Annotated in this window: 85 protein-coding genes and 1 pseudogene (1 of these 86 running past the window's edge); 37 read left to right on the top strand and 49 right to left on the bottom strand. The window is 71.8% G+C overall.

Annotated elements, in window-relative coordinates; genetic code table 11:
• The 15 genes from OHA30_RS32680 to OHA30_RS32610 all read right to left on the bottom strand — a co-directional run.
• Positions 1–884 carry the 5' portion of a cytochrome P450 gene (locus tag OHA30_RS32680; protein ID WP_328917478.1) on the bottom strand. Its footprint begins 472 nt before the window's first position, so 884 of the gene's 1,356 nt are visible here — the first part of the coding sequence; its start codon is at positions 882–884; the stop codon falls past the left edge of the window.
• A gap of 423 nt (positions 885–1,307) precedes the next feature.
• Complete coding sequence (gene allB, locus OHA30_RS32675; protein WP_328917477.1) at positions 1,308–2,642, bottom strand: allantoinase AllB; 1,335 nt, start codon at positions 2,640–2,642, stop codon at positions 1,308–1,310.
• Between the two features lie 49 nt (positions 2,643–2,691).
• On the bottom strand, positions 2,692–3,882 hold the full coding sequence (locus tag OHA30_RS32670; protein ID WP_328917476.1) for a DUF6986 family protein: 1,191 nt from the start codon (positions 3,880–3,882) through the stop codon (positions 2,692–2,694).
• Positions 3,879–5,474, bottom strand: coding sequence for a malate synthase A (gene aceB / locus OHA30_RS32665; RefSeq protein WP_328917475.1), 1,596 nt, complete (start codon positions 5,472–5,474; stop codon positions 3,879–3,881). Before aceB ends, OHA30_RS32670 begins: the two co-directional genes overlap by 4 nt.
• 105 nt (positions 5,475–5,579) lie before the next feature.
• The gene (locus OHA30_RS32660) at positions 5,580–6,818 is read right to left on the bottom strand and encodes a glycine C-acetyltransferase (RefSeq protein ID WP_328917474.1); all 1,239 of its coding nucleotides are present in this window, start codon (positions 6,816–6,818) and stop codon (positions 5,580–5,582) included.
• A gap of 5 nt (positions 6,819–6,823) precedes the next feature.
• Positions 6,824–7,864 (bottom strand): L-threonine 3-dehydrogenase, encoded by a 1,041-nt coding sequence (gene tdh / locus OHA30_RS32655; RefSeq protein WP_328917473.1) that lies wholly within the window; start codon positions 7,862–7,864, stop codon positions 6,824–6,826.
• On the bottom strand, positions 7,852–9,369 hold the full coding sequence (locus OHA30_RS32650) for a chlorohydrolase family protein (RefSeq protein ID WP_328917472.1): 1,518 nt from the start codon (positions 9,367–9,369) through the stop codon (positions 7,852–7,854). The genes tdh and OHA30_RS32650 overlap by 13 nt, the downstream gene beginning before the upstream one ends.
• A gap of 117 nt (positions 9,370–9,486) precedes the next feature.
• Positions 9,487–10,290, bottom strand: a complete 804-nt coding sequence (locus tag OHA30_RS32645) for an aspartate/glutamate racemase family protein (protein WP_328917471.1) — start codon at positions 10,288–10,290, stop codon at positions 9,487–9,489.
• 51 nt (positions 10,291–10,341) lie between these two features.
• Entirely contained in the window at positions 10,342–11,403 is a 1,062-nt protein-coding gene (locus OHA30_RS32640; RefSeq protein WP_328917470.1) for a sugar phosphate isomerase/epimerase family protein, read from the bottom strand.
• A 127-nt stretch (positions 11,404–11,530) separates the two neighbouring features.
• Positions 11,531–13,165, bottom strand: a complete 1,635-nt coding sequence (locus tag OHA30_RS32635; protein ID WP_328917469.1) for an ABC transporter substrate-binding protein — start codon at positions 13,163–13,165, stop codon at positions 11,531–11,533.
• Positions 13,166–13,176: 11 nt separating this feature from the next.
• Complete coding sequence (locus tag OHA30_RS32630) at positions 13,177–14,250, bottom strand: ABC transporter ATP-binding protein (protein WP_328917468.1); 1,074 nt, start codon at positions 14,248–14,250, stop codon at positions 13,177–13,179.
• Positions 14,247–15,287, bottom strand: coding sequence for an ABC transporter ATP-binding protein (locus OHA30_RS32625; protein ID WP_328917467.1), 1,041 nt, complete (start codon positions 15,285–15,287; stop codon positions 14,247–14,249). The genes OHA30_RS32630 and OHA30_RS32625 overlap by 4 nt, the downstream gene beginning before the upstream one ends.
• Positions 15,288–15,315: 28 nt before the next feature.
• The gene (locus OHA30_RS32620; protein WP_328917466.1) at positions 15,316–16,332 is read right to left on the bottom strand and encodes an ABC transporter permease; all 1,017 of its coding nucleotides are present in this window, start codon (positions 16,330–16,332) and stop codon (positions 15,316–15,318) included.
• Between the two features lie 14 nt (positions 16,333–16,346).
• On the bottom strand, positions 16,347–17,219 hold the full coding sequence (locus OHA30_RS32615; protein WP_328917465.1) for an ABC transporter permease: 873 nt from the start codon (positions 17,217–17,219) through the stop codon (positions 16,347–16,349).
• Positions 17,216–18,214 (bottom strand): sugar phosphate isomerase/epimerase family protein, encoded by a 999-nt coding sequence (locus OHA30_RS32610; RefSeq protein WP_328917464.1) that lies wholly within the window; start codon positions 18,212–18,214, stop codon positions 17,216–17,218. The genes OHA30_RS32615 and OHA30_RS32610 overlap by 4 nt, the downstream gene beginning before the upstream one ends.
• 243 nt (positions 18,215–18,457) lie before the next feature.
• Between OHA30_RS32610 and OHA30_RS32605 the strand changes: the two genes are divergently transcribed.
• From OHA30_RS32605 to OHA30_RS32595, 3 genes are all read left to right on the top strand, one after another.
• Complete coding sequence (locus tag OHA30_RS32605; protein ID WP_328917463.1) at positions 18,458–19,135, top strand: FadR/GntR family transcriptional regulator; 678 nt, start codon at positions 18,458–18,460, stop codon at positions 19,133–19,135.
• A 59-nt stretch (positions 19,136–19,194) separates the two neighbouring features.
• A complete protein-coding gene (locus OHA30_RS32600) occupies positions 19,195–20,424 on the top strand; it encodes an amidohydrolase (RefSeq protein WP_328917462.1) in 1,230 nt (409 codons plus the stop codon).
• A 231-nt stretch (positions 20,425–20,655) separates the two neighbouring features.
• Complete coding sequence (locus OHA30_RS32595) at positions 20,656–21,495, top strand: SAM-dependent methyltransferase (protein WP_328917461.1); 840 nt, start codon at positions 20,656–20,658, stop codon at positions 21,493–21,495.
• 58 nt (positions 21,496–21,553) lie between these two features.
• Here the strand turns inward: OHA30_RS32595 and OHA30_RS32590 are convergent, their stop codons facing one another.
• Positions 21,554–22,471 (bottom strand): helix-turn-helix domain-containing protein, encoded by a 918-nt coding sequence (locus OHA30_RS32590; protein ID WP_328917460.1) that lies wholly within the window; start codon positions 22,469–22,471, stop codon positions 21,554–21,556.
• A 100-nt stretch (positions 22,472–22,571) separates the two neighbouring features.
• On the bottom strand, positions 22,572–22,829 hold the full coding sequence (locus tag OHA30_RS32585) for a DUF397 domain-containing protein (protein WP_328917459.1): 258 nt from the start codon (positions 22,827–22,829) through the stop codon (positions 22,572–22,574).
• A gap of 32 nt (positions 22,830–22,861) precedes the next feature.
• Here OHA30_RS32585 and OHA30_RS32575 point away from each other — a divergent pair.
• The 5 genes and pseudogenes from OHA30_RS32575 (at position 22,862) to OHA30_RS32555 (ending at position 28,889) form a co-directional block, all read left to right on the top strand.
• Positions 22,862–24,330, top strand: a pseudogene (locus OHA30_RS32575) (IS3 family transposase).
• A gap of 752 nt (positions 24,331–25,082) precedes the next feature.
• Entirely contained in the window at positions 25,083–25,256 is a 174-nt protein-coding gene (locus OHA30_RS32570) for a hypothetical protein (protein WP_328917458.1), read from the top strand.
• A gap of 327 nt (positions 25,257–25,583) precedes the next feature.
• A complete protein-coding gene (locus OHA30_RS32565) occupies positions 25,584–26,222 on the top strand; it encodes a helix-turn-helix transcriptional regulator (RefSeq protein WP_328917457.1) in 639 nt (212 codons plus the stop codon).
• A 168-nt stretch (positions 26,223–26,390) separates the two neighbouring features.
• On the top strand, positions 26,391–26,576 hold the full coding sequence (locus OHA30_RS32560) for a DUF6126 family protein (protein WP_405784896.1): 186 nt from the start codon (positions 26,391–26,393) through the stop codon (positions 26,574–26,576).
• Positions 26,577–26,783: 207 nt separating this feature from the next.
• Complete coding sequence (locus OHA30_RS32555; RefSeq protein WP_328917456.1) at positions 26,784–28,889, top strand: alpha-glucuronidase; 2,106 nt, start codon at positions 26,784–26,786, stop codon at positions 28,887–28,889.
• Positions 28,890–28,960: 71 nt separating this feature from the next.
• On the opposite strand, the gene OHA30_RS32550 is transcribed toward OHA30_RS32555, so the two are convergent.
• The 6 genes from OHA30_RS32550 to OHA30_RS32525 all read right to left on the bottom strand — a co-directional run bounded on the left by OHA30_RS32550 (position 28,961) and on the right by OHA30_RS32525 (position 36,918).
• Complete coding sequence (locus tag OHA30_RS32550; protein WP_328917455.1) at positions 28,961–30,994, bottom strand: beta-galactosidase; 2,034 nt, start codon at positions 30,992–30,994, stop codon at positions 28,961–28,963.
• A complete protein-coding gene (locus OHA30_RS32545) occupies positions 30,991–31,680 on the bottom strand; it encodes a hypothetical protein (RefSeq protein ID WP_328917454.1) in 690 nt (229 codons plus the stop codon). Before OHA30_RS32545 ends, OHA30_RS32550 begins: the two co-directional genes overlap by 4 nt.
• Complete coding sequence (locus tag OHA30_RS32540; protein ID WP_328917453.1) at positions 31,677–33,224, bottom strand: GH39 family glycosyl hydrolase; 1,548 nt, start codon at positions 33,222–33,224, stop codon at positions 31,677–31,679. The genes OHA30_RS32545 and OHA30_RS32540 overlap by 4 nt, the downstream gene beginning before the upstream one ends.
• Positions 33,225–33,273: 49 nt before the next feature.
• Entirely contained in the window at positions 33,274–34,923 is a 1,650-nt protein-coding gene (locus tag OHA30_RS32535) for an ABC transporter substrate-binding protein (RefSeq protein ID WP_328917452.1), read from the bottom strand.
• Positions 34,924–35,026: 103 nt separating this feature from the next.
• Positions 35,027–35,947, bottom strand: coding sequence for a carbohydrate ABC transporter permease (locus tag OHA30_RS32530; RefSeq protein ID WP_328917451.1), 921 nt, complete (start codon positions 35,945–35,947; stop codon positions 35,027–35,029).
• A complete protein-coding gene (locus OHA30_RS32525; RefSeq protein ID WP_328917450.1) occupies positions 35,944–36,918 on the bottom strand; it encodes an ABC transporter permease in 975 nt (324 codons plus the stop codon). The genes OHA30_RS32530 and OHA30_RS32525 overlap by 4 nt, the downstream gene beginning before the upstream one ends.
• Positions 36,919–37,363: 445 nt before the next feature.
• Here OHA30_RS32525 and OHA30_RS32520 point away from each other — a divergent pair, with 445 nt between their 5' ends.
• On the top strand, positions 37,364–38,383 hold the full coding sequence (locus tag OHA30_RS32520) for an acetylxylan esterase (protein WP_328917449.1): 1,020 nt from the start codon (positions 37,364–37,366) through the stop codon (positions 38,381–38,383).
• A gap of 7 nt (positions 38,384–38,390) precedes the next feature.
• Here the strand turns inward: OHA30_RS32520 and OHA30_RS32515 are convergent, their stop codons facing one another.
• From OHA30_RS32515 to OHA30_RS32480, 8 genes are all read right to left on the bottom strand, one after another.
• Positions 38,391–39,899, bottom strand: a complete 1,509-nt coding sequence (locus tag OHA30_RS32515; RefSeq protein WP_328917448.1) for a hydrogenase large subunit — start codon at positions 39,897–39,899, stop codon at positions 38,391–38,393.
• 3 nt (positions 39,900–39,902) lie between these two features.
• Complete coding sequence (locus OHA30_RS32510) at positions 39,903–41,381, bottom strand: proton-conducting transporter transmembrane domain-containing protein (RefSeq protein WP_328917447.1); 1,479 nt, start codon at positions 41,379–41,381, stop codon at positions 39,903–39,905.
• Positions 41,381–42,040, bottom strand: coding sequence for a hypothetical protein (locus OHA30_RS32505; RefSeq protein ID WP_328917446.1), 660 nt, complete (start codon positions 42,038–42,040; stop codon positions 41,381–41,383). Before OHA30_RS32505 ends, OHA30_RS32510 begins: the two co-directional genes overlap by 1 nt.
• Positions 42,041–42,048: 8 nt before the next feature.
• Positions 42,049–42,978 (bottom strand): respiratory chain complex I subunit 1 family protein, encoded by a 930-nt coding sequence (locus OHA30_RS32500; RefSeq protein ID WP_328917445.1) that lies wholly within the window; start codon positions 42,976–42,978, stop codon positions 42,049–42,051.
• Between the two features lie 20 nt (positions 42,979–42,998).
• Complete coding sequence (locus tag OHA30_RS32495; RefSeq protein ID WP_328917444.1) at positions 42,999–45,026, bottom strand: proton-conducting transporter transmembrane domain-containing protein; 2,028 nt, start codon at positions 45,024–45,026, stop codon at positions 42,999–43,001.
• Positions 45,023–45,505, bottom strand: coding sequence for an NADH-quinone oxidoreductase subunit B family protein (locus tag OHA30_RS32490; RefSeq protein ID WP_328917443.1), 483 nt, complete (start codon positions 45,503–45,505; stop codon positions 45,023–45,025). The genes OHA30_RS32495 and OHA30_RS32490 overlap by 4 nt, the downstream gene beginning before the upstream one ends.
• A gap of 662 nt (positions 45,506–46,167) precedes the next feature.
• Complete coding sequence (locus tag OHA30_RS32485) at positions 46,168–46,536, bottom strand: ArsR/SmtB family transcription factor (protein WP_328917442.1); 369 nt, start codon at positions 46,534–46,536, stop codon at positions 46,168–46,170.
• 425 nt (positions 46,537–46,961) lie between these two features.
• Entirely contained in the window at positions 46,962–47,306 is a 345-nt protein-coding gene (locus OHA30_RS32480; protein WP_328917441.1) for an ArsR/SmtB family transcription factor, read from the bottom strand.
• A 322-nt stretch (positions 47,307–47,628) separates the two neighbouring features.
• Between OHA30_RS32480 and OHA30_RS32475 the strand changes: the two genes are divergently transcribed.
• Together OHA30_RS32475 and OHA30_RS32470 are read left to right on the top strand one after the other, a co-directional pair.
• A complete protein-coding gene (locus OHA30_RS32475; RefSeq protein ID WP_328917440.1) occupies positions 47,629–48,279 on the top strand; it encodes an HD domain-containing protein in 651 nt (216 codons plus the stop codon).
• An 86-nt stretch (positions 48,280–48,365) separates the two neighbouring features.
• Positions 48,366–49,073, top strand: coding sequence for an SMI1/KNR4 family protein (locus tag OHA30_RS32470; protein ID WP_328917439.1), 708 nt, complete (start codon positions 48,366–48,368; stop codon positions 49,071–49,073).
• 125 nt (positions 49,074–49,198) lie between these two features.
• Here OHA30_RS32470 and OHA30_RS32465 read toward each other — a convergent pair whose 3' ends face one another.
• The 6 genes from OHA30_RS32465 to OHA30_RS34140 all read right to left on the bottom strand — a co-directional run bounded on the left by OHA30_RS32465 (position 49,199) and on the right by OHA30_RS34140 (position 55,266).
• On the bottom strand, positions 49,199–50,341 hold the full coding sequence (locus OHA30_RS32465) for an LLM class flavin-dependent oxidoreductase (RefSeq protein ID WP_328917438.1): 1,143 nt from the start codon (positions 50,339–50,341) through the stop codon (positions 49,199–49,201).
• A gap of 125 nt (positions 50,342–50,466) precedes the next feature.
• On the bottom strand, positions 50,467–51,687 hold the full coding sequence (locus tag OHA30_RS32460; RefSeq protein ID WP_328917437.1) for an SfnB family sulfur acquisition oxidoreductase: 1,221 nt from the start codon (positions 51,685–51,687) through the stop codon (positions 50,467–50,469).
• The gene (gene ssuE / locus OHA30_RS32455) at positions 51,659–52,228 is read right to left on the bottom strand and encodes an NADPH-dependent FMN reductase (protein ID WP_328917436.1); all 570 of its coding nucleotides are present in this window, start codon (positions 52,226–52,228) and stop codon (positions 51,659–51,661) included. The genes OHA30_RS32460 and ssuE overlap by 29 nt, the downstream gene beginning before the upstream one ends.
• 177 nt (positions 52,229–52,405) lie before the next feature.
• On the bottom strand, positions 52,406–53,623 hold the full coding sequence (locus tag OHA30_RS32450) for an acyl-CoA dehydrogenase family protein (RefSeq protein ID WP_328917435.1): 1,218 nt from the start codon (positions 53,621–53,623) through the stop codon (positions 52,406–52,408).
• Between the two features lie 92 nt (positions 53,624–53,715).
• Positions 53,716–54,822, bottom strand: coding sequence for a dimethylsulfone monooxygenase SfnG (gene sfnG, locus OHA30_RS32445; protein WP_328917434.1), 1,107 nt, complete (start codon positions 54,820–54,822; stop codon positions 53,716–53,718).
• Positions 54,823–55,197: 375 nt separating this feature from the next.
• Positions 55,198–55,266 carry a putative leader peptide gene (locus OHA30_RS34140; protein WP_443045136.1) on the bottom strand — a complete coding sequence of 23 codons (69 nt, stop codon included), beginning with the start codon at positions 55,264–55,266 and terminating at the stop codon, positions 55,198–55,200.
• Between the two features lie 192 nt (positions 55,267–55,458).
• Here OHA30_RS34140 and OHA30_RS32440 point away from each other — a divergent pair, with 192 nt between their 5' ends.
• The 4 genes from OHA30_RS32440 (at position 55,459) to OHA30_RS32425 (ending at position 63,022) form a co-directional block, all read left to right on the top strand.
• On the top strand, positions 55,459–56,379 hold the full coding sequence (locus OHA30_RS32440) for a LysR family transcriptional regulator (protein WP_328917433.1): 921 nt from the start codon (positions 55,459–55,461) through the stop codon (positions 56,377–56,379).
• A gap of 429 nt (positions 56,380–56,808) precedes the next feature.
• Complete coding sequence (locus OHA30_RS32435) at positions 56,809–57,276, top strand: hypothetical protein (RefSeq protein WP_328917432.1); 468 nt, start codon at positions 56,809–56,811, stop codon at positions 57,274–57,276.
• Positions 57,273–59,465 (top strand): esterase/lipase family protein, encoded by a 2,193-nt coding sequence (locus OHA30_RS32430; protein WP_328917431.1) that lies wholly within the window; start codon positions 57,273–57,275, stop codon positions 59,463–59,465. Before OHA30_RS32435 ends, OHA30_RS32430 begins: the two co-directional genes overlap by 4 nt.
• Before the next feature lie 518 nt (positions 59,466–59,983).
• Entirely contained in the window at positions 59,984–63,022 is a 3,039-nt protein-coding gene (locus OHA30_RS32425) for a carbohydrate binding domain-containing protein (protein WP_328917430.1), read from the top strand.
• Between the two features lie 57 nt (positions 63,023–63,079).
• Here the strand turns inward: OHA30_RS32425 and OHA30_RS32420 are convergent, their stop codons facing one another.
• Complete coding sequence (locus OHA30_RS32420) at positions 63,080–63,859, bottom strand: PIG-L deacetylase family protein (RefSeq protein ID WP_328917429.1); 780 nt, start codon at positions 63,857–63,859, stop codon at positions 63,080–63,082.
• Positions 63,860–64,200: 341 nt separating this feature from the next.
• Here OHA30_RS32420 and OHA30_RS32415 point away from each other — a divergent pair, with 341 nt between their 5' ends.
• From OHA30_RS32415 to OHA30_RS32375, 9 genes are all read left to right on the top strand, one after another.
• Complete coding sequence (locus tag OHA30_RS32415) at positions 64,201–65,352, top strand: glutathione-independent formaldehyde dehydrogenase (protein WP_328917428.1); 1,152 nt, start codon at positions 64,201–64,203, stop codon at positions 65,350–65,352.
• Between the two features lie 211 nt (positions 65,353–65,563).
• Entirely contained in the window at positions 65,564–67,192 is a 1,629-nt protein-coding gene (gene qcrB, locus OHA30_RS32410) for a cytochrome bc1 complex cytochrome b subunit (protein ID WP_328917427.1), read from the top strand.
• A complete protein-coding gene (ctaD, locus tag OHA30_RS32405; RefSeq protein WP_328917426.1) occupies positions 67,189–68,925 on the top strand; it encodes an aa3-type cytochrome oxidase subunit I in 1,737 nt (578 codons plus the stop codon). The genes qcrB and ctaD overlap by 4 nt, the downstream gene beginning before the upstream one ends.
• Positions 68,922–69,311 (top strand): aa3-type cytochrome oxidase subunit IV, encoded by a 390-nt coding sequence (ctaF, locus tag OHA30_RS32400; protein WP_328917425.1) that lies wholly within the window; start codon positions 68,922–68,924, stop codon positions 69,309–69,311. The genes ctaD and ctaF overlap by 4 nt, the downstream gene beginning before the upstream one ends.
• A 280-nt stretch (positions 69,312–69,591) precedes the next feature.
• The gene (gene kdpF / locus OHA30_RS32395; protein ID WP_328917424.1) at positions 69,592–69,684 is read left to right on the top strand and encodes a K(+)-transporting ATPase subunit F; all 93 of its coding nucleotides are present in this window, start codon (positions 69,592–69,594) and stop codon (positions 69,682–69,684) included.
• A complete protein-coding gene (gene kdpA, locus OHA30_RS32390; RefSeq protein ID WP_328917423.1) occupies positions 69,681–71,345 on the top strand; it encodes a potassium-transporting ATPase subunit KdpA in 1,665 nt (554 codons plus the stop codon). The genes kdpF and kdpA overlap by 4 nt, the downstream gene beginning before the upstream one ends.
• Positions 71,345–73,489: a potassium-transporting ATPase subunit KdpB gene (kdpB, locus tag OHA30_RS32385; RefSeq protein WP_328917422.1), complete on the top strand. Its 2,145-nt coding sequence runs from the start codon at positions 71,345–71,347 to the stop codon at positions 73,487–73,489. The genes kdpA and kdpB overlap by 1 nt, the downstream gene beginning before the upstream one ends.
• Positions 73,490–73,517: 28 nt before the next feature.
• On the top strand, positions 73,518–74,147 hold the full coding sequence (kdpC, locus tag OHA30_RS32380; RefSeq protein WP_328917421.1) for a potassium-transporting ATPase subunit KdpC: 630 nt from the start codon (positions 73,518–73,520) through the stop codon (positions 74,145–74,147).
• Positions 74,144–76,696 carry a sensor histidine kinase gene (locus OHA30_RS32375; RefSeq protein WP_328917420.1) on the top strand — a complete coding sequence of 851 codons (2,553 nt, stop codon included), beginning with the start codon at positions 74,144–74,146 and terminating at the stop codon, positions 76,694–76,696. The genes kdpC and OHA30_RS32375 overlap by 4 nt, the downstream gene beginning before the upstream one ends.
• Before the next feature lie 399 nt (positions 76,697–77,095).
• On the opposite strand, the gene OHA30_RS32370 is transcribed toward OHA30_RS32375, so the two are convergent.
• Positions 77,096–78,442 (bottom strand): PP2C family protein-serine/threonine phosphatase, encoded by a 1,347-nt coding sequence (locus OHA30_RS32370; protein WP_328917419.1) that lies wholly within the window; start codon positions 78,440–78,442, stop codon positions 77,096–77,098.
• A gap of 181 nt (positions 78,443–78,623) precedes the next feature.
• On the opposite strand from OHA30_RS32370, the gene OHA30_RS32365 reads away from it, so the two are divergent.
• The 3 genes from OHA30_RS32365 to OHA30_RS34135 all read left to right on the top strand — a co-directional run bounded on the left by OHA30_RS32365 (position 78,624) and on the right by OHA30_RS34135 (position 84,580).
• Positions 78,624–79,412 (top strand): class I SAM-dependent methyltransferase, encoded by a 789-nt coding sequence (locus OHA30_RS32365; RefSeq protein ID WP_328917418.1) that lies wholly within the window; start codon positions 78,624–78,626, stop codon positions 79,410–79,412.
• 96 nt (positions 79,413–79,508) lie between these two features.
• Entirely contained in the window at positions 79,509–80,666 is a 1,158-nt protein-coding gene (locus OHA30_RS32360; protein ID WP_328917417.1) for a DUF5954 family protein, read from the top strand.
• A 317-nt stretch (positions 80,667–80,983) separates the two neighbouring features.
• Positions 80,984–84,580 (top strand): discoidin domain-containing protein, encoded by a 3,597-nt coding sequence (locus tag OHA30_RS34135; protein ID WP_443045120.1) that lies wholly within the window; start codon positions 80,984–80,986, stop codon positions 84,578–84,580.
• A gap of 267 nt (positions 84,581–84,847) precedes the next feature.
• Here the strand turns inward: OHA30_RS34135 and OHA30_RS32345 are convergent, their stop codons facing one another.
• Positions 84,848–86,068: an IS110 family transposase gene (locus OHA30_RS32345; protein WP_328911799.1), complete on the bottom strand. Its 1,221-nt coding sequence runs from the start codon at positions 86,066–86,068 to the stop codon at positions 84,848–84,850.
• Positions 86,069–86,307: 239 nt separating this feature from the next.
• On the opposite strand from OHA30_RS32345, the gene OHA30_RS32340 reads away from it, so the two are divergent.
• Complete coding sequence (locus OHA30_RS32340) at positions 86,308–88,002, top strand: N-6 DNA methylase (RefSeq protein WP_328917416.1); 1,695 nt, start codon at positions 86,308–86,310, stop codon at positions 88,000–88,002.
• On the opposite strand, the gene OHA30_RS32335 is transcribed toward OHA30_RS32340, so the two are convergent.
• The gene (locus OHA30_RS32335; RefSeq protein ID WP_328917415.1) at positions 87,923–88,675 is read right to left on the bottom strand and encodes a helix-turn-helix domain-containing protein; all 753 of its coding nucleotides are present in this window, start codon (positions 88,673–88,675) and stop codon (positions 87,923–87,925) included. The two genes, OHA30_RS32340 and OHA30_RS32335, sit on opposite strands and share 80 nt — an antisense overlap.
• 95 nt (positions 88,676–88,770) lie before the next feature.
• Here OHA30_RS32335 and OHA30_RS32330 point away from each other — a divergent pair, with 95 nt between their 5' ends.
• Together OHA30_RS32330 and OHA30_RS32325 are read left to right on the top strand one after the other, a co-directional pair.
• A complete protein-coding gene (locus OHA30_RS32330; protein WP_328917414.1) occupies positions 88,771–90,543 on the top strand; it encodes a bifunctional NAD(P)/FAD-dependent oxidoreductase/class I SAM-dependent methyltransferase in 1,773 nt (590 codons plus the stop codon).
• A gap of 96 nt (positions 90,544–90,639) precedes the next feature.
• A complete protein-coding gene (locus OHA30_RS32325; protein WP_328917413.1) occupies positions 90,640–91,179 on the top strand; it encodes a hypothetical protein in 540 nt (179 codons plus the stop codon).
• 731 nt (positions 91,180–91,910) lie between these two features.
• Here the strand turns inward: OHA30_RS32325 and OHA30_RS32320 are convergent.
• Positions 91,911–92,444, bottom strand: coding sequence for a GNAT family N-acetyltransferase (locus OHA30_RS32320; RefSeq protein ID WP_328917412.1), 534 nt, complete (start codon positions 92,442–92,444; stop codon positions 91,911–91,913).
• Between the two features lie 174 nt (positions 92,445–92,618).
• On the opposite strand from OHA30_RS32320, the gene OHA30_RS32315 reads away from it, so the two are divergent.
• Positions 92,619–92,942 carry an L-rhamnose mutarotase gene (locus OHA30_RS32315; protein WP_328917411.1) on the top strand — a complete coding sequence of 108 codons (324 nt, stop codon included), beginning with the start codon at positions 92,619–92,621 and terminating at the stop codon, positions 92,940–92,942.
• A 439-nt stretch (positions 92,943–93,381) separates the two neighbouring features.
• Here the strand turns inward: OHA30_RS32315 and OHA30_RS32305 are convergent, their stop codons facing one another.
• Positions 93,382–94,986, bottom strand: a complete 1,605-nt coding sequence (locus OHA30_RS32305; protein WP_328917410.1) for an MFS transporter — start codon at positions 94,984–94,986, stop codon at positions 93,382–93,384.
• A gap of 468 nt (positions 94,987–95,454) precedes the next feature.
• On the opposite strand from OHA30_RS32305, the gene OHA30_RS32300 reads away from it, so the two are divergent.
• On the top strand, positions 95,455–96,798 hold the full coding sequence (locus tag OHA30_RS32300) for a glycoside hydrolase 5 family protein (RefSeq protein ID WP_328917409.1): 1,344 nt from the start codon (positions 95,455–95,457) through the stop codon (positions 96,796–96,798).
• 116 nt (positions 96,799–96,914) lie between these two features.
• On the opposite strand, the gene OHA30_RS32295 is transcribed toward OHA30_RS32300, so the two are convergent.
• From OHA30_RS32295 to OHA30_RS32280, 4 genes are all read right to left on the bottom strand, one after another.
• Positions 96,915–98,555: a cellulose binding domain-containing protein gene (locus tag OHA30_RS32295; protein ID WP_328917408.1), complete on the bottom strand. Its 1,641-nt coding sequence runs from the start codon at positions 98,553–98,555 to the stop codon at positions 96,915–96,917.
• A gap of 299 nt (positions 98,556–98,854) precedes the next feature.
• Entirely contained in the window at positions 98,855–99,247 is a 393-nt protein-coding gene (locus tag OHA30_RS32290) for a winged helix-turn-helix transcriptional regulator (protein ID WP_328917407.1), read from the bottom strand.
• Between the two features lie 16 nt (positions 99,248–99,263).
• A complete protein-coding gene (locus OHA30_RS32285) occupies positions 99,264–99,857 on the bottom strand; it encodes an NADPH-dependent FMN reductase (RefSeq protein ID WP_328917406.1) in 594 nt (197 codons plus the stop codon).
• A gap of 176 nt (positions 99,858–100,033) precedes the next feature.
• A complete protein-coding gene (locus tag OHA30_RS32280; protein WP_328917405.1) occupies positions 100,034–100,438 on the bottom strand; it encodes a nuclear transport factor 2 family protein in 405 nt (134 codons plus the stop codon).
• A gap of 326 nt (positions 100,439–100,764) precedes the next feature.
• Here OHA30_RS32280 and OHA30_RS32275 point away from each other — a divergent pair, with 326 nt between their 5' ends.
• Positions 100,765–103,824 (top strand): AfsR/SARP family transcriptional regulator, encoded by a 3,060-nt coding sequence (locus OHA30_RS32275; RefSeq protein WP_328917404.1) that lies wholly within the window; start codon positions 100,765–100,767, stop codon positions 103,822–103,824.
• A 141-nt stretch (positions 103,825–103,965) separates the two neighbouring features.
• Here the strand turns inward: OHA30_RS32275 and OHA30_RS32270 are convergent, their stop codons facing one another.
• On the bottom strand, positions 103,966–104,175 hold the full coding sequence (locus OHA30_RS32270) for a hypothetical protein (protein WP_328917403.1): 210 nt from the start codon (positions 104,173–104,175) through the stop codon (positions 103,966–103,968).
• 234 nt (positions 104,176–104,409) lie between these two features.
• Positions 104,410–104,901: an FBP domain-containing protein gene (locus tag OHA30_RS32265; RefSeq protein WP_328917402.1), complete on the bottom strand. Its 492-nt coding sequence runs from the start codon at positions 104,899–104,901 to the stop codon at positions 104,410–104,412.
• A 71-nt stretch (positions 104,902–104,972) separates the two neighbouring features.
• On the opposite strand from OHA30_RS32265, the gene OHA30_RS32260 reads away from it, so the two are divergent.
• The 4 genes from OHA30_RS32260 to OHA30_RS32245 all read left to right on the top strand — a co-directional run bounded on the left by OHA30_RS32260 (position 104,973) and on the right by OHA30_RS32245 (position 115,316).
• Complete coding sequence (locus OHA30_RS32260; RefSeq protein ID WP_328917401.1) at positions 104,973–105,542, top strand: TetR/AcrR family transcriptional regulator; 570 nt, start codon at positions 104,973–104,975, stop codon at positions 105,540–105,542.
• 89 nt (positions 105,543–105,631) lie between these two features.
• Positions 105,632–106,816, top strand: coding sequence for a GDSL-type esterase/lipase family protein (locus tag OHA30_RS32255; protein WP_328917400.1), 1,185 nt, complete (start codon positions 105,632–105,634; stop codon positions 106,814–106,816).
• A 266-nt stretch (positions 106,817–107,082) separates the two neighbouring features.
• Complete coding sequence (locus tag OHA30_RS32250) at positions 107,083–108,510, top strand: helix-turn-helix domain-containing protein (protein ID WP_328917399.1); 1,428 nt, start codon at positions 107,083–107,085, stop codon at positions 108,508–108,510.
• 419 nt (positions 108,511–108,929) lie between these two features.
• Complete coding sequence (locus OHA30_RS32245; protein ID WP_328917398.1) at positions 108,930–115,316, top strand: non-ribosomal peptide synthetase; 6,387 nt, start codon at positions 108,930–108,932, stop codon at positions 115,314–115,316.
• Positions 115,317–115,343: the final 27 nt, after the last annotated feature.

Raw genomic sequence — 115,343 nt, 5'->3', positions numbered from 1 at the left:
TCGAGGGCGGCGTCGGCCTCGGCGAGGAGTTCGGCCTCCGCCTCCGGGTCCGAGCCCAGCAGGTGCCAGGCCCAGGACAGCAGGGCGGAAAGGCTCTCCGCCCCGCCGAGGACGATCACCATGATCTGGTCGACCAGCTCCTGTTCGGTCAGTCCGGCCCGGTCGTCGTCACGGGCCTCGATCAGCCAGGCCAGCAGGTCCTGTGAGCCGCTCTCCCGCTGCCTGCCCTCGCCGATGACCTCGCGCACGTAGTGGCGCCACTGCGTGAGGGCGCGGCTGTGCCGGCGGTTGGCCGGCGTGGGGATACGGGCGGCCGCCGCGGGGAGCAGCGCGCGGGTGGCGAGGCCGCGCAGATAGGTGTCCATCCACTGCCGGAGCATGGCGGTGGTCCGCGCGTCGACGCGTGAGGAGAAGAGGGTGCGGACGGCCACCGAGGTGGTGAGGGCGAACATCTCGTGGACCACGTCGATGACCTGGCCGGGCCGCCACGACTGCCCGAGGGAGCCGATCTCCTCGCTCATCAACTCGGCGTACCGGCCCATCCGGTCGCGGCGGAAGGCCGGTTGGACCATCAGCCGCTGCCGCCGGTGCTCGTCGAAGAGGCAGGTGGCCACGCCGTTGCCGATGTCGCCGCGGAAGCGGTCCCAGATGGGCCCGGTCCGGTCGAACGCGTGCCGGTCGGAGAGCACCTTGTGGGCCAGCTCGGGCTGGCAGGGGATGTACATACGGCTCCCGACGGACCTGACCTCCACCAGGTCGCCGTGGCCGGGCAGCGCGCCGAGGAAACCGAGCGGGTCCCGGCCGAAGGCGGGCAGATGGCCGGCCACCGGCCAGGCGCCGGGCACCGGCTCCGGCCGTCGCGCGGCGGTTTGAGCAAGCGTCACGGTTCCCCGTCCCTTCGGAGGAAAAGCCCACCCTGTCGCCGCCGACGCTAACGAAGATCACCGGGCCGACATGTCCGGACTCGCCGGTGAAAGCGGGTGAAACCGGTACGGGTACGCGCCCGCCGGCCGTTGGCGGCGCCAGGCCGTTGCCGGCCGAACCACGCCGGACCGAGGGGCCGTTGCGGTTCCTGCGACACCCGTGGGGGAACCTCGCCCGGAGGCCGTGACGGCGGCTCCGGTCACGCGCCGGCCTTACGGCGGCGGGTCAGTCCGATGCGGGCGGCGGCGGGGGGACGGCGTCGGTGGCGCAACCCCCGCACCCCGGGGCCGGCGGCCGGGTTCGTGACCGACAGCCGGGTTCGCGGCCAGGGAACCCCGGGGCGGGCGACGCCGACCTCGGGGTTCCCTGGCCGCGGCACCGCGTCACCCCGCCCGCGTCACCGTGTTCCCCCTCGTCAGGAACCGTCCCCTCGGCGCGCCTTCGAGATCGACGCGTTCGCCGTGGGACCAGGTCTCGCGGACCGCGCCGAACAGTTCACGCCCGTCGTAGGGAGTGACCGCGTTCTTGTGGTGGAGCCGTGCCACCTCCACCACGAAGGACTGCTCGGGGGCGACGACGCAGAAGTCGGCGTCGTTGCCCACCGCGATGCCGCCCTTGTGCCGCAGCCCGGCCAGACGGGCGGGCGCGTGCGACATCCAGCGCACGACGTCCGCGAGCGCGAAGCCGCGGGCGCGGGCCCCCGTCCACACGGCGGAGAAGCCGAGTTGCAGGGAGGAGATGCCGCCCCAGGCAGCGCCGAAGTCGCCGGACTCCAGGCGCTTGAGATCGGGCGTCGACGGCGAGTGGTCCGAGACGACCAGGTCGATCACCCCCTCGCGCAGCGCCTCCCACAGCGCCTCCTGGTTCGCGCTCTCCCGGATGGGCGGGCAGCACTTGAACTGGGTGGCGCCGTCCGCGATGTGCTCGGCGTCGAAGGACAGATAGTGCGGGCAGGTCTCGGCCGTGACCCGGACGCCGTCCGCGCGGGCCCGCCTGAGCAGGGGGACGGCCTCCGCGCTGGACAGATGCAGGATGTGTATCCGGCAGCCGGTCACCCGGGCCAGGTCCAGCACCTGGGCGATGGCGTCGTTCTCGGCGGACCGGGGGCGCGAGGCCAGGAAGTCCGCGTACGTCCTGCTCGCGGGGGCCGCCACGACCTGGTCGGCGTGCTCGGCGTGCACGATGAGCAGGCCGTCGAAGGAGGCGATCTCCCGCATGGCCCGCTCGACCTCGGCGGGCCGGAGGTGCGGAAACTCCTCGACGCCGGATTCGGCCAGGAAGCACTTGAACCCGAACACGCCCGCGTCGTGCAGGGGCCGCAGATCGCGGAGGTTCGCGGGGACGGCGCCGCCCCAGAAGCCGACGTCGACATGGCACTGCCCGTGCGCGGCCCGGCGTTTGACGTCGAGCGCGGCGGTGTCGACGGTCGGCGGGATGCTGTTGAGCGGCATGTCGACGACCGTCGTCACCCCGCCGGCGGCCGCCGCGCGGGTGGCGCTGGCGAACCCCTCCCATTCCGTCCGGCCCGGTTCGTTGACGTGCACGTGCGTGTCCACCAGGCCGGGCAGCAGCACTTCGCCGTCGCCCAGCCGTACGGTGCGGCGCCCGCGCAGCCCGGACCCGACCGCGACGATCACCCCGTCCTCGACCCCGACGTCCACCGCGCGCTCGCCCTCGGGCGTGACCGCGCGCTCGGCCCTGAACACCGTGTCCAGCATCAGCCGCACCTCACGATCGCGTCCCGCGTCCGCACCCTTGCGGTGCCCCTCATGGCTGTCCTCCTTCGCGTCGCGCGAGCCGGTGCAGCAGGCCGCCGTCGATCCCGAGTTCCCGTTCGTCCAGTGCCCCGCACTCCACCCCGCGCAGCAGGAAGCCGGCCAGCGCCGCCGCCGTCGCCGGCTCGTCGAGGTGGGTCGAACTCCCGCCGTACGCGTACGCCCTGACCCGCTCCACGGCCGAGGCCGCGTCCCGGCGGAAGAAGGCGTACGTGGCGAGGTAGCGGCTCGGCAACTGGGCGGGGTGCAGATCCCACCCCTGGTAGAAGCCGCGTTCGAGCGACCGCCGTACGAGGCGGGCGTGCAGCCGCCACGCGGACACGGCGTGGTCGCCGACCGGCAGCACATTGGTGGAGCCGTCGGAGACGAAGACGCCCGTCCCCGCGGCGGCGGCCTGCATCACCGCCTTGGCGTGGTCGGCCACCGGGTGTTCCATGCTCTGGTACGCGGCGGCGATCCCGCAGGCGGCCGAGTAGTCGTAGGTGCCGTAGTGCAGGCCGGTGCAGCGGCCCTCCGACGCGTGCAGCATCCGCGCCACCTGGGCGCTGCCGTCCGGGCCGACGACGGCCTGCGGGGTCTCGACCTGGATCTCGAAGCGGAGCGGCGCGATGCCGTACTCCGCCTCCAGGCAGGCGCAGGCGAAGACCATCGCCTCGACCTGGTCGACGGAGGTGACCTTGGCGAGCGTCACCCTGAACCCGTCGCCGAGGCCGCCCGTCCGGGACGCCTCGGCGACGAACAGGTCGAGGGTGCGCAGGCCGCGGGCCCGGGTCGCCGCCTCGAAGGACTTGATCCGGATGCCGTAGTAGGGCGGCCGGTCCGCCGGGCCCAGCGCCGCCACGGCGTCGCGGACGGCCCGGTCCTCCTCGCCGTCGGGCCGGGTGCCGTAGCCGTCCTCGAAGTCGACGCGGATGTCCTCGACGGGTTCGGCGGCGAGCTTGGCGCGCACCCGTTCGCGTACGTCCGCCTCGGCCGAGAGGGCGGCGGCGCACCGGTCGAGCGCCGCGAGCGCCGCCCGGCCGGCCGACGCGAGGGTGTCGGCGCGGTACCGGTCGGCGGGCACGTACAGCGTGTGGACCGGCTGCCGCGCTCCCCGCTCGCCGGGGTAGCGCGCGGCCAGTTCCGCGTCCGCCCCGGCCAGCCGGGTGTCGAGGTCGCGGATCAGCCGGTCGAGGAGGGTCACTGGTCGACGACCGCGTCGTAGGCCGGAAGCGTCAGGAAGTCGACGTACTCGTCACTGAGGGCGACGCTCTCGAAGATCTCCCGCGCCCGGTCGAACGGGCGCGTGGCGAAGGTGTCGCCGGCCTGCTCGCGGAGCTTGTCCATCTCGGTGTCGATCGCGGCGCGGACGAGTTCGGCGGTGACGACCGTGCCGTCCTCCAGCTTCGAGGAGTTGCGCACCCACTGCCAGATCTGCGAGCGGGAGATCTCGGCGGTCGCGGCATCCTCCATGAGGTTGTGGATGCCGACGGCTCCGGTGCCCCGCAGCCAGGACTCCAGGTAGAGGACGGCGACTTCGACGTTGGCGTGCAGGCCCTGGCGGGTGATCGCGCCGGGTGTCGCCGCGACGTCGAGGAGGTCGTCGGCGGTCACCTCGACGTCGTCGCGCTGCCGGTCCAGCTGGTTGGGGCTGCCCGCGAAGGCGGCGTCGAAGACCTCGGCGCACAGCGGGACCAGATCGGGGTGCGCGACCCAGGAGCCGTCGAAGCCCTGGCCGGCCTCCCGGGTCTTGTCGGCCCTGACCTGCGCCAGCGCCCGCTCGTTGACCTGCTCGTCCCGGCGGCTGGGGATGAAGGCGGACATGCCGCCCATCGCGAAGGCGCCGCGCTTGTGGCAGGTCTTGACGAGCAGTTCCGCGTAGGCCCGCATGAAGGGCGCGGTCATCGCGACCGCCGCGCGGTCGGGAAGCACGAAGTCGGGGCCGGCGTCGCGGAAGTACTTGATCAGGCTGAACAGGTAGTCCCAGCGGCCGGCGTTGAGCCCGGAGGCGTGGTCGCGCAGTTCGTAGAGGATCTCCTCCATCTCGAACGCCGCCGGGATGGTCTCGATGAGCACCGTGGCGCGGATGGTGCCGTGGGCGATGCCGAGCCGTTCCTGGGCGAAGGTGAACACGTCGTTCCACAGCCGCGCCTCACGATGGCTCTCCATCTTCGGCAGGTAGAAGTACGGGCCGCTCCCCCGGTCCAGCAGCTCCTGCGCGTTGTGGAAGAAGTACAGCCCGAAGTCGACGAGGGAGCCCGAAACCGGCTCGCCGTCGACCAGCAGGTGCCGCTCGTCGAGGTGCCATCCGCGCGGCCGCATGACGATGGTGGCCAGGGCCCGGTCCTCGCTGAGCCGGTAGACCTTCCCCTGGGGCGAGGTGAAGCTGATGTCGCGGCGGATCGCGTCGAACAGGCTGGCCTGTCCGCCGACGACATTGCTCCAGTGCGGGGTGCTCGCGTCCTCCTGGTCCGCGAGCCACACCCGGGCCCCGGAGTTGAGGGCGTTGATGGTCATCTTGCGGTCGGTGGGACCGGTGATCTCGACCCGCCGGTCGCGCAGGTCCTCCGGGGCCGGGGCGACCTGCCAGTCCGCCGAGCGGATGCCTGCGGTCTCGGCGAGGAAGTCCAGCCGGCCGGTGCGGGCGGCCTCCGCCCGCCGGGTGCGCCGGGCGTCGAGCAGTTCGGCGCGGCGCGCGCCGAACTCACGGTGCAGTTCCTCGACGAACCGGAGCGCTCCGGGCACGAGGATCGTTTCTGCGCCCTCGACGGGCCTTCCTGTCAGTTCGATCGACATGACGTCATACCTTCTTCGACGTGAGGGGGTGCGGACCCGTCCGTGCCGGGGCCCGGTGGGCCTCCGGCCGGACCGTCCGCCGGGTCGGGCGTACGGCCGGGTGGGTCAGATGTGCGGGCCGGGGTGTACGGGTGCTGCCCCGGCCACCTGCGCGCGGGCGGAGACGAACGCCTCCACGCAGGTCCTGATGTCCTCCTCGGTGTGGACGGCGGACAGCTGTACGCGGATGCGCGCCCGGCCCTTCGGCACGACCGGGTAGGAGAACGCGGTGACGTACACGCCCTTCTCCAGCATGACGGCGGCGGTCTCCGCGGCCTGCCGGGCGCCGTCGGGGCCGGGGAACATGACCGGGGTGATCGGATGCTCGCCGGGCAGCAGCTCGAAGCCCGCCTCGGCCATGAGCCGCCGGAACAGCGCGCTGTTCGCGGTCAGCCGGCGGCGCGCGTCGGCCGCGCCCGCCGCGATCTCCAGGGCGGTCAGCGACCCCGCGGCGATCGACGGGGGGAGCGAGTTGGAGAAGAGATACGGGCGGGCCCGCTGCCGCAGGAGGTCGACGATCTCCTGGTGGGCGGCCACATAGCCGCCCGACGCGCCGCCGAGGGCCTTGCCCAGGGTGCCGGTGAGGATGTCCACGCGGTCCGCGACGCCGAAGCGTTCGGGCGTCCCGCGCCCGTGCTCGCCGACGAAGCCGACGGCGTGCGAGTCGTCCACCATGACGAGCGCGGAGTACCGGTCGGCCAGGTCGCAGATGCCGTCGAGCGGGGCGAGATGGCCGTCCATGGAGAAGACGCCGTCGGTGACGATCACGGTACGGCGGGCGCCGGCCGCGCGGGCGGCGTCCAGCTGGGCCCGCAGGTCGTCCAGGTCGGCGTTGCGGTAGCGGAACCTCTTGGCCTTGGAGAGTCTGATCCCGTCGATGATCGAGGCGTGGTTCAGCTCGTCGGAGACGATCGCGTCCCGCTCGTCGAACAGGACCTCGAAGATGCCGCCGTTGGCGTCGAAGCACGACGAGAAGAGAATCGAGTCGTCGGTCCCGAGGAAGTCCGCCAGGGCCTGTTCGAGGTTGCGGTGCAGCACCTGGGTGCCGCAGATGAACCGGACGCTCGCCATGCCGAAGCCCCAGTCCCGCAGCGCGGCGGCCGCGGCCGACTCGACGCGCGGGTCGTCGGCCAGGCCCAGGTAGTTGTTGGCGCAGAAGTTCAGCGCCTCCCGGACCTCGCCGCCGTGGCGGGCCCGTATCCGGACCGCCTGCGGCGTGACGAGGGGGCGCTCGTGCTTGGTCAGGCCCGCCGCGTCGATCTCGGCCAGCCCCTCGGTGAGTTGTGCCTTGATGTCGCCGTACATCCCGCTCAGTCCTCCCAGTTCATGACGACCTTGCCGCACAGCCCGGAGCGGGCTGCCGCGAAGGCGTCCTCCCAGCGCTCCGCGGCGAAGCGGTGGGTGATCACCGACTGCACCCGCTCGCTGAGCTGGGCGGAGCTGCCGAGCATCGAACTCATCGTGTACCAGGTGTCGTACATCTCGCGGCCGTAGATGCCCTTGATGGTGATCATGTGGGTGATCACCTTTCCCCAGTCGATGGGGAAGGGGGCCTTCGGCAGGCCGAGCATCGCGACCCTTCCGCCGTGGTTCATGTTCGCGAGCATGTCCTCCACGGCCGAGGGCACACCGGACATCTCCAGACCGACGTCGAAGCCCTCGCGCATCCCCAACTCGGCCATCGCGTCGGCGAGGCTTCGCTGCTTGGCGTCGACGACGACATCGGCGCCCGCGGCCCGCGCGAGGTCGAGGCGGTAGTCGCTGATGTCGGAGACCACGACGTGCCGCGCTCCCAGGTGCCGGGCGAGCGCGACCGTCATGACGCCGATCGGACCGGCGCCGGTGATGACGACGTCCTCGCCCGCCATCGGGAAGGACAGCGCCGTGTGCATCGCGTTGCCCAGCGGGTCGAACACGGCGGCGAGGTCGGGGTCGAAGGCGTCCGGGTGGACCCACACATTGGACGCCGGGAGCACCACGTAGTCGGCGAAGGCGCCGTCGCGGTTCACCCCGAGCCCTTCGGTGTTGATGCACATGTGCCGGCGCCCGGCCCGGCAGTTGCGGCAGTTCCCGCAGACGATGTGCCCCTCCCCCGAGATCCGCTGCCCGACCTCGATACCGCTGACATCGTCGGCGACCTCGGACACCTCGCCGTAGAACTCGTGCCCGAGGACCAGCGGCGGTCGCACCACGGAGGCCGCCCAGTCGTCCCACGACTCGAGGTGCAGATCGGTGCCGCACAGTCCGGCGCGGAGCACCCGGACCTTCACATGCCCCGGCCGCACCTCGGGTTCGGCGATCTCGACCAGTTCGAGGCCGGGACCGGCCTGCTTCTTGACTAGGGCGCGCATGTGCTGTCCTCGGGGTAGTTCGGACCGGTGTCCGCGCCGTCCGCGCGGAGCCTCCGGAAGACGGGAGGGAAGAGGTCACCGGCGTCGCGGCGGCGCGCGTCGCGCTCGCCGTAGGCCGCGCGCATCCGGGCGAAGAGCCGCTGGGCCCTGCTGCGCATCGCGGCGAGGTCGCACCCCGGCAGCGTGCCGTCCCTGACCACCGTGCGTCCGGCCACCACCGTCAGGGCGATGTCGCGCGGGGAGCCGGACATCAGGAACGTGCGCAGCGGGTCGTCGAGGACGCCGAGCCGGAAGTCGGTGAGCCGCAGCGCGACCAGGTCGGCCTGCGCGCCGGGCGCGAGCCGCCCGAGGTCGTCGCGGCCCAGGGCCCGCGCCGCGTTGAGCGTCGCCGCGCGGAAGTACGCCGCCGCGTCGCCCGCGTCGAGCCGGCCTTCGAGCACCTTGGCGATGTTGGAGCCGGTGTCCATGGCCCGGAACAGGTCGGGCGGGAAGCTGTCGCTGCCGAGGGTGATGTTCACCCCGGCCCGGCCGAAGCGGTCGAAGCTGTCCAGCACCATTCCGTAGCGCAGGGAGGTCGACGGGCAGTGCACGACCGACACCCCGGCGCGGGCGAGCGCCCGCAGTTCGTCGTCCGACGGCGCTCCGCGCGCCCCGCCGCCCGAGCCGTAAATGGCGTGCGGCACGAGCAGACGGCAGTCGAGGAGCCCGGCGCGCTCCAGGACTTCCAGCGGTGTCGCGTCGTACCCGCGGCGGAGCAGGTCCAGCTCGACGGCGCCCTGCATGCAGTGCAGCCGTACGGGTACGTCGTGGCGGCGGGCGAGTTCGGCGGTGGCGGCGAGCAGTTCCGGGGTCATGGTCTCGACCCGGCACGGCAGCAGGGCCCCGCTGACCAGGCCGTCGCCGGCCGACCTGGCGTACTCCAGGAAGCGTTCGGCGTCCCGCAGTCCGTCGAGCCCCCGCTGCTCCTCCCACAGCACGTCGCGCTCGCCGTCGTCGCGTACGGCGTTGACGCCCGACCGGTAACTGGGGCCCACATAGGCGCGGATGCCCAGGGTCCTGGCCGCCTCGGCGATGCCGACCGCGTCCTGGTAGGTCTCCGCCCAGGAGCTGTGGACCTCCGAGGCGATCGGCATGCAGGTCGTGACGCCGTGCAGCAGGAGCTGGGCCAGGCCGTAGCGCCGGATGAAGTCCCGCTCCTCCTGGTCGAAGACATCGCGCCGGCGGTGGGCGAAGTAGTCCGCCGACCACTGGAGTCCCGTGGCGTTCCGCGGCCCCGCCCAGGAGTCGAGCAGCGCGTGGTCGATGTCCGACACCGCGTCGAGGTCGATCAGGCCCGGGGTCACCAGGGCCTCCCCCAGGTCGATCGTGTGGTCGGCGGCGCCCTCCCGGCGCGGACCGACGTACACGATGTGCGCGCCGTCGTAGACGACGGAGGCGTTCTCGATCAGCACATGGTCGCCCTCGTGGTAACCGAGCACGTAGCGCGCGTGCACCGCGGTGGTCATCTCTCTCCTTCCCGGACCCTCGCGGGTCCGTCAGTCGTTTGCCCTCACGGGTCCGCCGGTCGTCGCCCGCCGTACGGGTCGTCGCGCGCCGTACGGCAGGCGGAGGCCGGCGGTCCGTCAGGCGAGGTGCGCGTCCCGGGCCCCGGCCGCGAGTCGCAGGCCGTGGTCCCAGCCCGGGCGGGCCTTGGGGAGCGGCCGGGCGAAGGTCGACACCTTGCTCGTCCGCAGTCCGAGCCGGACCAGGCCCTCGGCGAAGAGCAGCCCCGCCGCGACCGGGTCGATCACCGGGATCCCCAACTCCTCCTCGAAGGAGGAGGCGCGGCCGGCGAAGCCCGCGCAGCCGAGCACCAGCGCCTCGGCGCCCGCGTCGATCAGCTGCCGGCCGCGCTCCAGGATCGCGTCGTGGGTCCGGGCGACATCGGTGTGCGCGGCCAGGACCGGGACCCCGGCGGCGACCACGCCCACGCAGTGCTCGGCCACGCCGGCCGTCCGCAGGCTGTCCTGGATCTGCACGATGGAGCGGGCCAGGGTGGTCACCACCCCGTAGCGCGGCGCCAGCATCAGCGCCACATGGGCGGCCGCGTCGGTGATGTCCACCACCGGTATGTCCAGCAGTTCGCGGGCGGCCTCCCGTCCGTGCTCGCCGAAGCCGGCCAGGACGACGGCGTCCATGCCCTCGCCCCAGGTGGCGAGCCGGTCGAGCATGGCCGTCGCGGCGATGAAGCTGTCGAGATAGCCCTCGGCGGAGGCCACCCCCCACTCGGGCGAGACGGCGGTGACGATCGTCCCCGGGGCCGCGGCGGCCCGGGCCGACTCCCCGATGACATCGGTCATCGACTCGGTCACATTGCAGTTGAGGACCAGGACCCGGATCGGGTCCGGTACCGCTTCGACGCCGGCCAGGGCGTGCTGCCCGATCACGCGGCACCTCGCCGGGGGCGTCGTCGTTTCTCACTGGGGGTCAGGATCACGTCAGTTGCTCTCTTCGGCCGGGGCGCTCGGCTCCCGCAGGGCCGCGAGGGTCGTGCGCAGGTGCTCGGCGCTGCGCAGGACGAAGTTCTCGCCGTCGAACGGTGTCGCGCGGAAGTCCTCCAGCGTGGGTACCTCTCCCGCGGCCGCCCGGCGGTCGTAGTCGTCGGCGAGGCGTTCCAGTTCGACGACCTCGGCCTCGACGAGGTCGGGGTGCAGCGCGCGCCAGGACTCGTCGCGCGTCCCGATCGGGATGGCCAGCGTCGGTCCCGCGGGCTCGATGGAGGCGTCGAGGTCGGGCACCTGCTCCAGCAGCGCGCCGAGCAGGCCCGCCCAGTCGATGACTCCCAGGCCGCAGGGCGAGAAGGTCCGGGTGAGCCCGGTGTCGGTGCGCCGCAGGATCGAGTCGCGCAGATGTGTCGCCCGCACGTACGGGGCGACCCGGCGGGCGGCGGCCACCGGGTCCTCGCCGCGGACCAGGACGTTCGCGGTGTCGAAGGTGATGCCCATGACGTCCGGCCCGACGGACTCGACCAGCCGGACCACCTCGGTACTGGTGATCTCCTCGTGGGTCTCCATGTTGAGGTGACAGCCCAGGTCGCGCGCGGCCGGCGCGAGCAGCCGCAGGAACTTCTCGATCGCGACGAGCTGGTCGGCCCAGGGCGCGTCGGTGCGGAACCGGTCGATGGCGTAGTAGCCGGGCAGGTCGGGCTGGTAGTTGCAGCAGGCGACCCAGAGTTCACCGCAGTCGGCGCCCTCGCGGCACGCCTCCAGCATGCGCAGCATGCCGCGGGTGTAGTCGCCGTCGCCCAGCCTGCGGATCTCGGGGGCCTCGGCCGCGGCGTAGGGGTTGACCTTGCCGAGCCCCATCTGGAGGTAGAGGCCCAGCCGGTCGGCCTCCTGCCGGACCTCCCGGAGCAGTCCCCGGTCGAGGGTGGGCGAGATGTCGAGCACGGTGCGGAAGTACACGCCCTCCATGCCCAGGTCGTGGGCGTATCCGAGGATCTCCACCGGGGTACGGTCCGCAGCGCCGGGGATCTTCCGGCCGTCGACACCGATCTTCATGGTTCGGTTCTCCTTGTGACTTCTGGCTCGGCCGCTGTGCCGAGTCGCGTGCGGGCGCGGGACGCGGGGGGGTGCGGGCCGTCGGCCGGCCGGGGGTGGGCCGGCCGACGGCGGTGGCACCGGGCGGTTATCTGCCCCAGTCCGCGATGCGCAGGTTGCCGGCGTACGCGAAGTGCTTGACGTCCTTGGCGAGCACGGCGGTGAACCGGGCGCGGTAGAGGATGATCGTCGGCGAGTTGTCGACCCAGAGCTGGGTGAGCTGGTCGATGACCTGCTGCTGCTGTGCCGGGTCGGTGGTGTCGTTGAGCTTTTCGAGCAGCGGTGTGCTGCCGGGCAGGCAGATGTGCTGGTTGTTGAAGCTGCTGCCGCAGGTCATCTTCTTGCGCAGCTCGTAGCTGCCGAGCGGGGTGCTGTTCTCGAAGAGCAGCGCCGACTGGTAGGTGCCGTCGTTGAACAGGGTGCTGAAGTCCGTGGGCGGCTTGGCGACGATGTTCACCTTGACGCCGACGGCCTGCCAGGAGGACTGGAGCAGCGTCGCGATGTCGGACACGCCGGGCGACTGCGGGTTGATCATCAGGTCGATGCTGGGCGACTTCAGGCCCGAGGCGGCGAGCAGCTGCCTGGCCTTGTCGGGGTCGTAGGCCCGCGCGGGTTCGAGGGAGGCGTTGTAGCCGGCCATGCCCGGCACCACGGGTCCGTAGTAGGAGTCACCGTAGCCGTAGGCGATCTTGGAGATGATGTCCTTGTAGGGCACGGCGTAGGTCAGCGCCTCGCGGAACTTCACATTGTCCGTGACGGGGCCCTTGTGGTTGAGCGAGACGGTGACCGGGGTGGCGCTGCCCGCGGAGAAGACCGTGCAGCAGGCCTTGCCCTGAACGTTGCTCACGCTCTGCGGGGGCAGTCCGAGGGTCACGTCGGCCTGGCTGTTCTGGGCCTGGAGGAGCAGTGTCGGGACCGAGGTGATGAAGTTGACCTGGACGACCGGCTCGATGGCGGGGGTGCCGTAGTAGTTGGGGTTGCGTTCGAGGACGGCGCGGCTGTTGGGGACGTAGGTCTTGAGGACGTACGGTCCGCTGCTGCTCGCGGTGTGGCTCTGCAACCACTCGTTCGGGCTGCCCGCCTTGACGCCGCCGTTGGCCTCGATGAGCTTGGGGTCGTAGATCGAACCGCGGCTCTGGGCCAGGCTGTAGAGGATCTCGGGGTACGCGCGCCGCATGTGCAGGACCACGGTGGTGGCGTCGGGCGCGTCCACGCCGGTGATCAGCGGCGGGTCGGTGATTCCGAGCTGGAGCGAGAGCGCGCCGCAGGCGCCCATCTTCACGGTGCGTTCCAGGGAGTACTTCACCGCGGCGGCGTCGAGCGGGTCGCCGTTGGCGAACTTCTTGCCCGCCGGCAGGGTGAAGGTGTAGGTCTTGCCGTCGTCCGAGACCTTCCAGCTCGTGGCGAGGTCCGGCTTCACCTTGGCCGGGTCGGGGTCCACCGTGGTGAACCCGTCCTTGTCGGGGGTGGCCGACAGCTGGACGAGCCGGCCGTAGAAGTTGCTGGCGAAGGAGTTGTCGTCGCCGGGGCAGACGAAGGCCGGGTCGAGGCTGGAGATGCTCGCCGCCCAGTTCACCGTGAACGGCCGGTGGGAGTCGGTCTTCGAGCCGTTCGTGCCCGTCGACCCGCCGCAGGCCGCGGTCATGGCCACGGCGCCGGCGAGTCCGGCCGCGACGAGGGCACGGCGGTAGGGACGGGATGACACCCGATCGGTTCTTGTCACTGGTCTTCCTCTCAGGGAGCTTGAGTGTCGAGGCTCTGGGCGCCGGCTCGCGCGGCGAGGTGCTTCTGCATCTCGCCGGGGAAGTGGCAGGCGGCCTGATGGCCAGGGGCGACCTCGCGCAGTACGGGTCGCAGTTCCGCGCATTCGGGCCGGTCCGCGCCGACCGGGCAGCGGGGCCGCAGGGGGCACCCCCCGGTCGGCGCCGCGCCGGCGGCCGGCTTCGCCGTGTGCAGGACGCTCCGGCTGCGCCGCATGACGTCCGGGTCGGGGACGGGGGCGGCGAGCAGCAGCGTCACCGTGTAGGGGTGCAGCGGGTTGGAGAACAGTTCGTCCGAGTCGGCGATCTCCACGATCTCGCCGAGGTACATCACCGCGATGCGGTGGCAGACGTACCGGGCCACGGCGAGGTCGTGGACGATGAACAGGTAGGTCAGGCCCAGGCCGGTCTGGAGGTCCGCCAGCAGGTTGAGCACCTGGGCCTGCACCGACACGTCGAGGGCCGTCACCGGCTCGTCGAGGATGAGGAGTTCGGGGTTGAGGACGAGCGCGCGGGCGATGGCGATGCGCTGGCGCTGTCCGCCGGAGAAGGCGTGGGCGTTGCGTTCGGCCAGTTCCGCCGACAGGCCCACGCGTTCGAGCATTTCCAGGGCCCGCTCGCGCCGGACCTCGGGGTCGTGCTCGCCGTGCACGAGCAGCGGTTCCTCGACGAGCCTGCGTACCGAGAAGCGGGGGTCGAGCGAGCCGTAGGGGTCCTGGAAGACCATCTGGACCCGCGCGCGCATCCGCCGCAGTTCCGAGCGCGACATCTTCCCGACGTCGGTCCCGTCGAAGACGACGGAGCCGGAGTCGGCGTCGGTCATCCGCAGCGCGCACGAGGCGGCGGTGGACTTGCCGGAGCCGGACTCGCCGACGAGTCCGAGGGTCTCGCCCCGGCGGACCTCGAAGGAGACCTGCCGCAGGGCGTGCACCTGCCCGGTCCTGCGGGTGCGCACTCCGACCCGCCGGCCGCCGTACGACTTGGTCAGGTCCGTGACGCGCAGCAGCACATCGGGGTCGGCCTCCGGTCGGGGCTCGGTGGTGGTCATTTGGTGTCCTCCGGCTCTGCGGTGCCCGGAAAGTGGCACTTGGTGGCGTGCTCGGCGCCCGGGGCGCCGAGGCGGACGAGTACCGGTTCCCGGGTCCGGCAGACGGGGTTGTCCCGGCCGGTCGGGCAACGCGGCTCGAAGGAGCAGCCCGTGATGGGTTTCACGGGGTCGGGCAGCGCCCCGGGGATCGTGGAGAGCCGCCCTTCCTGCGGCTGGTCGGTCCGCAGCACGCACTTGATCAGCTCGCGCGAGTACGGGTGGGCGGCCCCGGAGAACAGCTCCCGGCTGCCGCTCTCCTCGACGAGCTGGCCGGCGTACATGACCTTCACCGAGTCGCAGTAGCCGGCGACGATGCCGAGGTTGTGCGTGATCAGCATCAGGGCGGCGCCGCGGTCGGTCACCAGGCGGTCGAGCAGGTCGAGCACCTGGGCCTGGGTGGTCACGTCGAGCGCGGTCGTCGGCTCGTCGGCGATCACCAGCTCGGGCGAGTTGGCGAGCGCCATGGCGATCAGCACCCGCTGCCGCATACCGCCCGAGTACTGGTGGGGGTAGTCCGACATCCGGCTGGCGGCGTTGACGACGCCGACCTCGCCGAGCAGGTCCGCCGCCATCTTCCGGGCGGCCTTGCGGCTCACGTCCTGGTGGGCGCGGATGCCCTCCACCATCTGGGAGCCGATGCTGCGGATCGGGTCGAGCGCGCTCATCGGGTCCTGGAAGACCAGGGAGATCCGGCGGCCGCGGATGCGGGACATCTCGGTGTCCGACAGTCCGCGCAGATCCTTCCCGTCCAGCAGCACTTCCCCGTCGATCACCCGGCCGGGCGGCTGGAGGAGGCCGACGATGGACATGGCCATGGCCGACTTGCCCGACCCGGACTCTCCCACGATCGCCATGCGTTCACGGCGGTGGACGGTGAAGCTGACATCCCGTACGGCGGCCACGGTCCCCCGGGGTGTGGCGAACTGCGTGCGCAGGCCCTTGACCTGGAGCAGCGCGTCGGTGGGGGGCGTGGTGGCGGTTGCTGGTTTCTGAGCCATCAGCTCGGCTCCTGTCCGGTTTCTCATCTCACCTGGCGCCAACTCGGATACGGGGATCAATGGTTGAGTAGGTGACGTCGGCGAGGACGCTGACCGCCACATAGAGGAACGCGCTCAGGACGATGACTCCCTGGACGACCGAGAAGTCCTTCTGGAGGATCGCGTCGACGGTGAGCGATCCGACGCCGGGCCAGCCGAACACCTTCTCGACCAGGACGCTGCCCGTCATCAGCTCCGCGAGGAGCATCGCGGTCGCGGCCACCAGCGGAAGCAGCGAGTTGGGCACGACATGGCGGATGAACGCGGCCCGCCGGGTGATGCCCCGGCTCCGGGCGACCAGGACGAACGGCTCGCGGACGGTGTTGCGCAGCTGCGACCTGAACAGCCGGCTGAGGAAGGCAAAGGGTCCGACCGCGATCGTGAAGCCGGGCAGGATCAGGTGCCAGACGGCGTTGAAGAACGTCCCGAACTCACCCGCCCACAGGGCGTCGAGGGTGTAGAGGCCGGTGAAGGAAGGGGGAGCCGCCGTGCCCGGCGACAGCCGTCCCTCCGGTCCGGGGAAGATGCCGAGCTTGACCGACAGCAGCAGGATGGCCACGAGCGCGAGCCAGAAGGGCGGGGAGCCCATGGCCAGGGACGAGGTGGTCCGCAGCGAGATGTCCGCGCCGCGCTTGCGGCGGAAGACCGCGACGGCGCCGAAGACGATCGCCGACACCACGGCGATGCACACCCCGGTGAGACCGAGTTCGATCGTGGCGGGCAGCCGGGTCTTGAGCAGGTCGGTGACGGGCTGACCGGCGCTGAAGGAGAACCCGAGGTTTCCGTGCGCGAGCGAGGTCAGATAGTCCCAGAACTGCAGCGGCAGCGACTTGTTGAGCCCCATGCCGGCGCGGATGTTGGCGATCGTCGTGGCGTCGGCGAGGTCACCTCCGACCAGCCTGGCCGGGTCACCGGGCAGCTTGCGCAGCAGGAGGAAGGAGAACACCAGCGCGCCCAGGATCGTTGCCATCCCGACGGCGAGGCGCTTGGAGATTATGGCGAGCATCAGGGTCCCTCTCGTCAGTCGGCCACGATGTACTCGCCGCGGGGGTCGAGAATCTCGCGAGTCCGGTCCGCGACGACGGTGGTCAGGGTTACGGCGATCAGCAGGACGAGGCCGGGACATGCGGCGACCCACCACTGGCCGGTCAGGAAGAACTGCTGGCCGTCGGTGATCATCGAGCCCAGTTCGGCGGTCGGCGGCTGGGCGCCCATGCCCAGGAAGCCCAGCGCCGCGAGCGCGAGGACCGAGGCGCCGAAGACGGCCGCCATCTGGAGCACGATGGTGGAGACCAGGTGCGGGAAGATGTGCACGAACAGCGTCCGGCGCTGGGTGGCGCCGATCGCCCTGGTCGACTTGACGAAGTCCATGGCGGAGATCCGCATGACCTCGCTGCGCAGGGTGCGCATGTACCAGGGGAACGAGTGGATCGACAGACCGATCACGACCGCGGGTATGCCGGGCTTGAGGGCCATCACGACCGCCATCGCGAGCATGATCGAGGGAAAGCAGAGGATCGAGTTGGTGAGCCAGGTCAGGACCGTGTCGACATAGCCGCCCAGTGCTCCGGCGAGCAGACCCGTGACGCAGCCGAGGACCGCTCCGGCCACGGCCACCACGAGGCCGGCGCCGAGCGAGGCCCGCGCTCCGACCATGACCCGGGCGAGCATGTCCCGGCCCAGGTTGTCGGTCCCGAGCGGGTGGTGGGCGGACGGCGGCGAGAGCTGCTGGGCCAGGTCGACCGCGTTGGAGTTGTGCGGCCAGAGGAACGGGCCGAAGATCACGACCAGGGCGAGGAGTCCGAGCCCGCTGAGGGCGAACACCAGGACCTTGTCGTTTCCCGAGACCCTGCGGCGCAGTGCGCGCGGTCTGGCTGAGGCGATGCTTGTCACGGCTGCTCTCCAGAAATCGTGGCCAGTACGGAACGCACATGGGCGATGCTGCGCCGCAGTTCGGCGCGGCGTCCGGCGGCATCGGTGCGGGAGAAGGGGGCGGCGCGGGGGGTGGAGCCTTCCTCGGACGGGGAGTCGGCGGGCCCGGCGTCCCGCGCCTCGGCCGCCGCCTGTTCGCACCGCACGGCGGACCGGACCAGGTCGGCCAGCTCCCGCGGGCGCACCTGGGGCTCCGCGTCGAACCAGCCGTCCTGGAAGATCCCGGCGTCGAACTGGCCGCGGTGCTGCTCGAAGACGAGGTGCCGGGCGGGCGCGTCGTGGACGAGGGTGCGCAGGATCGCGGTCCAGTCGAGCACTCCGTCGCCGCAGGCCCGCAGCTCGCGGCGCAGACCCGCGGCGGCGAAGTACAGGGCGACGTCCTCCAGATGGGTCTGGTGGACATACGGCGCCAGCCGCCGGGTCACCTCGACCGGGTCCTCGGCGCGTACGACGAGGTTCGCCACGTCGAGGCCGATCCCGAAGACATCGGTACCGGCGGTCTCGACCAGCCGGACCACCTCGGCCGAGGAAAGGTCCTCGTGCGTCTTCACATTGAGCCGGCATCCGCGCTCCAGCAGCACCGGGCGCAGCGCGGCCAGCGTCCGCTGGATCTCCCGCAGTTGCTCGCCGTGCGAAGGTGACGCGCCCTGCCGCCGCGTCCGGGTGTAGCCGAAGAACCGGTCGCAGCCCAGGGCGACGGCGGCGTCGATCTGCGCGGTGAGTTCGGCGACGCGCTCGGCGGTGTCACCGTCCGGGCCCAGGCAGCCCACTCCGATCTCGATGAACAGGCCGCGTTCTTCCGCGGCCCGCCGGGCCGCGCCCAGTTCGGCCCGGTCGAGCGACGGGCTGACCGAGCGCGCGGTCGTGAAGAGCACACCGCTCAGGCCCAGTTCGCCGGCCAGGTCGAAAGCAGCGGGCCAGTCGCCCTCGTCGATCCCCTGCGCCGGGCCGCACATGGCCCCGAGACGCGTGGTGCGACTGGGGCGTGAGGTGCGGTCAGAAGTTGCGATCGGATCGGTTCGAGCAGAGGTGATACGCGAGGACGTCGTCGTCATGTAATCTGATTATCAGACGTCTGATGTTTCTGGATAGGGGTCTTGGTGGACTTTCCACACGCCTTACGAACCGAGCACCATGGCGCCACCGTCGTCGCCGGACCGGCGAAGACGCTGCTGACCACCAGGAAGGTGGGTAATCACGTGCCCCGAGTCAACCGCGTCTCCGCAGTGCAGGTGGCCATCGAGGAGATCCGCACCCAGATCCGCGAAGGGCACTGGGTGCCGGGTGACCGGCTGCCGTCCGAGGCGGAACTCACGCAGAGCATGGGGATCAGCCGCGCCCCTCTGCGCGAGGCCACCCGCGCGCTCGTCTACGCCGGTCTGCTCTCGGTACGGCAGGGGGACGGCACCTACGTGGTCGCGGTCGACGAGTCGGCCGTGGCGCTCAACCGCAAGCTCATGGACAGCAAGACACGTGACGTACTCGAAGTGCGGCGGGGCCTGGACACGGCCGCGGTCCAACTCGCCGCCGTACGGCGCACCAACGACGACCTCGCGGAGATGGAGGACATACTGCGGCGGCGGCGCGACGCCGCCTCCAAGGGCGACCAGGTGACGTTCGTCGACGCGGACGTCTCCTTCCATCTGGCCGTGGCCAAGGCCGCTCGCAACGCGCTGCTGCTCGACCTCTACGAAGGGCTCTCGCTGGCCATCCGGGAGTCCCTGAACACGATCCAGTCCCTCGAACACGCCGTCGGCGAGGGGGGCGACGACCACGAAGCCCTCTTCGACGCGATCAGGTCGGGGGACCAGGCGCACGCCACCGAGATCGCCCTGTCGATCATCGCCGGGCAGGAGCAGCAGTGCGCGCTCAAATGACCCGGCCCGCCGGACCGCACGACAGTCCGGCCCCGTTACCGCCGCATCCCGGGAGAATCATGAACAGCCCGATATTGATCACCGCCGTACGTCCCTGGGCGGGTGAACCGGTCGACATCCTCGTCGAGGACGGCCTCATCGCGAAGGTCCTGCCGGCCGGCGGCACTCCGCCGGAGGCCGGGACGGACGTCGTCGACGGCCGCGGACGTATCGCCCTGCCCTCCTTCACCGACGCGCACGCCCACCTCGACTCCACCCGGCTCGGCCTGCCGTTCCGCCCGCACTCCGCCGGCCCCGGCATCGAGGGCCTGATCGAGAACGACCGGTCCAGCTGGCGCTCCGCCGAGGCGAGCGTCAGCGAGCGGGCCACCCACACCCTCGGCCTGACCATCGCCTCGGGCGCCACGGCGGTCCGCAGCCACGCCCAGGTGGACACCCTGGCCGGCCTCGACCGCCTCAACGGCGTGCTCGCCGCGCGCGAAGCGCACCGGGAGCGGGCGACGGTCCAGGTCGTCGCCTTCCCGCAGGCCGGCATCATCCGCGACCGGGGCACCGCCGATCTGCTGGCGGCCGCGCTCTCCAGCGGCGCGGACCTGGTGGGCGGCATCGACCCCTGCGGCCTCGAACGCGACCCCGTCGAGCACCTGGACATCATCTTCGGGCTGGCCGAACGCCACCAGGTCGGCCTCGACCTCCACCTCCACGAGCCGGGCGAGCTCGGGGCCTTCACGCTCGGCCTCATCTTCGAGCGGGTGCGCGCCCTGGCCATGAGCGGCCGGGTGACGATCTCGCACGCCTTCGCGCTCGCCACGTCGGCGCCCGCCCGCGTCGAGGAACTGGTCGCCGAACTGGCGGAGCTCGACATCGCCCTCACCACGATCGCCCCGAGCGGCCAGCGCACCCTGCCGCTCGACCTGCTGGCCCGCCACCAGGTACGGGTCGGTCTGGGCCAGGACGGCATGCGGGACTACTGGTCCCCGTTCGGCGACGGTGACATGCTCGGCCGCACCTGGCAGCTCGCGTTCACCAACCAGCTGCGGCGCGACGACCTCATCGAGCGCTGTGTCGCGCTGGCCACCGTGGGCGGCCGTGGCGTCATGGCGGGCGCCGGGGCCGGCGCCGACTGGACGGCCGCGTCCCACGGGCCGCGCGGCCTGGCACCGGGTGACCCCGCCGACCTCGTCCTGCTCTCCGGGGAGACCGTGACCAGCGCCGTGATGGACCGGCCGCGGGACCGCGTCGTCGTCCACCGGGGCAGGGTCGTCGCCGAGGACGGCGTGCTGGTCTGAGCCTGCCGCGCCGCCGCGTGGCCGCGCCGGGACCGTCCCCGCGGGGACGCCGGCCGCGGCCACGCGGCGGCGGGTGGCGCCTGGCCGAGTACCTGCGGACAGGACAAGTTCCGTCGGGCAGGCAGTATGCCGCCTGCAAGTGCATAAGGTGCTGTGAGCGAGATGCACCGCTACAGGCTCAGCTCCGGTCTCCCCCCAGGAGGCCGGACGCACGATCGATGGGGGCAATGCGTGAGCGAGGACTTACCACAAGCTGAAAACGGCTCCAAGGCCGCCGAGCGCCTGCGACAGGATCTGCCGCACAGCGCGCGAATGTACGACTACTACCTCGGCGGGAACACCAACTACGAAGTCGACCGCGAGGCGGCCGAAGCGGTCATCCGCCGTTTCCCGGCCATCCGGACGGTCGCCCGCGTCAACCGCGCCTTTGTGCACCGGTCGGCGCGTCACCTGGCACGGCACAAGGGCGTCCGCCAGTTCCTCGACATCGGGACCGGCATTCCCACCGCGCCCAATCTGCACGAGGTGGTCCAGGCAGAGATACCGGACGCCCGGATCACCTACGTGGACAACGATCCCATCGTGCTGGTCTACGCCGACAGTCTGCTGCGCGGTTCCCCCGAGGGAGCCACCGGCTATGTCGAGGCCGATGTACGGGACCCCGCGCGCCTGATGGAGGCGGTACGGCGGGAGGGCTGCCTGGACCTGACACAACCGGTCGGGCTGAGCCTGAACGCGGTCCTGCACTTCGTACCGGACGACCGGCACCCCTACGACACGGTCCGCACACTCGTCGAGGAGCTCGCTCCGGGGTCGTATCTGACGATCTCGCACTGCACCCCGGACTTCGACCCGGGCGCCTGGGCGGGGATCGTCGACATCTACGCCAAGGGCGGCACACCGGTCCAGGTGCGCAGCCGGGACGAGGTGCGGGACTTCTTCGTGGGTCTGGAACTGCTGGAACCCGGTGTGGTGGTCGCCCACCAGTGGCATCCGGAGCCCGCCGGCGGACCGAGCCTGATCTCGGACGCCGAGGCCTCGCTGTACGCAGGGGTGGCGCGCAAGATCTGACCGCCGACGCCTGACCGTTCTGTCGGCGGCGCCGGTGGCGCCGCCGACAGAACAACGCTCAGCCGCTGTACTTCATGGCGTAGTCCTTGAGCCTCGTCAGGCATGCCGAGGGCTTCATGGAGGCCACCAGCAGGCGGTCGAAGCCCATGGCGTAGCCGTCGACCTCGTCGCGGTCGTGCTGGTACATCCCGCCGCTGCGGTGTTCGACGTAGACGATCGCGGGAAGCTGGTCCGCCTCGAAGTCGAAGATGGTCGTGGTCCCGATCTGCACGGGGATGTTCATCCCGCTGTAGGGGGCCAGCCGGAAGGTGATCCGCTCGTGTTCGGCGAGGTCTATCAGGTGCTGGATCTGATCGCGCATCACCTGCCGGGTGCCGTAGCCGCGCGACAGGGTGACCTCGTCCAGCACGCACATCAGCTCCGTGTCGGACTCCTCCATGAAGCGCCGCGCCCGCTCGGCCCGCAGTTCGGTGATGCGGTCGATCTGCCGGCCGTTGTCCGTCTGCGACGAGTTCGCCCGGACCAGGGCCCGGGTGTAGTCGGTGGTCTGCAACAGGCCGAGCAACTGGGCGCTCTCATAGGACCTGATCCGCTGGGCCACGTCCTCCAGGCTCACATACGTCTGGAGTTCCTTGGGGGTGACATCCCGCCATGCCTCCCACCAGCCCTTCTCATTGGCCTGGCGGGACAGGAGCAGCAGCCGCTCGCGCTCGGCGGGAACCACGACCTTGTAGACGTCGAGCAGGCTCAGGACGTCGCGCTCCTTGAAGTCGTGCTCCCCGCTTTCGAGTCGGCTGATCTTGGACGCCGAGCAGCCGCCGATCTGCTGCGCCACCTCTCTTTCCGTCAGGCCGAGCGCCTCGCGATGTTTTCGCAGGGTGGCACCGAACATCATCCGCTGAGCGGTCGGCGCCCGGCCGGACAGGGAGTGGACGTTGCGGGCTCCACGCGGGACACGAACGGGCTGTGCGGGCATGGGCGGGATGCTCCTTCGCTCCTGGCGGACTCGTTGTTGAGTCCTCCGCACATCCTGCCCCAGTCATATGAAAGTGGAAGTTGCCTACGCGCCTGGCCGGTTAGGGACGGCCAGTCAACCGCCCGTCGGCCACGGCCGCAACGAAAGCCCGGACCTCGTTACGGTTGAAGGTCAGAACCGCCCCCTCCGGGTCCTTCGAGTCGCGGAAACCGATCACTTCCTGACCGAAATTGCCCACTTCCACGCAGGCACTCTGGTGGTTGCTGTAGCTGCTTTTCCGCCAGACGACGGTTAAGCCGCTGTTGCCGGGTGCCCTCTCTGTCAAAGTAGATCGAGTCGGGCATACTGGATGATTCATTGAGTCGAGGGCGGAGAAGGAGTAGTGCCCGGGTGGCCAGCACGAATGACCACGGGACCCCTGATCCGCAGGTGGAAGCCCGCTCGACCGGCCCGCGCCGGTATACCGCGGAGTACAAGGCGAGGATCCTCGCCTTGTACGAGACGTTGGACAAGAAGGGCAAAGGTGCCCTGCTGCGGCGGGAGGGCCTGTACTCGTCGTTGATCACAACGTGGCGGCAGCAGCGGGACAAGGGCGCCCTGGACGCGCTCGCCGCGCCGGCCGGACGGCCGAAGGCGGACCCGCGGGACAGGGAGATCGCGAAGCTGAAGGCGGAGAGGGACCGGCTGGAGGCCGATCTCGCCAAGGCCCGCACCGTGATCGAGGTTCAGGGAAAACTCTCCGCGCTGCTCGACCAGTTCGCCACGGACAGCGCCCCGAACCAGAACGGCGAGAAGGACCAGTGACCGGGGCCGACCCCGCGGCCGGGTTCGACGCTGCCCGCTACCAGGCCCTCGAAGAGCTCACCGGGCTGGTCGGACGCGTCCAGGCATGCGCCGCGCTCGGCGTGAGCCGGGCCACCTACTACCGCCACCACCGCCAGAGCCCCGCCCCGGCCAGGCCGCGGCAAAAACGACGCCGGCACCCCCGCGCGCTCACCCCGGAGGAGGAGATACGGGTCCTCGACGTGCTCCACTGCCCGGAGTTCGCCGACATGGCGCCCGCCGAGATCTACGCCATCCTTCTGGACCGGGGTGTCTACCTGTGCTCGGAGTCGACGATGTATCGGCTCCTGCGACGCCGTGGCGAGGTCCGTGAACGCCGCCGCCAGGCCGTCCACCCGCCCCGGGCGGTGCCCGAGCTGATCGCCGAGGGCCCGAACCGGGTCTGGAGCTGGGACATCACGAAGCTGAAGGGGCCGGTCAAGGGCGTCTACTACTGCCTCTACACGATCATCGACATCTTCAGCCGCTACACGGTCGGCTGGATGATCGCCGACCGGGAGAACAAGGACCTCGCCGGGCGGTTCCTGTCCGAGACGATCGCCAAGTACGGCATCGGGCCAGGCCGGTTGACGATCCACTCGGACCGCGGGTCCCCGATGGTCGCGCAGAACGTCGCCCAGATGATGGCCGCTCTCGGCGTCACCAAGTCGCATTCGCGGCCGAAGACGTCGAACGACAACCCGTACAGCGAGAGCCAGTACAAGACCCTGAAATACCGGCACGACTTCCCGGACCGTTTCGGCTCCCTCGAGGACGCCCGGGCATGGTGCACCCATTTCTTCACCTGGTACAACGAGGAGCACCGGCACTCCGGGATCGGCCTGCACACCCCCTACGACATGCACTTCGGCCTCGCCGAGCAGCTCCGCGAGATGCGTGCCGACGTCCTCCAGGCGGTCTACGCGAAGCACCCCGAGCGCTTCGTCCGCAAGCCGCCGGAGCCGCCGAAACTCCCCGCAGCAGCCTGGATCAACAAGCCGGCACAAGACGGCCCACTGATCCCGGCACAGCGTTAGAACGATCTACCTGCCTTGATCGCTTTGACAGGTTCCGGTGCTCGCATCCCACGTTCCTCCTGGTCCTCACTGTGCCTCTGACCGGTCATGAGGGCTCTCCCTTGCCAACAGACGGATGATCAAGCCCGCCATCTGCAAATGCAGACGCGGCTTCCCCCTTGGATGATGACCCCCCGCCCACGACTTCATGCGTGACAGCGGATGTCCGGCCGCCACGGGTCGAAGCACCGGACGTCTGCAAATGCACGCCCTGGGGCAACCTTTTGTCTTGTCCAAGCGCCGGCGCGGTCGGGTGCGCGGGGGCGCACGGGCCGGAGTGCGGCGCGCCGGGCGCACAGGAACGCACGGTATGTGACACCGGGTCGGTCACCAGCGGCGATTCCATGACGCGGCGGGACAAGGGCCCCTACTACAGGAACCTTTGAGCGCGCGACGCTCGGAAAAGGTATCGGCAGAGTTATGCCGAGCGTCAGCGACGCTATGCCCGAACGGGCGAAACAAGGGGTGGTGTGAGGCAGGCTAGGGTCTGAAACAGATGGGGCGGCAAGGGACCGAGCCACAGACCCGATGCCCGCTGCACCCGTGTGTTCGACTCAATCGCAAGACCCTGGCCCCCAAGGTTGGCGCCACGGTGCCAGGGCCCTGCGTATCTCCACGACGTGAAGGGAACCCCTGTGACGACTTCCCCCAGCCGCAGCAACGGCAAACGTAAAAGGCGCCGCCGTGCGTCCGAGATTAACAGGCACACGCAAATGCGGGTGTGGAGGGCCTGGGGCGTCAACGCCTGTGTGACGGTCCCGGTGTACGGCTCGGTGACCCTCCATGTGCCGCAACTGCCGCCCGGCCCGGTGGCGCTGCTGATGGCGCTGGCGGGCTCCGCCGTCGCCACCTGGATGAACGTCCACGGCGGCGCGGACCGCAGCTGAACCGTCGCGGCCGCGGATCGCCGATCCGCGGCCGCCCCGTCCTCCGCCACCGTCCGGCGGACGCGGCGACGCAACGGCAGGAAGCATCCGCCGCGGGTGACGAAACCTCTGTCCCCGTGTCCCCGCATCCCCACGTCTCCGCATCCCCGTGTCACCGCACCGGCCGCCCGCACTTCGAGAAGGTACGAACCCTTGTCAGTGACCCTCGCCTGTCAGAACTGCGGCATCTCCCTCCCGCCGCGAACGAGCACGTCCGGCCGCCCGCCGGACTACTGCAGCACGTCGTGCCGTCAGACGGCCTACCGCAAACGGCGCAGGGCGGAACCCGTGAGCGCCGACAACGGGGCCGCCATGGCGGCCGCCGTACGGGACATGGCCGAGGACGTCGTCGAAGAGGCACGGCACTTACTGCGCCTGCTCAACCGGCCCGACGCCCCTCTGCTCGACCCGGTCGAGCAGGCGGTCAACCTCAGCCGATCGATAGAGGCCCTGACGGCGGGTCTGGTCGGCCGGGCCCGGCTGGGACGTGTGCCCTGGGCGGCCCTGGGGCCCGCCCTCGCCATGCAGCCCGACACCGCGCGGCGCTCCTACCGCGCCGAGACCGTCAGCCGGCGCATCCACCACGCCTCGCGTCACACGCTCCACCGGCAGCAGCAGCCGGCGGTGCCGGCCACGTCCTGCCCGGCCGGCCGGCACCGTTCGCGTCTGGCCCCGGTCCTCGCCCGCCTCCACCGCGCGTCCCAGATGCCGCTGCGGGCGCTGGCGGCGCGCCTGGGCATCTCCCCTTCGTACGCCTCGCAGATCCTGTCCGGCGAGCGCTTCCCCAACTGGTGGCTCACCGAGGAGCTGGCCAAGGCGTGCGGCGCCGATCCGCTGGTGCTGCGCAAGGTGTGGGAGGACGAGAAGCTGCGGGAGGACCAGCCGCCCGGCTCCCCCACCCGCCCCCTCGACGCGGACCCGACGTGACGTGACACGTCCCCGCCTCGCCGGCCGCTCGAACGTGTACGGCGTCCGCACGGCCGCACCCCGAGGCAATTGAAGAAGTTCGCAATTCCTTAATTGCCGTATGATGCAGTGGTCGCGGCCGCCCGACCGGCGGCGCGGCGCCGTGCGGGACAGACGAGGGGAGCGCAAGTGACCAGGGCCGCCGAGGACGAACCCGTCGAGACGCCCGCACCGGCGGAGACATACATCGGAGGCGGCACCGAGCGCTGGAAGGGCCGCGGGGTCGCGCTGCGGGTGTTCGTCTACGTCGTCGTGGGCCACCTGCTGGCCGGTTTCCTGTGGCTCCTGTTCTACATCGGCAGCCACTCGCACTGATCCCGGCGCCCGGGCCTTCACGGAATACCGCCCGGCGTGAATTCCCTTTTCTCCCCGCCACCACCCCGCGGTCGAAACTTTTCGAAGGCCAACGGCCTTGCACCAGGGGCGACCTCGGCGTTTCCTTTTCTCCGCGCATTCTGTAGATTCCCTGCCGGGCCGACGCGCCGACGGCCGGAGTGCGAGCGAGACGGGAATTGCCTGACTATGGACGCACAAACCGGAATACACGCGGCCTGGCTGCCACCGGAGGCTTTCCGGGCGCTCGGCTCCCGCCGGGTGCTGGTGCACGGCGCCGGACCGCTCGCCGACACGGTGTACGAGGAGGCGGCACAGGCCTGCGCCGCGTACGGCGGCCGAGCGGACCGCGTCCCCGCAGCGGGCCCCACGACCGGACCGGCACCCTTCCCCGAGGCCGCGGAACCGTACGACCTGGTCTTCGCCCTCTCCTCGGCCCAGCCCGCCTCCCCCGAGGCCTCAGCCGTCCTGGCCGACCACCGCGCGGCCCAGGACGCCGAGCCGATCGGCGACGAGGGCTTTCTGCTCGCCCGCCGCTCCGCCGTCACCGTGGTGCTCGCGGACCGGCCGGCCGGGCTGCTCCACGGCCTCTTCCACGTGATCCGGCTCGGCGAGGCGGCGTTCGGCGGCGACCGACCCGCCGAGGCGCACCGCCCGGCCCTGCGCACCCGGATGCTGGACCACTGGGACAACCTCGACGTCCACCCGGTGATGGGCGCCGTCGAACGCGGCTACTCCGGCGGGTCGATCTTCTGGCGGGACGGCGGCCCGCGCGGCGATCTGCCCCGGGTCCGGGCGTACGCACGGCTCCTCGCGGCGAGCGGGATCAACGCGGTCGCGGTCAACAACGTCAATGTGCACGCCGCCGAGTCCCACCTGCTGACCGACCGGCTCCCGGACGTCGCCGCCCTCGCGGACGTCTTCCGCCCCTACGGGATACGGCTGCACCTGTCCGTCGGCTTCGCCTCGCCGGTCGTCCTCGACGGGCTGCCGACCGCCGATCCGCTGGACGCGGACGTACGGGCCTGGTGGGCGCGGACCACCGCCGAGGTCTACCGGACGATCCCGGACTTCGGCGGCTATGTGGTCAAGGCCGACTCGGAGGGCCAACCGGGCCCGTTCACCTACGGGCGCAGCCACGCCGACGGCGCCAACATGCTCGCGCGGGCACTCGCGCCCTTCGGCGGCGAAGTCCACTGGCGCGCCTTCGTCTACAACCACCGGCAGGACTGGCAGGACCGGTCCACCGACCGGGCCCGCGCCGCCCACGACCACTTCGCGCCGCTGGACGGGGAGTTCGACCCGAATGTCGTGCTCCAGGTCAAGCACGGTCCGATGGACTTCCAGACGCGCGAGCCCGTGTCCCCGGTGATCGCCGCGATGCCGAACACCCGGCTGGCGGTGGAGCTCCAGGTGACGCAGGAGTACACCGGCCAGCAGCAGCACGTGTGTTACCTGGGCCCGATGTGGAGCGAGGTGCTGGGGTTCCGGCCGTGGGGGCCCCGGGGGCGGACGGTGGCGTCGCTGGCCGCAGACCCCGCGTCCGGCGGCGGCATGGTCGCGGTCTCCAATGTCGGCGACGACCCGTACTGGACCGGCCATCCGCTCGCGCAGGCCAATCTCTACGCCTTCGGCCGGCTCGCGTGGGCGCCGCGGGCCGATCCGCTCGCCGTCCTGGACGAGTGGATCGATCTGACCTTCGTGCCGCTGGTGTCCGGCGACCCCGGGCCGCTGCGTCGCGCCCTGCACGCCGTGATGGACGACTCGTGGCGCACGTACGAGCGCTACACCGCGCCGCTCGGCGTCGGCTTCATGGTCCGCCCGGGCCACCACTACGGCCCCGACGTGGACGGATACGAGTACACGCCGTGGGGCACGTACCACCGCGCCGACCGGGACGGCGTGGGCGTGGACCGGACCCGGGCGACGGGCACGGGGTTCAGCGGGCAGTACCCGGCGCCGTGGTCGGAGGTCTACGAGTCGGTGCGGGAGTGCCCGGACGAGCTGCTGCTGTTCTTCCACCACGTCCCGTACGGGCATGTGCTGGCCTCCGGGGCCACGGTCGTCCAGCACATCTACGACACGCACTTCGCGGGCGTCGCGGAGGTCGAGCGGGCACGGTCGACGTGGGCGGAGCTGGCGGGGACCGGGCTGGTCGACGCCGGGCTGCACACCCGGGTGCGGGAGCGGCTCGACGAGCAGCTGCGGTGCGCGCGGGAGTGGCGCGACCAGGTCAACGCGTACTTCCTGCGCAAGTCGGGGGTGCCGGACGCCCATGGGCGCCTGATCCCGTAACGGCGCGGCACACGGCCGTCCGGTCGGCGTTCCGGCGGGGCACACGGCCGGCCCGGCGCTCCGCCGGCCAGTCAGCCGTCCTCGCGCAGCACCCGCACCCCGTACGCCTCCAGCCGGACCGGCCGTCCCGCCGTCACCCGCTCGCCGGTGAGCAGGTCGACGCCGTCCGCCCCGGCCGGCGCCTCGACGGACTCGGCGGCGTGGTTGAGCAGGAACAGCAGCCGCGTGCCGTCCGGGGCGACCCGCGCGGCGGACTCCAGTTCGGGCAGACCGGGGTGGCGCCCAGCGATGCCGTGGGTGTCGAGCACCTGGCGGACGACCCAGCCGACGCCCGCCTGGTCGAGCCCGGCGGCGACGTACCAGCCGTGGCCCGCGCCGAAGCTGTTCCTGGCGACGGCGGGCGAGCCCGCGTAGAAGTCCTCCTGATAGGTGCCGATCACCTCGGCGCCCTGCGGGAGGACCAGCTCGAACACCAGCCGCGCCTCCGCCTCCAGTACGCCGCCGGCGCCCGCGGCCAGCCGCACCGGGTTGACGAACTCCGGCCCGCGGGCGTCCCATTCGTCGACGCGGACGCCCATCAGCGGGCCGAGCGGTCCCGGTACGTCCGTCAGGAAGGCGTTGTCGTTCTCGTCCACCCGCCCGGAGAGGAAGGTGGTCAGTACCGATCCGCCGCGCCGCGCCATGTCCTCGAGACGTGCGGCCAGATCGCCCTTGACCATGTGCAGCGCGGGCGCGACGACCACAGCGTAGCGGGACAGGTCCGCGGTCACCGGGACGACGTCGACGTCCACGCCCGCCTCCCACAGCGCGCGGTAGTAGGCGAGGACGACCTGCTGGTAGCGGACCAGCCGGGAGGGGCCGTCGGAGATCTCCAGCGCCCACCAGCTGTCCCAGTCGAAGAGCAGGGCGACCTCGGCCGGGGTGCGGGCGCCCAGCGCCACCGTGCCGAGGCGTTTCAACTCCGCGCCGAGCGCGGCCACTTCGCGGAAGACCCGGGTGTCGTCCCGGCCGGCGTGACCGATGACGGCGCCGTGGTACTTCTCGCTGGCTCCCCGGGAGGCGCGCATCTGGAAGAAGAGGACGGCGTCGGCGCCGTGCGCGACGGCCTGCCAGCTCCACAGCCGCATCACGCCGGGCCGCTTGAGCGGATTGACGTCGCGGCACGCGGTCGTGCCGGGGGTCTGCTCCATCAGCCAGAACGGCCCGCCGTCCTTGAGCCCGCGCATCAGGTCGTGGCTCAGCGCCGCCCAGGCCGGGGGCGCGTCCTGCGGCGGGTAGTTGTCCCAGGAGGCGAAGTCGAGGTGGGGTGCCCAGCGGTGGTAGTCGATCGGCCGGTACATGCCCATGAAGTTCGTGGTGACGGGTACGGCGCTGTGCCTGCGGACGGCCGCCTTCTCGTCACGGAAGTTGGTGAGCATCGCGTCGGACATGAACCGCAGATAGTCCAGGGTGATGCCCTGGAACGCGGTGTGGTCCGGGCCGCGCCAGTGCTCGGTCAGCGCGGACGGCGGCTCGATCTCGTCCCAGTCGTGGAAGGTGTGCGACCAGAAGGCGGTGCACCAGGCGGTGTTGAGCGCGTCCAGGGTCGGGTACCTCTCGCGCAGCCAGCGGCGGAACGCCGCGCCGCACAGCTCGCAGTAGCACGCGCCGCCGTACTCGTTGCCGATGTGCCAGGCGATCAGCGAGGGGTGGTCCGCGTACCGCTCGGCGATGCGGCCCGCGATCCTCGCGGACAGCCGGCGGAAGACCGGTGAGCTGGGGCAGGAGTTGTGCCGCTGCCCGTAGCGGTGCCGGCGGCCCTCGAAGTCGGTCCGGGTCACCTCGGGGTACGCGCGGGCCAGCCACGCCGGGTGCGCCGCGGTGCCGGTGGCCAGGCAGATCCGGCGGCCGTGCGCGGCGGCCTCGGCGACGATCCGGTCCAGGACGGAGAAGTCGAGGACGTCCTCGGCGGGCTGGGTCGTGGCCCAGGTGAAGACGCCGAGGGTGACGGTGTCGATGTGCGCGGCGTCGAAGAGCCGGTAGTCCTCCTTCCACACGTCCGGTGGCCACTGCTCGGGGTTGTAGTCGCCGCCGAAGGGTGTGCCGGGGGTGACGGGCGCGCTCATACGGTGAACTCCTCCCGGATCTCGGCGGTCATCGGCCGGCAGTTGAGCAGGGTCGCGGCGGTGAGCACCGACGCGAGCAGGAGCGGTACGGTCTGGGCGCCGGCCGCCGTGACGGCGACGGCGGCGGCCAGGACGCACAGATGGCCGGCCGTGCCGCGGACCGAGCGCACCAGGAAGTACCCGGCCAGGCGCGCGGTGTCGACGGCCTTGAAGGTGAACAGCGAGGTGATCACCACGGCGTTGGTCACCCACAGCGCCGACACCGCCGCGACGACCGCGAGCAGTCCGGTCCACCAGCCGGGGACGCCGGCCTCGTCCGGGTGGGTGAGGACGGTCCCGATCAGTGCCATGGCGGCCAGCCACGGGGCCCAGACCTTCAGGACTTCCCGCCAGTTGATCCGGTAGCCGCGCCAGTACGCCCGCGCGGGGTGGAGATCCGCGAGGTCGCGGCCCCGGTGGTGCCACGCGTAGAGGGCCGCCGACCACGCCGGGCCGGCCGGCAGCGCGCAGGCCGCGGCCAGCGGGAGGTTGCCGGCGTCCCGGTCCAGCAGCCCGAGCAGGACAAGGCCGGGCGCGTTGGAGACCAGCAGCAGGACTTCGAGGGCCAGCAGGCTGTAGACCAGGGCCGCGGCCCGGGACAGCGGCCCTTCGCCGAACTCCCTGCGGGCCGCGGACGTACCGCTCATGCCGCGCCTCCCTGCCCGTTGCCCTCGGCGGGGTTCAGGCCGAGCAGCCGGCGGTCGTCCCACCACGGGGGTGTCTCGTCGGTGACGGGGGTCAGCTCCAGCAGCGTCACCTCGTGGCGGCCGAGGGTCAGATCGCAGTCGACGCGGCCCGCGTCGACCGGCAGGGCGCGGTGGGTGCGGGCGGGCTCCGCGGCCTCCCGCAGCGCGTCGAGTTGCCGCGCGCCGGGCGATCGGGGCCGGCCCATCTCGCACCAGGCGGCCCAGGCGTTGCCGGCCTCCTCCCCGACCGAGGAGCGCTGCGCGTAGACCGAGGAGGTCCCCGGCGCCGTCACCGGGACCGACAGCCGGACGGTGTGCGCGTCGACCGGGTCCCGCCCGGTGACGTCCACCGGGGCCCAGGCGAGCACGGTGACCCGGCCGTCCGGGTGCCGCGTCACGAGATGGTCGGGGCCGCGGGACAGCAGCAGTTCGCCCATCCGGGCCATGAACGCGTACAGGTGGTAGGTGGGCTTCTTGATCTGACGGTGGGTCAGCAGGCCGAATCCGCCGTGGAACAGGGCGGTCGGTATGCCGGTCTCCTCGAACATGTCGCTGAACGTCCAGTAGGAGAAGGAGTCGACCAGCTGGCCGCCGCCCGCCACGACCGGTGCCAGATAGGCGGCGTGCAGGGCCGTGTCGTGGAGCGGGTTGTCGGGCCGGTAGGAGGAGTTGAACTCGGTGATGTGCACGGGCAGGTCCGCGAGCGCGGTCCCGCGCAACTGCCGCCGCGGCGCGGCGAACTGCTTCAGCAGCACGGAGGCGGGGGCCAGGGTCTGGTGGACCCCGAAGGGCACGTGCTGGGCCTGGCCGGTGGTGTACGCGTGCCGGCTGACGAAGTCGACGGGCACGGCGCGGTCGGCGACGAAGTCGGCGAAACGGACCAGCCACTCCTCGTCGGCGCCCGGGGCCAGCGCCGGTCCGCCCACCTGGATTGAGGCGTCCACGTCCTTGACGGCCGCGGCGGTCACCTCGTACAGGCGGTGGTAGGCGTCCTGGTCGGCTCCGGCCCAGAACTCCTTGAGGTTCGGCTCGTTCCACACCTCGACGGGCCAGCCGCGCACCTCGTCGAGCCCGTAGCGGTCGACGAGGTGGCGTAGGGTGCCGCGGACCAGGTCCGCCCATTCCCGCCAGTCGGCGGGCGGGGTGACATTGCCCTGCCACCAGAACACCGTCTGGTCGCCGGAGGCCAGCCCGGAGGGCATGAAGCCCAGCTCCACGAAGGGCCGGATGCCGAGTTCGAGGTAGGCGTCGACCACCTGGTCGACATAGGTGAAGGAGTGCCGCACCCGCCGTACGCCCTGATGGGTGTACGGCCGGTGGACACCGACGTTGTCGCTCAGCAGCCCGTGGCCGCGGATGTGCCGGAAGCCGATCTCCCGCTGGAGCAGGGCCAGCGAGTCCTGGTAGTCGCGGCGCAGCGCGAGATCGAACCGGCCGGTCCCGACGCAGTGGCGCCACGCGTCGGACAGCCGTCCTGAAGGGCTCTCGGGAACGGATACGCGCATGGTGGTGGTCCTCACGTCTGGTGCCGGCCGGTCTTGATCCACGGGGGGATCAGCCCTGCTGACGCTTCTTGAAGCGCTGGTAGGAGGTGTTGACGAGGTCGATGTAGCGGTCGCCGTTCTTGCCCTTCAGCTCGCCCACGTAGGAGTCCCACTCGCCCAGGTCGCGGTCGCCGAGGATGAACTTGAGCGTCTGCTGCATGACGTAGTCCTTCAGCGGGGCGTCCCACAGGGCCGACTGCTCCTGCTCGTCGGCGTTGAACGGGTGCGGCGGCGGCACCGCGAGGGTCTTCCTGGCGGTCATCACCTTCTGGAACTCCTTCTCCTCGGCGGAGAAGGTCGACTCCAGCAGGTGGGTGCTGCCGCCGTAGGCGAAGTTGCCGTTGCTGAAGCCGAAGTCGGCGTTCAGCTTCTTGGTGGCCGTCGGGTTGAGCCCGACGTAGTCGACGTCCTTGGTGAGGTGGAAGTCGCCGGCCGAGTCACGGGTGTAGGTGACGCCCTCGACACCCCACTTGGCGAAGATCTGGCCCTCGTCGGAGTAGAACAGCCAGTCGACGAACTGCATCAGGGCGACGAAGTCCCCGCCCTCGCGCGCCTTCTTCGAGATCATGAGGCCGTTCTCCAGCCGCGAGCCCACCTTGACCTCGCCGGCCGGTCCGACCAGCACGGGGATCTTGACGACCTTGCCGTTGGGGACGTTCTTGGCCAGGCCCGGGCGGTAGGTGTTGACCAGTTCCTGCGCGTTGGTGCTGATCACGAAGGACTTGCCGGAGGTGAACTTGGCGCTCGCCTGGTCGTCGCTCTGGGTGAAGCTCTCCGGGTCGAGCAGTCCCTCCTTCACCAGGGTGTGCGCGAACTCCAGCATCTGCTTGTACTGGTCCATGGCGCCGGTCACGACGAACTTGCCGGTACCGGGGTCGAAGGTGGCGTTCGCGTAGCCCCAGCCGCCGCCGTTGCCGGCGCCGTACGCCTGGCCGAGGGTCTGCAGGAAGGGGCCGCCGGGGGTCGGCACGCTCCACCGGTCGGACATCGGGTACGAGCCGGGGTGCGCGGCCTTCATCGCCTTGAGCACGGCGTGCAGGTCGTCCCAGGTCTTGGGGATGTCCAGGCCGAGTTCGTCGAGGATGTCGGTGCGGATCGCCAGCGAGTAGTCGATCCAGACGTCCTCGTGCAGCCCGGGGAGCACGTAGTACTTGCCGTCGTCCTGCCGCAGGGTGTCCACGTCACCCTGGAGGTTCCACTTGGCGACCTTGTCCTTGAAGTTGGGCATCAGGTCGACGTACTCGCTGACCGGCAGGATCGCGCCGGATGCGACGAAGGGGGCCTCCTGGCCGGGGTAGGTCTTGGGGATCAGCAGCGGGGCGTTGCCGGCGCCGATGATGACGCTGCGCTTGTTCTCGTAGTCGCTGAGCGGCACCACGGTCGGCTGGAGCGTCACTCCGGTGCGCTTGGTCAGCTCGGACCAGAACAGCCAGTTCTTCTTCTCCGGGTAGCCCGGGTTGTCGTTGAGCAGCGTGGTGAAGGTGATCGGTGCCGTCGCCTTGAACTGCTCGCCGACGCCGAACTTGTCCATGGCGGCGACTCTGTTCTTCGACAGGTCCGTTCCCTTGTCCGATTTGCCGCCCCCGCTGCTGCAGCCGGCCACGCCGAGGGCGGCCGCGCCGAGTGTGAAGAGCATCGAACGCCGGGAGATGTTGTTCATGGGGGGACTCCATTCCCGCCGACACGGGGTCGGGGTTGGGGGACGAACTGCCGCGGGCGGTTGCCGCGGCCGTGTGGGGGGAGTGTGGGTACCTCTGGCGGCGTCAGCCCTTGACCGCGCCGAGCGTGACCCCTGAGACGAAGTACCTCTGGACGAAGGGGTACACGGCCAGGATCGGGAGCGTGGTGAGGACGATGGTCACCGACTGGATGTTGGCGGCCGCCGCCACCGCGTCGGTGCCGGTGAAGCCGACGGACGTCGAGGAGGTCGCGCCGGCGATCAGATTGCGCAGATAGACCGTCACGGGGAAGAGGTCCGAGCGGTCCATGTAGAGGAAGGCGGCGAACCACGAGTTCCAGAAGGAGACGGCGTAGAAGAGCACCATCGTGGCGACCACGGCCTTGGACAGCGGCAGCACCACGCGCAGCAGGATGCGGTAGGTGTTCAGGCCGTCGATGGCGGCGGCTTCCTCCAGTTCGACCGGCAGGCCCTCGAAGAACGCCTTCATCACCAGCAGGTTGAAGACGCTGATGGCGTTGGGCAGCGCGATCGCCCACACGCTGTTCTTCAGGCCCAGGGTGGTGACCAGGATGTAGTTCGGGATCAGGCCGCCGGTGAAGAACATGGTGAAGACCGCGATCCCCACCAGGAAATTGCGCCCGCGCAGATCCTTCTTGGACAGCACATACGCGTAACAGGTCGTCAGCACCATCGAGACGACGGTGGCGACCACCGTGTAGACCACCGTGTTGCGGTAGTCCGTCCAGAACATCGGGTTGGTCAGCACGGCCTTGTAGGTCGTCACGTTGAAGCCGCGCGGGACCAGGTTCACCCGGCCGGCGCGGATGTAGCCCTCGCTGCTGAAGGAGCGGGCGAGGATGTTGACGATCGGGTACAGCGTCACCACGACGACGCCGGTCAGCACGAGCGCGTTGACCGCCTGGAAGACCCGGTAGCCGCGGGTGGGGGTCCGTACCGACGTGCGCGCGGAGCGCCGTACGGCACGGGTTCTGTCCGGGATCACCACAGGCTGGTCCCCACTGTGCGACGGGATATCCGGTTGGCCGACACGATCAGCACCAGCCCGATCACGGACTCGAACAGCCCGATCGCGGCGGCGTAGCTGAAGTTGTTGGAGAGCACGCCCATGCGGTACAGGTACGTGGAGACCACGTCCGCCGTCGGATAGGTCAGCGGGTTGTAGAGCAGCAGGATCTTCTCGAACCCGACCGCCATGAAGGTGCCGATGTTGAGGATCAGCAGCGTGACCATGGTCGGCCGGATGCCGGGCAGGGTGACGTGCCAGGTCTGCTTCCACCGGTTGGCGCCGTCGATCCGCGCCGCCTCGTAGAGGTTCTCGTCGATGGACGTCAGCGCGGCGAGATAGAGGATCGTTCCCCAGCCCGTGGTCTGCCACATCTCGGAGGAGACGTAGATCGAGCGGAACCATCCGGGCTGCTGGATGAAGAGGATCGGCGAGTGCCCGAAGTGGTGCAGCGCCTGGTTGACCGGTCCGTCCGCGGCCAGGAACTGCATCACGACGCCGGCCACGATCACCGTGGACAGGAAGTGCGGCAGATACGACACCGACTGCACGAACCGCTTGAGCGAACGGCTGCGCAGCTCGTTCAGCAGCAGTGCCAGCACGATCGGCATCGGGAAGCAGAACACCAGCGTCAGCAGGCCCATCACGAGCGTGTTGGTGAAGACGTCCCAGAACGTGGGGTCGCTCCAGAACATCTTCACGTACCGCAGACCGACCCAGTGCTCGCCGAACATGCTGCCGCCGGGCTGGAACCGCCGGAAGGCGATCACATTGCCGATCATCGGCAGATAGCGGAAGACCGCGAAGAACAGCAGCGGCAGCACCGCGAGGGAGTACAGCTGCCAGTCCCGGCGCAGCGACTGCCGCCAAGTGCGGCGGACCGGGACGGGTTTGGCCCGGCCCGGGGCGCGCCCTTCGGACGGCGGGTCCACCGTCCTGGTCGTGCTCATCAACCGGCCTCCGGTGCGGTGGGGGGACACACGCCCCCGGCCGCGCGCGCTGGTACGGCCGTGGGGGGCTGTCCAGAAAGGCGGCAGGGAGAGTGCGCGAAGCCGAAAGTTTCGCTGATATTACCTAATGTGTCGGGCAGCCTAGGGACGTGACAGAAGGGGTGTCAAGAGGCAGGAGTTCAGGTTTCCGGCCTGGCCACAGCGGGCTCAGTGGCATATATTCGCCGCTGGTTCAGCCCTTGGGCCGGGGGGCGTACTTGGGTGTATTTCGAAAGTTTCGACGTCCCGGCCGTGCGGTACTCACCCTGACGGGTTCCGTTTCAGCGGTCGGGCCGCGCACCGCGGCGACGGCCGGTCCGGCCGTCGCCGCGGTGCGGTCCGTGGACGGCCGTCCGAGGGTCGTCCACGGACAACCGGGCGCACCGGCCGCACGCATGGAGGACTCATGGCCCTGTTCGACCTTCCGCTCGGTGAGCTGGAGAGGTACGCCCCGGTGGTGCCGGAGCCCGACGACTTCGACGTGTTCTGGCGCTCGACGCTGAAGGAGGCCGACGCCGCGCCGGTCATCGTCGACGTCCGCCCGGTGGACACCGCGCTGGCCCTGGTCGACACCTGGGACGTGACCTTCGCGGGCTTCGGCGGCGACCCGGTCCGCGCCTGGTTCACCCGGCCCCGTGGCGCGGCGGCGGCGCTGCCCGCGGTGGTCGAGTTCCCGGGTTACGGACGCGGCCGCGGGCTGCCGCAGGAGCGGCTGACGTGGGCGGCGGCCGGCTACGCGCATCTGCTGATGGACAACCGGGGGCAGGCCGACCAGTACGGCAGCGGCGGCGACACCCCCGACCCGCGCGGCGGCGCCCTCGGCGGTCCCGGCCCGGTGACCCGGGGCATCCTCTCCCCCGAGGACTACTACTACCGGCGGCTGATCACCGACGGGGTACGGGCCGTCGCCGCGGTCCGCGCCCTGCCGGGCGTCGACCCCGCGCGGGTGGCGGCGGTGGGCAACAGCCAGGGCGGCGGGGTCGCCCTGGCGGTCGCGGGGCTCGTACCGGACCTCGCCGCGCTGATGGCCTCCGCGCCCTTCCTGTGCCACCTCCAGCGCGCGATCGAGATCACCGACGCGGGCCCGTACGGCGAGGTGGTCGCGTATCTCGCCGTCCACCGCGAGGCGGAGACCCGGGTGCGCCGGACGCTGTCCTACGTCGACGGTGTGGCCTTCGCCCGGCGCGCGTCGGCCCCGGCGCACTTCGGGCTGGGCCTGCGCGACACGATCTGCCCGCCCAGCACCGTCTTCGCGGCGTACAACCAGTACGGCGCCGACGGCGGCGCGGCGGTGGACCGGACCGTTCATGTCTACCCCTTCAACCACCACGAGGGCGGCGAGGCCCTGCACACCGACCGTCAACTGCGCTGGCTCGAAGCCTACTTGGGGGCCCGACCGCGGCCCTCCCGAGCGGCGGGCACGTGACGGCGGCTCAGAGGTCGTTCCCGGCGTACGAGAGATTGAAGCTCTTGTTGGTCAGCGGGAAGTCCGGGACGATCGTGTCGGCCAGGGCGACGGGCAGGGCGGGCCAGTTGAAGAACGACGGGTCGACCGGCTTCACCCGGGCCAGGGTGCCGTCGGGGGCGAGTTCGACCCGGGTGGTGATCGTGCCCCGCCAACCCTCCACGATGCCGACCCCGTCCCCGGGACCGGTCCGCGGCGAATCCGACCCCGTGGCGGCCGGCGCCAGGCCGTCGGCGAAGTGCTCGACCAGGGCGAGGGACACGTCGATCTCCTCGGCCCTGACCAGGAAGCGCGCCAGGACGTCCCCGCCGCTGTGCACGGGGACGGTGAAGTCCGGTCCCGGCGCCAGGAACGGGTGACCCGAGCGGGCGTCGGCGGGCAGCGAGCTGGCGCGGGCGACGTATCCCAGGCAGCCCAGGTCCCGGGCGGCCCGCGCGGGGAGTCGGGCGGTGCCGGTGAAGCGGTCGCGCACGGTGGTGTGGCCGAGGGCCAGGGCGACGATCTCGCGGATGTCCTCCCCCAGGGCTCTCATCGGGGCCGGGTCGGGGACGGACCGCAGCACGGCGCCGCCGACCGTGACGCCGCCGCGCAGCAGCCGGTGCCCGGTGACGTCGTGGTTGAGCCGCAGCAGCCGCTCACGGACGCGCAGCGCCTGGGAGTTGAGCACGCTGTGGCCGACGTCGTTGCACAGCGCGCCGATGTCGGCGACGTGGTTGTGGAGGCGTTCGAGTTCCAGGAGCAGGGCGCGGGCGCGGCGGGCCTGGTCGGGGACGGTGATCCCGGCGGCCTCCTCGACGGCGAGGCAGTAGGCCAGCGCGTGGCCGACGGCGGTGTCGCCGCTGATCCGCTCGGCCAGCGGCAGTCCGCCCGGCGCCGTACGGCCCTGGAAGAGCCGCTCGATGCCCTTGTGTACGAACCACAGCCGGGCCTTGAGCTTGATGATGGTCTCGCCGACGACGGAGAACCGGAAGTGCCCGGGTTCGATCAGACCGGCGTGGACCGGGCCGACGGGGATCTCGTAGACGCCGTCGCCCTGGACCTCCAGGAAGGGGTACGGGCCCTCCTGGGCGCCGAAGGGCGGCGGCGGCCCGGCGTCGGGGCGCATCGGGTACCAGCCGCGCGGCCAGTGGAAGTGGCGGACCAGCCGGCGGGGCCGTGGATGGTCCAGGAGGGTGATGCCGTGCAGGTCGGCCATCTCCCGCTCGAACCGGCCCCCGGGGAAGGACAGATGGGCGACGGACGGCAGCCGGGGCGCGTCCGGGTCGAGCCGGACATGCAGTTCGGCCCGGGTGTCGGGGGGTCCCGACACGAAGAGGTAGACCAGGCGTACGGCCCGGCCGCCGGGGGCGTCGGGGCCGTCGTGGTGGGCGGCGATCAGGGCCAGGCGCTGTCCGCCGTCCAGGAGTTCCCCGACCCGGCGGGGCAGTTCGTGGGCGGGGACGTCCGTCCGGGTGCGGGCTGGGGGCCGGGGGTCCATGGCTCAGTGCCCTCCGATGATCGCGGCGGCGTCGGTGAGGAGGTGGGTCAGCGGCCAGGTCGTGACGCCCAGGGCCGCGCAGACCAGCAGCCCGGCGGCCAGGGGCAGTCCCGCGGCGGCGCCCAGCCGTACGGGCTCGGCGGTGGTCGCGGGCGGGCCGAGGAGCATATGGCCGACCCGGGCAGCCAGCGCGGCGAACGCGACCAGCACCAGGACCAGGGCGACGGCGGTGGGCCAGCCCATCCCGGCGGCGAACCCGGCCCGCACGATGCCCAGTTCGGAGGCGAAGAGGCTGAACGGCGGCAGCGCGAGCAGTGCCACCGCCGCCAGGGCGAAGGCGGCGCCGAGGCCCGGGGCGCGGGTCAGCAGACCGCGCACCCGTCCGATGCGGGTGGTGTGCCGCAGGTGCAGCAGATGGCCGGAGGAGGTGAAGGCCACGGTCTTGGCCAGGCCGTGCCCGGCGATGTGCAGCAGGACGGCGGCGATGGCCAGGGGGCTGCCGATGGCACCGCCCAGCGCGATCAGGGCCATGTGTTCCATGCTGGAGTAGGCCAGCATCCGCTTGTAGTCGCGCTGGCCGAGCAGCACGGAGGCGGCCAGCGCCAAGGTGAGCAGCGCGGCCGCGGCCAGCAGCACGCGGGTGAATTCCGGGCCCAGGGCCGCGTCGGCGATCACCTTGTAGCGCAGGACGGCGGTGAAGGAGACCGCGAGCAGGACGCCGGACATCAGGGCGGAGACGGGCGCGGGGGCCTGGCTGTGGGCGTCGGGCAGCCAGGCGTGCAGGGGTACGAGCCCGGCCTTGGCGCCGAAGCCGATGACGATCAGGGCCGTACCCAGGCGGGTGACGTCGGGATCGAGCCGGTCGGCGTGGGCGACCAGGGTCGGCCAGTCCAGGGCCGAGCCCTCGGAGATCCCGGCCTGCCGGGCGGCGTAGTAGATCAGCACCGTGCCCAGGAAGGCCAGCGCGATGCCGGCCGAGCAGATCACCACGTACTTCCAGGCCGCCTCGACCGAGGCGCGGGTGCGGCGGTGGCCGACCAGGAAGGCGGTCACGATGGTGGTGGCCTCGATGGCGACCCACAGCACTCCGAGGTTGCCCGCCAGGACGGCCGCGCACATGGCGGCCAGGAAGGCGTGGACGAGCATGTGGTACTGCCGGGCGCCGCGGTCGTCGGTGTGTCCGGCGGCGCGTTCCCGGTCCAGATGGGCCGGGCTCGCGGCGCAGGCCAGCGCGGCGACCGCGCCGACGACCAGCAGCATCCAGGCCGTCAGGGCGTCGGCGCGCAGCAGGCGGTCGCCGGTGGCCACCGGGCCGTGGCCGGTGACGGTGGCGGCGAGCGTCACCCCGCAGGCCAGGACGGCGGCCGGGGAGACGAGTGCGGCCCACGCGGTCAGCCGGCGGGCTCCGGCGAAGGCGGCCGCGGTGATCAGCGGTACGCCGACGGGCGCGCAAAGGACGACGGTGGTGGCGGCGGGGTTCATCAGTCGTGCAGCTCCCGCAGGTCGTCGAGGTCGGTGTGGCCGAAGGCCGCCCGCATCCGGGTGGTGAGCAGTCGCAGGACCAGGACGGCGAGCAGGACGTCGAAGGAGACGCCGAGTTCGACGATGAGCGGCACTCCCGAGGTGGCCAGGAAGGCCACGGCGGTGATGCCGTTGTCCAGCAGCAGGAAGCCGACGACCTGGGACAGCGCGCGCCGCCGGGTGACCAGGACGAAGAAGCCGATCAGGACCACGGCCAGACCGACCGGCAGCGCCCGGGTGGCGGGGGTGGGGTTCAGCGCCACCAGGGGGCGGGAGACGGCGTAGGCGAGCAGGGTCAGGGCGGCGGCGGACAGCAGCGACGCCGCCACGTTGACCAGCGGCTGGGTCTCACGGGCGGCGCCGTCGGCGGACAGCGCGCGGCGCAGCAGCAGCGGCAGCGCCCAGGCGCGCAGCACAGCGATCCCGGCGGCGACGGCCAGCACGTCCCACCGGTCCTCGTGCCATCCGAGCAACGCGGCGACGGCCGCGAGCGCCAGCCCCTGGAGCGCGAAGACCCGTACGGCGGCGGCGAGATCGCGGCGCCAGAGCACCACCACGGCCGCGAGCAGGAACGCTCCGCAGGCCAGGTCGAGCATCTGCGTGTAGGCGCTGTCGCTCATGTCTCCCCTCACCTCCCGTTCAGGAAGAACGACGCCGCCACGGCGAGCAGCGCGAGCAGGAACGACCCGGCCAGCAGCTCGGGTACGCGGAACAGCCGGACCTTGGCCCAGAAGACCTCGGCCGCGGCGAGCACGGCCCCCAGCAGCGTCACCTTCACGACCAGCAGCGCCAGGCCCACGGCCAGCGCCGCCCAGGTCGCGGTGGTGGCGATGCCCCAGGGCGCGAACAGGGAGGTCAGCAGGCCCAGCAGAACGGCCAGGCGCATCTGCGCGCCCAGTTCCACCAGCGCGAGGTCGGGGCCCGCGTACTCCAGGACCATCGCCTCGTGGATCATGGTGAGTTCGAGGTGGGTGGAGGGGTTGTCCACCGGCAGCCGGCCGGTCTCGGCGAGGACGGCCACGGCCAGCGCGGCGATCGCCAGCAGGCCGGCCGGTGAGGCCGACCGGGCCGGGTCGTCGGCGGCGCCGGAGACGATGGCCGCCAGATTGGTGGACCCGGACGGTATCGACAGGGCGAAGACCGCGAGCAGGATCGTCGGTTCGACCAGGGCGGCGACCGTCATCTCCCGTGAGGCGCCCATGCCGCCGAAGGCGGTGCCGGTGTCCAGGCCGGCCAGCGCGAGCGCGACCGTGCCCAGCGCCAGCAGCGCCACCACGACGATCAGGTCGGCGCGGCCGCTGACCGGGGTGTCGGTCGAGACCAGCGGCAGCAGCGCGGCCACCACGGCGGTGGTGGCGACCAGCAGCAGCGGCGCGACCCGGAAGGCGGGTCCGGTGCCGACCGGTGTGACCGGCTCCTTGCGCAGGAGTTTGCGCAGGTCCCGCCACGGCTGCCGGACCCCGGCGCCGGCCCGGCCCTCCATCCGGGCCCGTACCTGCCGCATCAGCCCGGCCAGCAGCGGGGCCCCGGCGACCACCACGACAACCTGCGCGGCCACGCCCGCCGCGCCCGCGCCCCTCACTGGATCACCGCGAGCACGACGAGCAGGACCACGACCGCGCAGAACCCGTAGCCGAGGTACGTGTGCACGCTGCCGGCCGCCAGCCGCCGGGCGGCGGTGCCCAGGCCGGTCAGCGCGGACAGCACGGGCCGGTAGAGCCGGTGCTCGATCCGGTCGGGGACCCGGTGCTGGAAGCGGACCCGCTCCACCAGGTAGGCCGACTCGCGTACGGGAGTGATGTCCACGTCCTGTTCGGGGGCGAGCACGTCGTCGAAGACGCGCTGGAGGGGTTCGGCGAAGGAGGTCGCGGTGTAGGCCATGCGCGGTGTCGGCGCCCCGCCGCCGCAGTCCCACAGCCTGGCCTGCCCGCGGCGCTCACGGCGCCCGGCGGCGCGGGTCAGTGCCAGTACGGCGGCCAGTGCCACGGCGAGCGCGCCCGCGGTCCACAGCGGCCACAGCGACGCGGAGACCTGATGGAGACTCAGTCGCAGTCCCCCGCCGGACAGTTGGCGGCCCCCGGAGAGACCGGCGGCCGCCGCGGCGCGGTCCAGGCCGGGGGCCAGCGCCCCCGGTGCCAGTGCCAGGGCCGCGCAGGCGAGCGCCAGCAGCCCCATCCCGGCGAGCATCGTGGGCGGGCTCTCCCGGGCGCGCTCCGCCTGGGGGCTGCGCGGCCGGGCGAAGAAGCCGACGCCCAGCGCCTTGACGAAGACGGCGGCGGCCAGCCCGGCCGACAGGGCGATCGCGGCGACCGCCACCGGCAGCATGATCGCGGTGGACACCCCGGGGACGGCCAGGCCGTGGATCAGCGTCTGGAGCAGCAGCCACTCGCCGGTGAAGCCGTTGCCCGGTGGCAGCGCCACCGCGCCGAGCGCCGCGAGCGCGAACAGCCCGGCGGTCACCGGCATCCGCGCCCGCAGCCCGCCGAGGCGGTCCAGGTCGCGCAGTCCGGTGGCGTGCAGCACCGAGCCGGCCGCGCAGAACAGCAGCGCCTTGAAAGCGGCATGGTTGACGGTGTGCAGCAGGGCCGCGGCCAGCGCCAGCACGGCCAGCGGCCGGTCCCCGGCGGCGTTGAACATGCCCGCCGCGCCGACCCCGACGAGTACCAGGCCCAGGTTCTCCGACGTCGACCAGGCCAGCAGCCGCTTGAGGTCCGAGGCCATCGCGGCCTGGAGGATGCCGTAGACCGCCGAGAGCGCACCCGTGCCCAGGACCAGCCACCACCACCAGCGCGGCCCGCCGCCCAGCAGATCGAGTCCCAGCCGGACGATCCCGTACACACCGAGGTTGACCATCGCCGCGCTCATCAGGGCCGACACATGGCTGGGCGCCTCCGGGTGGGCGCGCGGCAGCCAGGCGTGCAGCGGCACCATCCCGGCCTTGGAGGCGAAGCCGAGCCCCGCCGCCACGAACACGGTGTCGCGGGCCGCCGGTGACATCCCGGCGGCGCCCGCGCGCAGCGCGGTGAAGGTCTCGCCGCCGGCTTCCGCGGCGAACCACGCGAGGCCCACCAGCAGCAGCACCAGGCCCAGATGGGTCATGACCGCGTACCAGAGCCCGGCCTCCCGCACGGAGCCGCGTTCGCGGTGCTCGGCCACCACCAGCGCCAGCGATGTCAGCGCCATCAGCTCCCACAACACGAGGAAGGTGGACACCGAGGCCGCCGCCGGGACCAGGATCAGCGTCAGGGCGAAGACCGGCAGAACGGCCTGCACACCCCGCCCGGACAGGCCGTGGCCGCCGCCCGCGTAGCCGATGCCGTAGACCCCGACGGCCAGCACCACGGCGCCGGCCACGGCCATGAACAGGCCCGACAGGGCGTCCACCGCCAGGTGCGCGCCGGCCAGCGGCAGCAGGTCGGGCAGATCGGCGGACCAGCTCTGCCCGCCGAGCGCCGCGACGCCCGCGGTCAGGCCGGCCGCGCCGAGGCCCGCGGTGCACACTCCCGCCAAGGTGACCCGGGCCCGGGCCGGCAGCCAGGTCCCGGCGGCGGCCGCGACGGCGGCGAGGACGGCCGCCGCTGTCAGGGCGGCGCCGACGGCACTCACCTGCCGGTCACCGTGCGCAGCGCGGCCACGATCCGCTCCGGCCCGGGAGGGCAGCCGGGTACGGCGAGGTCCACCGGCACGATGTCGGCGACCGCGCCCTCGACGCCGTAACCCCCGGCGAACTCACCGCAGTTCATGGCGCAGTCGCCGACCGCGAGCACCAGCCGGGGCCGGGACATGGCCGCGACCGTGCGGCGCAGGGGCTCGGCCATGTTCCGCGTCACCGGGCCGGTCACCAGGGCGACGTCCGCGTGCCGGGGCGAGGCCACGAGCCGCGCGCCGTAGCGTTCGGCGTCGTACACCGGGCCGAACGCGGCGCCGATCTCGATCTCGCACCCGTTGCAGGAGCCGGCGTCCACGTGCCGCACCTGCGCGGAGCCGCCCAACTCGCGGGCGGCGGCGGGCGGTTCCTGCTCCGGGCGCGGCGGAGCCGGCTCCGCGACCCGTCCGGTGTCGAGGATCTTGCGCAACAGGCCCACTGGCGTGTCCCTTCGGTCTCGGCGGCGACTTCCCGGCGCCCTCGGCGGGGCGGACACCGGCCACCGGCCCGCGGACGACGGGCGTCGGCCGTCGCGGCGCCGCACAAGGAACTCACCAATTGCCAATATTAGCAACTACCAAAACCCGCAACACACGACCCCCCTCCGGGTGGCCAGGCACGTACGAGCGCGGGCCCGCGCGGGACGGCGAACCGACCGTACGGGGGCAGGACCGCGTGCCCGCGGTGGCGCCGTCATGGCCTTTGGCCCGGGGATACGCACCCCCGCCTCAGCGCCGAGGAGACACGCCCCGGAGGGGCGCGGGGAACTGCGCGAGCAACCCACCACCGACCGGGAGCCGAAGAACCGACCGTACGGGGCAAGCCCCATGGCCTTGTGCCGGAGGTGTCCGCCCCCGCTGGGGTGGCGGGGAGACACGCCCCGGAGGGGCGCGGGGAACTGCGCGAGCAACCCACCACCGACCAGGGGCCGAAGAACCGACCGTACGGGGCAAGCCCCATGGCCCACCGCAGCGCCATCGTGGCTGCTCTCCCGGGGATACGCACCCCCAGCCAAAGGACGAGCCGATCCTCGGGGCCGGCCGGGCCGGCCGGCGTCAGGGGCGGCCGGGTGCCCCCGTGAGCGGGCTCACGGGGACCCGTTCACGCGGGGCGGGCGCGGCGCGCGGCTCGCTTCGGGGACGGCGACGCGGTCCTGAGGTCTTCGAGGAGTTCGGCCTGTCCGGCCAGGACCCCACCGAGGATGCTGCGCGCCACCGCGAGCAGATCGGCCAGCTCCGGGCTGGTAAGCCGGTAGTACACCGTGGACCCCTCCTTGCGCGTGGCCACCAGATTCGCGCGACGCAGGATCGCCAACTGCTGCGAGAGATGGGCGGCCTCCACCCCGGCCTCGGGCAGCATCTCCGCCACCGCGTGCTCACGCTGGCTCAGCAGCTCCAGAACGCGGATCCGCACCGGATGCCCGAGCGTTTTGAAGAAGTCCGCTTTCAGCTGGTACAGGGGTGTGGTCACAGCGGCCGCCTCCCAGTGGCTCGGTGCGGGGCGCCGCCCGCACCGCGGATACTGCGCACGGTCGGGGGCGGCGCAGGCCGCGTTCCTGTCCGCCACAGGCAAAGTAATCAATTGCCTACATTATCAATGGGCACGGATGTTCCCCGTGTCGCGCCGCGGGACGAGCCTGCCTCGTCCGGACTGTGTGTTCCGCGACCCGCCGCGGCGGCGGAATTCGGGGCCGACGCCCCGAGCGGCTGTCTCCCGCCGCGATGGCCGGAAGTCCCGCGCGGCACGGTTCGGCGGTGTCGAACAACCTCGCCGGTCGGCTCGGCACCGCCGGTCACACGCATCCGGCATCCCGCCGCGGGCCGGCACCACGATCCGGGCGGGGCACCACCGCGGCCCGCGCGGAGACGTACCAGGTCCGGCCCCGCGCCGAGCGCCTACTCGCCGCCGACGGGCTCGGCGTCCCGCAGCTCCTCCAGCAGCTCATTGCGTCCGGCCAGCATCTCGGTCAGGATTCGCCGCGCGGCCTGCATCAGTTCCGTCACGTCACCACCGGCCAGCTCGTAGACGACGGTCGAGCCGTTCCGGGTCGCGGTCACGATGCCCGAGCGCCGCAGCACCGCGAGTTGCTGCGACAGGTTCGACGGCTCGACCTCGATGGCCGTCAGCAGCTCGCGCACCGGCATCGGGCCCTCGCGCAGCAGTTCCAGCACACGAATACGCACGGGATGCCCGAGCATCCGGAAGAAGTCGGCCTTGGCCTGGTACAGCGGAACCGGCACGGAACCTCGCTCTCCTGATCGCCCCCTGAACCCGGCCGGGCCCGCCCTGGCCCGGCCGCGCGAGCAGCGCCCCTACGGACACAGCCCACAGAATCCAACAAATTGAAGACTTGCGCAATTACACGAACGGCTGGTCCGCGCCCACCGCGCCCCCTCGCCGCGCGAGGCCCGCCCCCGCCGGACCCCGTAGGCCACCGGAGTGGTTGTCCGTGTCCCTGGGTTGCCCCGCCCGCCACGGTCAGGGTGAGGCATCGCCCCCGCGCGCCAGGATGGAACGTGCCGCCGGGACAGCCGGTGCCCGCATCACACGAAAGGCGCGAGCATGACCACGGACGACCCGCCGGCGCTGGCCGGCGTACACGTACCCGACACCAAGCTGGCCCGCGAGGCCACCGCCCTGGTGCGCGACACCACCAGCGAGCTGATCTACCACCACTCGCGCCGCGTCTTCCTCTTCGGCAGCCTCCAGGGCCGCAACCGCGATCTGAGCCACGACCCCGAACTGCTCTACATCGGCGCGATGTTCCACGATCTGGGCCTGGGCGAACGGTTCCACGGCAGCGGCCGCCGCTTCGAGGTGGACAGCGCCGACGAGGCCCGCCGCTTCCTGCGCGCCCACGACGTGCCCGAGGACAGCGTCCGCCGGGTGTGGACGGCGATCGCCCTGCACACCACGCCCGGCGTCCCGGAGTTCATGGAACCCGAGGTCGCCCTGGTCACCGCGGGCGTCGAGTACGACGTGCTCGGCATCGGCTACGACGACATCGACCCCGCCGACCGCGCCGCGATCACCGCGCTGCACCCGCGCCCGGACTTCAAACGCCGCATCCTGGCCGCCTTCACCGACGGCGTCGGCCCCAAGCCGGAGACCTCCTTCGGCAACGTCAAGGCCGATGTACTGGCCCACTACCTGCCCGGTTTCCAGCGCGGCGACTTCGTCACCACCATCCTGGAGTCCCCCTGGCCCGAATAACAGCCCGGCCGCCCCCGGACTCAGCAAGAATGAACCGGCGGCCGGGGCCCGTGAAGGGGCGCCCGCGGACTCGCACGGGCGGGGGCATGGTGGGCGAGAGGGACGGAGTACGCGAGCGGGTGCTCGCGCTGCGGCCGGAACCGCGGGGCAGCCGGCTGCGGCGCCTGCTCCGGTGCGAGGCGGTGCCACGCCTCGCACCGCTGCTGGACGATCTACTGACGGAGCGTCAAGTGGCCGAGGCCGAATGGCATTTCGGCGTGTCCTTCCCGACCGAGTACCGCGACTTCCTCCGCGAGGTCGGCGCGGGAGGATTCGGCCCGGGCACCTACGGGCTGGACTCGCTCGCCCGCCGGGACAGCGTGTGGGGCTGGTCGGAGAGCGGAGCGCCGGACCCCGTCGGCCCGCTGCTCGCCCGGCCCTTTCCGACCGACGAGGAACGGGCCTGCTGGACACGGCAGTTGGACGACCTGGAGGACGCCGCGCGGGCGGCCGGCGAGGACGGCGGCGACGCGGCGGTACGTACCGCTGCCGCCTTCCGCGCAGCCGAGGACGAGCTGTATCCGGCGATGACCGCAGGCGCGATCCGGCTGGGCCACGAGGGGTGCGGGTACTACACCTGGCTGGTGGTCACCGGCGAGGAGCGCGGGAACCTGTGGTCCGACCCCCGGGCCTCGGATCAGCCCCTCGTCCCGCTGGGAGGCGAGCGCGGTGGCCGGACCGGCTTCGCCGAGTGGTATCTGACCTGGCTCCAGGAGACCGCTCCCGAGGCGTTCCCGCGAGCCCTGACGCCCTGAGCTCCTGAGTCGGCCCGGGGCCGGGCGGCGCGGGAGGCGTACGGCGATCCGCCGCGCCCCGCCACAACCGCCGTCGGTGGCCCGGCGCGCCACCGCCGCGGCCGCCGAGGGGGCGGCTCGGCGGCTCAGTTGGCGAAGGGGACCTGGGTGGGTCCGGACGTGGCGGGGCCGGCCGGGTGGGTCCACAGGCCGCGGTCGCGCAGCAGCGGCAGCACGCCCTCCCCGAACCAGTACGCCTCCTCGATGTGCGGATGCCCCGAGAGCACGAACTCCTCGATGCCGAGGGCGTGGTACTCCGCGATCCGGTCGGCGACCTCGGTGTGGCTGCCGACCAGCGCGGTGCCCGCCCCTCCCCGTACCAGGCCGATGCCCGCCCACAGATTCGGCGAGATCTCCAGGTCGTCCGTGCTGCCGCCGTGCAGCGCGAGCATCCGCTTCTGGCCCTCGGACTCGCTGCGGGCCAGGCCCGCCTGGATCGCGGCGACGGCGGCCGGGTCGAAGCCGTCGAGCAGCCGGCGGGCCTCCGCCCACGCCTGCTCCGAGGTGTCGCGCGGGATGACGTGCAGCCGGATCCCGAACCGTACGGTCCTGCCCTCCTTCTCCGCCAGGCCGCGTATCCAGGCGATCTTCTCGGCGACGGCGGCCGGCGGCTCGCCCCACGTCAGATAGACGTCCGTGTGCCGGGCCGCGACCTCGCCGGCCGCCGGTGAGGAGCCGCCGAAGTACACCTCGGGCACGGGGTCCGGCAGCCGGGCCAGTCTGGCGCCCTCGACCGCCAGGTGCTCGCCCTGGAGGTCGACGGTCCGGCCCGCCCACAGACCGCGGACGATCTCCAGGAACTCGCCGGTCCGCGCGTAGCGGCTGTCCTTGTCCAGGAAGTCGCCGTACGCGCGCTGCTCGTGGCTCTCGCCGCCGGTCACGACGTTCAGCAGCAGCCGGCCGGGGGCGTGCCGCTGGAACGTGGCGGCCATCTGCGCGGCGAGCGTCGGCGAGACCAGGCCGGGGCGGAAGGCGACCAGGAACTTCAGCCGTTCGGTGGTCTGCGCGAGCATCGCGGTGGTCAGCCAGGCGTCCTCGCACCAGGCGCCGGTCGGGGTCAGCGCGCCGGTGAAGCCGAGCTGTTCGGCGGCGCGGGCGATCTGGGTGAGGTAGCCCAGGGTGGCCGGGCGGTCGCCGCCGGCCGTGCCGACGGGCGTGCCGTGGCCGCCGCCCACGACATGGCGGCTGTCGCCGTAGGTGGGAAGGAACCAGTGGAAGGTCAGGCTCACGGGGGATCTCCGATCGGGTGCGGCTCGGTGGCGCTCGGGTGCGCCGGGGTACGGCTCCTGCGGACGGCCGCCGCCCCGGCCGGGCGTCGCCGTGGCGGCGCGCGGGCGGGCGGACGGACACGGCGTCACAGCAGGCCGTGGCGCGGCGGCCGGGTGCCGCTGAGGACGTAGCGGCCGATGTGCTGGACCTTCCAGCGCGGCGGGTCGTGCAGGGTGTGGGTACGGGCGTCCCGCCAGTAGCGGTTCAGATTGAGGCTGCCCAGGGCCGAACGGGTGCCCGCCACCTCGAACAGGGCGGCGGAGACCTCCACGGCGGCGCCCGCGGCGAAGGTCTTCGCGGCGGCCACCGCGATCGACGCCTCGGCCGCGCTGTCGTCGGTCAGGTCGGCGCGGGCGGCGTCCACCGCCCGCGCGGCGGCGGCCAGCAGGGCGTCGGACGCCCGTACCCGGATGGCGAGTTCGCCGAACCGCTGGATGAGCAGCGGTTCCTCGGCGGCGGTCTCGTAGCCGCTCTCGAACCAGGGGCGGCTGCTGGTCCGCACGAAGCCGACCGCTTCCGCCAGCGCGCCCGACGCGATGCCCGCGTCGATGGCGGCGTGCAACAACTGGGCGACGGCACCGTGCAGTTGCGGCCCGGTGAAGGTGAGGTGGTGCGGCACCACGCGGTCCGCCGGGACCGGTACCCCCTCCAGCCGGACCGTGCCGCTCGCGGTGGTGCGCTGGCCCATGCCGTCCCAGTCGTCGACCACGGTGACACCGGGCGCGCCCGCGGGGACGTAGGCCACGTGCAGGGTGTCGTCCTCGGCGCGGGCCAGCACCGGGATCCAGTCGGCGAACAGCGCGCCCGTGGAGTAGTGCTTGACCCCGGTCAGGACGAAGGAGCCGTCCGGGGCGGGGACGAGCCGGGTACGGATGTCCTGTACGTGCTTGGTGCCGGCCTCGGACTGCGCGTTGCCGAAGCGCCGTCCCGCCAGCACCTCGGCGAAGAAGAACGCCTGCTGCTGCGGGGTGCCCTGCCGGCGCAGCACGTTGACGTACACGAAGTGGCTCTGCGGGATCTGCGCCAGGCTCGGGTCGGCGGCGGCCAGCACGCGGAAGATCTCGGCGAGGACCGAGGCGTCGACGTCGGCGCCCCCGTACTCGGCCGGGACGGTGACGGCGAGCAGCCCGGAGGCCGACAGCCGGTCCAGCTCGGCGTGGGGCAGGGCGCGTTCGGCGTCGCGCCGGGAGGCGCCCGGCCGGAATTCGGCGGCCAGCCCGACGGCCGTCGCCAGGGCCTCCGCGCTGTCGCGGATGACATGGGCGGCGGCGCGGGGTTCAGAGGGCGACTGCGTCGGCGCGGTCACGAAGGGCCTCCAGGGGGTCGAGTGCGGCGGAGAACTGGTCGACGACCTGGCCGAGCGGCCCGGCCGCGGCGGGGTCGAGGCGGACCGCGCCGGCGTCGTCGACGGCGATGTACCGGTCCAGGACGAACCAGCCCTGGACGATGTGCGCGGCGCCCATCGCGGACAGCACCGGGCGCAGCGCGTAGTCGATGGCGAGCACATGGGCGGTGGAGCCGCCGGTGGCCAGCGGCAGTACGGTCTTGCCGGCCAGCGCGTACTGCGGCAGCAGGTCGAGCAGGGACTTGAGGAGGCCGGAGTAGGCGGCCTTGTAGACGGGGGTGCCGATGACGACGCCGTCGGCCCGCGCGAACAGTTCGGCGGCCGCCGCGATCGCCGGGTGCCCGGGGTCGGCGCCGAGCAGGGCGTCCGGGGGCAGGGTCCGTACGTCCAGCGGGAGGACGGTGTGGCCCCGGTCGGTGAGCCGGGCGTCGAGGTGGCGCAGCAGCCGCCCGGTGCGGGAGGTGGCGGAGGGGCTTCCGGAGACGGACAGGACGGTGGCCATGGGCCCTCGTTTCTGAGTACGGGCGGTGCGGGGCGGTACGGGTGCCGCGGGCCGGGCGGGTGCGTATATCGGACAATAGTGCGGTACGGGTGCCCCGGACGGGGTACGCGGCCCGGACCCGTGCCCGCCGGCCGGTGTGGCGACGGCGGGCGGCGAGCCCGGACCGCGTACCGCGGGTCAGGAGTACCAGGTGGGTTCGGGGAGTTCCCCGGTCAGCGCGTAGCGGCCGACCTCGCGGCGCTTGTAGGCGACCGGGTCGTGCAGGGTGTGGGTGCGGACGTTGCGCCAGAAGCGGTCGAGCCCTTCGGCGCCGGCGGTCGCGCGGGCGCCGGTGACCTCGAAGATCCGGCTGGTGACCTCCAGGGCGACCTCGGTGGCCCTGGCCTTGACGGCCGCGACCCGTACCTCGAACTCGCCGCGGGCCTGCTCGGTGACCGCGTCCGGGTCCTCGTGCAGCGGCTGGCCCTCGCGCGCGACGGCGTCGGCCAGCGCCTCGACGGCCCAGAGCTTGGCGGTCAGGTCGCCGTAGGTGTCGATGACGTGCGGCTCGTCGACCGCCCTGTCGTACCCGCCGTGCAGCCAGGGGCGGGAGGTGGTCCGGGTGTAGGCGGCGGCCGTCTCCAGCGCGCCGGCGGCGATGCCGAGGTAGAAGTTGACGAAGACCAGCTGGATGACGGGCACATTGAGGGTGTTGTACGTGCGCGGCCGGAACTCCTTGTCGACATAGCCCGCGGCCGACGCCCAGGGGGTGCGGACGCCGTCGAGGGTCACCCCGCCGCTCTCGGTGAGCCGCTGGCCGATGTTGTCCCAGTCGTCGTGGAAGGTCAGGCCCGCGCTGTCGGACGGCACGATGGCGAAGACATGCCGGTCGGTGCCCGCGAACACGCCTTCGAGCACGGTGACGTCGGAGATCCTGCTGCCGGTCGAGAAGCTCTTGCGGCCGGTGAAGACCAGGTCGTCGCCGTCCTCGGTGACGACGACGTCGTCGTCGCGCGGGTTGACCGCGCCGCCGAAGAACCACTTCTGCCGGGCGGCCTCTGCCTCGACGTGCTCCCACTGCTCGCGGGTGCCGACCAGGCGGGCGGCCCAGTTCCACAGGTAGTGGTAGCCGAGCAGCTGGCCGATCGAGCCGTCGGCCTTGGCGACCTCGCGGACCACGCGGTAGGCGGTGGGCCAGTCCTGTCCGCCGCCGCCGTGCTCGGCCGGCCCGAGGAGGGTGACCAGTCCGGAGTCCTTGAGCAGCTGTACCTCGGCGTACGGCGTGGCGCCGGCCCGGTCGCGGGCGGCGGCGTCGGTGGCGAGTACGGCGGCGACCTCGGCGGCACGCTCGACCCAGCCCTGCGGGTCCTTCGGCGCGGGGAGCGCCTGCCAGTCGGTGGATGCGGAAGTGCTCATACTGCGTCTCTCTTCCGGGTGCGAGGGATACGGGATGCGGGTGATTCCGTGGTGCGGGTGCTTTCGTGGTGCGTACGGGGTGCGGCCCGCGCTCAGCGGTCGGCTTCCGCCTCCAGCTCGCGGACGATCGGCAGCACCTTCTTGCCGAAGTACTCGACCTCCTCCAGGTAGTGCAGAAAGCCCAGGAGGAAGAGGTCGACGCCGAGCCGCTTGTAGGCGACGATCCGCCGGGCGATCTGCTCGGGGGTGCCGATCAGCCCGGTGCGGAAGCCGTCGTTGTACTGGACCAGGTCCTCGAAGGTGGAGTCCTGCCACATGCCCTTGCCGTCGGCGGTGGACCGGCCCGCCTGCCGGACGGCGGCGCCGAAGCCCTCCACGGCCTCCGGATTGGCCTTGGCGACGATCTCGCGGAGCGTGTCGCGGGCCTCGGCCTCGGTGTCGCGGGCGATCAGGAAGGCGTTGAGGCCGAAGCGGGGCGCGGTACGGCCGGCCGCCGCGGCGGAGGTCCGTATGTCGCCGATCTGCTCGGTGACGCCGTCGAAGTCCTTGCCGTTGGAGAAGTACCAGTCCGAGACCCGGCCGGCCATCGCGCGGGCGGCGGTGGAGTTGCCGCCCTGGAAGATCTCCGGGTGCGGGCGCTCGGCGGTGTTGAGCGGCTTGGGCTTGAGGGAGAAGTCGCGGATCCGGTAGAAGTCACCGGCCAGTTCGGCGTGGTCCTCGGTCCAGATCGCGCGCAGCGCCCGGATGAACTCCTCCGAGCGGCGGTAGCGCTCGTCGTGCTCCAGCCAGGGTTCGCCGAGCGCGGTGAACTCGCCCTTGAACCAGCCGCTGACCACATTGACGGCGAACCGCCCGCCGGACAACTGGTCGGCGGTGGCGCCGAACTTGGCCAGCACCCCGGGGTGCCACAGACCGGGGTGGACGGCGGCGATCACCTTCAGCCGCTGGGTGGCGAGCAGCAGGGCGAGGCTGAAGCCGGTCGACTCGTGCTGGTACTCGGCGCCGTAGCTGGCCATGTAGCGGACCTGGCTGAGCGCGTACTCGAAGCCGCTGTTCTCGGCGAGCACGGCCAGTTCGCGGTTGTAGTCGTACCCCCAGTCGGTGCGCTGCTCGATGGTGCTGGTGACCAGGCCACCGCTGACATTGGGCACCCAGTACGCGAAGCGCACGGGTTCTGCCGGTGGCGGTACGGATGACATGCGGGACTCCCGTTGGTGGGGTGGGATACGGGCACGCCGGACCGGGGGCGCGGCGGCCGCGAGAGAAGCGGCGCCGCGTACGGACGTGCGGGCGTGGCCGAGGTGGAAGGCGGTCGGGACGCGTCGATCCGGCGGCGGGGGGTGCGGGCCGAGGCGGGCACGGCGTGCGGAGGATCACGCCTCGGTCGCCCACGGCGTGGTGATCACGCCCCGCGGTTCAGGGCCTGCGGTTCAGGCCCCGCGGGTCACGTCGTGCGGGTCGGCGGTCCGACGCGGAAGGCGCGGAAGGCGAGGCGGGGGCCGAACGGAGGTCCCGGCGGGGTTCCGGACGGCTCTGCGAGCCGTGGTCCGGACAGCGGTGGTCCGTACGGCGGTTCAGCGACAACAGAAGGCGCTGGACACGCGCGCGAGGTCGATGTGGCGGCGCTTGGTCAGGCGGCGCATATCGATCACCCTCTCGCGGGACGGACGGGCCGGCATGTCAGGGACGACACGGGTCTCCGTCTTCGACAAGGCTAACCAGGAGGGACACCCGGGGTCGAGTCGGCGTTCGCGAACGACTGATAGGGTTTCCCTTTCACTCGGAGCCTCCCGGTCCGCCCCCGGGCCGGGCCGGAGCAGGGCGGTGCCGTTGCCGTGCGGATCGAACAGCTGGAGTACATCGAGGCCGTCACCCGCCTCGGGTCGCTGCGCCGGGCGGCGGAGGAACTGCATCTGTCCCAGCCCGCGCTGAGCGAGACCGTGCGCAACCTCGAACGCGAACTCGGCGTGGACCTCCTGGACCGCAGGCGTTCGGGGGCGAAGATCAGCGACGAGGGCCGTGAGCTGCTGCCGCACATCGTCACCGTGCTCGACGCGGTGGACCGGCTGCGCCGCGCGGCCGACCACCAGCACCGCACCAGCCGGATGATCCGCCTCGGTACGGTCAACGCCGCCACCGTGCCGCTGCTCGTGCCGACGATCCGGGAGTTCCGGGAGAGCCACCCGGTGACACAGGTCGAGGTGATCGCGGCGCAGCAGGCGGACATCCACCGCTCGATCCTGGAGGGCCGCTTCGACCTGGGCCTGGTGAACTATCTCCAGGGCGACGACCTGCCGCCCGGCTTCGAGACCACCGAACTGCTGTGCGGACGGCCCGTGGTCTGCCTCCACCCGGACAGTCCGCTGGCCGCGCGGCGGACCATCGGCATGGCGGACCTGCTCACCGAGCCGATGATCGTCATGCGGTCCGGCTACGTGATGCACCGCTATCTGCACCGGCTGCTCGACGGCCGTACCCCGTCCTTCTCGTACTCCACCGACGGCGCCGAGATGGGCAAGCTGATGGTGGCCGAGGGACTGGGCGCCACCGTGCTGCCGGATTTCAGTGTCATCGGCGACCCGCTGGAGCGCAGCGGCGCGATCACGTACCGGCCGCTGGAGGACGACTCCACCACCGTCCGGATGGTCGTACAGCGCAGCCTGTCAGGTTCGGTGCCCAGGGCGGTGCGGGATCTGCACGAGATCTTCGTGGCGCGGGCGGCGGCGCATCGCGCGGCGGCGGCCCGGGAGGGCTGACCACCGGCCGGCCGGGTGACCTCGGCCGGACCCTCCAAGGTGACGCCGACCAGGGCCCGTTGGAACGCGGCGGTGTCGTCCGCCCGGCCACGTCCCGTTCTGTCGGCGACGGTCGCGGCCATCGCGGCTTCGAGGAAGCGCGCACAGGTCTGCCGCCGTAGGTCCCACACGCGTACGGCCGCCTGCTCGTGCGGCGTCTTCCGGACCGTGTCGGGCATCGCGTCGCACGCCCCCGGCCTCTCGCCCACTCCGGGGGTTCGCCCGGCCCGGAACCGGCTGACGGCGAGCGTGGCGCGGGGGTCGGGGGTGGGAGGAACGGGCGGAGGCGGGCGGATGGTACGGGACTGTCACGAAACCGTATCCACCGGGTGCCGCGGCGATCCGGGGGAATACGCTCCCCCTCATTCGGTACTGCTGGGGGGAGTTGGCGTGGTGCGCTCGCGCGGGCTGGTGGTCGGGGCGGTCGTCGTGGCCGCGGGGGTGATCGCGCTGCTGGTCGTGCTGTTGACCCGGCACGGGGACCGTGCGGCGGCCGGCGATCCCGGCAAGGGCGGGCCGACGGCGTCCGTCGGGTCGCCGGACCAGGCCCGGCAGGTCGCCGCCGCGCTGAGCAGGCTCGCCACGGACCCCTCCTCGCTGGTCGCGGCCGGTGCCCGGGACGGCGTCAAGGGGCGGGCCGCGCAGGGCGTGCCGAAGGGGTCGAAGGTCACGCCGGAGCCCGCGTCCTGGGCGCCGGACGGCGTCGGCGGCGGGGTCATGACGGTCACCGTGGCGCCCCCGGGCGGGCCCGCGGTCGGCTACGCGGCCGTGATGGTGAACGAGGGCGAGTCCTGGAAGGTGCTGGCCACGATGCAACTGCCCGCCGCGGCGGCCACCCCGACGGCGGTGGCGTCATGAGGCTCTTCCGAACCGCGCGGGCCGCTCGGGCCGACCGCGCCGCGAAGGCCGCAGCGGCCGCCGACCGCGTCGAGCACACCGGCCGCGCCGCACGTCCCCGCCTGCCGCGCCGCGCCGCACGCCCCCGCCTCCCGCGCCGCGCCGCCGTCGCCGCCACCGCGCTCGTACTCCTCGCCGGGCCCCAACTCGCCGCCCAGGCACCGGCGTCCGCCGCTCCCGCCGCGGGCACCCCGTCCTCCTGGGCCGCCACCTGTGACTCCGGCAGGCTGGGACTGGACGAGGACACCGTCCGGCTCGCCCCGACCCTGCCGACGGACACGAACCCGAACGGTACGCCGGTCGCGTACTCCCCCGACGCCCGGGGCATGTACACCCCGATCGTCATGGTGCACGGCTGGACCGGCAGCGACACCCACGACGCGGCGGGCCGGGGCGCGTTCTCGCACCGGATCGACCTCACCGCCAACCGGCTGGGCACGGTGACCACCACCCGGTCGCTGATCGGGCAGTTCCAGTCGCTGCCCGGCGCCGCCGTCTTCACCTTCGACTACCACCCCTACTCCGCGCGCTGGGTGGACGACGCCCATCTCGGGCCGGCGCTCGGCAAGGTCATCGACTGTCTCTACCGGGCGAGCGGCCAGAAGGTGATCGTCGTCGGGCACTCGATGGGCGGCCTCGTCACCAGGTACGCGGCGACCCATCCCGGGGTGTCCGGCCCGGACCGGGCGGCCGAGATCAGCACGGTGGTGACCTTCGGCACCCCGGAGACCGGCTCGGTGGCGGCCCTGCTCGGTGAGGCGGGCCTCGACGCCGGGGCCGCGACGGACGATCTGCTGGCCGTCGTACGGCTGATCCTGGCGAGCTGCGGACAACTGACCACCGCCGACATCACCACCGGAACGCTCTGCGACCGCCTCCCGGCGCCGGTCGCCGCCTTCGAGTCGCAGGCCGGTCAGGCGCTGCGGGCCGGCTCCGCGCAGCTGCGCGCGCTCAAGCCGTGGCCGAAGTCCGTGTTCGTGGACGCGCTGGGCGGCCGGACCCGCTTCCAGGTCCGCGACATGGGGTGGTTCGCGCTGCCGTGGAGCACGAAGTCCGTGGACACCGGCGACCTGATCGTCACCGCCGACTCCGCGCTCCAAGGGGCCGACGCGACGAAGACGGTCTCCTGCTCCTACCAGCTCAACGGGGTGCGCGGGCTGACCGACTCCGTGGGGCTCGCCTTCGGGGTGGTCAGCAAGGCCGATGTGGCCGACATGCCGTTGAAGGCGTTCAGCGGGGCGTGCTTCCACCCGGACCTCATGCGGAGCATCGAGCTGACCAATGAGGCGCTGGGCGCGGTGGCCGACGACATCGACTCCCGTCAGCCGGTGACGGCGGCGAGCCTGCTCTCGGCCCCGGTGCCCGCGGCCTGCGGTCACAAGGCCGGGAGGCTGTCCGGCGGCAGGCTGCCGGGCATCCCCGAGATCCGCGGGGTGATGGGGCTCGGCTGGGTGGAGACCGGCGGGCCGCGCGCGGATGTGCTGGCGCTCGGCGACCTGGACGGCGACGGCACCGGCGACGCGGCCGCCACCCTCTACTGCAACGCCGGCGGTGTGTCCTGGCCGGAGATCATCGCCTTCTACACCCACGGCCCCACGCTGCTCGGGTCCCTCTCCCTGAGCGACATCAACCTGCCCGGCCACCAGCCGGGTGAGAACGCGAGCGTGCACCGGCTGCGGTACGCCGACGGCGGTGTCGTCGCCCAGTGGTCGACCCAGCAGGACGGCGACCCGGGCGCGAGCGCGACCCTCGACTACACCGCGACCCTGCGCTGGAACGGGCACGCGGTCGTCGCCTCCGGGCTCTCCGCCGTCACCGAACGGCCCACCGTGGACGCCTTCCTCACCGCGCTGCGCAAGCACGACACGGCCGCCGCGTCCGCGTTCGCCGACTCCGGGGTGGCGGCCGAGGCCGCCAATCAGTTCCGCTTCTATCCGGACGCGCTGGCCGCCGCGCCCGTCTGTTACGGCCCGAACAGCGACTTCCCGCCGAACAGCGCGGGCCTCGGCGACCTCGGAGGGCCGGAGTTCGTCTCCGCCCAGCGCTACTGTCTGCTGCCCACGTCGGCCGACGGCGGCGACTACGTGGTGCTCGGCCTGGTGAAGTCCGGCTTCCAGCGCTGGCGGGTCTCCTCGTTCAACCTGATCTGACCCGCCGGCCGCCGTACCGCCCACGCCCGGCGTCCGGGTACCGCCCACGCCCGGCGTCCGGGTGCCCGCACCGCGATCGGCGGCCGAGGTGCGCGCCTCGACTGTCCCCCCGGCCGCGCGCGGGCGTCAAGAGTCGTGCAAGATCTGCCAACACCTTGCGAAACAGCGGGAGTTCGAGGCCATCACCCCGACCCGGGGGTTTCGACCCGGTTTTCCGGGCCGCCCGGCGCAATCCGGCCCGCGGCGCGGACTCCCGCAGTGGATCGTCACTCTCCGCAGGCTGTGCGCCGGTTGTGCCGGAACCCTTTACGGTCCTGTCATGAACGGGTAACTTCCTGCTGCGCAAGAGATTGCAGCAACTTTCTGTCCGACACGGCGTCAGAAGTCGCTGCTCGCCAGGACCCTGCGGCGCGTCAGGGCCTCCCCGGCGGGAGATCGCACCCAGGCACCCTCACGGGCGCCTGTCCTGTAGGTCGTCGCGGCCGGCAGCCGCGGCATTCCCCACCTGGAGCCCTTTCGTGAGACCCCCCACGCGCAGGCGGCTGAGACGCCCCCTGGCCACAGCGCTGGCAGCGTCCGGCCTGCTGGCACTCATCACGGCGGTCCCCCACGCCGCCCCTTCCGCGTCCGCCTCCCCCGTGGCCGCCGCGGCCGGGAACTCGGCCACGGTCTTCTACTACACCAAGACCCGCGACTGGGCCGCGTACAACCTCCATTACGCCCCCGACGGCGGATCGTGGACCGATGTGCCGGGCGTGCCGATGGAGGCGGCCTGCACGGACTGGGTCAAGAAGACCGTCGACCTGGGCAGCGCGACCGGTCTGGCCGCGACCTTCAACAACGGCTCGGGCACCTGGGACAACAACAACGGCCGGAACTACGCGCTGGGCACCGGCACGATCACCGTCAAGGACGGGGTGGTGGCCCACAGCGACCCGTGCGCGGACGGCGGCGGCACCGGCGGACCGACTCCCACCCCCACCGACACCGGCGCCGGCTCGGCCACCGTCTACTACTCGACCACCACGGTCGGCTGGACGACGGTCAATCTGCACTACGCGCCGACCGGCAAGGCGTGGACGACCGTACCGGGCGTCGGAATGGAGCCGGCCTGCACCGGCTGGGTCAAGAAGACCGTCGATCTCCAGGGCGCCTCGGGCCTGGCCGCCACGTTCAACAACGGCAACGGCACCTGGGACAACAACAACGGCAACAACTACATCCTCGGCAGCGGCGTGAGCAGCGTCAAGGACACCAAGATCACCGCCAACGCCGCCGACCCCTGCGCGGCCGTCGTCCCCGACACCAAGGCGCCGACCGTCCCGGGATCGGTGAAAGCGTCGGCGACCGACACCTCGATCGTGCTGACCTGGGAACCCTCCACCGACGACACCGGTGTGACGGGATATCAGGTGACGCGGACCGGCGGCGCCAAGGGCACGATCGTGACGAACATCGGCTCGACCGTACTGTCGGAGTCCGGCCTCGATCCGCACACCACCTATACGTACACGGTCAGAGCCCTGGACGCCGCCGGGAACGTCTCCGGCTCGTCCGCCCCGGCGAGCGCGACCACCGGGGACGCGCCCCCGCCGGCCGCCACGGGCAAGGCGCTGGGCACCGACCCGCGCAAGGACCCGATCTACTTCGTGCTGACCGCGCGCTTCTACGACGGTGACACGAGCAATGACCGCGGCGGCAACCAGGACGTGGCCTCCGGCAACAAGGCCAACAACGACCCCATGTTTCGGGGCGACTTCAAGGGCCTGGTGCAGAAGCTCGACTACGTCAAGGCGCTCGGCTTCTCGGCGATCTGGATCACCCCGGTGGTCCTCAACCGCAGCGACTACGACTACCACGGCTACCACGGGTACGACTTCTACCGGGTCGACCCGCGGCTGGAGTCGGCCGGCGCCTCGTACCAGGACCTGATCAACGCCGCCCACGCCAAGGGCATCAAGATCTACCAGGACGTCGTCTACAACCACAGCTCGCGCTGGGGCGCCAAGGGCCTGTTCACCCCGACCGTCTACGGGGTCAGGGACGCGCAGTGGTCCTGGTACTACGACGAGAAGGAGGACGGCTTCGAGTACGACGGCCTGACGATCGACCCGAAGACCGGCAAGTCGTACTACAACGGCGACCTGTGGTCCACGGCCGAGCCCGCCGGCAACACCTGCCTGAACTGGGGCAAGCCCAACGGCCAGCACAGCCCCGAGGGTTACACGATCTACAACTGCCAGTGGCCCGGTCCGACGTCCAACATGTTCCCGGCGAAGTTCTACCACCAGTGCTGGATCGGCAACTGGGAGGGCGAGGACTCGCGTTCCTGCTGGCTCGCCGACGACCTCGCCGACTTCAACACCGAGAACCCCGAGGTGCAGAACTATCTGATCGGCGCCTACAACAAGTACATCGACATGGGTGTGGACGGCTTCCGGGTCGACACCGCCGTGCACATCCCGCGCGTCACCTGGAACCGCCGCTTCCTGCCCGCGCTCCAGCAGCGCGTCACCCAGGACTGGGGTGCGGACAAGGCGCGGAACTTCTATGTCTTCGGTGAGGTCGGGGCCTTCGTCAACGACAAGTGGAACCGCGGCTCGGTCAACCACTCCGCGCAGTTCTACACCTGGAAGGAGCGCAAGGAGTACACCGCCGACGACACCCAGGCGGCGCTCGACCAGTACAACTACGAGGAGCAGTTGGGCACCGGCAACCAGCCGACGTCCACCAACGCCTTCCTGGACGGCAACAGTTACCACACGCCGGACCACAGCAAGTTCTCCGGCATGAACATCATCGACATGCGCATGCACATGAACTTCGGTGACGCGCACAACGCCTTCCGCAACGGCGCCGACTCGGACGACTCCACGAACGACGCCACGTACAACGCGGTCTACGTCGACAGCCACGACTACGGGCCCAACAAGTCCTCCGTGCGCTACACCGGCGGCCAGGACGCGTGGGCCGAGAACATGGCGCTGATGTGGACCTTCCGCGGTATCCCGACCCTCTACTACGGCTCGGAGATCCAGTTCCAGGCGGGCAGGACCATCGACTGCGGGCCGAGTTGCCCGCTGGCGACCACCGGGCGGGCGTACTACGGCGACCACCTCGAAGGCACGGTGACCGCCTCGGACTTCTCGCGGGTCGACAGCGCCACCGGGCCGGTCGCCACCACCCTGGCGCAGCCGCTGGTCAAGCATCTGCAACGGCTCAACCAGATCCGCCGGGCGATCCCGGCGCTGCAAATGGGCCAGTACAGCACCGAGGGCGTCACCAGCGGCAGCATGGCCTACAAGCGCCGCTACACCGACGCCGCCTCCGGTGTCGACAGCTTCGCCCTGGTCACCGTCACGGACGCGACCACCTTCACCGGTATCCCCAACGGCACCTACAAGGACGCCGTGACGGGGGACGTGCGGGTCGTCACCAACGGCACGCTGGCCATCGCGGCGCCGGGCAAGGGCGACATGCGGGTCTACGTCCTCGACCTCGGCGGCAAGAACGCCGCGCCGGGGAAGATCGGCACGGACGGCCCGTATCTGAAGTGAGAACGCGTGCCGGGCGGGCCCCCGCCCGCCCGGCACCCTTCAGCAGGGTCGTACGGCTCACTCGAAGACCAGCTCGACGTCGCGCAGGTGGTGCTCGACCTCCCCGGGCGGCAGGACCGCGGCGTCACCGGGGTACTCCGGCAGGGGCGGCCCGGCCCGCCCGGCCAGACCGGCGACGGCGGCCCGTTTACGCGCCGCGGCCTCCGCGGAGAGCCGGACGCACGACGCGGCCGACCACGGCACCCGCGGATCACCGGGGCGGGCCCAGTGCCACATCCACACCGGGTACATCCGGCACGGCACGGACGCCTCGCGGGCGGCGGCCAGCGCGGCCCGGCCCGCGCCCTCGTGGTCGCCGTGCACATCGCCGATCCAGGGCGCGAGGCAGAGCGCGGCGCCGGTCAGCAGCGGGGTGAGCGCGGCGACGATCTCGTCCTCGTGGAAGGGGACCCGGTCGTCGGGCACCCGGAGCCTGCGGGTGTCGGCGTCGCCCGCGCCCAGCTCGGCCAGCGCCTGCCGGGCCTCGGTGACCGCGGCCCCGGCGGCTCCGTCCGGGGACGGGGTGACGCGTTCGCCGTCGGGGTCGGAGGGCTCGCCGTCGGTGACCGACACGACGGTCAGCGGGACGCCCGCCCGCGTGAGCAGGGCCATCGTGCCGCCGACACCGAGCACCGCGTCGTCCGGGTGGGCGCCCACGACCACGACCCGCCCGGCGCCGGGCAGCGCGGCCTCGGGCAGCATGCCCCAGCCCTCCCAGGCCAGCCAGCTGCTCTCCTCGGTGCCGGGCGCCTTGATCGGGTTGGCGCAGACGGACGGGCGGCCGGGTTGCTCGCTCACGGTGACTCCTCGTGGTCGGTGGCGGCACGGACAGTGCCGGTCGCCGGGGTACGGCGGGCGACGTACCCGCTCCCCGCGCCGGTGACGCCGGGGACGCGGGGACGGCGCTGCCCACGCGTCCGGGTGCCCGCGAACCGCCGCCGTACACGGCCGAACCGGACGTTTCGCCCACCCCGGGCCGGGCACCCGCAGGGACGAAGCCACCCGACGGACCCACCCCGACGGAGCCGGCGGACACAGACGTCCGGGCACAGGCGTCCGGGCACCGCTCCGCGCGGGCGACGGGCCCGCGAGGGCCGTATCTCTCCCCACCTTTCCCCAACAGAGCAAGGGATGACGCGATGAAAGCCGTGGTCTACGACAGCCCCTTCACCGTCTCGGTCAAGGACGTCCCCGACGCCCGGATCGAGCAGCCGACCGATGCGCTCGTCCGCATCACCACGACCAACATCTGCGGGTCCGACCTGCATATGTACGAGGGCCGCACCACGGTCGAGGAAGGCACGGTGCTCGGCCACGAGAACATGGGCATCGTCGAAGCGACCGGCTCGGGCGTCTCCCGGGTCAAGGTCGGCGACCGGGTGTCCGTGCCGTTCAACATCGCCTGCGGCACCTGTCGCAACTGTCTCCAGGGCTGGACCTCGTTCTGCGTGCGCACCAACCCCACCGAGGGAGTCGACGGCGCCGCGTACGGCTACGCGAACATGGGCCCGTACGACGGCGGGCAGGCCGAGCTGCTGCGCGTCCCGTACGCGGACTTCAATCTGCTGGAGCTGCCGCCGGGCAACGAGCACGAGAACGACTTCACGATGCTCTCCGACATCTTCCCCACCGGCTGGCACGGCACGGTGCTGGCCGGGCAGCAGGCCGGCGACCGAGTGGCCGTCTTCGGCGCCGGACCGGTCGGGCTGATGGCCGCGCACAGCGCGCTGATCCGCGGCGCCGCCGAGGTGTACGTCGTCGACAAGGAGCCGGACCGGCTGGCGCTCGCCCAGCAGATCGGCGCCACCGCGGTGGACTTCTCCGCGGGCGACCCGGTCGAGCAGATCCTGGACCTCACCCACGGCGAGGGCGCCGACTGCGGTGTCGAGGCCGTCGGTTACCAGGCGCACGACCAGGGCGGCGACGAGCACCCCGAACTCGTCATGGACAACCTGATACACGCGGTCCGCACCACCGGCGGCATCGGCGTGGTCGGCGTGTACGTGCCCGACGACCCCAAGGCCGCCGACAAGGGCGCCAGGACCGGCCGGATCGGCTTCGACTACGGCACGCTCTTCAGCAAGGGCCAGCACATGGGCACCGGTCAGTGCCCGGTGCTGCGCTACAACCGCCGGCTGCGCGACCTGATCATCTCGGGCAAGGCGCGGCCGTCGTTCCTGGTCTCGCACGAACTCGGCCTGGACCAGGCGGCGGAGGGCTACGACCACTTCGACAAGCGCGACGACGGCTGGACCAAGGTGCTGCTCCACCCGGAGCTGGTGCCCGCCTGACCGCGGCCGACCACGCGGTGAAGCGCCCGGATCGCATGAGCGGTCCGGGCGCCCGCGTCGCCCCCGTCCGGCCCCCGGTGGCGCGAACGGGTGAAGTTGGCCCACGAATCGCCCGGTCACGCGCTGTGAGCGGCCTGCCGGACGGCGTCCCGGTGAAACATGGGACGCACGCCCGACAGCACTGTGCGCGGCGACCGGGAAGTGGTGAGGCATGCTGTTCCGCAAGCGGCGGGAGCACGTACGGGCCGCCGGGCGGGATGCCGCGCGGACCGGTTTCGACGTCCTGGACCGCCGGCTGCCTGCGGCCGAGGCGGTCAAGGCCCTGCTGCGGAAGGCGTTTCCAGACCACTGGAGCTATCTGCTGGGCGAACTGGCCCTCTACAGCTTCGTGGTGCTGCTGCTGACCGGCACCTGGCTGACGCTGTTCTTCGACCCCGGTTCGAAAGAGGCGCTGTACAACGGGACTTACCCGCAGCTGCGGGGCCTGCCGATGACCTCGGCGTACAGCTCCACCCTGCACATCAGCTTCGACATCCGCGGCGGGCTGCTGATGCGGCAGACCCACCACTGGGCGGCGCTGGTCTTCGTCGCCGCGATCAGCGTGCACATGCTGCGGGTCTTCTTCACCGGCGCCTTCCGCCGGCCGCGCGAGATCAACTGGATGATCGGCATCCTGCTGCTGCTCATGGCGCTGCTCGAAGGCTTCTGCGGCTACTCGCTCCCCGACGACCTGCTGTCGGGCACCGGGCTGCGCACGGCGAACACCATCGTGATGTCGATCCCGGTCGTCGGCACCTATCTGGCCTTCTTCATCTGGGACGGTCCCTTCCCCGGGCACGCGCTCAACAACCGGCTGTACATCCTGCATGTGCTCTTCGTCCCGGCGGCGCTGGTCGCGCTGCTGACCGTCCATCTGATCCTGGTGGTCTACCTCAAGCACACCCACTGGGGCTCCCCGGGCCGGACCAACCGCAACGCCGTCGGGCAGCCGATGTTCCCGCAGTTCATCGCGAAGTCCACCGGGCTGTTCTTCCTGGTCTTCACGGGGCTGACGGCGCTGGGCGCGCTGGCGCAGATCAACCCGGTCTGGGCGTACGGCCCTTACCGCGCCGACCAGGTGAGCACCGGCGCCCAGCCCGACTGGTACGTGGGCTTCCTGGAGGGCGCGCTGCGGCTGATGCCGCCGTGGGAGAACCAGGTGGACGGGCACACGATCATGTGGAACGTGCTGGTGCCCGCGGTGATCCTGCCGGGGCTGCTGTTCACGCTGCTGTTCGTCTACCCGGTCTTCGAGCGGTGGGTGACCGGCGACCGCAGGGAGCACCATCTGTCCGACCGGCCGCGCGACCGCCCGGTCCGTACGGCCTTCGGTGTGGCGGGCGTGGTCTGGTACGCGGAGCTGCTGGCGGCCGGTGGCAACGATGTGATCGCCTTCTCGTTCCATCTGTCGGTGAACGCCCTGACCTGGCTCTTCCGCGTCCTGTTCGTGGTCGCCCCGGTGGTCGCCTTCCTCGTCACCAAGCGGCTGTGCCTGGCCCTCCAGTCGCACGAGCGGCGGCTGCTGACGCGAGGTGAGGAGACCGGTGAGGTCACCCAGAGCGTGTACGGCGGGCTGGAGCCGGGGCACGCGCCGGTCGCCGCCGACCGCTACTACCGCTTCCTGGTCCGGGACCTGCCCAGGCCGGCGCCCCCGCCCGGGGCCGCCGCCCCGCGCCTGAGCCGGCTGCGGGCCTCGCTGAGCCGCTGGTACTACGGGCACCGGGTGGAGCTGCCGGCGGCGCCCGAGCAGCGGCCCCGGGTCGAAGAGGCGCTCGCCGAACCCGAACGGAGACTGCCATGACCCGGATCGACACGGCGCCGCAGGAGGACGGGCGCTCGGCGCGCCCCGGAGCCGGGGAGGACATCGACCGCGGCAGCACGCTGGGCAACCGGCTGCTGAACTATGTGACGACGACCGACCACAAGGTCATCGGCAACATGTATCTGGTCACCGCCTTCTGCTTCTTCCTGCTCGGCGGGCTGCTCGCGATGGGCATGCGGGCCGAACTGGCCCGGCCGGGCCTCCAGTTCGTCTCCCGGGCGCAGTACGACCAGATGGTGACCATCCACGGCACCATCATGATGCTGCTCTTCGCCACGCCGATGTTCGCCGGCTTCGCCAACGCGGTGATGCCGCTGCAGATCGGCGCGCCCGATGTGGCCTTCCCCCGGCTGAACGCGCTGACGTACTGGCTGTATCTGTTCGGCGCGATCATCGTGGTCTCGGGGTTCGTGGTGCCGGGCGGGGCCGCGGCCTTCGGCTGGTTCGCGTACGCGCCGCTCAACAGCGCGGTCAACTCACCGGGCGCGGGCGGGGATCTGTGGGCGATGGGGCTGGTGCTCGCGGGTCTGAGCACGACGCTGGGCTCGGTGAACTTCGTCAGCACCATCGTGTGCCTGCGCGCGCCCGGAATGACGATGTTCCGGATGCCGATCTTCACCTGGAACATCCTGTTCACCTCGATCCTGGCGCTGCTGGCCTTCCCGGTGCTGACCGCGGAGCTGCTGGCCCTGGAGGCCGACCGCAAGTTCGGGGCGCATGTCTTCGACGCGGCCAACGGGGGCGCGATCCTGTGGCAGCACCTGTTCTGGTTCTTCGGCCACCCCGAGGTCTACATCGTCGCCCTGCCGTTCTTCGGGATCATCACCGAGATCATCCCGGTGTTCAGCCGTAAACCGGTGTTCGGCTACATCGGCATGGTGGCCGCGACCATCGCCATCACGATGCTGTCGGCGACCGTGTGGGCACATCACATGTTCGCCACCGGGATGGTGCTGCTGCCGTTCTTCTCGCTGATGTCGTATCTGATCGCGGTGCCGACCGGGGTGAAGTTCTTCAACTGGATCGGCACCATCTGGCACGGCAGTGTGTCCTTCGAGACGCCCATGCTCTGGGCGATCGGCTTCCTGGTCACCTTCCTGTTCGGGGGGCTGAGCGGAGTGGTGCTGGCCTCGCCGCCGCTGGACTTCCATGTGACGGACAGCTACTTCGTGGTGGCCCATCTGCACTATGTGCTCTTCGGCACGGTGGTCTTCGCGACCTTCGGCGGCTTCTACTTCTGGTGGCCCAAGTGGTCCGGCCGGATGCTGGACGAACGGCTCGGCAAGGTGCACTTCTGGATGCTCTTCGTCGGCTTCCAGACCACCTTCCTGGTGCAGCACTGGCTCGGCGCGGAGGGCATGCCCCGGCGGTACGCGGACTACCTGGTCGCGGACAGGTTCACCACGCTGAACACGGTCTCCTCGATCGGCGCCTTCCTGCTGGGCCTGTCGACGCTGCCGTTCCTCTACAACGTGTGGCGGACCGCGAAGTACGCCCCCCGGGTCACCGTCGACGACCCCTGGGGCTTCGGGCGCTCGCTGGAGTGGGCCACCTCGTGCCCGCCGCCGCGGCACAACTTCCACGCGCTGCCGCGGGTGCGCTCCGACTCCCCCGCCTTCGACCTCCACCACCCCGAGGCCGCCGCCCTGCCGTCCCCGCAGACGGCGGCGGGCAAGGCGACCCCGGACACCTACGGGGAGGTGGGCCGATGAAGATCGAGGCGTATCTGTTCGCGGGGGTGGCGGGGTTCTTCCTGGTCACCGGGGGTCTGTACGCGTGGTGGTCGCGGGAGCCGGCCGGGACGTCGGCGCTGGCCGTGGCGTTCTTGATGGCCTCGGTGATCTCCTTCTTCTTCGCCACCACCCACCGTCGTATGGGTGACCGGCCGGAGGACCGCAGGGACGGTGTGGTCGCCGAACGGGCCGGGCCGCTGGACTTCTTCCCGGCCCGCAGCCCGTATCCGCCGGCCATCGCGGTGGGCGCGGCGCTGACCGTGCTGGGCATCGTCTTCGGGCTGTGGCTCTTCCTGCTGGGCCTGGGCACGCTGATCGCCGGGGTGCTGGGCACGGTCTTCGAGTTCGTCCACCGCGGCGAGTAGCGCCCCCGGTACGGCGGCGGCGCGCGGGGCCGTACGGGGGCCGTAGGGGCCGGCCGCGTCAAGAAGGCGTCAACATCGCGGGTCCCGGCGCCAAGAACGCGTCAACGCCCCTGACGCGAAACCCGGGCGGGCGGCTGTGCTGGGCAGGCCGGAAAACGGCAGCTCATCTCCGCTCTCCAGACGATCCGGGGTTTCCGCCCATGTCCGATCTCGTGTTCATCGCCGTGCCGATCGCGGTCTTCGCCGTGCTCGCCCTCGTGGTCAAGGGGGTGGAGCGGCTGTGACCGCGGAGAACGTCGTCGGTCTCGTCGTGGCCGTCTGCCTGCTCGGGTATCTCGTGCTGGCGCTGGTCTTCCCGGAGAGGTTCCAGTGAACGACACCCTCGCGGGCTGGCTCCAGATCAGCGTGCTGATCGCGGCGCTGGCCCTGTCGTACCGCCCGCTCGGCGACTACCTGGCGCATCTGCTGACCAGCGCCCGCCATCTGCGGATCGAGCGCGGCTGCTACCGGCTGGCCGGGGTGGACGGCGACGCCGACCAGCGCTGGCCGGTCTATCTGCGCAGTGTGCTGGCCTTCTCCGCGGTCTCGGTGCTCTTCCTCTACGGCTTCCAGCGGCTGCAGAACCATCTGCTGCTCTCGCTGGGCTTCCCGCCGGTCAAGGCCGACCAGGCGTTCAACACCGCCGCCTCCTTCGTCACCAACACCAACTGGCAGTCGTACTCCGGCGAGGTCACGATGGGCCATCTGGTCCAGATGGCGGGCCTGGCCGTGCAGAACTTCGTGTCGGCCGCCGTCGGCATCGCCGTGGTGGCCGCGCTGATCAGGGGCTTCACCCGGCGCGACACGGACCGCGTCGGCAACTTCTGGGTGGACCTGACCCGGGTCGTGGTCCGGCTGCTGGTGCCGATGGCGTTCGTCTTCGCGATCGTGCTGGTCGCGGCCGGCGCGGTGCAGAACTTCCACGGCGTGCACGAGATCACCACGCTGACCGGCGGCCACCAGTCGGTCACCGGCGGCCCGGTCGCCTCACAGGAGGCGATCAAGGAACTGGGCACCAACGGCGGCGGCTTCTACAACGCCAACTCCGCCCACCCCTTCGAGAACCCCAACGGCCTGTCCAATCTGCTGGAGGTCTATCTGCTGCTGGTGATCGCCTGCTCGCTGCCGCGCACGTTCGGCAGGATGGTCGGCGACCACCGCCAGGGCTACGCGATCCTCGCCGTGATGGGGCTGATCTGGGCCGCCTCGGTGGCGGTGATCACCTTCAGCGAGCTGCACGGTGTCAGCAGCCAGGCCGGTCACGCGGCCGGCGGCATGATGGAGGGCAAGGAACAGCGGCTCGGTATCTGGGCGTCCGCGCTGTTCGCCACGTCCACGACCCTGACCTCGACCGGGGCCGTCAACTCCTTCCACGACTCGTTCACGCCCGGCGGCGGCGGAATGACGATCGTCGACATGATGCTGGGCGAGATCGCGCCCGGCGGCATGGGCTCCGGGCTGTACGGAATCCTCGTACTGGCCGTCATCGCGGTGTTCGTGGCGGGGCTGATGGTCGGCCGCACCCCCGAGTACCTGGGCAAGAAGCTCGGCAGCCGCGAGATGAAGTTCGCCTCGCTGTACATCCTGGCCACCCCCGCGGTGGTGCTGGTCGGCACCGGACTGGCCACGGCCCTGCCCGGCGAGCGCGCGGCGATGCTCAACTCCGGCCCGCACGGCTTCTCCGAGGTGCTCTACGCCTTCACCTCGGCGGCGAACAACAACGGCTCCGCGTTCGCCGGTCTGAGCGTCAACACCGAGTGGTACAACACCGCGCTCGGGCTGGCGATGCTCTTCGGCCGCTTCCTGCCGATGATCTTCATCCTGGCGCTGGCCGGATCGCTGGCGCGGCAGCGGCCCGTACCGGTCACCGCGGGCACCCTGCCCACCCACCGGCCGCAGTTCGTCGGCCTGCTCACCGGCGTGATCGTGGTCGTCGTCGGCCTCACCTATTTCCCCGCACTCTCGCTCGGCCCGCTCGCGGAAGGTCTGCACTGATGTCCCTGACCGCACAACGGCCGCCCGCCGCGCCCTCGGGCCCGGCGGCGCCCCGGCCGCCCCACCGAATATCCGGCGGACTGCTCGACCCCCGGCAGCTGCTGGCCGGTCTGCCCGTCGCGGTCCGCAAACTCGACCCGCGGGTGCTGGCGAGGAACCCGGTGATGTTCGTCGTCGCCGTGGGCGCGGTCCTCACCACGCTGTCCGCGCTCAAGGACCCCAGCGTCTTCGCCTGGGTCATCACCGGCTGGCTCTGGCTCACCACGATCTTCGCCAATCTGGCCGAGGCGGTGGCCGAGGGCCGCGGCAAGGCACAGGCCGAGACCCTGCGCCGGACCAGGACCGAGACGGTCGCGCGCCGGCTCACCGGCTGGCAGCGGGGAGTCCGGCCGGCCGACTGCGCGGAGGTGCCGGTGTCCGCCGCCGATCTGCGGCCCGGCGACCATGTCGTGGTCGAGGCCGGGCAGACCGTCCCGGGCGACGGCGACGTCGTCGAGGGCATCGCCTCGGTCGACGAGTCCGCGATCACCGGTGAATCGGCCCCCGTCATCCGGGAGTCGGGCGGCGACCGCAGCGCGGTGACCGGCGGTACGAAGGTGCTCTCCGACCGGATCGTGGTCAAGATCACCTCCCGGCCGGGCGAGACCTTCATCGACCGGATGATCGCCCTGGTGGAGGGCGCCGCGCGGCAGAAGACGCCCAACGAGATCGCGCTGAACATCCTGCTGGCGTCCCTGACCGTCGTCTTCCTGCTCGCGGTCGTCACCCTCCAGCCGATGGCTGGCTACGCGGGCGCCGAGCAGTCGATCGTCGTACTGGCCGCCCTGGTCGTGGCGCTCATCCCGACCACCATCGGCGCGCTGCTCTCGGCCATCGGCATCGCGGGCATGGACCGCCTGGTGCAGCACAATGTGCTGGCCATGTCCGGGCGCGCGGTCGAGGCGGCGGGCGATGTCAACACCCTGCTGCTCGACAAGACCGGCACCATCACCCTCGGCAACCGGCAGGCCGCCGCGTTCGTCCCGGTCGGCGGGACCGGCCCCGACGCGCTCGCGGCCGCCGCCCGGCTCGCCTCGCTGGCCGACGAGACCCCCGAGGGCCGTTCCGTCGTCGTCCTGGCCGACCAGGGCCACGGACCGCGCGGCCGGGCCGAAGAGCGGCCGGAGCGGGCCGAGTTCGTGCCCTTCACCGCGCAGACCCGGATGAGCGGCGTCGACCTCCCCCAGGACGGCGGCCTGCGGATGCTGCGCAAGGGCGCGGCCGGCACGGTCGTGGAGTGGATACGCGACCACGGCGGCCACCCCGCCGCCGAGGTCGACGCGGCCGTCGACGCCATCGCGGCCGACGGCGGCACCCCCCTGGTGGTCGGCGAGGTCGTGGAGCGCGACGGGACGACCACCGCGACGGTCCTGGGCGTCATCCACCTCAAGGACGTCGTCAAGGCCGGAATGCGGGAACGTTTCGCCGAGCTGCGCCGGATGGGCATCCGTACGGTGATGATCACCGGCGACAACCCGGTGACGGCCGCCGCGATCGCCCGGGAGGCGGGCGTGGACGACTTCCTCGCCGAGGCCACCCCCGAGGACAAGATGGCGCTCATCAAACGGGAGCAGGCGGGCGGCAAGCTCGTCGCGATGACCGGCGACGGCACCAACGACGCGCCCGCCCTCGCGCAGGCCGACGTGGGCGTGGCCATGAACACCGGCACCTCGGCCGCCAAGGAGGCCGGGAACATGGTGGACCTGGACTCCGACCCCACCAAGCTGATCGAGATCGTCGAGATCGGCAAGCAACTGCTCATCACCCGGGGCGCGTTGACGACCTTCTCGATCGCCAACGACGTGGCGAAGTACTTCGCGATCATCCCCGCGATGTTCGCCGCCGCCTACCCGGGCCTCGACCGGCTCAACATCATGGGCCTGCACAGCCCGCAGTCGGCCATCACCTCGGCGATCGTCTTCAACGCGCTGATCATCCTCGCGCTGATCCCGCTGGCCCTGCGCGGTGTCCGCTACCGGCCCTCCTCGGCCGCGGCCCTGCTGGGCCGCAACCTCCGGGTGTACGGGCTGGGCGGTCTGCTGCTGCCGTTCGTCGGCATCAAACTCATCGACCTGGTCGTCCAGTTCATCCCCGGACTGCGCTGACCGGCGCGACGGAAGGAAGGCGCGTCACATGTCCCACAACCTCACGACCGCGCTGCGCCGGCATCTGTCGGCCCTGCGTGTCCTGCTCGTCCTCACGGTGGTCACCGGTGTCCTCTACCCGCTGGCGGTGACCGGCGTCGCCCAGGCCGCGTTCGGCCACCGGGCCAACGGCTCGCAGGTCACCCGGGATGGCCGGACCGTCGGCTCCAGCCTGATCGGCCAGACCTTCGACCTGCCGAAGAAGGACCCCGGCGACCCCCAGGAGGCGGCCAGGCCCGACCCCAAGTGGTTCCAGCCGCGGCCGTCGGCGGGATCGTACGACCCGCTGGCCTCGGGAGCCTCCAACCTCGGGCCCAACAGCCGTGACCTGGTGGCGGCCGTCGAGCAGCGCCGCAAGGCGATCGCCGCGTTCGACGGTGTCGCGCCGGAGCGGGTGCCGGCCGACGCGGTGACGGCCAGCGGCTCGGGCCTCGACCCGGACATCTCGCCGGCCTACGCGTACGAGCAGGTCGCCCGGGTGGCCAAGGCCCGCGGCCTGCCGCAGGACCGGGTCCACCGGCTGGTGGCCGCACACGTACAGGGCCGGACCCTGGGATTCCTGGGCGCGCAGGCCGTCGACGTCCTCGACCTCAACCTCGCCCTGGCCGACCTCAGGTGACGACGAACGGCGGGTGGGACGAAGAGGCCGAGCCGTACGGCGGGTCCGGCGGCGGGAAGACGCGGCCCGTCGGCGGCCGCCGGGCGGAAACGTCCGGCGGGGAGGCGCGGCCCGGGCGGCTCAAGGTCTTCCTCGGTGCCGCGCCCGGCGTCGGCAAGACGTACCGCATGCTCGACGAGGGGCGGCGGCGGGCCGGGCGCGGCACCGACGTGGTGGTGGCCTTCGTGGAGTGCCATCAGCGGCCGCACACGGAGGACATGCTCGCCGGGCTGGAAGTGCTGCCGCGCGCCGAACGCGCCTACCGCGGCGGCCGGTTCGGCGAGCTGGACCTCGACGCGGTCCTCGCCCGCCGGCCCGGCGTGGCGCTGGTGGACGAGCTCGCCCACACCAATGTCCCCGGCGGCGCCCACACCAAGCGCTGGCAGGACGTGGAAGAGCTGCTGGCGGCCGGGATCGATGTCGTGACCACGGTCAACATCCAGCACCTTGAGTCCGTCACCGACGTGGTCGAGAAGATCACGGGGGTGCCGCAGCGCGAGACCGTACCGGACGAAGTGGTCCGCCGCGCCCATCAGATCGAGCTGGTGGACATGCCCGCGGAGGCGCTGCGCCGCCGGATGGCGCACGGCAACGTCTACGCGCCGGAGAAGGTGGACGCGGCCCTGTCGCACTACTTCCGGGTGGGCAATCTGACCGCGCTGCGGGAGCTGGCGCTGCTGTGGGTGGCCGGGCGGGTGGACGAGGCGCTGCACCGCTACCGCTCCGAGCACGGGATAGCGGGGGTGTGGGAGACCCGGGAGCGGGTCGTGGTCGCGCTGACCGGCGGGCCCGAGGGCGACACCCTGATCCGGCGGGCCGCGAGGATCGCCGACCGGGCGGCGGGCGGCGATCTGCTGGCCGTGCACATCGCCCGCAGTGACGGCCTGGCCACCGGTTCCTCTCCCGCCGCCCTGGCCAGGCAGCGGGAGCTGGTGGAACGCCTGGGCGGCAGTTACCACTCGGTGGTCGGCGACGACGTCGCGACCGCGCTGGTGGAGTTCGCGCACGCGGAGAACGCCACGCAGCTGGTGCTCGGCACCAGCCGGCGCACCCGTCTTGAGCGCTTCGTGACCGGGCGCGGCATCGGCGAGACCGCCGTGGCGCGGTCGGGGGACATCGACGTCCACATGGTCACGCACGAGCGGGCGGGCGGCGGCCGGCTGCCGCCCTCGCGCCGCCGTACCCTGAGCACCGCCCGGCTGATCGCCGGTCCGGTGGCCGGGCTGCTGCTGCCGGTCGCGCTCACCTTCGTCCTGGACGGGCTGCGCGGCAGCCTCAACCTCACCAGCGAGTCGCTGCTGTATCTGATGACGGTGGTGGGTGTGGCGTGCGTCGGCGGGGTGGCCTCCGCGGTGGTCGCCTCGCTGACGGCGTCGCTGCTGCTCAACTACTACTTCATCCCGCCGGTCGGCCGGTTCACGATCGCCGAGCCCAACAACATCCTGGCGCTGGTGGTGTTCGTGACGGTGGCCGGTACGGTCGCGGCCGTCGTGGACCGCTGGCTGCGGCTGTCGCGGCGGGCCGCCCGCGCGACGGCCGAGGCGGAGACACTGTCCTCGCTGGCCGGCAGCATCGTGCGCGGCGAGGGGGCGATACCCGCGCTGCTGGAACGGGCGCGGGAGACATTCGGCATGGAGAGCGCCGAACTGTCCGAGCGGCCGGTCGACGACGAGGGCGCCGTACAGGCGGGCGACGGGCCCTACCTGGTGCTGCGCGGCCGTACGCTGCCCGCATCCGAGCGCCGGATCCTGGCCGCCTTCGCCGCGCATGTCACCGCCGCGGTGGAGCGGGCCCGGCTGGCGGAGGCGGCGGCCGAGGTGGAGCCGGTCAAGGCGGCCGACCGGCTGCGTACGGCGCTGCTCGCCGCGGTCAGCCACGATCTGCGCACCCCGCTGGCGGGCGGCTGGGCGGCGATCAGCTCGCTGCGCAGCCGCGAGGTGGAGTTCAGCCCGGAGGACCGGGAGGAACTGCTCGCCACCGCCGAGGAGTCGATGGCCCGGCTCAGCCGGCTGGTGGACAATCTGCTGGACATGAGCCGGTTGCAGGCCGGGGCGCTGACCCCGGCGATGCGGGCCGCGTCACTGTCGGAGGTGCTGCCGGCCGCGCTGGACGCGCTGCCGGCGGACGCGGCCCCGGTGGAGGTACGCGGCCTGGCGGACGTACCGGCCGTGTGGGCCGATCCGCCGCTGCTGGAGCGGGTGATCGCCAATCTCGTGACCAACGCCGTGCGGTACACGCCGGCCGGGCGGTCGGTGCTGGTCAGCGCGAGCGCGCTGGCCGGGCGGGTGGAGCTGCGGGTCGTCGACCGCGGGCCCGGTCTGCCGGCCGCCGGCCGCGAGCGGGCCTTCGCGCCCTTCCAGCGGACCGGCGACACGGACAACGCCGCCGGCCTCGGCCTGGGCCTCGCCCTGGCCCGCGGCCTCACGGAGGCGATGCACGGCACGCTGACCCCGGAAGACACCCCAGGCGGCGGCCTGACGATGGTCCTCTCCCTCCCCCCACCCCCGTGACCCCGAAAGGGGCGCTGAGGCACCCCCGGGCGAAGCCTGGGGAAGGAACTGCGCGCGCAACCACACACGCACCGGCGGCCCGGAAAACGACTGCAAGGGGCTGGGCCCCAAAGAAGGCGCTGGGGGCACCCCCGGGCGAAGCCTGGGGGAGGAACTGCGCGAGCAACCACACACCCCCCGGCGGCCCGGAAAACAACCGCAAAGGGCTGGGCCCCAAGGGGCGCGAGGAACTGCGCGACCAGCCACACACCCGCCGGTAGACCCGGAAACGACCGCAAGGGGCTCGGCCGACGGGCATGGGCCGGCCCACCCGACCGTGGTGAACCGGTCAAGTCTCACGTTCGGCGCCCGAGGCGCCCCGCGGGCGCGGCTCCCGGCCGAAACCCCCGCCGGAGGCGATCAGTCCCCCGGGAGCGTCAGCGACTCCTGCGGCACGCGCAACGCGAGAAGCGCCGTATCGTCGGCGGCCCAGTCGCCCGTGTGCGCGGCGACCGCCCGCTCCACCCGCTCGATAATGCCCGCGGCGTCCAGCCCACGGCACTCGGTGAGAACCGCCGAGAGCCGGTCCTCACCGAACATCGGGCGCGGCATCCTGGCCCCGGGGACCCGCCGCGCGCGGGCCTCGGTGGCGCCGTCGGTGTAGAGCAGCAGCGTGTCGCCCGGCGCGAGCCGGAACCTCACGTCGGTCAGGCTCACATCGGCGAGCACGCCGAGCAGCGTGCCCCGGGTCCCCACCCGCCGCACCCGGCCGTCGGCCCGCCGCAGCAGCGCGTGCGGGTGACCGGCCAGGCACAGCCGCCCGGCCACCCCGGAAGAGGTCGTGCTGAAGGTGGCGTACACGGCGGTCACGAACCGTTCACCGCCGCGCTGGGAGAGCAGCGCGGCGTTGAGGCGTTCCAGTACGGTCGCCGGCGAGTCGTGCTGGGTCGCCTCGGCCCGCAGCGTGTAGCGGGCCAGCGCGGTGACCTTGGCCGCCTCGACGCCCTTGCCGCACACGTCGCCCATGACCGTGCACCAGCGGCGGCCGTGCGCGTGGAAGAGGTCGTAGAAGTCGCCGACGACGGTCGAGCCGCCGGCCGCCGGCAGATAGGACGCGGCCGCGTCCACCCCGGGCACCTTGCTCAGCCGGGGCGGCAGCAGGCTGTCCTGGAGGCTGCGGGCGAGGATCGTGGCGGTCTCCAGGGCGCTCTGCGAGGCGGCCAGCGACTGCCGCAGATGGATCTCGTTGGCCACCGAGCGCGCCAGCGTCGACAGCGTGGCCAGCTCGTCGGGGTGCCACTCGCGCGGGTTCTCGTCCACGACGCAGAAGGTGCCCAGGATCTCGCCGCCGGGCGCCACCACCGGCCAGCCCGCCCAGGCGCCGATCTTCATCGGCCCCACCGAGGGATGCTCGCGGGTACGCGGGTCGGCGGCCACGTCCTCGACCACGAAGGGCTCGGCGAGCCCGACCACGAAGTAGCAGAAGTTGTCCCGGATGGGACTGATCCGGTCGGCGGGCCCGGAGATCTGCGAGCCGACGCACGACTTCCAGAACGAGCGCGCGTCGTCCACGAGCGTGATGAACGCCCGGCGGCAGCCCGTCACCGCGGCGGCGAGGTTCGCCAGGTCGTCGAAAGCCTGCTCGGGGCCCGTGCCCAGCAGTCCCGTCGCCTCCACGGCCGCGAGCCGCCGCGGGTCGGAGAGCACGGCCGGCAGCCCGTCCGCACGCGTCCCGCCGGGGAACTCGACCCCGCCTGTCGTCGTCATGGCACCTCCAGCGCCCCTGACCATGGAGAACTCGTGTCGAGAAGCACTGTTCACATGGTCACACGATCGGCGGCCTTCCGCCGTTCGAGAATTCTGCCGACGACGTTGCGCGGAGCCCGGGACACAGGGGCCCACGGAAACCCGGCCGGGCCCGCGAGAGCGTTTCGATAGGGTCGAAGCCATGAGCGAACGCGGCGAGGACGGCAGCGCGGGAGACGCGGACTACGGCACGATCGGCGCCGGCTACACCGACTACCGGCAGCCGGACCCCCGTATCGCGGCGGTGATCGCGCAGGCGCTGGGCGGGGCCTCGACCGTCCTCAACGTCGGCGCCGGAGCCGGGTCGTACGAACCGGCCGGCGCGCGGGTGACCGCCGTGGAGCCGTCGGCGGCGATGCGGGCGCAGCGCTCCCCCGCGCTGTCCGCCGCCATCGACGCGGTGGCCGAGAACCTGCCCTTCGCGGACGGCGAGTTCGACGCGGCGATGACCACGTTCAGCATCCATCAGTGGAGCGACCCCAAGGCGGGGCTGCGCGAGATGCGGCGGGTGGCCCGCGGCCCGGTCGCGGTGCTGACCTGCGACCCCGCCCTCGTCCGCGACTTCTGGCTGTACGAGTACGCGCCGCTGGTGCTGGACACCGAGGCCCGCCGCTATCCGGCGGTGGCCGACATCGCGGACGCGCTGGGCGGCGGGACGACCGTGACGCCCGTACCGATTCCGGCCGACTGCGCCGACGGCTTCAACGAGGCGTACTACGCGCGTCCGGAGCGGCTGCTCGACCCCGGCGCCCGTCAGGCGTGCTCGGCGTGGAGCTTGGTCGAGCCGGACCTGCGCGAGCAGTACACCGACCGGCTGCGGGAGGCCCTGAACTCGGGCGAATGGGACGCCCGGCACGGCGCGCTGCGCCGCACCCCGTTCCTGAACGGGTCGCTCGTCCTCATCCGGGCCGTGCCCGGCGGCGGGAGCTGACACCGCCGCGGGCGGCGGCCGCCGCCGGGTCCCCGACCGGGTGGTGATTACGGTGTTTTCCGGACGTGCCGTTGTGAGGTCGGGCACATTCGGTGCATGAGTGGTTACGAAGACAGCGTCCCCGCCTATCTCACCATCCGGGTCACCGCGCAGGACAGCCCCATCGCGGCCTTCGCCGACCAGGAGGCGTGGCTGGCCAGGGATCTGTACCCGCACCTGATGGGGGTCGGGGTCGGGGAGTTCTTCCACGCCCGGGAGCACGAGACGGGCGGCTGGGAGCTGTCCGAGTTCGGGGAGAACCGGCCGCAGGCGGCGCGGGACTCGCTGGGCTCGCACTTCAGGTGGCGGGCCAAGGAGGCCGAGGACGCCGGGCAGGAAAAGGCGCGACGGGCCTGGGCCGCGGCCGCGCTGCGGATGGACCGGGCGGTGGTGGACGACATCCGGGTCCAGGGCGAGCGGTTCAGGATCGTCCGGGCCTCGCACTTCATCCGGATGGGGAGCGCGGGGCCCGAGCCGCCGCGGCCCTCCGACCCGGATCCGGGCGAGGTGGGCGAGGCGCATCTGCTGGCGTCGCGTACCAAGGGCTTTCTGGTCGACCCGTTCACCGGCACCGGGCTCTCCGAGGGCATCCTCAAGCTGGACCTCGTGCAGTTCGTCGGCGCGGTGCCGGGGGCGCCGGAGGAGATCGCGGAGGATGCCCGGCGGGCGGCGGTCGCGTACCCCGGCGGGGTGCTGCTGCCCGCGGTGTTCCTGGTCTCCGAGCGGGTCGACGGGCGGTGGAAGCTGCACAGCCCGGGCTCGTCGTTCTCCACCCCGCAGGGCGCCCGGGACTCCCTGGCCGCGTGGCTGCGGGTGATGGCGCCGTTCACCCACGATCTGCCCGAGGACGTCTGCGCGCGGTACGCGGAGGCGGCCGACCGCTTCGACGCCAAACGCGCCCACGTGCTGAGCGTGGACGGGCAGCGGTTCCGGATCACCCGGGTCGAACGGCTGATGCGGATCGGCCCCGACGGGCCCGAGGGCCCGCGGCCCTCCGACTTCGACCCCGATCCGCCCATCGAGGTGCAGGTGCGGCAGCTCAAGGAGCAGGGGCGCTGGAAGGAGGAGGACGACGACCGGCCGTTCGAACCGGACGAGCGGACGGTGAAGCTCCGGCGGCTGTGGGAGCGGGAGCACGCCCGCCGGGCAGCCCTCAAGCAGCGCGGCGGGAACGGCGGAAGTAGCGGGAACGGCCGGGCCGGCGGAATCGGTTAAGGCGCCCGGGGCGCCGGGTCCGACGGCCCGGAGCGCCCTTCGGCGGGGGTCGCGGCGTCGGGCGTGGCGGCCGCGCGGGCGCGGTCGGCGCGGGCCCACCGACCGGAATTTCCGCGCCGGCGACACGCCGACAACAGCGATCCCAGGGGGTTGACAGTGATCAGACAGTCCAACACACTCCCCGGAGAGCGCTCTCCGGCCGCCTATCCGGCCCCCGTGCGAAGAGTCGGACCTACCCGCAGCCGACGTGGCGCCGTCGCTTGGCCGACGACGGCACCACACGTCGGCACGAGGCTTCACCCCCCATGGAGATGTACATGAGCCTCCTGCCCGTTTTCCTACGATCCGTCAGACGACGCAGACCTCTCGTCGCCCTGGTGGCGGCGACCGCCCTCGCGATGGGCGGTGCCGTCGCCACCACCAGCGGCACCGCGCACGCGGCGGACACCCTGCTCTCCCAGGGCAAGACCGCCACGGCGTCCTCCACCGAGAACGTCGGCACCCCCGCCTCCTCGGCCGTCGACGGCGACGCCGGCACCCGCTGGTCGAGCGCCGCCGCCGACCCGCAGTGGCTCCAGGTCGACCTCGGCGCCACGGACACGATCACGTCCGTCACGCTCAACTGGGAGGCCGCGTACGGCACATCGTTCAAGATCCAGACCTCGGGCGACGCCCAGAACTGGACCGACATCTACTCCACCACGACCGGCACCGGTGGCGTCCAGAATCTGACCGTAAACGGTTCCGGGCGTTATGTCCGGATGTACGGCACCGCGCGTGCCACCGGATACGGCTACTCCCTCTGGGAGTTCCAGGTCTTCGGCTCGACCGGCACCACCAGCGGCGGTACGACCGGCGGCACCGGCACCGGCTGCGGCACCACCAACGCCGCGCTGAACAAGACCGCGACCGCCTCCTCCGCCGAGAGCGCGGGCACCCCGGCCTCCGCGGCCGTCGACGGCAACGCCGGCACCCGCTGGTCGAGCGCCGCCGCCGACCCGCAGTGGCTCCAGGTCGACCTCGGCGCGACCACGTCGATCTGCAAGGTCGTGCTCAACTGGGAAGCCGCGTACGGCAAGTCGTTCAAGATCCAGACCTCGGGCGACGCCCAGAACTGGACGGACATCTACTCCACCACGACCGGCACCGGTGGCGTCCAGACACTTTCCGTAAACGGTTCCGGACGGTACATCCGGCTGTACGGCACCGCCCGCGGCACCGGATACGGCTACTCCCTCTGGGAGTTCGCGGCCTACACCGGCACCTCGACGACCGGCGGCGGTGACAACGGCGGCACGACCACCGGCGGCACCACGGGCGGAAGCACCGGCGGCGACGGCGGCGACTTCTCCGGCTCGGTCATCTCGGCCTACAAGCCGGTCACCGCCTCCTCCTACGAGGGCGACAACGCGCCCGCCGCCGCGCTCGACGGCCGCACCAACACCCGCTGGTCCAGCCTCTACACGGACGACCAGTGGCTGAACGTGGACCTCGGCAACATCGGGACCATCAGCGGAGTCGTGCTCAACTGGGAGTCGGCGTACGCCACCGGCTACCGCATCGAGGTGTCCGACAACGGCACCGCGTGGACCAACCTCTACACCACGACCACCGGCAAGGGCGGCGTCGAGAAGCTGCCGGTCACCGGCAAGGGCCGCTATGTCCGCTTCCACGGCACGGCCCGCGCCTCCGGATACGGCTACTCCCTCTGGGAGTTCCAGGTCTACGGCACCATCGACAACTCCACCGCGACCCCGCCGCTGCTGTCCGGGCCCACCAAGGCCCCTGCGACGCTGAACCAGTTCGCGCTGTCCGCCCCCGCGGACAAGGCGATGATCACCAACACCCGCAGGCCCGCGCTGTCCTGGGCGGCCGTGGCGGGCGCAGCGCACTACGAGGTGTGGCTCAACATCAGCCGCACCGACTACGACTTCACCGCGTCGGGCAATCTGCTCGACCTCTACACGAAGGTGGCCGAGCCCACCGGCACCGGCTATACGCCGACCTGGGACATCAGCGACCGCTGGACGTACAAGTGGTACGTGGTGGCGGTGAGCGGATCGGGGGCGAAGACCACCTCCAACATCCGTACCTTCAGCGTCTATCTGCCGGACATCGAGCAGGTCAACGACGGTGTCAACGTCATCAACGGCGCCCGTGACCTCAACAAGGACGGCACCATCGAGCCGTACGAGGACTGGCGGCTGCCGGTCGGTACGCGGGTCGGCGATCTCCTCGGCAGAATGACGCTGGAGGAGAAGGCGTACCAGATGTTCTACAACGTCCAGCAGTACCCCATGTCCGGCTGGCACTTCGGACCGGCGCAGCCCGCCGATCTGAACAACGTGCTGCTGTCCACGGCGGCCACCCGGCTGGGCATTCCGCCGGTCTCCGCGGGTGACACCACCGCGGGCTACCAGACCACGTACCCGCTGCAGAGCACCCTGGCGGCGGGCAAGGACTACCCGCTCGACTACCAGCTGGGCAACATGCAGCGAGAGGAGGAGCTGGAGGTCGGGGCGCGCGGCACCCTGTCGCCGCTCGCGGAGGTCGGCACGAAGGTGCTCTACCCCCGCATCCAGGAAGGCGGCGGCGAGAACGCCGATGTCGCGGCGGCCCAGCTCAAGGCGCTGGTCGCGGGGTTGCAGGGCGGTCCGGAGCTGAACCCCGGTTCGGTCCTGGCGACGGTCAAGCACTGGCCGGGCGAGGGCGCCGGCGGCGAGGCCGGGATCGTCTACGACGGTGTGACGATCAAGTACCACATGATCCCGTTCCGGGCCGCGATGGAGGCCGGCGCGGTCAACATCATGCCGGGCTACGCGGGCAGTTCGTATCTCGACCCGGGCGGTCCCGGCGCGGGTGACAGCGCCAAGATCCTCACCTACCTGCGGCAGAACATGGGCTACACCGGTCTGATCACCACGGACTGGCTGCCGTCCACGGCCTGGATCAACGCGGCCAACGCCGGTTCCGACGTGATGGGCGGCGCCGACCCGGGCGCGGCCGACTTCACCATGGCGAGCTTCGAGAACCAGGTGCCGCTGAGCCGGATCAACGACGCGGTGACCCGGATCCTCACGCTCAAGTTCGAGCTGGGCGTCTTCGACCACCCGTACGGCGACCCGGTGAACGGCCCCTACCGTTTCCACCAGCCGAGCTACACCGCGCTGGCCAACCAGGCCTCGCGCGAGTCCAACACGCTGCTCAAGAACAACGGTGTGCTGCCGGTCAAGCTCAACTCGGGCGACAACATCGTGGTCGCCGGCCCCCGGGCCACCGACAGTGCCGCGTGCTGCATCTGGTCGAGCTACTTCCACGAGAACTACGGTTCGCTGGACATGCTCGACGCGATCAAGGCGAGAGCCGCCAAGGCCGGGGTCAACGTCTACCAGGACACCGGGCCCGCGCCGAAGCTGGCGATCGTGAACGTCGGCGAGCCGTCCTACACGCACGCGACCGCGTGGGTGGACACCCAGCCGTATCTGCCGGCCGATCAGCTCGCCGTCATCCAGAACTTCAAGAACCAGGGAATTCCGGTGGTGGTCGTGCTGACGCTGCCCAGACCGATCGTGATGAGCGACTGGAACAACCTGGCCGACGCCATCGTGGTGACCTACCGCGGCGGTGAGGAGGTCGGACCGGCCACGGCCAGTCTGCTCTTCGGCGACTACACCCCGCGCGGCCATCTGCCCTGGCAGATGCCGAGAAGCCTGGACCAGGTGCTCAAGCCGGGCGGCGGGGACAACCCGGCCGACGCCAACGAGGCGTGGGACCTGCCCTACGACCTCGGCGCCACGGCGGCCGAGCGGGCCGACATCCGCGCGAAGATCGACGCGGGCCAGACCGTCCCGACGACGTACGGCAACCCGCTGTACGCGTACGGAGCGGGGCTGACCAGCTGGAACGCCGGGTAGTCCGGCAGCCGGCCGGCTGACGTCGGCCGAGAATGGGAGAGCGCTCTCCGACCGGTTCGCCGGGCGGGGAGCGCTCTTCGTCGTACACCGGGCGTCTGGCGCGGCGGGAGACCACGCCCGCCTCCGGACGGCGGGAGGCCACGCCCGCCCGATCGTACACAATGCGCACATGACCGTACGCAATGCGTGTACATCGCCAACATACGGACTCTGGAGGGCGTTTGCCCGGCCGTGTACCGTGACCGCATGAGTTTCCTGAGTCAACCTCTATGCCGCCAGGGGCGTGTCGGTGGCCGTGTTGATCTTGTAGTTGGCTTGGTGGGTGGCGGGGTCGTAGCAGGTGCCGGTGCGCCAGCAGGCCCATATCACCCGGAGCCAGGATCGGGCGAGGATGCGGACGGCGTGGGGGTGTCGCTTCTTGCGGTTCCGGGCGTCGGTGTAGATCTTGGCGGCCCACTGGCTGCCATGCCGGCTGTTGTCGGCGAAGGTCGTGAGTGCGACGCGGGCTCTGCGGTTGGTCGCGAAGCGGAAGGCGACCGTGCGGGACTTGCCCGAGGCACGGGTGACGGGGACGACACCGGCCTCGGCGATGAGCTGCTCGCAGGTCTGGGCGCGTTCGAGGATCGGGCCGATCTCGCCGATGATCTGGCCGAGGTTGACTTTGCCGATGCGCGGCATGGTGGCGAACAGCGGCGCGTAGGGGTGGGTTTCGACCGCCTCGGCGATGGCCTTGTCCAGGGCACGGATGGTCATGCGTATGCCCTGCACGAGCTGGGCCTGGACGCGCACGAGCTGCCTGACGACGGCTTCGCTGAGGCGGGAGGCCGCCTTCGGGGCCGAACGCAGCCGTTCGATCAGCACCGTGCCGGGCTTGCGGCCGGAGTAGTGGTGGCGCTTGCACCAGGCTTCGAGTCGTCCGGCAGTGAGGTTGGCCGCTGCGGCCGGGGTGGGGTATCGCTCCAGGAACGCGATGGCAATGTCGCTGTCCAGCTCGGCGAAGACGGCCTTGCCGCCGGGCCAGTGCTCGTCCAGCAGCGCGGCGAGCTGGTTGACAGCGGCGACCTTGGCCTCGATGTGGTCGGCACGGGTCCGGGTGAGGGCCTGGAGGTCGAGGGTGGCCTGCTCGGTGGGTTCCAGGCGGGGCAGCAGGTGGCCGTCGGTGCGCAGGTAGTCGGCGAGTTTCATGCTGTCGCCCGCGTCGGTCTTGGCCTTGGAAGCACCCCAGCGCGCTCGCATGGCGTGGAAGGCGTTCGGGTGCACCGGCACGATCGGGTGGCCCGCGGCCAGCAGCCGGTCGACGGCCAGGCCGCGGGTGGTCTCGATCGCGACCGGCAGATTCTGCGGGGCGCCGTGCTGACGCAGCCGTGCCAGGGTCTTGGCGAAGCCCTCCTCGGTGTGGGCCAGTTCCCACCGGTCGATGCGTTTGCCGGACTCGTCCATGACCGTCACGTCATGGGTTTCGCTCGCCCAGTCCCATCCGATGAACACGTGCGTCGTACTCCTGTACTGCTGACGGAGCACCTGCCCGGTGGTGAGGTCGTCTGCCGGGAGCTCATTAATCGGCCCTCTGCGGGGCGTGTCCCTGAAGCCGATCAGACGGCCTCGGCCCGGCAGGGCTGGCAGAACTCACGCTGGCCGTCGAACGGCTCGCGACGATGGCCATGCACCCGCCGGGACCGAGAGGTCACAACCCTACCGAAGAGGGCTGCAGAAGGGATGGTCCTCTAATGAGCGACGACGTCTCCTCCGCCTCTGATCCGCTGATCACCGGCGCCGAGATCGCCCGGCTGGCCGGGGTGACCCGGGCCGCCGTCTCCAACTGGCGGCGTCGCCACGACGACTTCCCCGCACCGGCCGGCGGCGGCACGAACAGCCCGCTCTTCCGCCTCGCCGACGTACGGGCCTGGCTCGCCGAGCAGCGCAAGGGCCAGGACACCTCCGGCGAGGTGCGGCTGTGGCAGTCGCTGCGCGGCGAGTACGGCGAGGCGACCGTCCGCGGCCTGACCGCCGTCGCCCGCCTGCTCGCCGAGGGCAAGGCGCCGGCCGGCCTCAGCGCCGACCTCGCCCGGCAGACCGCCGACCTCGCCGCGAGCACCCCCGCCGCCGAGCTGATCGAGGCCCTGACCGACCGGCTGCTGGACTCCACCGGCCGTACCGGCGCCGACCAGACCACCGCGCCCCGGATCGTGCGGGCGGTCCAGCACTTCGCGGGCCCGGTGCGCAGGAGCGCGCACATCCTCGACCCGGCCTGCGGGGTCGGCACCCTGCTGCTGTCCCTCGGCCCGGCCTCGGGCCCCACCCGGCACGGCCAGGAGATCGACCCGTCGGCGGCCGACCTCACCCGGCTGCGGGCACTGCTCACCGGCCGCACCCGTACCGACATCAGGACCGGCGACGCGCTGCGCGAGGACCGCTGGCCGGAGCTCAAGGCGGATCTGGTGGTCTGCGACCCCCCGGTCGCCGTGCCCGACTGGGGCCGCGAGGACCTGCTGCTCGACGGGCGCTGGGAACTGGGCGTGCCCTCCCGCGCCGAGGGCGAACTCGCCTGGCTCCAGCACGCGTACGCCCACACCGCGCCCGGCGGCAGGACCGTCGTGGTGATGCCCGCCTCCGTCGCCTACCGCAAGGCCGGCCGCCGTATCCGGGCGGAGCTGGTCAGGCGCGGCATCCTCACCCAGGTCGTCGCGCTGCCCGCGGGCGTCGCCGCGCACCACGCGCTGCCCGTCCATCTGTGGGTCCTGCGGCGGCCGGCGCCGGAGGGCGCGCGGTCGGTCCGGATGGTCGACCTGACCGGCAACTCCCCCGACGACGGCTGTGAACCGACGCCCCAACAGACGGTGGACGTTCCGCTGATCGACCTGCTGGACGACATGGTCGATCTGACCCCGAGCGCCCACATCGCGGGCGCCCACCGCGACTACCCGGCCGAGTACGCCGCCCTGCGCGACTCGCTGCGCGACGGTCTGCGCGCGCTGGACGCGCTGCTGCCGGCGCTCACGGCGGGCTCGGGCGGCGGCGCGCTCGACCACGCCTCGGTCAGCGTGGCCGATCTGGCGCGCGCCGGGATGGTCGAGTTCACCGAGGGGGCGCCGGTGTCGACCAGCGACCACCTGGACACCGACTTCCTGCACGGCTTCCTGCTCAGCCCCGCGAACCGGCGCCGCTCCACCGCTACCAGCGGCGCCTTCCGCCTCGACGCGCGCGGCTCGCGCGTCCCGCAGATGAACGTCGAGGAGCAGCGCCGCTACGGCGGCGCCTTCCGCGCGCTGCTGGAGTTCGAGGAGCGGGTCCGGGAGCTGACCCGGCTCGGTGAGCACGCCACGGCCCTGGCCCGCGAGGGCCTTACGAACGGCGCTCTGTCCCCGCTTCCCCCCGGCCCCGCCGGCCCGCCCGGCCCCCCGTCGCCTCCGGACGCGGACTGACCGCCTTCGCCGGGCGGGCCCGTACGTGCATCCGCTCGCCCTGCGGGCCGAACAGGCTCAGGAACTCCACCGGCCGGTCCCCCGCGTTGGCGAAGCCGTGCGGGGTCCGGGTGTCGAACTCCGCGGCCTCGCCCGGGCCGAGCACGAGATCGTGCTCTCCCAGCGCGAGACGCAGCCGGCCGGAGAGCACATAGATCCACTCGTAGCCCTCGTGCACGCTCTGCGCGGGACGGGTGTCCGCGGTCGTCTCTGTGCTCTTGTCGGTCTTGGCGGTCCTGCCGGTCTTGCCGGTGTCGGAGGTCTTGGCCGTGCCTGCCGTCCTGGGCGGCTTGCGGGCGGGGAGGATCTGCTTGTACGCGTTCAGCCCGCCGAGGTAGCGGGTCAGCGGTACGAAGGTCTGGCCGTGCCGGGTGAAGGGCCGCGGGTGAATGCGGGGGTCGCCGGTGGCGGGCGCGCCGACCAGTTCGTCCAGCGGCACCGCGTACGCCTTGGCCAGCGGCAGCAGCAGTTCCAGGGTCGGTCGGCGCTGTCCCGACTCCAGGCGGGACAGGGTGCTCAGCGAGATCCCGGTCGCCTCGGCGATCTGCGTGAGTGTGCTGCCCTGGGCGCGCCGCAGGGCCCGCAGCCGGGGTCCGACGGCGGTCAGTACGTCGGTGAGGTCGTCGTCTGCCATGACTCCATTTGCCGCTTCGGCAAGAAGTTTTGTCAACCGGGCCGGGCCGGGCGCAGGCTCCGGGGAGAACGTACCGACGACGACGAGGTGAGCAGATGGAAGAGCGAGTGGTCCCCGGAGCGGACTACGACGTCGTGGTGATCGGCGGCGGCGCCGCGGGGCTGAGCGGCGCGCTGACGCTGGGCCGGGCCCGCCGTTCTGTGCTGGTGGTCGACTCCGGGCACCCGCGCAACGCCCCGGCCGACGGTGTGCACACCTACCTGGGCCGCGAGGGCGTCCCTCCCGCCGAACTGCTGGGCGCCGGGCGGGCTGAGGTGCGCGGCTACGGCGGCGCGTTCCTCGACGGCACGGTGGTGTCCGTCGACCGCGTCGAGGACGGCTTCCGGGGTTCCCCGGGCTTCCGGGTCTCGCTCGCCGGCGGCGGCACCATCGGCGCGGCCCGGCTGCTGGTCACCACCGGCCTGGTGGACGAACTGCCCGACGTCCCCGGGGTGGCCGAGCTGTGGGGCACGGACGTGCCGCACTGCCCGTACTGCCACGGCTGGGAGGTGCGCGACCAGCCGATCGGGGTGCTCGGCGGCGGACCGCTCGCCGTGGAGCAGGCCCTGCTGTGGCGGCAGTGGAGCGCGGACCTCACGCTCTTCACGCACACCGCGCCGGAGCCGGGCGCGGCCGAGTACGAGCGCCTGGCCGCGCGCGGGATCACGGTCGTCACGGGCGAGGTGGCCGCGCTGGAGACCTCCGGCGGGCGGCTGTCCGGGGTACGGCTGGCCGACGGCCGGGTGGTGGCCCGCCGCGTGATGGTCGTCGCCCCGAGACTGACCGCCCGCGCGGGCTTCCTCGGCTCGCTGGGCCTGGAGCCGGCCGATCTGGAGATGAACGGCCATGTGATCGGCAGCCGTGTCCCCGCCGACCCGACGGGCGCGACCGCCGCGCCCGGGGTGTGGGTGGCGGGCAATGTCACGGCCCTGAACGAGCAGGTCATCGGGGCGGCGGCCGCGGGCGTACGGGCCGGGGCGGCGATCAACGCGGATCTGATCGCCGAGGAGGTCGAGCGGGCGGTGGGCGCGGGGCGGCACGCGGCGGCCGGGGAGTCCGCGGGGGCGGCGGGCCTGGCGGGTGCCGGCGCGCACCCGCATGAACACCAGCACGGGGCTGCGGGTGCGGGTCCGGGTGCGGGTCTGGGCGGGGGTCCGGGTGCCGGTCCGGGTGGGGCTTCCGATACGGCTTCGGACGCTGCCGCTGTCTCGGCCGGGGAGTTCTGGGACGACTTCTACCGGGCCCGCGAACAGGTCTGGAGTGGCGCGCCCAACGGGGCTCTGGTCCGTGAGGCCGCCGATCTGACACCCGGGCGGGCGCTCGACCTGGGGTGCGGTGAGGGCGCCGACGCGATCTGGCTCGCGGAGCGCGGCTGGCATGTCACCGCCACTGATGTCTCCCGGGTCGCCCTGGACCGCGCGGCGGGTCACGCGACGGACGCGGGCGTCGGTGAGCTGATCGCCTGGCAGCGGCACGACCTGGCGGAGACGTTCCCCTCGGGCACGTACGACCTGGTGTCCGCGAACTTCTTCCACTCCTATCTCGATCTGCCGCGGGACCGGATTCTGCGCAGGGCCGCGGGGGCGGTCGCGCCCGGTGGCGTACTGCTGGTCGTCGGGCACGCGGGCTTCCCGTCCTGGGAGCACGACCCGCACCCGGAGGTGCGCTTCCCCACGCCGGACGAGGTCGTGGCCTCGCTCGAACTCCCGGACGGTCAGTGGGAGTTGCTGCTCACCGATGTCCACGAGCGCACCATGACCGGCCCTGACGGCCGGCCCGCGACCCGCACGGACAACACGGTCAAGCTCCGCCGGCTGCCGCTGCCGTAGGGCACGCGGGCCGGGCTCGCCGTCGCCGCCGCGACGGTGACGGCGAGCCCGGCCGCGTTCCGCGTACGAGTGGGGCGGGCTGGGCAGCATGACGTCATGCCGGAGGACCGCGGAGCGCCGCAGGACCCGTGGGACACCTGTGTCGCGCTCGGCGAGTTGGTCTTCCGCGTCCACGACCAGGTGTCGTACGAGCGGGAGCGGCGGCTGGACTGGTTCCGGAGTTGGTCGTTGAGGCTGCCCGCGGCCGAGGCCCTGGTCCGTACGCTCCTCGCGCTCGTCCTGCGCTCCCTCTCGCAGGATGCCTTCGCCACGACCGGCCGGCATCTCGCACCGGCCGAACTGCGCGACCTGCGCCTCACCGAGATCGAGGCGGTGGCCGTCTCGCGCCTGCCGTACGAACTCTTCGCGGGCCTGGACCGTGCGGCCATGACCGCGCCCGAGCAGAGACAGGTCAACTTGCTCGACCGCCTCGTCCTCGGCGACCTGATGGGTTCCCTGCTGACCGTGGAACGGCTGCGCGCGGAGACTGCGGCCACCCTCCGCCGCCTGCGCGACCGCTCCGCCGACCAGGCCCTCACCTTCCACGCTCTGACCTGGCTCGACACGGCCCCCCTCCCGGACGGCGAATCGGGTTGACGCGAGCACCGCGGGTCCGGCGCACCAAGACACCCGCCGAGCCGGCGCCGCCGCGCGCCCACGTCCGCTCAACTCCGGTGAGCGGTACGGCTTCCGACACCGGGATCGAGGCCGATCCCACCCTCGGCCGCCCGCCGCAGCAGCCAGGCGTACGCGGCGGTGGTCCGCCGGCCCACCGCCGATCGGCTGAACGGGCGCCTTGCCCAGCGTCCTCGCGGCAAGCCCGCGCGAAAGCACGGAACCCGGACGCCGGTACAGGCACCGTACGGAATCGGGCGCGGCGAGGAGCGGGCGTACGAGCGCGCTCGGGGACGCGCGGCAGCGCGGAGCCGGACGTCGGTACGCGCGCGGTCCCGGCCTCGGAGGGCTGGGGGCTGAGGGCGGGCGGGCTCGGCCGGGGGTGGTCTACGCGCGGAGGGGCACGTGGCGGGCGGGCCGCAGGCCGCACCCGCACCCGCGGTTCGGGCCATGTTCCGCGCAATTATGCAGCGTTGACATCGTCAACACGTCATGCCTAGCATCGACGTGTACTCAGGCCGGACGGCGTTGTCCGCGGATACCGTCGGCGCGGACTCGCGGGCCGGCCGAATAGGTGTGCTCGCGTGCGTCGACACGGCGTACCGGTGGCTGAGGCGCTCCGCTCCGCGCGGAAGCAGGGCCGTCGACCGGGCGGCGGAGGGGGTCGCCCGGCCGACGGGGCTCTCCCCTGCCGGCCGGACCAGACGGCAGGGTCAGCCCTGGTACTCGGTGAGGTCGATGGCGTGCACATGCAGCTGGCGGCCGTACCTCGGGTGGACCGTCTCGCGTTCCAGCACCATGCCGAGCTTGCGCATCACATTCTCCGAGGCGTCGTTGCCCACCGTGCTGATGCTGACGACACGGTCGAGGCCACGGTCCTGGAGGGCGAACTCCAGCGCGGCGTGCGCGGCTTCGGAGGCGTAGCCCTGTCCCCAGTACTGCCGGCCCAGCCGCCAGCCGATCTCCACGGCGGGCAGCACCTCCGGCAGAAACCTGGGCACGGACAGACCGGTGAAGCCGATCAGCTCGCCCGAGGCGAGCAGTTCGACGGCGAAGAGGCCGAAGCCCTCCTCGTCCCACTCCTCCTCCCAGAGCTCGATGGACTGGGCGGTCTGTTCCAGATCACGGACCGAACCGTCGGCGATCCACCGCATGACCTCCGGGTCCGCGTTGATCTCCGCCATGGGGGCGAGGTCGTCGTCATGCCAGCGGCGGAGGAGCAGGCGGGGGGTCTGAATCTCGGTCATGGTCCCATCCTGTCAACGGCGGGGTCGTCGGCGGTAATCGAACCCGGCGCGTCGCCGCCGGCCGGGGTCCGGGCGGGCCGGGCGGCCCGGGCGGGCCGTGCCGAGGAAGTGGGCGGCCGTCGGCGCGCAGTACGCTGACCCGGCCCACCGCCCGGGACCGAAAGGGGACACGACGTGCAGCGCCATGCCGCGATCATCCGGCTGCGTCCGGAGAAGGAGGCCGAGTACCGCGAACTCCACGCCGCCGCCTGGCCCCGCGTACTGGCCATGCTCAAGCGCGCCCACATCTCCAACTACTCGATCTATCTGCGCGACGGCCTGCTCTTCAGCTATCTGGAGTACACCGGCGAGGACTACGCCGCCGACACCGCGGCCATCGCCGCCGATCCCACCACCCGCGAGTGGTGGGCCCGTACCGACCCCTGCCAGCAGCCGGTCGAGAACGCCACCGACGGCGAGTGGTGGTCCCCGCTGGAAGAGGTCTTCCACCTCGACTAGCGGCCCCGGCAGGCGACGTTGGGCCTGAGCCCTCGGCGCCTTGGGGGGAAGCCCGTCGGCCGGCCGGGCCGACCTCTCGACCGGTGGGACGCCGTGGCGGCCGGCGTCGCGGGGGCCGACCGGGTCGGGTCGGCCAGGTCGGCCGGGAGCCCTCACCTGCGCCCGGGACAACGGATCCATAAGTATCCGAGCCGCCCGCCCCGACGAACTGCCGCTCCTGCGGGACATCCGCCGACGGGAAGCCGCCCAGGGCCTGGACCGGTGGCCGCGGACCTGCATGCGCGGGGATCTGTGACACAGCCCTGACTCCGCCCGGGGCACGGCCACCCGAGACCGCCTCCCCCGGGCACGGCCGCCCGAAACGGATCCCCGGAGCAGTCCGGCACGTCCGCCGGGCGGGAGCCCGCCCGGCGGGACGCCCGCTTCGAGGCCAGGACGGTCAGGACAGCTTCCCCGCGGCCGGGCCCGGGGACGGCTCCTGCGCGGGGGCGGGCCGCGAGGCGGGCTCGGACGGGTAGCAGAGCGCCAGCAGGATGAGTACGGCCATCGCGGCCGCTATGCCGTAGAAGGCTCCCTGCGCCGCCGAGGCGTAGTCCGTGCGGACCGCGTGCAGGACGGCGGCCCGGGTCTGGGCCGGAACTCCGCTCAACTGGCTGCTGCCCTCCGCCCCGGTGATCGCGTCCACCGCGCCCTTCGCGTCGGCCGTGCTGGCCCCGAAACCGTGGAAGGAGTCGACGAGCCGACTGGTGAGCCGGTTGGTGACCAGCGTGGCGAAGACGGCCAGGCCGAGCGCGCCGCCGAAGTTCTTCATGGTCTGCGAGATGGCCGACACCTCACCGTACGAGGAGCCGATGGCCCGGTTGAGCACGTCGGTCGTGGCCGCGCTGTACATGAAGCCGACGCCGGCCCCGGCCACGACGATCGGCCACGTCTGCTGGTTGAAGAACGCGCCCGCGTCGAAGTCGAGGTCGGTCATGGTGTGGGCGAACCAGCCGAATCCGAAGGCGCCCACGACTCCGCCGACCAGGAAGACGGACCGGGCACCCACCCGGTCGAACCGCACCGCGCCCAGCCGGGAGGCGACGGCGAACCCGATGAAGAGCTTGAGGAAGAGCAGCCCGGTGTCGGAGGCGGACAGTCCGAGCGAGACCTGACCGTAGACACTGAGGAAGAAGAAGACCGTGATGAAGGCGACGGACGAGAAGAAGGTCGCCAGCGTCGAGATCGTGAACCGCCGGTCCCGGAACACCCGCAGGTCGGCGAGCGGATGGACGGTACGGCGTTCGATCCCGGCGAACAGCGCGAGCAGCGCGGCGCCCACCAGCAGGCAGGCCCAGACGGCCGGGCTCGACCAGCCCCAGGCACCGGCCTGTTGCAGTGCGAACACCAGCAGTCCCATGGCGACGGCGGCGATGGACGCGCCGCGCCAGTCGATGCTCTCGGCGCGGCCCGCGGAGCGCGGCACCATGCGGATGATCATGATGAGCGCGGCGATGGCGATCGGTACGTTGATCCAGAAGATCGACCGCCAGGTCCACTGGGTCAGATAGCCGCCCGCGATGGGCCCGATGGCCGTCATTCCACCGGTGATCGCGAAGAACGCGGCCATCGCCCGGCCCCGGCGCTCCTGCGGGAACGTCTGGACCACGATCCCGATGGCGGCCGGGAACATCAGGGCGCCGCTGACACCCTGGAGCGCCCGCGCCGCGATCAGCCAGCCCTCGGCGAACGATCCCTGGGGAGCCAGTCCGCACAGCAGCGAGGTCACCCCGAAGCCGGCCACCCCGATGACGGCCATCCGCTTGTGCCCTATGACGTCCGCGAGCCGCCCGCCGAGCAGGAAGAAGGCGGCGGTCGTGAGCAGATAGACGTTGACCGCCCACTGCAGGCTGTTGTGACTGATCGCCAGGTGGTCCTGGATCGACGGGCCGGACAGGGCGACGATCGTCTGGTCGATCGTCGTCATCGAGACCGCCAGCACCAGCCCCGCCAGGATGCCGGTCGCGGCACGCGGCACGGCCGCGCCGGTCTGCTTGTCCGTCATGAGGACCCCCTGCTTTCCACACCTGTGCGCCCGTGGGCTGTCCCACGCCGAGCGCGATATTCCAGCTTCGACCTGTCTAAAGTAAAGTCTCGACTTCGACCTGTCAACAGTGGAAGGTCGCGCGCCGCGAACAGCCCCGCCGCACCCGACCCGTCCGGCGGCCACCCTGAGCAAACTCCGGCTCTCGCTCGCCGACCCCCACCCACCGGCCCCACCGATCGGCCCCCACCCGTCGGCCCGCCGACTCGGCCGGCCTTCGCCAAAACGCGCCGGACTACCCGCAACTCCCCCTCAATTCAACGCCGCCCACTCATTGCTACTGAACCGGATAAGTGCTTCTATCGGCAGCGCACCGCCCTTCGGGTCCGCCGCCCGGCAGGCGCCACTCGGTAAGTGCCGCCGGCCAAGTGCTGTCCGCGTGTGGCCCGAAGCCAGGAATCCGTCCCTCCCCCCACACCGGAGATCCAGGTGTCCTTTTTCCACCAGACCCGACAGGCCGCCGCGTCGGCCCTGAGCCGCCGCACTCTTCTCGGAGGAGCGGCGGTCGGCGTGACCGCGCTGGCCGCCGGAACCGGCACCGCCCAGGCGCACACCGGAGGCGCCTCGCACCCGTCGGCGCCGACCCCGAAGGCCCCGAAGCTCCCGACCGCCCCCACCGCCAAGACCCAGGGCTTCGTGACGACCCATCAGGGCGCCTTCCGGCTGAACGGCAAGCCGTTCAGGTTCGGCGGCACCAACTGCTACTACCTGCACCAGCAGTCGCACTACATGATCGACAACGCGCTCGACGACGCGGCCGCCATGGGCCTGACCGTGCTGCGCGCCTGGGCGTTCGCCGACGGCGACGGCCAGTCGTACCGCGCGTTGCAGCCCAAGCCCTACGTCTACGACGAGGCCGCCTTCGACGCGCTGGACTACGCGGTGTGGAAGGCCGGACAGCTCGGCATCCGACTCGTCCTGCCGCTGGTCAACAACTGGCCCGACTACGGCGGCATGCAGCAGTACGTGCAGTGGTTCCTCGGCCTGCCCGACGACTCCTACAGCGACGGCACCCACCACGACCGTTTCTACACGGAGCCGAAGATCAAGGCGGCCTACAAGGCGTACGCCCGCTTCGTCATCGGCCGCAGGAACCGCTACACCGGGCTCCACTACAACCAGGACCCGACCATCATGACCTTCGAGCTGGCCAACGAGCCGCGCTGCCGCAGTGAGAAAAGCGGCGCGACCCTGCTGGGCTGGGCGAGGGAAATGAGCGCCTACGTCAAGAAGTTGGCGCCCTCCCAGCTGGTCGCCGTCGGCGACGAGGGCTTCTACGGCCAGGCCGGCAACGCCGACTACCCGTACTCGGACTACGAGGGCACGCCCTGGAAGAAGCTGGTCGCGCTGCCGTCGGTCGACTACGGGACCTTCCACCTCTATCCGCAGGGCTGGGGCGAGAACCCGGAGAGCAAGCCCGGTACGGACGCCACCGCGTGGGGCACGCAGTGGATCAAGGACCACATCGCGGACGGCAGGGCGCTGCGCAAGCCGGTCGTCCTGGAGGAGTTCGGCGTGTCCGTGAACGCCGGGCAGGGCTTCCCCGACGACGCGGCCCGGCTCGCCACGTACACCGCGTGGACCGGCGCCGTACGTGACAACGGCGGGGCCGGCGACCAGTTCTGGCTGCTCACCTCGCGGGTCGACGACGGTTCCTTCTACCCGGACTACGACGGCTACCGGATCACCTGGAACAACGACCCGGCCAACTCCACCCGGGAGATAGCCCAGTTGTTCAGCGCGCACGCCAAGTCGATGGCGTCCGGCGGCTGACGGACTCCCCCGCTCCCGCCCTCCGGGCGGAACGCTTCCCCGGCGAACAAGCCAGGCCCCCGCGAAATCCGCGGGGGCCTGGCTGTCGTGTCCGGTGTCCCGGTGGGGGGACGAGATCAGGACACCGTGCACGCCTTGCCGTTGAAGGTGAAGCTGCTCGGCACACCGTTGGTGCCGGCGGTGGAGTTCGCGCTGAAGCCGAAGTTGACCTTGGCCCCGGCGGCGACGGTTCCGTTGTACGCGGCGTTGGAGGCGGTGACCTGCTTACCGCTCTGCGTCTGCGTGGCGTTCCAGATGTTGGTGATCGACTGGTTGCCCGGGAAGCTGAAGACGAGCTTCCAGCTGGTGATCGCCGTGGGCCCGTTGGTGACGGTCACATCCGCGTTGAACGCCGGTCCCCAGTCGTTGATGACGTAGCTCACCGAGCAGCCACCGGACGGCGGAGTGGTCGGCGGGGTCGTCGGAGGCGTCGTGGGCGGAGTGGTGGGCGGCGTCGTCGGAGGTGTGGTCGGCGGCGTCGTGGGCGGAGTGGTCGGGGGCGTGGTCGGCGGGTTCGTGGGCGGGGTGGTGGTACCGCTCTTGGCCTTGTCCGCGTTGGAGTGCGTCTTGAAGTACGTCAGCGCGGAGTCCCCGTGCATCACACCGTAGTTGCCGTCCTTGCTGGAGTTCATGTACCACCAGAAGGCGTCCGCGTCACCGTTGTTGGACTCCATCGTGCTGTAGATGGCGGGCCAGTAGGTGTTGCGGGTGCTCGCGGAGGTGTTGAACTCGCCCAGGAAGAAGGGCTTTCCGGCCCCGGTGTGGGCGTCCGTGATGTACTTCGTCACCAGCGACTGGGTGGCCGCCACGGACAGGTTCGCCCAGCCCTCGGTCGGGTAGATGTGCGCGGAGCAGAAGTCGATGTACGGCGACTGGCACTCGTAGGTGTACGGCACGCCGTTGTCGCTGCCGTAGCCGTAGGAACTGCCCTGGCCCTCGATGCCGTTGTCGATCATGTGGTTGGGGTCGATGTTCTTGATGTACGCCCCGACCTTGTCCTCCCACGCGCGGAAGACGGTGCCGGCGGTGTTGTCGGCGGTGTTGACGTCCTGGTAGCGGGGCTCGTTCATCAGCTCCCAGGAGAAGATCGTCGGGTCGTTCTTGTACGCGACACCGGTGTAGTGGTTGACCCGGTTCAGTGCGTAGTTCACATAGAACTCGTAGTCCGCGAGGCAGCCGGCGCACTTGGTGGAGTCGAAGAAGTTGCCGGAGTTGCTGGTGGAGGCGCCCTCCCAGCCAAGCACGGAGTTCACACCCCCGTACGCGGTCCAGTAGTTCTCCAGCGCCGGGACGACACGCAGGCCGTGCTGGTTGGCGGAGTACAGGATGTAGTCGAACTCCGCCCACTGCTGCTCGTTCATCGTGTTCTTGGCGGGCTCGAAGCCGTGCCAGGTCTCGTGGGAGAACATCCAGGTCCGGACGAGGGTGACCCCGTCGGAGGCCATGTTCGCCATCTCGGAGTCGATGGCCGCCTTGTCCATGTACTGCGTCTCGGTGTCGCCCGAGCCGCTGCCGAACGTGAACAGGTCATAGGAGTTGGCACCCGCGAAGTACGCGGTCTTGCCGTCGACGCAGAAGTGCGTGGCGCACCGCTGCACGAAGCCCGTGGCCGCGGCCCGGGCGTTGGTCGGGTTGGCGATGACGAGAAGTCCCACCATGAGGACCGTCGTCGCCGCGGCAAGCGCCGCCACCCACATACGTCTTGCTGGGAGTGTCATGCATTCTCCTCGGAATGTCCGGACGTTTCCCTAACAGGAAGGCTGCACAAGGCTCAGCGCAGCCGGATGGCGGCATATCGCTGTACCGGTTAAGTCACCAAGAAGTTACCCACGGCTGACAGATTGTCAAGAGGTACGGCAGAGGTTCACAGACGTACGCGTGAGTAGGCGCGCGCAGGCGCACGGGACGGGCTGATGGGGCGGACGGGAACGTCGAAGCGGGCCGGGCGCGATGCCCGGCCCGCTTCGACGGCCGTGGTGGAGAAGGAGAGCGAGGCCCCTCGGAGGCCCCGGCGGGGTCAGGTGTCCGTCGTCCGGTCCGGGAGCTGAATCCAGCGGTGGGACCAGGCGATCACCGCGTCGATGACGGGCTCCAACTCCTCGCCCTTCGCGGTGAAGCGGTACTCGACCTGGTTCGGCCCCGACGGGCCGACCCGGCGTTCGAGGAGTCCGTGTTCCTCCAGCGTCCGCAGCCGCTGGGCCAGCATGGTGTCGCTGAGCCCCGGCACGGCCGCCCTGATGTGGGCGAACCGGTGCGAGCCGGTGAAGACCGCCCGCAGAATGGCGCCCGTCCAGCGGCCGCCGATCAGCTCGATGGCGGCGTGGAAGCGCTCGCACACCCGGCGGACCTCAGCGGCCTCAGCGGTCGCGGAGGACACGGACGCCGCAGACGCCCCGGACAGTTCGGACACCACAGACCCCGTCTCGTCAGACGCCCTGGCCCGATTCTGCCAGAGCGGGCCGCAGCGGCCGCAGCGTGGCCTCCACCCGCACCAGCTCGTCGAGCATCGCCTTGGCCGCGCCCGTCATCAGGTCGTTGGCGACGAGCACGGACTCGTCGTTGAGGAGCTGGTGGACGAAGGGGATGGCCACGGCCTCGAAGACCGGGGTCATCTTGAGGGTCGTGACGACCTGCTTGATCATCTGGACGGCCCGGGCGCCCGCCGCGACGCCGCCGTAGCTGACGAAGCCGACCGGCTTGTACGTCCACTCGTTGTGCAGGTAGTCGAGGGCGTTCTTGAGCTCGGCGTTGAAGCCGTAGTTGTACTCGGGCATGACGAACACCAGGGCGTCCACACCGGCCACCCGGGCGCTCCAGTCGCGGGTGTGCTGGTGGGTGTACTGGCCGAGCCGGGGGTGACTGGGCTCGTTCATGAACGGCAGCGCCACCTCGGCGAGGTCGATCAGGTCGATCTCGTCGAACCCGGCGTGCGCCCGCGCCTCCCCCTCGAACCACTGCGCGACGGGCAGGCCGACCCGGCCGGGCCTGGTGCTCGCCACGATGATTCCCAGCTTCGCCATTCCGCACTCCTTCATGATCACGACACTCGTGGACATCCATACGCATGGACATCGGCCGTCACAGCGGCAGACCGCCGCTCGACCGCACTAAGGATAACTTAGTGCGGTGCAGCCGGTGCCCGCCGCCGTTTCGGCCCAAGCCGGATCAGTCCCCGCCGGATCAGCCCACCGCCGAATCAGCCCGGCGAGGTGAAGTAGTAGCGGCGACAGCCCAGCAGCATGCCTTCGTCGGAGAGCGTGAAGACGTCCACGAATCCGACACCCCGCCTGTCGTACGAGCGCGCGCCGGACTCCTGCGAGAGCCGGCCGACGGCCACCACGCTGTCCCCCTCCGCCACGATCCGCTCGATCCGGTGGTGCGCCCGGGGGACGACCCGGTCCAGGTGCATCCGGATCACCTCGGCCCGGCCGCGCGCGGGCGGGATGTCGGGCCGGTCCAGGGAGACGTTCTCGTCCAGCAGCGAGCCGTATCCGTCCACGTCGTCGCTGTCCAGATAGTCGTACGCCAGCCGTACATGGTCGATACCGGTCGCCGTCACCGCGGGACTGAGCCGGAGCCTTCCGGCCTGCTGATGGTTCACGAGTTTGTCCTTCCGTTCGGACCGTTCCGCCCCACGGGCCTCACGTGTATCACCGCGGCGAACGGAAACCCGCCGCCATGCACACGGTCCACCCACCGCGCAACCCCGCACTATCGTCGCGCTATCACCGACTCCCCCGGTTCGCCTGTACCAATGGCCCAGCCGACGGCCGCGACACCGCCCGTACGGCGACCGTTGCGTGTGATGGCATGAGCACGCAATATCCACGCTATGGACAGAAACGCCTACGTTCCGTAAGACTTGCGGCGGAGCTTGATCCGTCCTGGTTGCTACCCGCTTGCACCCGTGCCCGAGCTGGGAGAGGCATGTCCGATACGTCCGGCGAGGGCGCCGCGGCCGACCCGCTGGTGTTCCGGATACTCGGGCCGCTCCAGCTCATCGGCGCCGGCGGGGCCATCCGTATCCCCCCGGGCCGGCAGGAAGTGATCCTCGCGGCGCTGCTGCTCGAAGTGAACCGGGTGGTGAGCACCGAGTATCTGGTGGACCTGATCTGGAACGACGAGCCGCCGGACACCGCGCGCACCCAGGTGCAGATCTGTGTCTCCCGGCTCCGCAAGATCTTCGCCGGGGCGGGTATCGACGCGGCTATCACCACCCGGCCGCCCGGCTATGTGCTCAAGGCCGACGGCGAGAGCGTGGACGCGGCGATCTTCGCCCGCCGGCTGGCCGAGGCCCGGCTGCTGGGCAAGGACGGCCGCACCGCGGAGGCCGCCGACACCCTGCGGGCTGCGGGCGAACTCTGGCTCGGCGACTGCCTCGGCGGGGTCTCCAGCGACACCCTGCGCAGCAAGGCACAGCAGCTGGACGAGGAGCGGCTGAACGCGATCGAGACCCGTATCCAGCTGGAGCTGGACCTCGGCCGCCATCACCAATTGGTCGGCGAGATCCAACTCCTCGTGCACGAGCACCCGTTGCGGGAGCGGCTGCGCGGGCTGCTGATGCTGGCGCTGTACCGGTCGGGGCGGCAGGCAGAGGCGCTGGAGTCCTATCGCGAGGGCCGGGCGCTGCTCGCCGACGAACTCGGCCTCGATCCGGGCGGCGAGCTGCGGCAGTTGGAGTCGGCGATCCTGTCCGGCGACCCCGCGCTGCATGCCGGGACCGAGCCCTTGCGCCGTCCCGCGCCCGCCGAGCCCGCTCCCCCGCCGGTCGAGGCACCGCCCCCGCCCGCGTACCGCGAGGAGATCCCCCGCCAACTTCCCGCCGACACCGCTGACTTCGTGGAGGACGAGGAGCAGATCGCGGGCATCGAGCGGGCCTTGACCGGTGACGGCACCCGGCACGCGGTGGGTGTCACGGTGATCGTCGGCAAGCCGGGCACCGGCAAGTCCACCCTGGCCACGCACATCGCGCACCGGCTGAGCGACACCGGTTTCCCGGACGGCCAGCTGTACTGCGATCTGCGCGGTACGGGCACCCCGGCGACCTCGGCCGAGGTGCTGGGCCGCTTTCTGCGGGCGCTGGGCATCCCGGGCCCGGTGATCCCCGAGGCCCTGGACGAGCGCGCGGAGATGTACCGTACGCTGCTGGCCGCCCGCCGGGTGCTGGTGGTGCTGGACGACGCCGCGTCCGAGAGCCAGGTGCTGCCGCTGCTGCCGGGCAGCCGTACGTGTGCGGTGCTGATCACCAGCCGGGTGCGGCTGACCGCGCTGCCGGGGGCGTACCGGGTCGAGCTGGACGTGCTCAGTACGGCCAGCGCGCTGGAGCTGCTGGTGCGGGTGATCGGCGGGGAGCGGGTCTCGCGCGAGTCGGTGGCCGCCGAGGCGCTGATCCGCACGGTGGGCGGACTGCCGCTGGCGCTGCGGATCGTGGCCGCCCGGCTCGCCGCGCGCCCGCACTGGTCCCTGGCGTCGATGGTCCAGCGGCTGGCCAACGAGCGGCACCGGCTGGACGAGTTGACGCACGGCGAACTCACCATGCGGGCCAGTCTGTCGCTGACCCACGACGGACTGGCCGCCGAGGACCGCAGGTTACTGCGGCTGCTCTCGCTGGCGCAGGGCACCACGCTGCCGGGCTGGCTGGCGGGCGCGCTGCTGGACGACGACCGGCCGTTCCCCTCGGACCTGCTGGAGCCGCTGGTCGACGTGCAGATGCTGGATGTCGTCGGCGTGGAGAGCACCGGCGGGTTCCGCTATCGCTTCCACGAGATCATCCGGGTCTTCGCCCGTGAGCAACTGGCCGCGCACGACGAGCCCGCCGTGCAGTCCGCGGCGCTGGAGCGGATGATGGGCGGCTGGCTCTCGCTGGCCGAGCAGGCCCATCGGCGCGTCTACGGAGGGGACTTCACGGTGCTGCACGGCACCGCGCCGCGCTGGCGGCCGCCGGCGGCCGTCGCGGACGAGCTGCTGGTCGACCCGTTGGAGTGGCTGGACGGCGAACACACCAATCTGTGCCAGGCCGTGGAGCACGCGGCCCGCGAGCAGATGCACGAGCTGAGCTGGGACCTGGCCACGACGCTGGTGACGCTGTTCGAGGTGCGCGGCTATCTCGACGACTGGGAGCGCACGCATCAACTGGCGCTGTCGGCCGTACGGTCGGCGAACAACACGCGGGGCACGGCGGCGCTGCTGACCTCTCTCGGCTCGCTCTATCTCAGCCGCCGGCAGCACGAGGAGTCGCGTACGGCGCTCGGTTCCGCGCTCGGTCTCTTCACCGAACTCGGCGACGCCCACGGGCTCGCGCTGTGCCGCCGCGACCTGGCCCTGCTGGAGCGGATGCAGGGCAACGACGACCTCGCGCTGTCGCTCTACGCCGATTCCCTGCGGGACTTCGACAAGGTCGGCGATGTGGTGGGGCGGGCGATCGTCCTGACGCAGCGCGCGCACATCTGGATGCGCCGGGGGCACCACGACAGCGCCCAGGCGCAGTTGGACGAGGCGCTGGGCATCTACCGTACGGTCGGCTACACCGGCGGCCTGGCGCGTACGCTGCGGCGGGTCGGTCAGGTGCAGCTCCAGCGCGACGAGCACGAGCAGGCCGTCCGTACCCTCACCGAGGTGCTCGATCTGTGCCGGGAGACCGGCGATGTGATCGGCGAGGGCCATCTGCTGCGCGATCTGGGGCAGGCGCTGGCGGTCATGGGGCTGAACGATCAGGCGAAGCGTTTCTTCGACAGCGCGCTGGCGGTGCGTGAGCAGATCATGGACCAGGGGGGTGCGGCGATGGTCCGGCTGGACCTGGCGCGTCTGCTGGAGCGGACCGGGGAGCACTCCCGGTCGAAGGACCTGCTGGAGGCCGCGGCCCGGGCGTTCCGCGATCGGCGGATGCCTCGGGAACTGCGGGAGGCCGAGCGGCTGTTGGGTGTCGCACCGGGGGCGATGCCCGCGGGTGGCGCGGTGCCGCCGGGGGCGGCGGGGGACGCCGGCTGAGCGGCGAGGCGGGTGCGGTGGGATCTCGCGAAGGGTCTTGACGCCGGCGTGCGAAGCGGTGCTTCCCGGCCCGGGTACGAGGCCCGGCGGGTGCTGCCGGCCAGTCGGCGCGCGGTCGGCTCGGGGCCGAGGCGCGGGCCGTCAGTCCCAGGGGTTGTTCATGTCGGGGGAGTTCGTGGGGCTCGGCGCCGGGTCGTTGGGGATGGTGCCGCCCGAGCCCTGGGCGGTCTGCGTCTGGCCGGCCTGCGGGCCGGGGGTGGAGTCCGCGTGGGCGACCTGCGTGCCCAGCAGTGCGGCGGCGGCGAGGGCGACGGTCACAAGTGCGGTCCGCAGGGCCTGGGTGCCGGTCATCGGGGTTTCCCTTCATCGTGATGCGCTTCGTTCTTCGTGAGCATCACGTTAGGAAGGGCCGGAATCGCCGGATCGTCCCCGCCGCTATCCCCGCACTATCACCGCGGCCGCCGGGGCGGGCCCACGGCGGCCGGTGATAGCGGCTCGGGCGGTGATAGCCGGGCGGGCGGGTGACCGCGGCGCGGGCGGTGATAGCCGGGCGGGCGGGGTCGCCGACCTCATGACCATCCGAGGTCATGCCATCACCTTGGCGACGAACGCCGAGATGTTCGCCACGGTCCGCTGGATCTTCTCCTCCAGAGTGATCGTCTCGTGGAGCCGTGCGCCGGGGCCCGCGTCCTTCCTGCCTCGCACGTACAGCGAGCAGGAGAGGTCGTCGCACATGTAGGTGCCCACCGAGTTGCCCTGCTGTCCGGCCTTTCCCGCCTTCGGCGCGACCAGCAGGGAGACGCCGCCGACATGGGTGGTCACGCACACCGAGCACATGCTGCGCCGCATCCCCCCGGAGGAAGGTCCGGAAGAGCGCAGTACGAGGGCCCTCGGCCGGCCGTCCAGCTCCATGACGAGATAGGCACGGTCGGGGGCCTGAGGATCTCGCCAGCCGAGAAAGTCCAGGTCGTCCCAGGGCCGGTCGGCCAGGTCACGCGGTACGGACAGGCGCTTCGCCTCGCCCTTGCTGCAGTTCACGAACGCGGCACGGATCTCTTGCTCAGTCATCGGTTTCATATCGGGTATGCTAATTTGCCTAAAGCTATTAGGCAAATAACTAGTGACTTACGCCGATCGGGAGGAAGGGTATGGCACGCGCAGGACTGACCACGGAACGCCTGACCCGGGCGGGAGCGGAACTCGCCGACGAGGTCGGCTTCGACCAGGTGACCGTCTCGGCGCTGGCCAGGCGGTTCGATGTCAAGGTCGCGAGTCTGTACTCGCACATGAAGAACTCCCAGGACCTCAGGACCAGGATCGCCCTGCTCGCCCTGGAGGAACTCGCCGACCGGGGTGCCGCCGCCCTGGCCGGGCGGGCCGGCAAGGACGCCCTGACCGCCCTCGCGAACGTCTACCGCGACTACGCCAGGGAGCACCCCGGCCGCTACGCGGCGGCCCAGCTGAGGCTCGATCCGCAGACGGCGGCCGCCAGCGCCGGCGTCAGACACGCACAGATGACGCGGGCGATCCTGCGTGGCTACGACCTGACGGAGCCGGACCAGACGCACGCGGTCCGGCTGCTGGGCAGCGTCTTCCACGGCTATGTCAGCCTGGAGACGGGGGGCGGGTTCAGCCACAGCGCCCCCGACTCCCAGGAGAGCTGGACGCGGATCCTGGACTCCCTCGACGCCCTGCTGCGGAACTGGCCCGCACCCTGACCGGGCTCCCGCGAGCCGTGGACCCCCGCCCGCGCGGCGCGGTGGCGGCAACAGACGACAGCGACACTTTGACCGACAGGCTGGGACCGATGGACACCACGGACAACTGGATCACCACACCCGTCACCGCGGACCTCCTGCGCGGCGCCCTCGATCTGGAGCGCACCGCGCACGGTGTGCTGCCGCACCGGCTGCCCGCCTGGGCCCGCGCCCAGTGCGCGGACGGGCAGCTGGCCATGGCCGAGTCCCAGCCCTCGGGCGTACGGCTGGTCTTCCGTACCCGGGCCACGGCCGTCGAACTGGACACGCTGGCCACCAAGCAGGTCTACGTGGGCGCGCCGCCCCGCCCGGACGGCGTGTACGACCTGCTCGTCGACGGCCACCTGGCCGGCCGGGCCGGCGTGCCGGGCGGCAACGTCCTGACCATCGACATGACCGCCGGGACCGCCGAGAGGCGACCCGGCCCGGTCGGCACCCTCCGCTTCACCGGCCTGCCCGACCGCGTCAAGGTCGTCGAGATCTGGCTGCCGCACAACGAGACCACCGAACTCGCCGCCCTGCGCACCGACGCACCCGTCGAGCCCGTACCGGCCGGCGGCCGCAGGGTGTGGCTGCACCACGGCAGTTCGATCAGCCACGGCTCCAACGCCGAGAGCCCCACCACCACCTGGCCCGCGCTGGCCGCCCGTCTCGGCGGCGTGGAGCTGATCAACCTGGGCCTGGGCGGCAGCGCCCTGCTCGACCCCTTCGTCGCGCGGACCATGCGGGACACCCCCGCGGACCTGATCAGCGTCAAGATCGGCATCAATCTCGTCAACGCCGACCTGATGCGCCTGCGCGCGTTCGGTCCGGCGGTGCACGGCTTCCTCGACACCATCCGCGAGGGCCACCCCACGACGCCGCTCCTGGTCGTCTCACCCGTTCTGTGCCCCATCCACGAGGACACGCCCGGCCCCAGCCTCCCGGACTTCGGCGACATCAGCGCGGGAAAGCTCGAATTCCGGGCCGCGGGCACCGCCGAGGAACGGGCCGGCGGGAAGCTGACCCTCACCGTCATCCGGGACGAACTGGTCCGCATCGTGAAGCAGCGAGCGGCCAAGGACCCCAATCTGCACTGCCTCGACGGCCGCGAACTCTACGGCGAGGCGGACTTCGCCGAGCTGCCGCTGCCCGACCAGCTCCACCCGGACGCCGCCGCGCACCGCCGGATGGGCGAGCGCTTCTCCGGCCTGGCCTTCTCTCCCGGCGGCCCGTTCACCGCCGAACGCGCCTGAGTCCCGACAGGACCGGGACAGTGCCCAGCCGCCGGAGGAGGAGGACCGCGGCCGCCATGTCCTGACCGCGGCCGTGCGGCCGGTGTCCGCGCCGGTGATCCGGGGTCCGTGATAGGAGGCCCACCGGATTCCTTGGTCCGGTGATGCCCGACCGATAGCGCGACGCGGACCATGGGAGTCCGGAACCGGGCCGCCGGACGCCCGAACCACAGGGCGCCGGCCGGCGGCCGTCACCGGGTTCCCCACGACGACTGGCGGGAGAGCACATGACCAGGCCCCACCCGGCAACCGTGTCCGGCGAGCAGGCCGCCACCGGGTCCGAGGACACCGCGCGGTTCGGCGCCCTGATCCGCGGCCACCGGCTGCGGATCGGACTGACCCAGCGCGAGCTGGCGGACCTGTCCACCATCAGCATGCGGGCCATCCGCAATCTGGAGCAGGGCAGGGCCAGACGTCCCCGGCCGGAGACCATCAGACTGATCGCCGACGCCCTGCGGCTCGGCGACCGGGCCCGGGCCGCGCTCGAATCCGCCGTCCAGCAGCGGCATTTCACGGACCCGGTCATATGTGACCTCTCCGAAGATCCGCCCGCGCCGCCGACCGCGCTCCACCCGGCGGTCGGCCGTGAGGCGGAGACGGCCGTGCTGGTCCGGGAGCTGATCGGCGGGGTGGAGCGGCTGGTCAACGTGGTGGGGCTGAGCGGTGTCGGCAAGAGCCGGCTGGCACTTGAGGTGGCCGACCGGCTGCACGGCGAGGGGCTGCCGGTGCTGTGGTTCGCCTTTCCCGGCGCCGCGCCCGACTATCTCAGCTCCATGGAGAGCGGACTGTCCGCGCTGGTGAGCGGCTGCGTGGCGGATCTGTACGGTCCCGGGCCGCTGTCCGTGGGGGCCGGCGCCGGGTCGGGCGGTGTGGACGTGCTCACCGAACTCGTCGGCGAACGGCAGGTGTTACTCGTACTCGACGGCGCCCCCGCCGAGCCGCCGCGCCCCGAGCGGCTGTCCCGGCTGCTGCGCGACTGCCCCGGGCTGCGGATGCTCGTCACCGGTGACCGTCCCTGGGACGTACCCGGTGAACGCACCTTCCTGCTCGGCCCGTTGGACATACCGCCCGCCCGCGTGACGGACGACCGAGGCTTCACCGCCTTCGGCGACATCCCGGCCGTACGGGTCTTCCTGTCGCAACTGCGCCGGGTCCGGCCCGAGTTCGCGCCCTCCTCCGCCGATCTGGCGCAGGTCGCGGAGATCTGCCGGCGGCTGGACGGGCTGCCCATGGCGCTGGCCGCCGCCGCGTCCTGGCTGATGGTCTACGACCTGCCCACCCTGCGCGACTGCGCGGGCTCCGACCCCGCGCCGCTGCTCGACCACCTCGCGGGCGGCGACGGCGGCCGGTACTTCCGCCAGGCCCTCCACCACCGGCTGCGCCGGCTGCCGGCCGGCCAGGGAGCGCTGCTGGCCGCGCTGTGCGCCAGGCCCCAGGCGGAATTCGACCTGGCCGACGTCGTCGCGCTCACCGGCCGCGCGCCGGGCGACTGCGGCCGGATGGTGCGCGACCTGCTGATCCACGGGGTGATACGGACCGGCCACGACTCCGGCCGCGCCCAGTTCCAGGTGCTGCGGCTGGTCCGCGCCCTGCACCCGGCCGCGCGGGCTGCCGACGGCAGTGCCCCGGTACGGCTGGCTGCCGCCGCGGGCTGAGCTGCTCCCGGAGTGCCGTAGGAAGTGCCGCCCGGCGACCGGCGGCGCGGATTGAATGAGTGCACGAGCTCTTCCCCGTACTTCGCAAGGCCGTGGCGTACCGCTGTCGTTCGTACGCCTCGGTTCCCCGCAAACCGTGGCCCGCGCAAGCCCACCCCGGGTACGCCGCGGCCCGTGAGCCGCGCCTGACGCACGCCCGTACCGCCCGCGCACCCCGTTCCCGCGCCGACCGTCGTCCCTCGCCCGCCCGTGTGCCCCGGCATGCCCGGCGCCCGGGGTACGGCGTCCCCGCAACGCCCCGGAAGGCCGTACCGCGAGCCGCCCCGAGCACGCCGCACCCGTACCCGCCCGCACCCCGCGGATTCCGCCGTCCCGAAGCGGGAAGCGCCCCCGCACCGCCGATGCAGAAGGAGCCACCCATGGCGTCTGACCAGCACACCGCCGACCGGCCCGGCACGGTCCGGCTGCCGCTGTCGGCCGCGCAGCGCGACATCTGGATGGCGCACGACGTGGACCGCACCCGCCGCCGTTACAACATCGGCGACAGCCGGAAGATCCTGGGCCCGATCGACCCGGACGTGCTGGCCGACTGCTGGTACCAGCTCGTCCGCGAGGCCGATGTCCTGCGGATTCGCGGCACCGAACACGACGAGGACGGGATCTGGCAGCTCCTCGACGCCGAACCGGGCGACCGCCGGCTCCCCTTTCTCGACATGAGCGGCGAGGCCGACCCGGACGAGGCGGCCCGTGTGTGGCTGGCGGCCGATCGCGCCCGGCCGGTCGACCTCGCGGTGGGCCCGCTCAGCAGCCACGCGCTGATCAAACTCGCCGACGACCGCTTCGTCTTCTATCAGGGCTATCACCACCTGGTCATCGACGGCCTGGGGGTGGCCCTGATCGAACGGCGCCTCATCGAGCTGTACGAGCAGGCGACCGCCGGTGAGCCCTGGGGGCCGAGCCCGTTCGGCACGATGGCCGAACTCCTCGCCGAGGACGCCGAGTACCGCGCCTCGCAGTCGGCCGCGGACGACCGGGCGTACTGGGCGGAGCATCTGACCGGGCTGCCGGAGACCCCGCGGATCGGCGAGGGCCACACGCCGGGCCCGGCGGTGCCGTTCGTCCGCCGTACGGTCTTCCTGCCCGCGGCCGACGCCGACCGGCTCAAGGCGGTGGCCCGCGGCCGCCGGGCGCCCTGGACGATGATGGTCGTCGCGCTGGTGGCGGCCTACGTCCACCGGGTCAGCGGCCACGACGAACTCGTCGTCGGCCTCCCGGTGACCGCCCGCACCACCGAGCTGAGCCGCCGCACCCCGGGCATGGTCTCGAACGTGCTGCCGCTGCGGCTGGACGTCGACACCGGCCGCACCTTCGCCGAGCTGGTCGCCGGGGTCGTCCGCGAGGTCCGCGGCGGCCTCAAGCACCAGCGGACCCGCTACGAGGACATGTGCCGCGACCTGGGCCTCGGGGAGTCGGAGCGCCGGATCACGGCGCCGCTCGTCAACATCATGGCCTTCGACCCCGGGCTGACCTTCGCCGGCCACCCCACGGTGCAGCGCAACCTCGGCAACGGCCCGGTCGAGGATCTGGCCATCGCCGTCTACGACCTCGGCCCGGACCTCGGCCTGCGCGTCGACTTCGACGCCGCGCCCGACGTCTGCGACCTGGACGCGATCGCCGCCCACCAGGACCGCTTCCTCCGCTTCGTCGACACGGCCCTCGCCGACCCCGACTCCCCCCTCGGCCGGCTGCCGGTCCTCGACCCGGCCGAACGGCGGCTGGTGGTCGAGGAGTGGAACGCGACGGCGGCCCCGATCGAGGACACCTCGCTCGCGGCTCTCTTCGAGCGCCAGGCGGCGCTACGGCCGGACCAGCCGGCGGTCGTCTTCGGCGAACAGACCCTCTCCTACGGCGAGTTGAACCACCGCGCCAACCGGCTCGCCCACCACCTGCGTTCGCTCGGCCTGGGCCGCGGGCAGATGGCCGGGGTCCTGCTGGAACGCGGCACGGACTTCGCCACCGCCGTCCTCGCCACCGTCAAAACCGGCGCCGCCTACGCCCTCCTCGACCCCGAATTCCCCGACGACCGCCTCGCCCGCACCGCCAACGACGCCGGCATCACCATGCTGATCAGCGACGGCACCCACGGCTCCCGGATCGGCGGCGACTGGACGACCGTACGCGTGGACGCGGACCGCGCCAGGATCGCGGCAGCGGCCGACAGCGACCTCGGGGTGACGGTCTCCGGGCTGGACACGGTGTGCGTGATGTTCACCTCCGGGTCCACCGGGCGGCCCAAGGGCATCCTGTCCTCCCACCGGAACCTGATCTCGACCGTCACCGCACAGACCTACTGCACCTTCGGACCGCAGGAAGTCTTCCTCCAGTGCTCGCCGGTCTCCTGGGACGCCTTCTCCCTGGAGTTCTGGGGTGCCCTCCTCCATGGCGGCACCACGGTGTTGCAGCCGGGCCAGCGGCCCGAACCGGTCCACATCACCGAACTGGCCAACCGTCACCGCGTCACGATGCTCCAGCTCTCCTCCAGCCTCTTCAACTACCTCACCGACGAAGCCCCGGAGACGTTCCAGACGGTCCGGATCGCCTATACGGGTGGCGAACCCGCTTCTCCGACGCACGTCCACGCCCTCCACCAGCGGTACCCGGACCTGACCATCACCAACGGCTACGGCCCCGCCGAGTCCATGGGCTTCACCACCACCCACACCATCCCCCGGACCACCACCGCACAGACCACCGTCCCGATCGGTTCACCGATCACCAACAAGCACGCCTACGTCCTGGACACCCACCTCAACCCCACACCCCCCGGCACCACCGGCGAGCTCTACCTCACCGGACACGGACTCGCCCACGGCTACCTCGGCCAACCCACCACCACCGCAACCCACTTCATCCCCAACCCCTACGGACCCCCCGGCACCCGCCTCTACCGCACCGGCGACCAAGCCCACTGGACCCCCAACGGACAACTCCACTACACCGGCCGCACCGACACACAAATCAAAATCCGCGGCTTCCGCATCGAACCCACCGAAATCGAAACCACCCTCACCACCCACCCCCACATCACCCAAGCCACCCTCACCACCCACCCCGACCACCACCACACCCCCCAACTCACCGCCCACATCACCACCACGGAAGCCGCCGGCCTCGACCCCCGCGCCGTACGCGACTGGCTGCGCGAGCGGCTGCCGGAGCACATGATCCCCGCGTATGTCGTCCTGCTCGACCGGATGCCGCTCACCGCCAACGGCAAGGTCGACAAGAGGGCGCTGCCCGCCCCGGTGCTCACCGCCGCCCACGGCCGGGCGCCGCGCACGCCGTTGGAGGAGATCGTCTGCGGGCTCTTCACCGACGTGCTCGCCACGCCGGCCCCGCTGACCATCGACGACAACTTCTTCGACCACGGCGGACACTCCCTGCTCGCCGCCCGGCTCACCAGCCGCATCGCCACCACCCTCGGCGCCCGGCTCACCATCCGCGACGTCTTCCTCCACCCCACCCCCGCCACCCTCACCACCCATCTCGCCACCCGGTCGGAGGGCGCGCAGCGCCCCCGCCCTGCGCTGACGGCCGTCTCGCCGCGCCCGGACCGGCTCCCCCTGTCGTACGCGCAGCGGCGCCTGTGGCTGATCTCCGGCATGGAGGGCGGCGGCGGAACGGCGTACAACGTGCCGCTGTCCGTACGTCTCGACGGTGACCTGGACGTCGAGGCCCTGCGGGCGGGCTTCCAGGATCTGACGGAACGTCATGAGCCTTTGCGTACGGTCTTCGGCGTCGCGGACGGTGACCCGTATCAGCGGGTGCTCTCCCCCGAGGACGCCTCGGTGGTCTTCTCACGCCGAGCCGTCTCGCCGGAGGACCTGGACGCGGAGTTGCGTACGTCGGCGGGTCACGCCTTCGATCTGGCCGTCGAACTCCCCCTGCGCGTCACCCTGTTCGACCTCGGCGGTGACGCGTATGTGCTCCTGGTCCTGCTGCACCACATCGCCACCGACGGGCAGTCGCTGCGACCGCTCTTCGGGGATCTGGCGACCGCGTACGAGGCACGGCGTTCGGGCCGTGAGCCGCAGTGGGCCCAACTCCCGGTACGCTACGCCGACTACGCGCTCTGGCAGCGGCGGTTCCTGGGCGGGGCCTCCGATCCGGACAGCGTGCTCAGCGGTGAACTCGGCTACTGGCGGCGGGCTCTCGCCGAGCTGCCCGAGGAGCTGGGGCTGACGCTGGACCGCCCGCGGCCGGCGGTGGCGAGTCACAGGGGAGGGACGGTACCGCTCGACTTCGGGCCCGAACTTCTCCGTCAGGTCAGCGAGTTGGCGCGGGCCGAGCAGTGCACGCCGTTCATGGTGGTGCAGAGCGCGCTGGCCGCGACGCTCACCCGGCTGGGCGCCGGCACGGACCTCCCGATCGGTTCGCCCGTGGCCGGACGGTCCGACGACGCGCTGGCCGACCTGGTGGGCTTCTTCGTCAACACACTGGTGCTGCGCACCGACACCTCGGGCGATCCGACCTTCCGCGAGCTGCTGGCCCGGGTACGTACCGCCGATCTGGACGCCTTCGCGCATGCCGAAGCGCCGTTCGACGTCGTGCTCGAAGCGGTCAGCCCCGAGCGTTCGCTGGCCCGGCACCCGCTCTTCCAGATCTGCCTCGCCCTGGAGAACGGAGCCGCGCCCGAGTTCGGACTGCCCGGCGCCGGCCTGCGCTCCGGCGAGGTGCGGCCGTTCACCAACGGCTCGGTCAAGTTCGACCTGGAATTCCTGCTCAGCGGCGACGACACACACGGCCTCACCGGCCAAGTGCTCTACGACTCCGCGATCTTTGAGCGCGGGAGCGTCCGGCGGATGGTCGCGATGCTGCGCCGCATGCTGGAGCAGGCCGTCGCCGACCCCGCCCTCACCCTCTCCTCGGCCGACCTGCTCGACCCGGCCGAACGGCGGCTGGTGGTCGAGGAGTGGAACGCGACGACGGCCCCGATCAAGGACACCTCGCTCACGGCTCTCTTCGAACGCCAGGCGGCACTACGACCGGACCACCCGGCGGTCGTCTTCGGCGAACAGACGGTTTCCTACGGGGAGTTGAACCACCGCGCCAACCGGCTTGCCCACCACCTGCGTTCGCTCGGACTGGGCCGCGGGCAGATGGCCGGAGTCCTGCTGGAACGCGGTACGGACTTCACCACCGCCGTCCTCGCCACCGTCAAGACCGGAGCCGCCTACGCCCTCCTCGACCCCGAGTTCCCCGACGACCGCCTCGCCCGCACCGCCACCGACGCCGGCATCACCACTCTCGTCACGGATCTCGCCCATCACCAGCGCGTCGAGGGCCCGTGGTCCGTCATCCGGCTGGACACCGACGCGGACCGTATCGCCGCACAGCCCGCCCAGAACCTGGGCGCTGCCGTGACCGGGCCGGACACGGCCTGCGTGATGTTCACCTCCGGGTCCACCGGACGGCCCAAGGGCATCCTGTCCTCACACCGGAACCTCATCTCGACCGTCACCGCACAGACCTACTGCACCTTCGGCCCGGACGAGACCTTCCTCCAGTGCTCCCCCGTCTCCTGGGACGCCTTCTCGCTGGAGTTCTGGGGCGCACTCCTCCACGGCGGCACCACCGTCCTCCAACCCGGCCAGCGACCCGAACCGGTCCACATCACCGAACTCGCCAACCGCCACGCCGTGACCATGCTCCAGCTCTCCTCCAGCCTCTTCAACTACCTCACCGACGAAGCCCCGGAGACCTTCACCACCGTCCGCGTCGCCTACACCGGCGGCGAACCCGCCTCCCCCACCCACGTCCACAAGCTGCACCGCCTCCACCCCCACCTGACCATCACCAACGGCTACGGCCCCGCCGAATCCATGGGCTTCACCACCACCCACACCCTCGAACGCTCCTCGACACCGACCGGCACCGTCCCCATCGGCGCACCCATCACCAACAAACACGCCTACGTCCTCGACACCCATCTCAACCCCACACCCCCCGGCACCACCGGCGAGCTCTACCTCACCGGACACGGCCTCGCCCACGGCTACCTCGGCCAACCCACCACCACCGCAACCCACTTCATCCCCAACCCCTACGGACCCCCCGGCACCCGCCTCTACCGCACCGGCGACCAAGCCCACTGGACCCCCAACGGCCAACTCCACTACACCGGCCGCACCGACACCCAAATCAAAATCCGCGGCTTCCGCATCGAACCCACCGAAATCGAAACCACCCTCACCACCCACCCCCACATCACCCAAGCCACCCTCACCACCCACCCCGACCACCACCACACCCCCCAACTCACCGCCCACATCACCACCACACCCGAATGCACCACGAGCCCACGGGAGTTCCGCGACTGGCTGCGTACTCAGCTCCCCGAGCACATGGTTCCGGCCTCGATCACCGTGCTGGACCGGATGCCGCTGACCGCGAACGGCAAGGTCGACAAGAGGGCGCTCCCCGCCCCGGTCTTCGCCGCCGCCCACGGCCGCGAGCCCAGGACGCCGCTCGAATCCACGATGTGCGGGCTCTTCACGGACGTGCTGGGCGCGCCGGCCCCGCTGACGATCGACGACAACTTCTTCGACCACGGCGGGCACTCCCTGCTCGCCGCCCGACTCACCAGCCGCATCGCCGCCACCCTCGGCGCCCGACTCACCATCCGCGACGTCTTCCTCCACCCCACCCCCGCCGCCCTCACCACCCACCTGGGCGACATACGACCGCGCCGGGCCAGGCCCGCGCTGCGCCGCCGCACCGAGGCCGGCGCGCTCCTCACCCCCTGAAGCGATCCCGAGCGACCCCCTCAGCGC

Origin of the sequence: Streptomyces sp. NBC_00223, assembly GCF_036199905.1 — a bacterium.
GTDB lineage: Bacteria > Actinomycetota > Actinomycetes > Streptomycetales > Streptomycetaceae > Actinacidiphila.
This window is presented reverse-complemented; position numbering and strand designations above follow the sequence as displayed.

Bases quoted from the DNA above. Each gene is read 5' to 3' on its own strand.
- OHA30_RS32650 (WP_328917472.1), bottom strand. From the start codon at position 9,369: ATGACCACCGCGGTGCACGCGCGCTACGTGCTCGGTTACCACGAGGGC.
- OHA30_RS32520 (WP_328917449.1), top strand. From the start codon at position 37,364: ATGGCCCTGTTCGACCTTCCGCTCGGTGAGCTGGAGAGGTACGCCCCG.
- OHA30_RS32325 (WP_328917413.1), top strand. From the start codon at position 90,640: ATGCCGGAGGACCGCGGAGCGCCGCAGGACCCGTGGGACACCTGTGTC.
- OHA30_RS32430 (WP_328917431.1), top strand. From the start codon at position 57,273: ATGAGGCTCTTCCGAACCGCGCGGGCCGCTCGGGCCGACCGCGCCGCG.
- OHA30_RS32365 (WP_328917418.1), top strand. From the start codon at position 78,624: ATGAGCGAACGCGGCGAGGACGGCAGCGCGGGAGACGCGGACTACGGC.
- OHA30_RS32285 (WP_328917406.1), bottom strand. From the start codon at position 99,857: ATGGCGAAGCTGGGAATCATCGTGGCGAGCACCAGGCCCGGCCGGGTC.
- OHA30_RS32255 (WP_328917400.1), top strand. From the start codon at position 105,632: ATGGACACCACGGACAACTGGATCACCACACCCGTCACCGCGGACCTC.
- kdpC (WP_328917421.1), top strand. From the start codon at position 73,518: ATGTCCCACAACCTCACGACCGCGCTGCGCCGGCATCTGTCGGCCCTG.
- OHA30_RS32590 (WP_328917460.1), bottom strand. From the start codon at position 22,471: ATGCCCGCACAGCCCGTTCGTGTCCCGCGTGGAGCCCGCAACGTCCAC.
- OHA30_RS32585 (WP_328917459.1), bottom strand. From the start codon at position 22,829: ATGAATCATCCAGTATGCCCGACTCGATCTACTTTGACAGAGAGGGCA.
- OHA30_RS32555 (WP_328917456.1), top strand. From the start codon at position 26,784: ATGGACGCACAAACCGGAATACACGCGGCCTGGCTGCCACCGGAGGCT.
- OHA30_RS32335 (WP_328917415.1), bottom strand. From the start codon at position 88,675: ATGGCAGACGACGACCTCACCGACGTACTGACCGCCGTCGGACCCCGG.
- OHA30_RS32260 (WP_328917401.1), top strand. From the start codon at position 104,973: ATGGCACGCGCAGGACTGACCACGGAACGCCTGACCCGGGCGGGAGCG.
- qcrB (WP_328917427.1), top strand. From the start codon at position 65,564: ATGCTGTTCCGCAAGCGGCGGGAGCACGTACGGGCCGCCGGGCGGGAT.
- OHA30_RS32550 (WP_328917455.1), bottom strand. From the start codon at position 30,994: ATGAGCGCGCCCGTCACCCCCGGCACACCCTTCGGCGGCGACTACAAC.
- OHA30_RS32620 (WP_328917466.1), bottom strand. From the start codon at position 16,332: ATGCTCGCCATAATCTCCAAGCGCCTCGCCGTCGGGATGGCAACGATC.
- OHA30_RS32295 (WP_328917408.1), bottom strand. From the start codon at position 98,555: ATGACACTCCCAGCAAGACGTATGTGGGTGGCGGCGCTTGCCGCGGCG.
- OHA30_RS32370 (WP_328917419.1), bottom strand. From the start codon at position 78,442: ATGACGACGACAGGCGGGGTCGAGTTCCCCGGCGGGACGCGTGCGGAC.
- OHA30_RS32515 (WP_328917448.1), bottom strand. From the start codon at position 39,899: ATGGACCCCCGGCCCCCAGCCCGCACCCGGACGGACGTCCCCGCCCAC.
- OHA30_RS32250 (WP_328917399.1), top strand. From the start codon at position 107,083: ATGACCAGGCCCCACCCGGCAACCGTGTCCGGCGAGCAGGCCGCCACC.
- OHA30_RS32265 (WP_328917402.1), bottom strand. From the start codon at position 104,901: ATGAAACCGATGACTGAGCAAGAGATCCGTGCCGCGTTCGTGAACTGC.
- ctaF (WP_328917425.1), top strand. From the start codon at position 68,922: ATGAAGATCGAGGCGTATCTGTTCGCGGGGGTGGCGGGGTTCTTCCTG.
- sfnG (WP_328917434.1), bottom strand. From the start codon at position 54,822: ATGTCATCCGTACCGCCACCGGCAGAACCCGTGCGCTTCGCGTACTGG.
- OHA30_RS32600 (WP_328917462.1), top strand. From the start codon at position 19,195: ATGAACAGCCCGATATTGATCACCGCCGTACGTCCCTGGGCGGGTGAA.
- ctaD (WP_328917426.1), top strand. From the start codon at position 67,189: ATGACCCGGATCGACACGGCGCCGCAGGAGGACGGGCGCTCGGCGCGC.
- OHA30_RS32510 (WP_328917447.1), bottom strand. From the start codon at position 41,381: ATGAACCCCGCCGCCACCACCGTCGTCCTTTGCGCGCCCGTCGGCGTA.
- OHA30_RS32320 (WP_328917412.1), bottom strand. From the start codon at position 92,444: ATGACCGAGATTCAGACCCCCCGCCTGCTCCTCCGCCGCTGGCATGAC.
- OHA30_RS32535 (WP_328917452.1), bottom strand. From the start codon at position 34,923: ATGAACAACATCTCCCGGCGTTCGATGCTCTTCACACTCGGCGCGGCC.
- ssuE (WP_328917436.1), bottom strand. From the start codon at position 52,228: ATGGCCACCGTCCTGTCCGTCTCCGGAAGCCCCTCCGCCACCTCCCGC.
- OHA30_RS32415 (WP_328917428.1), top strand. From the start codon at position 64,201: ATGAAAGCCGTGGTCTACGACAGCCCCTTCACCGTCTCGGTCAAGGAC.
- OHA30_RS32640 (WP_328917470.1), bottom strand. From the start codon at position 11,403: ATGAAGATCGGTGTCGACGGCCGGAAGATCCCCGGCGCTGCGGACCGT.
- OHA30_RS32305 (WP_328917410.1), bottom strand. From the start codon at position 94,986: ATGACGGACAAGCAGACCGGCGCGGCCGTGCCGCGTGCCGCGACCGGC.
- tdh (WP_328917473.1), bottom strand. From the start codon at position 7,864: ATGCGCGCCCTAGTCAAGAAGCAGGCCGGTCCCGGCCTCGAACTGGTC.
- OHA30_RS32570 (WP_328917458.1), top strand. From the start codon at position 25,083: ATGCGGGTGTGGAGGGCCTGGGGCGTCAACGCCTGTGTGACGGTCCCG.
- OHA30_RS32540 (WP_328917453.1), bottom strand. From the start codon at position 33,224: ATGCGCGTATCCGTTCCCGAGAGCCCTTCAGGACGGCTGTCCGACGCG.
- aceB (WP_328917475.1), bottom strand. From the start codon at position 5,474: ATGTCGATCGAACTGACAGGAAGGCCCGTCGAGGGCGCAGAAACGATC.
- OHA30_RS32660 (WP_328917474.1), bottom strand. From the start codon at position 6,818: ATGTACGGCGACATCAAGGCACAACTCACCGAGGGGCTGGCCGAGATC.
- OHA30_RS32245 (WP_328917398.1), top strand. From the start codon at position 108,930: ATGGCGTCTGACCAGCACACCGCCGACCGGCCCGGCACGGTCCGGCTG.
- OHA30_RS32470 (WP_328917439.1), top strand. From the start codon at position 48,366: ATGGTGGGCGAGAGGGACGGAGTACGCGAGCGGGTGCTCGCGCTGCGG.
- OHA30_RS32270 (WP_328917403.1), bottom strand. From the start codon at position 104,175: ATGACCGGCACCCAGGCCCTGCGGACCGCACTTGTGACCGTCGCCCTC.
- OHA30_RS32545 (WP_328917454.1), bottom strand. From the start codon at position 31,680: ATGAGCGGTACGTCCGCGGCCCGCAGGGAGTTCGGCGAAGGGCCGCTG.
- OHA30_RS32450 (WP_328917435.1), bottom strand. From the start codon at position 53,623: ATGAGCACTTCCGCATCCACCGACTGGCAGGCGCTCCCCGCGCCGAAG.
- OHA30_RS32610 (WP_328917464.1), bottom strand. From the start codon at position 18,214: ATGTGCGGCCCGGCGCAGGGGATCGACGAGGGCGACTGGCCCGCTGCT.
- OHA30_RS32630 (WP_328917468.1), bottom strand. From the start codon at position 14,250: ATGACCACCACCGAGCCCCGACCGGAGGCCGACCCCGATGTGCTGCTG.
- OHA30_RS32340 (WP_328917416.1), top strand. From the start codon at position 86,308: ATGAGCGACGACGTCTCCTCCGCCTCTGATCCGCTGATCACCGGCGCC.
- allB (WP_328917477.1), bottom strand. From the start codon at position 2,642: ATGCTGGACACGGTGTTCAGGGCCGAGCGCGCGGTCACGCCCGAGGGC.
- kdpB (WP_328917422.1), top strand. From the start codon at position 71,345: ATGTCCCTGACCGCACAACGGCCGCCCGCCGCGCCCTCGGGCCCGGCG.
- OHA30_RS32275 (WP_328917404.1), top strand. From the start codon at position 100,765: ATGTCCGATACGTCCGGCGAGGGCGCCGCGGCCGACCCGCTGGTGTTC.
- OHA30_RS32505 (WP_328917446.1), bottom strand. From the start codon at position 42,040: ATGAGCGACAGCGCCTACACGCAGATGCTCGACCTGGCCTGCGGAGCG.
- OHA30_RS32625 (WP_328917467.1), bottom strand. From the start codon at position 15,287: ATGGCTCAGAAACCAGCAACCGCCACCACGCCCCCCACCGACGCGCTG.
- OHA30_RS32330 (WP_328917414.1), top strand. From the start codon at position 88,771: ATGGAAGAGCGAGTGGTCCCCGGAGCGGACTACGACGTCGTGGTGATC.
- OHA30_RS32360 (WP_328917417.1), top strand. From the start codon at position 79,509: ATGAGTGGTTACGAAGACAGCGTCCCCGCCTATCTCACCATCCGGGTC.
- OHA30_RS34135 (WP_443045120.1), top strand. From the start codon at position 80,984: ATGAGCCTCCTGCCCGTTTTCCTACGATCCGTCAGACGACGCAGACCT.
- OHA30_RS32475 (WP_328917440.1), top strand. From the start codon at position 47,629: ATGACCACGGACGACCCGCCGGCGCTGGCCGGCGTACACGTACCCGAC.
- OHA30_RS32525 (WP_328917450.1), bottom strand. From the start codon at position 36,918: ATGAGCACGACCAGGACGGTGGACCCGCCGTCCGAAGGGCGCGCCCCG.